Raw genomic sequence first — 114,316 nt, 5'->3', positions numbered from 1 at the left:
CGCGTCGTCGGCGCGCTCGATCTCGAGCGCGCGCTGGCCCATGGCGAGAAGTCGTTCGAGCCCGGGCTGCTCGCGCGCGCCAACAGAGGCTTTCTCTACATCGACGAGGTCAACCTGCTGGAGGATCACCTCGTCGATCTCCTGCTCGACGTCGCGGCGTCCGGCGAGAACGTCGTCGAGCGCGACGGTCTCAGCATCCGCCATCCCGCGCGCGTGGTGCTGGTCGGCACCGGCAATCCGGAGGAGGGCGAGCTGCGGCCGCAGCTGCTGGATCGGTTCGGGCTCTCGGTCGAGGTCAAGACTCCCAGCGATCTGCCGACGCGCATCGAGGTTATCAAGCGCCGCGATGCGTTCGAGACGGATCCTGTTGCTTTCGTCGCGCAGTGGGAAAAAGAGGAGGCGAAGCAGCGCAAGCGCATCCTGGCGGGCCGCGCGCACATCGGCTCAGTGAAAGTCTCCGATCGCGAGCTGGAGCAGGCGGCGCGTCTGTGCATGTCGCTCGGCACCGACGGCCTGCGCGGCGAGCTCACCTTGATGCGCGCGGCGCGCGCGGCAGCGGCGCTCGACGGCGCCAAGGCGGTAGATGACGGCCATCTCAAGACGGTCGCGCCGATGGCGCTGCGACACCGTCTCAGGCGCAATCCGCTCGACGATTCCGGCTCGTCGGTGCGGGTCGAACGCGCGCTCAACGAGCTGTTTGCATCGTGAGCGACGGCGCCGCGATCTGGGCCGATGCGATGATCGCGGCCGCGCTGGTTGCGATCGATCCGGGGGCTGCGTCTTTGCTGTTGCGTGCAGGCGCCGGCCCGGTGCGCGAGCAATGGCTCGATCTGTTGCGCGAACTGACGCCGAGCACGACGGCCGTTCGCAAGCTGCCGCCGTCGATCTCCGACGATCGCCTGCTCGGTGGCCTCGATCTGGCCGCGACCCTGCAGGCGGGACGCCCCGTGATGCAGCGCGGGCTGCTTGCCGAGGCCGATGGCGGCATATTGATCGCGGTGATGGCCGAGCGCATCGCGCCGTCGACGATTGCTCATCTCACCGCCGCGCTCGACACTGGCTCGATCAGTATCGAGCGGGACGGCCTCTCGTTGCGCGCGCCGGCGCGGTTCGGCCTGATCGCGCTCGACGAGGGCATCGATGACGAATGCGTGTCGCCGGCGCTCGCCGATCGTCTTGCCTGTCATCTCGACTTCGGCGCGGTCGCGCGCGCCGATCTCGGCGAGAGCCTGTTCAAATCGACGGACATCGCGGCCGCACGCGAATTGCTGCCGCAGGTTCGTCTGTCCGACGACGCGATCGCTGCGCTGACGACGACGGCCGTCGTGCTCGGCATCGACTCGCTACGGGCGCCGCTGCTGGCGTGTCGCGTGGCGCGCATCGCGGCGGCCCTTGATGGCGGGACTGATGTCGCCGAGTCCCACATCGCCTGCGCTGCGCGGCTGGTGCTGGCGCCGCGCGCCACGCGGCTGCCGGCGACGGAGGATGACGCTGGCAGCAACGACGCGCCGGAGCCGCGGGACGATCAGCCTGAGAGCGAGGAGGATCACAGCAACGACGGCCCGCTCGAAGACCGTGTGCTCGAGGCGGCACAGGCCGCTATTCCTGCCGATCTGTTGAAGCGCTTGCAGGACGAGCGCGCGGCGCGGACGCGGGCGAGCAGCGCAGGCCGGCAGGGCTCCGCGCAGAAGGCGCCGCAGCGTGGCCGCCCGATCGGCTCGCGCCGTGGCGAGTGGCGGGCGGGCGCGCGGCTCAACGTGCTCGAGACGTTGCGCGCGGCGGCGCCGTGGCAGCCGTTGCGGCGGCGGACACAATCCGCCGGCAAGAGCAGCCGGCTGATCGTGCACAAGGACGACATTCGCATCACCCGCTTCAAGCAACGCTCGGGCACCACCACGATCTTCGTCGTCGATGCCTCCGGCTCCTCGGCGCTGCAGCGGCTCGCCGAGGTGAAGGGCGCCGTCGAGCTGCTGCTCGCCGAGTGCTATGTCCGTCGCGATGAGGTGGCGCTGATCGCGTTCCGCGGCAAAGGCGCGGAGCTGCTGCTGCCGCCGACGCGCTCGTTGACCCGCGCCAAGCGCAGCCTTGCGGGCTTGCCCGGCGGCGGCGGCACGCCGCTGTCGGCCGCGATCTTCGCTGCGACCGAGCTTGCGCTCGCGGTGAAAGCCAAGGGGCAGGCGCCGACGATCGTGCTGATGACCGACGGCCGCGCCAATGTTGCGCGCAACGGCGGCGGCCGCAGCGAGGCCGAGGCGGAGGCGCTGGTGGCAGCGAAGCAGCTCGCGCTGACGGGCATTCCCGTCGTGCTGGTCGATTCCTCGCCACGGCCCCAGGACAAGGCTTCGCAGCTCGCAGGCGCCATGCAGGCCCGCTACATCGCACTGCCTCACGCCGATGCGACACGGTTGTCGCGGGCCGTGATGGCTGAAGCGGGCCGCGGCTAGCGAGGGGGGAACCCCTGGCGTCAAGCGGCGTTCCCAACGGCGACTGACAAGAGCGCCGGTCATCGCTATGCTCGATCCCCGCCGGATGCCAGCAGACGGCCGCGCCTTTCGACATCCAATCGTCACACAGGAGCACGCCATGCAGGTGGCCTCGACCACACAGAGTGATCACGCGGCCGTCGCGCGCGCCGTGACGATGCCGCCGCCCCTGACGGCGCCGCGCTTCGAGCTTGCCGACGCCCGCACCGGCCGCATCACCTGCTATGGCGATGGTCCAGCCGCGTCCACCGCGCGCCCGCTGCTGCTCATTCACAGCGTCAACGCGGCGGCGACGGCCTATGAGATGAAGCCGCTGTTCGAGCATTATCGCAACGTCCGTCCGGTCTATGCGCTCGATCTGCCCGGCTTCGGGCTGTCGGACCGCGCCGACCGCATCTACACGCCGCGCATCATGACCGATGCGGTCCTGCTCGCTGCCGACGAGGTTCGTCGCCGTCATGGCGATGTCGCAATCGATGCGATCGCGCTGTCGCTCGGCTGCGAGTTCGCGGCGCGTGCCGGCACCGAGGCGCCGAACCTGTTTCGCACCTTGGCGCTGCTCAGCCCGACCGGCTTCGACCGCCGCGCCGAGGCCGCAGCGAAGACGACCGGCAACAGGGACTCGACCCGCGCCATGCCGTGGGTGCGCAACATCCTCAACGTGCCCCTGTGGAAGCACGGCTTCTTCACCCTGCTGACCTCGCGTGCCAGCATCCGCTTCTTCCTGCAGAAGACCTTTGGCCGCAAGGACATCGACGAGGGGCTGCTGGAGTATGACTATATCACCACGCATCAGCCGGGCGCCGAGAACGCACCGTATTCCTTCGTCTCCGGCTACCTGTTCAGCACCAATGCCCTAAAGCTCTACCAGGCGCTGGCGATGCCGGTCTGGATGGTGCACGGCGTCCGTGGCGATTTCGTCGATTACCAGGGCAAGCACGCCGTCAAAGGGCTGCCGAACTGGCGGATCGACGTCATGCAGACCGGGGCGATGCCGCATTTCGAGCAGCTTGATAAAGTCATCGCAGGCTACGATGATTTCCTGGCGCGCGCCGCCGGCGCGTGAGCCGCTCCGGCGCGGGCTGAGGCGCCGCCTGCAATGGTCGTCGTCGGCATGAGCGACAAGCCGAGCTGGAGCATCGACGGGCGCACCTGGCCCAATCGCGAGGCGAGCCGTTTCGTCGACGCCGGCGGGATCCGCTGGCACGTCCAGGTCATGGGCGAGGGGCCGGTCGCGCTACTGGCCCATGGCACGGGAGCAGCAACCCATTCCTGGCGCGATCTCGCGCCGCTGCTCGCCAGGCATGTCACGGTCGTGGCGCCGGATCTCTCCGGCCACGGCTTCACCTCCACGCCGAATTGGCAGCGGCTGTCGCTCCCGGGCATGTCGCGTGATCTCGCCACGCTGTGCGAGCAGCTCGCGATCACGCCCGCGATCGCCATCGGCCATTCCGCGGGCGCGGCGATCCTCACGCGGATGACGCTCGACGGCTTGATCGCGCCGAAACTGATCGTCAGCCTCAATGGCGCCTATCTGCCGTTCGGCGGCGTTGCAGCGCAGTTCCTGTCGCCGCTCGCCAAGATGATGGCGCTGAATCCGCTGGTGCCACGGCTGTTCGCCTGGCGCGGCCGCGATCCGGCAGCGGTGCATCGGCTGCTCAAGGCGACGGGATCGACGCTCGATGCCAATGGCGAGCGGCTGTATCGCCGCCTCGTCGGCAGTCCCGGTCATGTCGGTGCCGCGCTGGAGATGATGGCAAATTGGGACCTCAACCCTCTGGTGCGCGACCTGCCGCGACTGAGCACCGCGCTGCTGCTCATCGCCGCGACCCACGACCACGCCATCACCCCCGACGTCGCCCGGCGCGTGCGCCAATTGGTGCCGCAGGCACAGCTCGAACTGCTTGATGGGCTTGGCCATTTGGCTCACGAGGAGCAGCCGGCGCGGATCGCGGAGCTGATCGTCGCGGCCGCCGAGCGGCTCGGCGTCCTTGCAGTGCAGCAGGAAATGTCAAACTAGGTTGACATTTTTGACTGGCGAAAGCGTCAATTTCAATTTACGCTTTTCGCCATGCTCGACGTCTCCACCATCAAGGCCGCTATTCCGGCTGCGCTCGGAGACCGGCCGCATGCGGTCGTGATCGGCTCCGGCTTCGGCGGCCTCGCCGCGGCGGTCCGGCTCGGCGCGCGCGGCTATCGCGTCACCGTGTTCGAGCAGCTCGATGCGCCCGGCGGCCGCGCCTATGTGCATCGCCAGGACGGCTTCACCTTCGACGCCGGCCCGACCATCGTCACGGCACCGTTCCTGTTCGAGGAGCTGTGGCAGCTGTGCGGGCGGAAGATGTCCGACGACGTCACGCTCAAGCCGATCTCGCCGTTCTATCGGATCCGGTTCGACGACGGCACCGCGTTCGACTGCTCGGCGGATCCGGTGGCGATGCGCGCCGAAGTCGCGCGAATTTCACCCGGCGATGTCGACGGCTACGAGCGCTTCATGAAGGCGAGCGAGGCGATCTTCAGAAAGGGCTTCGAGGAGCTTGGCGATGTGCCGTTCCTGTCGCTGCTCGACATGGCGAAGATCGCGCCGGCGATGATCAAGCTGCAGAGCTTTCGCTCGGTCTATGGTCTCGTCTCGCAGCATGTGCGCGACGAGCGGCTGCGCGTCGTCCTGAGCTTCCATCCGCTGCTGATCGGCGGCAATCCGTTCACGACCACGTCGATCTATTGCCTGATCGCCTATCTCGAGCGCCGCTGGGGCGTGCATTTTGCGATGGGCGGCACCGGCGCACTGGTCACCGGTCTCGTCAGCTTGATCGAAGGGCAGGGCGGCCAGGTGCGCTGCTCGGCGCCCGTCGCCGAGATCACCACGAAGAATGGCGTTGCCACCGGCGTGCGTCTGGCCTCCGGCGAGACCGTCGCCGCCGACGTCGTCGTGTCCAATGGCTGCGCCGCCTGGACCTACAAGCACCTGCTGCCATCCGTGCCGCGCCGGCGCTGGACAGATGCCCGCATCGATCGCGCGCGCTACTCGATGAGCCTGTTCGTCTGGTACTTCGGCACGAAGCGCCGCTACGACGACGTCGAGCATCACACCATCCTGCTCGGCCCGCGCTATCGCGGGCTGCTCGACGACATCTTCCGCCGCAAGGTGCTGGCGGATGATTTCAGCCTGTACCTGCACCGGCCGACCGCGACCGATCCGTCGCTGGCGCCCGAGGGTTGCGATGCGTTCTACGTGCTGTCGCCGGTGCCGCATCAGCAGAGCGGCATCGACTGGGCAGCCACCGCCGAGCCGTTCCGCAGGCGGATCGAGCGGGCGCTGAGCGAATCGCTGTTGCCGGATCTCGTGAGGCAGATCGCCACGTCGCGGCTGCTGACGCCGGACGATTTCGAGCATCGCCTGTCCTCCTATCGCGGCGCGGCGTTCGGGCTCGAGCCGGTGCTGATGCAGAGCGCTTGGTTCAGGCCGCACAATAAGAGCGAAGAGGTCGACCGGCTGTATCTGGTCGGGGCCGGAACGCATCCCGGAGCCGGACTGCCGGGCGTGTTGTCGTCAGCGCGCGTGCTCGATGAGCTCGTGCCCGCGCCGCATGAGCTGGAGCGCCGATGAGCCGGGACGAGGACATCGCGATCTGTCGTCGGCTGTTGCGGGGCGGATCGAAGACGTTCTTCGCCGCCTCGAAGGTTCTGCCGCGGGCGGTCGGCGATCCCGCCATTGCGCTCTATGCGTTCTGCCGCGAGGCAGATGACGCGATCGATGGTCCCGGTCGCCGCGTCGACGCCATCGAGGTGCTGCATGAGCGGCTCGACCGGATCTACGCCGATCGGCCCGAGGATCGTCCCGTCGATCGCGCCCTCGCCGGCGTGGTCGCGCAGTTCGCGATTCCACGCGCGCTGCCGGATGCGCTGCTCGAAGGCCTTGCCTGGGACGCCCAGGGCCGCCGCTACGAGACGCTGAGCGACGTGCTCGCCTATGCCGTGCGCGTCGCCGGCACCGTCGGCGTGATGATGTCGCTGTTGATGCACCGGCGCGCTCCGGAGACCATCGGGCGCGCCTGCGATCTCGGCATCGCCATGCAGCTCACCAACATTGCCCGCGACGTCGGCGAGGACGCGCGTGCCGGCCGGCTCTATCTGCCGCGGCAATGGCTGCGCGAGGCGGGACTCGACGTCGACACCTGGCTGGCCGCGCCCTATTTCGACGACCGCGTCGGCCGCGTCACCGCGCGGCTGCTCGCAATGGCCGACGTGTTCTACGCACGCGCCGCGGCCGGCATCGCCGATCTGCCCCCGACCTGCCGTCCGGGCATCAACGCTGCGCGGCTGATCTATGCCGAAATCGGGCGCGAGGTCGCGCGGGCAGAGTTCGATTCGCTGTCGCAGCGCGCCTTCGTCTCGATGCCGCGCAAGCTGCAGCTGCTCGGCAAGGCCGCGGTGGTGTCGCTCGCTCCGGTGCAGCCATCGTTGGCGCCGCTGCGGCCCGAGGCGCGCATCCTGATCGAAGCCGTGATCGCTGCGGATGCACAGCGCCCGCATGCGATCGCTCGGCCGCGCCGTACGCTGCAGGACCGCGCGCTGTGGGTGATCGATCTGTTCGAGCGGCTGGAGCGACGCGACCAGCTGTCGCGCTCGGGACGGGCGTCGTAGCGAAGCGCGATGAGCGAGACGTCACGAGTGAGACGTGATGAGTGAGACGCCATGAGCGAGATGGGCGGCCTGCTCGAATTCGTCGTCGTTGCGATGTGCGTGCTCGGCTGGCTCGTGCTCGAATGGCAAGGCCGCCGCCTCGACCGCCGGCGCGCCGAGCGTGAGGCCCGGGAGCGCGCGGAGGAGGAGCGGTAGCAGTAGGGCGGCCAAAGGCGCGCCTACGTCGTCGCGACGAGCAAAGATGACCGTGCTCGCCGTGCCCACCGCCCCGCGTGCGGGATGCGGATGGTGGGCCCGCGGCGTCCCGCCGCGTTCGCGCCTTTGCCCACCCTACGGCAGCGCGTTCGGAATTGTCGATTGGATCGCAAACGCATCGACAAACACCGCTGTCGTCCCGGCCTTGAGCCGGGACCCATACCCCCAGGGAGCGGTTTGAGGCAGACAGGCGATTGGCATTTTGCCCGTCATGTCCGCCGCGGCGTGGGTGCCGGATCGGCGCGCCGCCGCGCTCGCGCGCGTCGTGGCTTGTCCGGGACGACACCGTATGCTGTCGCGCGGCCGCTGCAAATCCGCGCGTTCGCCTGCGACTATGGCTAACGTTGCGCCTATCGATCCCTCACCACCGCGGCATCCGGAACGGCAGCATGGCCTGCACGATCGGCATCTGGAACCGGTCGAGCGACAGGCTCTCGTGCATGACGGCGGCGTCCTCGCCACGGATGCGCGCGGCGAGGTGGCTGCGGGCATAGAAGGGAGCGTCCTCCAGTGTGCTCACGACGCGCACGGATGTATCAGCGTCGGCCCGGGCGCTGCGGTCGACGCGCCACAGCGTCTTGCGCAACGGTGATTCGACGAGTGGGGCGATCCGCTCCAGCTTGCCGTCGGGATCGACGTGCAGCGCGATCGTCTTGTCCATGCCGGCGCGCGCGACGGTGTCGTAGGAGACCACGGTGCCGGTGCGCGTCGCGGCGCGCGACCATTGCCAGCTCCGGAAGTCGCGCTCCAGCGGCGCATCGCCATGGTTGATGTCGAAATAGCCGTCGCCGCGCCAGTGCAGGTCGGGATGATCGAAGTCGACCGACACGCGGCAGCACGGCGCGATCGGCTGCCAGCGATGGCGTCCTTCGGCATCGAGCCTGAACGCGATCTCGTTCAGCTCGGTCGGCACCACCCTCACCTTGCCGCGCAGCGGCAGCGGCCAGGGCACGGTGACCTCGTCGACGTCGATCGTGAGCTCGCGACCGGTCCAGGCCAAGCTGCTCGGCCCCACGGCAAGATGCTGCTCGTCGCGGGCGATCGCGCCGCGTCCACGCTCGGTCATGGCCCAGCGGCGCGCGCGCGCGCCATACAGCGCGACGTTGAGCGCGCAATGATTTTCGGGATCGGCGGGTCCGCGCCGTCTGGCCCATGCGTAGTACGGCGAGAACACGCTGCCGACGAAGGCAATGAGCGTGATGCCGAAGCGGCCGTCGTCGCTCAGCGCGTCGACATACCACCACGCATAGCCGTCCTTGGGGACGGCGCGGTCGAAGCGAGGTCCGCAATCGCCCTGTTGGCTGCCATCCGCCCCGAGAGCGCCGCCATCGGCACGCCCGGTCCCGGATGCGCGCTGCCTCCGGCCACGTAAAGTCCCGGCAGCTTCGTCTGCGCGCCCGGCCGCTGGAACGAGGCCATCCAGCCGTGCGAGCTGCGGCCGTAGAGCGCGCCCCCCGCGCCCGGAAACATCCGGTTGAAATCCGTCGGCGTCGTCACGCGGGTCAGTTCCGGCGTCGTCGCGATGCTGAGGCCGCAGCGCTGCAGCAGGTCGAAGGTCTGGCGGGCACATTGGCTGATCTCCGAGGGAGCAAAGCTGTGGCGGTCGCCGGTGGCGGGCGCGTTGATCAGCACGAACAGCGGCTCGTTCGTGCCGGCATCGCGCGGCCGGTCGTCGCGGTCCTGCGCGCAGACATAGACGGTCGGCTCCTGCGGCATCGCGCGGCGGTCGATCAACTGATTGAACTCGGCGCCGTAGTCGCGCGAGAAGAACACGTTGTGGCGCACGAGCGGAAAGCCGTCGGCGCGCGCCAGGCAGCTCCAGGTCATCGCCGACAGCGAGCGCGCGGACTCCGGGATCGACGGCAGCGCACGGGCCGCGTCCGCACCGAACAGTCCCTGCGCAAGGGCCCCGACATCGGCAGTCGCAACGACGGCATCGGCTGCGATCTGCTCGCCATCGGCGAGCTGCACGCCCGTGGCGCGGCCGGCCTGGCTGACGACGGCGGCGACCTCGGCGCCATAGCGGATGGTGACGCCATGGCGCCGCGCCAACGCGGCGAGGCACGCGGCGAGCTCATGCATGCCGCCGTCGATCAGCCAGACGCCGGCCTGCTCGACATGGGCGACCAGCATCAGTGTGGCCGGCGCATGGAACGGCGAGGAGCCGCAATAGGTGGCGTAGCGGCCGAACAGCTGCTGCAGACGGGCGTCGCGAAAATAGCCGCCGAGCGCCTTCCATAGCGTCTGGAACGGGCGGATCGCGGTGAGATCGCGGAAGCCGGCGCTGCGCAACAGATGTGTCATGCTCGGCGTCGGCGTGCGGATGAAGGGATCGCGCAGCACCTCGAAGATGCGCCGCGCATCGCGGCAGAACGCGCGATAGCCCTCGGCCTCGCTGCGTCCGGCGAACTGACCGATCGCATCGGCCGACCTGTCCTCGTCGGCGAACAGGTCGAGCGTGCGGCGATCGGTCCAGGCGTGGCGGGCGAGGACGTCGAGCGGGGTGAGGGTGAGGTGATCGTCGAGCGATGCGCCGATCTCGGCGAACAACTCGTCGAACACCCAGCGCATCGTAAACACGGTCGGACCGGAATCGATGCGGGCAGGGCCGATCGTGATCTGACGCATCTTGCCGCCGGGCGCCGGCGCGCGCTCGATCACCGTTACGGCGGCGCCGCGCGCGGCGAGGGTGAGCGCGGCGCTGAGGCCGGCGATGCCGGCGCCAACCACGATCACGCGGTGCTCGGCCATTTCGTGCACTCCCGTCCATCGGACCTGACGTGTGAAATGTCTAGCATGATTTACAGTTTGGGTGTAAGTTGAAATTTACATGAGCGGGCCCGAAGGCCTCGCGACAAGGGAGGCTGGCATGGACGTGATGGCCCGGATCGAGAAATCCCTCGTCACAGCGGTCGCTCTGGCCGACCGGCCCGGATGCCCGCCGCGCCTCTCGGCCGCCATGCAGGCTGCGGTCTTTCCCAAGGGCGCGCGCGTTCGTCCCCGTCTTTGTCATGCAGTAGCCAGCGCTTGCGGCGACGACGAGCCGGCCGCGACCGACGCGGCGGGATCGGCGATCGAGCTGCTGCATTGCGCCTCGCTGGTGCATGACGATCTGCCGTGCTTCGACAACGCCTCGCTGCGCCGCGGTCGTCCCTCGGTGCATGCCGCGTTCGGTGAGCCGCTCGCCGTCCTCGCCGGCGATGCGCTGATCGTGCTCGCGTTCCAGACGCTGGCCAAGTCCAGATGCTCGCCGCTGCGGCTGGCGCAGCTGATCGCGACCATCGGCGACGCCGTCGGTGTGCCGCATGGCATCGCAGCCGGGCAGGCCTGGGAGTGCGAGCCGCAGATCGATCTGTCGCGCTATCACCGCTCCAAGACCGGCGCGCTGTTTGCGGCTGCCACTGTCTCGGGCGCTGCTGCGGCGGGGCATGAGAATCCTGAGGCCTGGCGCACGCTCGGCGAGACCATCGGCGAGGCCTATCAGGTTGCCGACGATATCCGCGACGCGGCCAGTGATGAGGAGGAAGCTGGTAAGCCGGTCGGGCAGGATGCTGCGCTTGGCCGGCCCAACGCCGTGCTGATCTATGGCCTCACCGGAGCGGTCAGCTATCTGCACGACCTCGTCGCCGACGGCATCCGCACCATGCCGCCCTGCGCCCATGCGCACGAGCTGCGCATGCTGATGGAACAGGAAGCCAAGCGTCTGGTCCCGCGCCGCTTGGCGGCGTCGGCGGCGTGAGCTTTCGGCCGCGTTGAATGGCAACGCTCGCGCCGCGCGCCCAACGCTCACCCTCCGCTGGAGGGGGAGGGTCGCCGCGCATGCGCGCAGCGGCAGGTGCGGCGGGGTGGGGTGACAGACCCTCGGCGCGCGCGGTGCTGTCGCCTTTTCGAAAGCCGATGCAGGCAAGCCTGGGAGCCGTCCGACCCATCCGCACCTCTTTCCGAGCCCACCCCACCCCACCGCGCGCCTTGCGCGCAGTGACCCTCCCCCTCCAGGGGAGGGTGGGCGGCGCGGCGTGTCGGTGCGCATTTGCTCGGCCATGGGAGCTCTGACGGCCATGCCCGCGGTTGTTCGCCACGACACTTCGCCCCCGATCAGCCTCAGTGACCGATGGCGCGGGTGGCGCGATGCGCTGCTGGCGAGTGCAGCGTTTCAGCGCTGGGCGGCGGCGTTTCCGTTGACGCGGCCGATTGCGCGCAAGCGGGCGGCGGAGCTGTTCGATCTGTGCGCCGGCTTCGTCTACTCGCAGACCCTTGCGGCCTGCGTGCAGCTCGATGTGTTCGAGGCCCTGCGCGCCGGGCCCTGCGAGGTTGCGGCGCTGGCATCGCATGCGGCAATGCCGCCTGATGCGATGCTCAGCCTGTGCGAAGCGGCGTCCGCGCTGCAACTGCTCGAGCGCCGCGGCGGCGCGCGCTATGGGCTCGGGCCGCTCGGCGCGGCGCTGCTCGGCAATCCCGGCATCGCCGCGATGGTCCGCCATCACGCCGCGCTCTATGCCGATCTCGGCGATCCCGTGGCGCTGCTGCGCGGCCAGGGCCGCGAGCGCCGCCTTGCACATTACTGGCCCTATGCGCTCGACAAGAGCGGCGCGACGCTGACGCGCGACAGCGTTACGTCCTACACGGCGTTGATGGCGGCGTCGCAGCCGATGATCGCCGATATCGTGCTTGCGGCCTATCCCTTGAGCGGCCATCGCTGCCTGCTCGATGTCGGCGGCGGCGATGGCAGCTTCCTCGCGGCCGCCGCGCGGCAGGCGCCGCAGCTTGCGCTTGGGCTGTTCGATCTGCCCGAGGTCGCCGCGATAGCGCGAGAGCGACTCGCCAAGGCCGGGCTCGCCGATCGAGTCATGATTACCCCCGGAAGTTTCTACACCGATCCGCTGCCGACCGGGGCTGACGTGATCTCGCTGATTCGAGTCGTGCACGATCACGACGACGACGCGGTGACGCAACTGCTGGCAAAGGTGCGCGCTGCGCTGCCCGAGAACGGCGTGCTGTTGCTCGGCGAGCCGATGCGCGACACGGCGAAAGGCGCCGACGGGGTCAGCGCCTATTTCGAGATCTATTTGCGCGCGATGGGGCAGGGCCGGCCGCGCAGCGCGCAACGGCTGCGCGAGCTGCTCAATCTGGCAGGTTTTTCGCAGGTGCGAGTGCTTCGCACGCGCATCCCGTTGATCGCGGGCGTGATTGTCGCGAAAAGCTGACACTCGGACTGTAAATAAATATTGACACTCTCCGCAGTCGGACTAACCTGACACCCGTAACTAAGCGGGCGTCGCCGGGGAGTTTGGGCTATGGACGCGATCGCCGTGGTGCTGGGGAGGCCGAGGGAGTTGTCGCTGCAGCATCTGCTGCTGGCGGATGCCCCGGACTGCCTGACCGTCGACATCGAATGGAGCGCGATCAGCACCGGCACCGAGCGGCTGCTGTACGAAGGCCGCATGCCGCAGTTTCCCGGCATGGGCTATCCACTCGTGCCCGGCTACGAGGCGGTCGGCCGTGTCGCGCACGCGGCGCCGCATTCTGGTTTTCGTAAGGGCGAGCGCGTCTTCGTGCCGGGTGCGGCGCGCTGCTTCGGCGAGGTCAAGAGCCTGTTTGGGGCCGCCGCCTCGCGGCTCAGCGTGCCCCCTCAACGCGTCGTCGCAATCGACGAAGCCAACGGCGAGCGCGGCGTGCTGCTGGCGCTGGCCGCTACCGCCTATCATGCTCTGTCGATCGGCGGTGATGGCCAGGCCGAGTGCGTAGTCGGTCATGGCGTGCTCGGCCGTCTGCTGGCACGGTTGATCATGGCGATGGGCGGAGATCCGCCGGTCGTCTGGGAGAGCAATCCCGAACGCGCGGCTGGCGCCATGGGCTATTGCGTCGTCGATCCAGCTCACGATGATCGGCGCGACTATCGCCTGATCTTCGATGCCAGCGGCGATGCCGGGCTGCTCGACAGTTTGATCGCGCGCCTGGCGCCGCGCGGCGAAATCATCCTCGCCGGCTTCTACAGCGCGCCGCTGACCTTCTCCTATCCGCCGGCCTTCATGCGCGAGGCGGCAATCCGCGTCGCCGCCGAATGGAAGCACGAGGATCTGCTCGCGGTGCGTAACCTGATCGATACCGGCCGGCTGTCGCTGGACGGGCTGATCACGCATCACGCCGACGCGACATCGGCAGAGAGCGCCTACCGGATCGCGTTCGACGATTCGTCATGTCTCAAGATGGTCCTGGACTGGAGAGCTGCACGATGAATGCCCCGACCAAGATCAGTGCCAACTTGGCTGCAATGACGGATGCCCTGCGTGCCGAGGCCGCGATCGCGCCGGATGCGCCGGTGACGGCTGCGCCCAAGAAGACGACGCAGATCATCGCCATCTACGGCAAGGGCGGCATCGGCAAGAGTTTCACGCTCGCCAATCTGTCCTACATGATGGCGCAGCAGGGCAAGAAGGTGCTCTTGATCGGCTGCGATCCCAAGAGCGATACGACTTCACTGCTGTTCGGCGGCCGTGCCTGCCCGACCATCCTGGAGACCTCGTCGAAGAAGAAGCTCGCCGGCGAGGAGGTCAAGATCGGCGACGTCTGCTTCAAACGCGACGGGGTGTTTGCGATGGAGCTCGGTGGCCCCGAAGTCGGCCGCGGCTGTGGCGGTCGTGGCATCATCCATGGCTTCGAGCTGATCGAGAAGCTCGGTTTTCACGACTGGGGCTTCGACTACGTGCTGCTCGACTTCCTCGGCGACGTCGTCTGCGGCGGCTTCGGCCTGCCGATCGCGCGCGACATGTGCCAGAAGGTGATCATCGTCGGTTCCAACGATTTGCAGTCGCTGTACGTCGCCAACAATGTCTGCTCGGCGGTTGAGTATTTCCGCAAGCTCGGCGGCAACGTCGGCGTCGCCGGAATCGTCATCAACAAGGACGACGGCACCGGCGAGGCGCAGGCCTTTGCGGATGCGGTCGGCATCCCGGTGCTGGCCTCGATCCCAGCCGACGACGACATTCGGCGGAAGAGCGCGAGCTATCAGATCATCGGTCGGCCCGGCACGGCCTGGGCACCGCTGTTCGAACTGCTGGCGACCAATGTCGCCGAGGCGCCGCCGCAGCATCCGCATCCTCTGACCCAGGACGGCCTGCTCGGCCTGTTCAAGGCCTCGGAAGTCGGTCGCGACGTGGTGCTGGAGCAGGCGACGCTCGAGGACATGTGCGGCAGCACGGCGGTAGCTAAGCCGTCGCTCGAAGTGATCTACGACAATGTGTGATCGGCGCGTGCTGAGCAGCGGAATCTAGTGCAATGAGCGATGCGGTGGTCCATCAGGCAGTGAGCGCGGAGAGTCCCGCGGCGGCAGGCATGCCCGTGCAGCCGGAGGCGCTCGGCTGCCACGCCGGCAAGGCCGAACTCAGGAAGGCGGCCGATGCCGCCGGCAAGAGCGAGGTTCTGGCGCGCTATGCAGCCGATTACCCGGCCGGGCCGCACGACCAGCCACAGAGCATGTGCCCGGCGTTCGGCTCGCTGCGCGTCGGCCTGCGCATGCGCCGCACCGCGACCGTGCTGTCGGGCTCTGCCTGCTGCGTCTATGGCCTCACCTTCACCTCGCACTTCTACGGCGCGCGGCGCAGTGTCGGCTACGTCCCGTTCAACTCTGAGACGCTGGTCACCGGCAAGCTGTTCGAGGACATCCGCGACGCGGTGTTCAAGCTCGCTGACCCTGCGAACTACGACTGCGTCGTCATCATCAATCTCTGCGTCCCCACCGCCTCGGGCGTGCCGCTGCAGATTCTCCCGAAGGAGATCAATGGCGTCCGTGTCATAGGCATCGACGTCCCCGGCTTCGGCGTGCCCACCCATGCCGAGGCCAAGGACGTGCTCGCCGGCGCGATGCTGAACTACGCGCGGCGCGAGGCGGAGCAGGGCCCGGTGCAGGCGCCGCGCGCGCCGCGCGGCGACAAGCCGACCATCACCTTGCTCGGCGAGATGTTCCCGGCCGATCCCGTCGGGATCGGCATGCTCTTGGCACCGCTCGGTCTCGCCGCAGGCCCGACCGTGCCGACGCGCGAATGGCGCGAGCTGTATGGCGCGCTGGATTGCGCGGCCGTGGCGGCGATCCATCCGTTCTATACGGCCTCGATCCGCGAGTTCGAGGCGGCCGGGCGCCCCATCATCGGCTCGGCGCCGGTCGGCTGCGACGGCACCGCAGACTGGCTCGAAGCGATCGGCATGACTTGTGGCGTCGGCCGCGCGCAGATTGACGCGGCGAAGAATGCGGTGCTGCCCGCGATCCGTGGCGCGCTTGCGGCCGCGCCCATTCGTGGCCGCATCACATTGTCGGGCTACGAAGGCTCGGAGCTGCTGGTCGGGCGTCTTCTGGTCGAGAGCGGCGCGGACCTGCGCTATGTCGGCACCGCCTGCCCGCGCACGCGCTGGTCGGAGGCGGACCGCGCCTGGCTCGAACAACGCGGCGTCCGCGTGCAGTATCGTGCCTCGCTGGAGCAGGATCTCGCGGCGGTCGACGAGTTCGCGCCCGATCTCGCCATCGGCACCACGCCGGTGGTGCAGAAGGCCAAGGCGCGCGCGATCCCGTCGTTGTACTTCACCAATCTCATTTCGGCGCGGCCGCTGTTCGGCGTCTCCGGCGCCGGCTCGCTGGCGCAGGTCGTCAATGCGGCGATCGCAGGCAAGGCGCGCTTCGACGAGATGCGCGAGTTCTTCGAAGGCGTCGGTGAGGGCGACACCGCGGGCGTGTGGCAGGGCACTCCTGTCGCGCGTCCTGATTTTCGCGACAAGTACCGCAAGGCGGTCGCGGCGCAGGCCAAGAAGCGCAAGTCCGAGGAGATGGTGTGATGCTGATCCTCGACCACGATCGCGCCGGCGGCTATTGGGGGGCGGTTTACGCGTTCACCGCAATCAAGGGCCTGCAGGTCATCATCGACGGCCCCGTCGGCTGTGAGAACCTGCCGGTGACCTCGGTGCTGCACTACACCGACGGCCTGCCACCGCACGAGCTGCCGATCGTCGTCACCGGCCTCGGCGAGGACGAGCTCGGTCAGAAGGGCACCGAGCAGGCGATGAAGCGCGCCCGCGCCGCGCTCGATCCGGATCTTCCCGCAGTCGTCGTCACCGGCTCGATCGCCGAGATGATCGGCGGCGGTGTCACGCCGGAAGGTTCCAACATCAAGCGCTTCCTGCCGCGCACCATCGACGAGGACCAGTGGCAGAGCGCCAACCGTGCGCTCAGCTGGCTGTGGAGCGAATACGGCCTGCGAAAGATTCCGGAGCGCAAGCCGCGCGCGGAGGGCGAGAAGCCTCGCGTGAATATCATCGGGCCGATCTACGGCACCTTCAACATGCCGTCGGATCTCGCCGAGATCCGCCGCCTGGTCGAAGGCATCGGCGCCGAGATCAACATGGTGTTCCCGCTCGGCAGCCATCTCGCCGACGTGCCGAAGCTGGTGAATGCCGACGTCAACATTTGCATGTACCGCGAGTTCGGCCGCATGCTGTGCGAGACATTGGAGCGGCCCTATCTGCAGGCGCCGATCGGGCTGCATTCGACCACGAAATTCCTGCGCATGCTGGGCGAGATGCTCGGGCTCGATCCCGAGCCGTTCATCATCAGCGAGAAGCACACCACGATCAAGCCGGTGTGGGATCTCTGGCGTTCGGTGACGCAGGACTTCTTCGGCACCGCGAGCTTCGGCATCGTCGCCTCCGAGACCTACGCGCGTGGCTTGCGCAATTTCCTGGAGACCGAGCTCGGGCTGCCTTGCCACTTCGCGATCTCCCGCTGCGCCGGCGCCAAGACCGACAATGACGCCATCCGCAAGCTGATCCACGAGCGGCCGCCGCTGGTGCTGTTCGGCAGCTACAACGAGCGCATGTATGCCGCGGAAGCCGGCAACCGCGCGATCTACGTCCCGGCAAGCTTCCCGGGCACGGTGATCCGCCGCCATACCGGCACGCCGTTCATGGGCTATGCGGGGGCGACCTACGTCGTGCAGGAGGTCTGCAACGCGCTGTTCGATGCGCTGTTCAACATCCTGCCGCTCGCGACGCAACTCGACCAGATCGCGGCGACGCCGGCGCGGCTCGAGCGCGAGCTGCCATGGGACGACGGCGCCAAGCTGGCGCTGGACCAGATCATCGAGACGCAGCCGGTGCTGGTGCGGATTTCCGCAGCCAAGCGGCTACGGGATGCGGCGGAGCGCGGTGCGCGCCAGGCCGGGCTCGACAAGGTGACGGAGGACGTTCTCGCGCATGCGCGGTCGCAGCTCGCAACGGGCCAGGCCGCGTAGACACGGGGATAGCGGAGAGGGAGAGGACGATGTCGTTATACGAACGCATGGATCGTGACGTCGCGCCGAGATCGCGCGAGCGGATCGAATATCTCCTGGTCTACGCGGTGTGCTTCGTCGTGCTGATGGTCGAGGGCGTGCTGCGCCGGATCGGCTCCGTCGTCACCGGCCACAGGCCCGCGCCGCTCGGCGCGATCTTCGGCGAGGCGAGGATCAAGGCCGCGAACTGCGCGACCTCGTCCTTCATGGGATTGTGAGTTTCAGGGCTGCGAGTTGCAGCCCGGTGAGTTCTTAGGGAATTCGTGCGGTTCGCCGCATGGATGTCATCCCGGCAACGGGATGGCGCTTCGACGCCGCTCATCTCGGTGAGCGGCTTCCGGCCGAAAGGCCAACACCAGGAGGTACTACTATGGTGGAACCAAACAAGGGAGGCTCTCTGTCGGGGCTGACCGAATCGGAGGCGAGGGAATTCCATAGCATCTTCATGACGAGCTTTGTGGTCTTCACGGCGGTCGCGATCGTCGCCCACATTCTCGCATGGATGTGGCGTCCCTGGCTGCCCGGGCCGACTGGCTACAAGGCGGCGGCGCTGGATGGGGCAACCCACTACGCCACTCTCGTGCTCTCCTACCTGACCTGATCGAAAGGAGAAAACTATGTGGCGCTTGTGGTTGTTGTTCGATCCGCGCAGAGTTCTCGTGGCTCTCGGGGTTTTCCTGTTCGGACTGGCATTGGTGATTCACTTCATCCTGCTCAGCACGAACCGGTTCAACTGGCTGGAGGGACCTCGTGCGGCGAAGACGTCGTCGATCTCCGATCCGGCAACGCCGGTGAAGCTCACCTAGAGCTTCGGCATCATCAATGGGAGGCGGGCGATCGCTCGGCGGCAGACCTTGTCCGCCCGCTTCCCAAATCTCTCGGGCGCCGGGATTCCTGGCGGTCACGACACGACCCACCGTACGACACGACACCTAGCATATCGAGCGACGGGCAGCGGAGGCAGGACCGATGGCAATGCTCAGCTTTGAACGAAAATACCGCGTCCGCGGCGGCACGTTGATCGGCGGCGATCTCTTCGATTTCTGGATCGGACCGTTCTACGTCGGCTTCTTCGGCGTGACGACGATCTTCTTCACCTTCGTCGGCGTGGCGCTGATCCTCTACGCAACGGCGCTCGGACCGACGTGGAATCTCTGGCAGATCAGCATCAATCCGCCGGACGCCAAATACGGACTCTCCTTCGCACCACTGACGGAGGGCGGCTTCTGGCAGCTCATCACGGTGTGCGCGCATGGCGCGTTCGTCTCCTGGGCGCTGCGCGAGGTCGAGATCTGCCGCAAGCTCGCGATCGGCTACCACGTGCCGGTGGCCTTCGGCTTTGCGATCTTCGCCTATTTCACGCTGGAGGTGATCCGTCCGGTGCTGATGGGTTCGTGGAGCTACGCCTTCCCCTACGGCATCATCACCCATCTCGATTGGGTGTCGAACACCGGCTATCAGTTCGGCAACTTCCACTACAATCCCGCGCACATGATCGCGATCACGTTCTTCTTCACGACGTGTCTTGCGCTCGCGCTGCACGGCTCGCTGATCCTGTCGGCCGCCAATCCCGGCCGCGGCCAGGAGATGAAGTCGCCGGAGCATGAGAACACCATGTTCCGAGACCTCCTGGGCTACTCCATCGGCACGCTCGGCATCCACCGACTAGGCCTGTTTCTGGCGCTGTCGGCCGTGTTCTTCAGCGCCGTCTGCATCGTCATCTCCGGCCCCGCCTGGCTGCTGCCGGAAGGCAACGCCTGGTCGGATTGGTGGGAATGGTGGCGCAGGGTCCCGATCTGGTCGCCGCAATGAGTTGAAGGAGAGGTCGTCATGGCCCAATACCAGAACATCTTCACGCAGATCCAAGTCCGTAGTGCGATCTATCCGGGCATTCCGATCGAGCCCGGCGTCTGGGAGCGGCTCGGCAAGGGCAGCTTCAACTACTGGTTCGGCAAGCTCGGCGACGCGCAGGTTGGTCCGGTCTATCTCGGCTTCCTCGGCCTGGCCTCGCTGATGTCGGGCTTCGTTGCGATCGAGATCATCGGTCTCAACATGCTGGCCTCGGTGAACTGGAGTCCGCTGGAGTTCATTCGCCAGTTCTTCTGGCTGTCCTTGCAGCCGCCGGCGCCGGAATACGGCCTGCAGATCTTCCCGCCGCTGCAGGAGGGCGGCTGGTGGCTGATGGCCGGCTTCTTCCTGACGACGTCGATCCTGCTGTGGTGGGCGCGCACCTATCGCCGCGCCCGGGCGCTCGGCCTCGGCACACACGTGTCGTGGGCGTTCGCCTCGGCGATCTGGCTGTATCTGGTGCTCGGCTTCATCCGGCCGATCTTCATGGGCAGCTGGAGCGAGGCCGTGCCGTTCGGCATCTTCCCGCACCTCGACTGGACCAACAACTTCTCCATCACCCACGGCAACCTGTTCTACAACCCGTTCCACATGCTCTCGATCGCCTTCCTGTATGGGTCGGCGCTGCTGTTCGCGATGCATGGCGCGACGGTGCTGGCGATCAGCCGCTACGGCGGCGAGCGCGAGCTGGAGCAGATCGTCGATCGCGGCACGGCGTTCGAACGTGGTGCGCTGTTCTGGCGCTGGACGATGGGCTTCAATGCGACGGCCGAGTCGATCCATCGCTGGGCCTGGTGGTTCGCCGTGCTTTGCACCTTGACCGGCGGCATCGGTATCCTACTGTCGGGCACCGTCGTCGACAATTGGTTCGAGTGGGGCGTGAAACACGGGCTGGCGCCGGCGCGCTGAAGTCCCGCAGGTTGAGAGATGTTGGACCGAGTTGAAACTGATCACGTCGAGATGGCCGGGCGCAGCACGCGTCCGGCCTCTCTCTTGGAGGCGATGCGCGACCGTACCAAGGCGCTCCACGTCACCGCCGAGCGGACCGGCCTCGTCGCCGAGCTGCTGCGCGGTCGCGGCACGGTGCAGGCCTACGCGCTGCTGCTGCGCAATCTGCTGCCGGTCTATGAGACGCTCGAAGCGGAGCTCATCCGTCATCAGGCATCTGCCGTAGTCGGCCACATCGTGCGGCCCGAGCTGCATCGCAGTGCTGCGATCAGAGCTGATCTTGCCCAGCTCTTTGCAACCGATCTGACCGTGTTGCCCGAAGCGATCGCCTATGTGCGTGCCATCCGGGAGGCGGGATCAGGCTCCGGCCATCCGCTGCTGGCGCACGCCTATACGCGTTATCTCGGCGACCTCAGCGGCGGCCAGATCATCAAGAAGATTCTCGCGCGTTCGCTCGGTTTGCAGCCGCAGGCGCTGTCGTTCTACGAATTTTCGGCGATCGGCGACATCCCGCTGTTCAAGGACGAGTACCGCGGCGCGCTGGAGCAGGCCGGCGCGGCCATCGCCGAGCACGCGGCGGTGATCGAGGAGGCCGCCACGGCGTTCCAGCTGAACATCGCACTGTCGCAAGCGCTGCAGGAGGCGTCCGGGCTCGGCGCGCGCGAGCGGGAGTAAAGTCCGCGCTCGATCGCTGAGAGTTGTGCGCAGAGTGCTCGCGGGTGCAGGCTCTCCCTGTGCGGTCATTCCCGGGCATTTGCGCGCAAAATGGCGCGGCCATTTTGAAGCAGTGCGAATGAGCCCGGAATCCATAACCACAGGACCAGATTCGTCTGAAGATGAGCGCCGCGTGCGTCTCGGGTCCTCATGACCGATGTGGCTATGGAGTCCGGGCTCGCGCTTCGCGCACTCCGGAATGAGGCGTGGAGAGATCGATAACCCGCGCGAACAGCCCGTCTGCAGGAAGCCGGACCGCGTAGGAGATCTGAGCTCCCGCCGTCACTCCTCACCCTGCGAGCGATACCATACGAGGTGCTCGAGGATGCCCAGTGTGCGCGCCGTCGAGCTGCGGATGCTCTCCAGCATCTCCGGCATGCTGCCGGCCTGGGCGCCGTGCGTCACCTCGAGTGCTGCGAGTTGCGCATTCTCGACCGTGGATGCCGCGAGCTCCTTGTAGATCAGGCTGGCGCTCTGATCGAGCCGCAGGCTCGGCCGTCGCGCGCCGTCGATCTCCTCCTGGAAGCGTGCGCGTGCCTCCTCGGCGGTCTTGCGCTCGGTCAGGTCGGAGAAGATCAGCACGAAGCCGAGCACGCGGTCGTAAGGCGCGATCACCGGATCGGCGCGCACCATCAAGGGCCGCTGCGGCGACGTGCCGCCGGTCAGCGTCAGCTCGCCGCGCCAGCTGCGCTTGTTGCGCATGAGGTCGTCGAGATTGGCGCGGAATTCGGCCGGCGCCGTGCAATAGGCGCCGAGGTCGCGCAGATACGGGATGTGTGGATGCGAAGCGCGCAGCTGCTGCTCGAATGCTTCGTTCATGAGCAGGATGCGACCCTCGACGTCGGCGATGATGACCGGCTGCTCGGAGCGCAGCACCTGGGCGCTGATCGTGGCGAGCTGGTCCTGCGCGATCACCATGCGCACCGAGCGCAGCTGCAGCGCCACGTCGGCGACGGTCTCGCTGACCGCCCGGGCCGAGGCAAGCTCGGCCGTCGACCAGGGCTCTGACTTGCCTTCGACGAGCTGGTGCCATTGCGCAAAGGAGCGGCGCGGCGACAGATCCGATGGATCATCGCCGATGATGACGGCTTTCAGCGGATCGCCGCCCCAGGTCACGGTCCGGACCTGCTCCGGCCTGAACCACAGCAGATACTCGCCTTCGCTCGCCGACAGCGGAGCCGCGATCAGGCCGCTGGCGATCGGGCGGATGTCGGCAAAGGTCGGCTCGTCGAGGGTCAGCGACGCGGTCACCGTCAGCCCTGGTGCCATTGCGCCCGCCGCCGTGCGCCGGCGGTCGAGCCATGCGGCGAGATCGCGGATGCGCTGCGTCGACGGCACGTCGCCGGCGGTCATGACCTGGCCTTCGAACAGCAGCGCCGCGCCGCTGGCGCCCAGCGGCTGCAACAGGGATTGCGAGCCGTCGAACAGCGCAGCCTGCCAATCGCCATCCCGCGACACCGCCTCGACCAGCCGTTGCTCCAATCGACGCACGACCAGCTCGGACTGGCTCTGGGCAAAGCTCTCCAGTGCTGCGATCCGGATCGCGCAGGTCTCGGCCAACGCCTCCCCCGCGGCGCGGATGTCGAACGGCACGAAGCGCGGCTCATAATGGTGGCAGGCGATCAGTCCCCACAGCCGGCCGCTGACCATCAGCGAGCAGACCAAGGTTGCGCCGACCCCCATGTTCTGCAGATATTTCTGATGGATCGGCGACATGCTGCGCAGGCAGCTCAAGGACATGTCGAGGTCGCGGCCGTTGAGCGGCGAGATGCGCGGCTGCAGCGGCACCGGCATGTAGTTGACGTCGACCAGCAGACGCACGCGGTTGCGCTCGTACAGCCGGCGCGCGATCTGCGGAATGTCGGAGGCCGGGTAGCGGTTGCCGAGAAACGCCTCGAGATCCGGCCGCCGCCGCTCGGAGAGCACCTCGCCATGACCTTCTTCGTCGAATCGGTAGACCATCACGCGGTCGTAGCCGGTAATCTCCCGGAAGATCGTGGCCGTCTCGTCGCAAAGGCCGAGCAGGGAGGAAGCCGACGTGATGCGGTGAAAGGCGCCGTCCAGGGCCGGTGCGATGTTGGTGATCTTCGTCGCCGGCTCGAGCTCGATGATCAGGCCGCCATTCGACGGGCGATGCACCGTGCAATCGACGCGGCGCGGCGGCGAGCCGGCGGTGCAGCGCAGGGTCATCGGTGACAGGTGCAGCGGTCCGCTCAGATGCGGCAAGATCTGCAGCGCCACGTTGCCGCCGAGATCGCGCAACGGACGTCCGACCACGGAGCTGGTGTTGAGGAAGGCCGCGGCATTGGTGCTGGCCTGGATGACGATGTTGTCGGGCTCCTTGATCGCCAGCAGAACGCCATGCGGCTGGATCGAGCCTGCGAGATGAATTTGTTCACGCTCGCAATCCGCAAGAGTAGCGTGGCCGAAGGCCGGCGTTGTCAGCGGAACGGGCAACTATCTCCCCTTTTCGGTTTCCTCGTCGCTTTCTTCTAGTTGGCTCAGATTATACCGATCGAGCTTGGCGTAAAGACTTTGCCGGCTGAGGCCGAGAATTTCGGCGGCCGACGTTCGGTTCCCATTGGCGAGCTCGAGCGCGGCGCGGACGTAATGCTGCTCGACGACTTCGACCGTGCTCCTCACGAGGTCGCGCAGCGGTGTCTTGCCGACCGATTCGTTGAGGCCTGCGAGCGCCGCCCGCAGATTGTCATGCTCCGCGGCCGGGGACAACCGCCGGGCGATGTTCCGCAGCACGAGGCCGATCCGGCGCTGGCCGTCGTGGCCATGCGCTGCAGCCGAGATCTCGACCTCCGTCTCGGTTCCGAGTTCGCCCTGGATGGTGGTGGACAGCAGCCGGACGGCCCCATGGCGCTCGACGTTCGAAATCAGCACCGAAAGGTCGGCACCAGGGCGGGTCAACCAGCGGCTGAGCTTCTCGCCGATCAGGGCCTCCTTCGAGCCGATCTCGACCAGTTCCAGGAACGCCCGGTTGGCGCGTTTGATGGCGCCTGTGCCGTCGATGCTGATGACCGCATCGGGAAGATTGTCGATCAGCCCTTCGGCATCATCCGACGCCAAGCCCGGCTGCGCGGCCTTGCCGATCGGCGCCATCTGCAGAAGGAACATCGGCGCGGTCTCGCTGGTCATCAGCGATCCCCGCAGCATCCATGGCGCAGCGTCCTCGCCAAGATGGATCACGATGCCAGGCGCCTTGCCCTGATCGCGGACCCGCCTCAGCATCAGTTCCACCGGCTCGCGGTCCTTTTGCGGAATCTCCTGCAGGAACTCGCGCCCCACCAGATTGTCCCGACGCCGGCTGGACACGCCGAGCGCCGCTGCCGCGGTCCGGTTGGCTTCGACGATGCGCAGGTCCGACACCTTCGTCAGCAGCACCGCCTCGTTCGAATCCTCGATCACCAGTCGGTAGCGCGTTTCAATCTCGCGCAGCTTCCAATAGTCGCGCTCGATGGTCTGCTGCGCCGAGATCAGCCGCGCCTGCAGCTCCGCCACCGCCTGCAGGTTCTTGCCGATCGCCAGCATGCCGGCGCGGCCGCCGAGCAGGACCGTGGTGAATTCCATCGGCAACTCGAGGCCGCTGGGAAATCGCTGGGTGAGCTGGCGGAAGGCGGAAATGCCGGTCCGCTTGGTGTCCTGCATGATGCGTTCGACCTTCTCGGTCGCATCATCGACGATTTCGGACCAGAGACGGCCGAGCCATACGTCGACATTCTCCGCAGACATGTTGGGAGACAGCGTTGCCTCACGGATCACGCCGTCCATGTCGAGCAGCAATGTCACGTCGGGTCGTGGACCGTGAAACTCGGCCATGGTCTTGGCACCCGTTATCTTGGCACCCTCTTGAGACGCTCGGGGGATCGCGGCCAGTTCATTTGGCGCGCATCTTGAAGGTGTTGCGCCGCATCCCGCTAACGTATTGAGAGTCTTGAGAATGTTGTTAGTCCACGCAGCGCCTTCGGTGTCAAGGCTTATTTACGAGCATCCAACTTTCGTTGGTATTCCTGCGCCGGATGCATGTTCGAACTGCGACTTATTCGCTCACTTTTGCCTGACAGGGGCATGACAAGACAGCATGACATTGTTACCTGTAAGGTGCCAATCACATGGGCTAACGAAACGACGTACCGGGAGGTCGCATATGGTGAGATCTGGTTTGGTTGCAGCGGTCATGATTGCAATGTCGGCAGGCGCCGCATTTGCGTTGGACGGTGGGGACGCTGCCAAGGGCGAGCAGGTCTTCAAACAATGCATGACCTGCCACCGCATTGGTCCCGAGGCGAAGAATGCAGTCGGGCCGGTGCTGACGGGGGTGGTCGGCCGTGCCACCGGGACCTATCCGGGCTTTTCCTATTCCGAGCTGAACAAGCATGCCGGCGAGGCCGGGCTGGTATGGACCGACGACAACATCTTCGAATACCTCGCCGACCCCAGCGCGTTCCTCAAGAAATACCTCACCGGGAAGGGCAAGGCGGACCAAGCCACCGGCTCGACCAAGATGGTGTTCAAGCTCGCCAACGAGCAGCAACGCAAGGACGTCATCGCCTATCTGAAGACGTTCTCGGAGAAGAAGTGAGGGGAGGTGGATCGGCGCTCAGGTCTTGAGTGCCGATCACCGCAGCATACACGCACCAATGTCGTCCCGGCGAACGCCGGGACCCATACCGCGTGATGCGTGCTGGCGGAAAAGGTCTGAGTAACCGGTCTTGCCCACGACAGGCGGCGGTGGTTATGGATCCCGGCGTTCGCCGGGATGACGCCGTTGGTGTGGTCAGCCGCCGGGTACCCACGAGCCGCAAACTGAGAGCCCGCCGGCTGCTCCGGAGAGATCTATCGCCACCGCTGCTTGAGATCCGCCGCGTTGGCGACGCCGGACGCGGCGAGGCAGCCGGCCAGCCAGAACCAGGGCGCATCGGCGAGTGCGCAGCGTAACGCGAGCAGCAGGAAGACGCCGGCGAGCAGATTGGTCAGCAGCGCCCGCGGGTTGATGCCGCGGTGCGTGCGCCGCCAGATCCAGGCGATGACCGCGAACTCCAATGCGACGATCGCGAGGATCGCGTCGACGAGATGCGGGCTGCGGTAGAGCTCATCCATCGTGTGAGCTGCTAGGCCGCCTTGGCGAGCCCGGTGAGGTGGGCGATGTTCTTGAAGAAGATGCGCACATGCGACAGCGGCTTGGCGCGCACCAGCTCCTTGTTCATGTAGGCGTCCCAGGTCAATTGCTGCACGTCCTTGTCACGGCAGATCGCGACGAAGCGCTCGCGGCGGGCGTCGTTCGTGTACCAGTAGCGCTGCATCATGCCGAGGATGAAGAACACGGCACCGTGCTTGCGCATGAAGGACTTGCGGGCGGTGGCGAGCGCCGCGGCGTCACCGGTCTTCAGGAACAGGGCGACGGCATCAGCCGCGGCCCGGCCGCCCGCCATCGCATAGTAGATGCCTTCGCCGGAGGCCGGGGCCACCACGCCCGATGCATCGCCGGCGAGCACGACGTCGCGGCCATTGTCCCAGCGCGACAGCGGCTTCAACGGAATCGGCGCGCCCTCGCGGCGGACCGTTTCGAGGTCATCGAGCGCGGCCACCTTGCGGAATTCGGCGACCGAGCCGCGCAGCGAAAAGCCCTTGTGCGCGCTGCCCGTGCCGATGCTGGTGGTCGGGCCGTGCGGAAACACCCAGCTGTAGAAGTCCGGCGACAGCTGGCCGCGGTAGACGACGTCGCAGCGGGTGGCGTCGAACAGCGGATGGCCGCGGTCCGGCGAGCGGATGATCTCGTGATAGGCGAAGACGTAGCGGATCTCGCTGGCTTGAGGGATGCATTGCCGCGCGACCGCGGAGACCGCACCATCGGCGCCGATCACGGCCCGAGCTCGCACGTTGTGGTCTCGCATGCTGCCGTCGTCCATGCGCCTGCTGTAGTGAACAATGGCCGTGCCGTCGCGATCACGTGTGATCCGGCTGAACGTTCCGGTGCGCCGGATCGCGCCGCCGTCCGCGGCACGCGTCCGCAGCCATTCGTCGTAATGCTCACGGTCGACCATGCCGACGAAGCCTCCATCGATCGGCATGTCGACATCGCGGTTGCTCGGCGACACCATGCGGGCCGACGAGATCCGCGCCACCAGCAGATGGTCGGGGATCTCGAACTCGCTGATCAGCCGCGGCGGAATGGCGCCGCCGCACGGCTTGATGCGGCCGGCTCTGTCGAGCAGCAGCACCTGGTGGCCCTGGCGAGCGAGGTCATTGGCCGCGGTGGCGCCGGCGGGGCCGCCGCCGACGACCACGACATCGAACGTCTCGGAGGAGGTCGAGGTGCTCATCGCACTAGGCTCCCTGGTTGGCCGGTTGCACCTGCAGTGTCGAGGCCTGTTCCCGCGGGCGCTTGATCCAGATCGCGAGCCAGGCGGAGAGAACGAACAACGCGGCCTCCGCGGCGAACACCGCCGCATAGGCCGAGGCGGTCGACGGCATGAAAGCTCGCGCGGCGTCGGCCGCCGCGGTGCCGACGAAGCCGCCGATGCCGAACGAGATCGCCTGCGAGGCGCCCCACAGGCCCATCCGCGTGCCTTCGCGATTGTCGCGGCCTTCGCTGACCATGTTCATCATCGCGCCGATCGCGGCGATCGCGTAGACGCCGTTGGTGATGCCGAGCAGCAGCACCGAGCCGCGCAGCGGCCAGGCCGGGCCGACCGTGGCGGCGGCGACGAGGCTGAGCAGCGCCAGCGCCGAGGCGAGGCAGCCGCCGATGATCCAGGGCTGCGGCCGTGTCCGCCAGTCGGCATGCAGGCTCGCCATCGCCGGCATCAGGATCATGCCGATCAGCGCGCCCATGTGCTGGACCGAGGACAGCTGCGTGGTCTGGCCCGGTGTCATGCCGAACACGCTGCCGGCGAACGGCTCCAGGATCAGGTCCTGGGCGCTGTAGGCCAGCATCGAGACGAAGATGAAGATCGCAAAGCGCCGCGCCTGCGGCTCCCGGCAGATCTCGCGGAAATCCTCCATGAAGCCGCCGCGCTCGGCTTTCGCCGAGACGCCCTCCGAGGGAACCTCCGGCTGCTCGATGCCCCAGACGCCGAGCAGGGTCAGCACCATCGCGATCGCCGAGACCGTGCCGGACACCAGCATCAGCCGCTCACCGGAGAACGGATCGAGCGCCTTGCCGGCGACCGCGGTCGTGACGATGAAGCCGGCGATCATCATAATCCAGGCGATCGAAGCCGCGGCGCTGCGCCGCCCCGGCGCGGTGCGCTTGGCGAGCAGCACCAAGAGCGAGGTGCCGGCAGCGCCGACGCCGATGCCGATCATGATGAAGGCGATCACGGCGATGGCGAGGCCCACAACGAGATGACTCGCCATCAGCGCAGTGGCGGCTGCGGCGAGCAGGCCGCCGGCGGCGAGCACGGCCATGCCGCCGACGATCCAGGCGAAACGACGCCCTCCGACATCGGAGCCGTGGCCGAGCCAGGGCCTGAGCACCTGCATCGCGTAGTGGATTGCGACCAGCAGCCCGGGGATCATGGCGGGCAGAGCGAGCTCGATCACCATCACGCGGTTCAAGGTCGACGTGGTCAGCACCACGACCGCGCCGAGCGCGGTCTGCACCAGGCCCAGCCTGACGATGCCGAACCAGGACAGGGGGGCAGGCGCAGCGTTGCTCATGCCGACATCCCCGCCAGCGCGAAGGCTGTCACCAGCATGCCCAGCACATAGAGCAGCACGCCCGTGCCGTTGTACCAGGGCGCGAGCTCGCGCGGATTCGTCATCAAGCGTCGCATCAGCACCAGCTGGGCCGCGATCAGCGCAGCGACGATCGAGGCATGGGCCGGCCGGCTCCAGACGACCAGCAGCGCCAGCACGGCGACCTGCGCCAGCGCCATCGTGATGCAGGCAAGGCGGGCGGCGCGCTCGGGTCCGAGCAGCACCGGCAGCGAGTTGACGCCGCTGACGCGATCGCCGTTGATCGACTTGAAGTCGTTCAGGGTCATGATGCCGTGTGCGCCCGCGCTATAGAGCAGCGCGATCGACAGCACCGGCCAGGACGGCGCCTGCGCGCTCATGATCGCCGCCGCCGTGATCCAGGGCAGCCCTTCATAGCAGAGGCCGACGGCGCTGTTGCCCAGCCAGCCGTTCTGCTTCAGCCGGATCGGCGGCGCGCTGTAGGCCCAGGCCAGCGCGAGGCCGAGCGCGGCGGCGGCAAAGCCCCAGGTGCCGAGCAGGGTGGCGACGGCGAGCGACAGCACGGTCCAGATCAGCGCGATGGTGAGACCCCATCGGCCGGGAATGCGGCCCGACGGAATCGGCCGGTCCGGCTCGTTGATCGCGTCGACATGGCGGTCGAACCAGTCGTTGACCGCCTGGCTGGTGGCGCACACCATCGGCCCGGCGAGCACGAGACCCGCGACCACGACCGGCCAGCGCGGCGCCAGCGGTGCGCCCGACGACACCACGCCGCAGCCGAACGCCCAGATCGGCGGAAACCAGGTGATCGGCTTCAGCAGCTCGAGAACGGCCGAGGGCTGAAGCCTTGAAGGAAGCCTCGAACGAAGCTTTGGGGCGAGCGGGACGGGCGCGATCTCGGTCATTGCAGAACTCTTCCCACTATTCCAACTGACTGTCTTCTTCGGTCGGCTCGGCCATGCCGTAGCGCCTGAGCTTGACGTAGAGGCTTTGACGGCTGAGGCCGAGCATCTCGGCGGCGGTGGCGCGATTGTCGCCGGTGAGCTTGAGCGCGGTCTCGATGCACATGCGCTCGATCACGTCGGTGGTCTCGCGCACCAGCTCCTTGAGCGGCACGCGGCCGATCAGCTCGGCGAGCTGCTCGCGCGAGCGCGGAATCAGCGCGTGATCGCTGCCATCGCCCGAGATGCGCGGGCCGACGTTGCGGATGGTGAAGCCGAGCCGCGCCTGGCCGGGGGCGCCGACGGTCGTGGCCGAGATCTCGACATCGACCGGCGAGCCGTGCTCGCCGCGGACGACGCTGGAGAACAGCTTCAAGGTGCCATGCTGGCGCAGATTGGTCAGCATCACCGAGAAGTCGATCGCCGACTTGCCGATCCAGCGGTCGATGGTCTCGCCGAGGATCTGATGCATGTTCTCGATCTGGGCGAGCTGCAGGAAGGTCGCGTTGGCGTGCAGCAGCCGGCCGTCCATGTCGGTGATGACGAAACCGTCGGGCGCCGATTCGACGAACTGAACCAGCTGGGTGTTGACATCGGAGGATTTCGCGATCGCGGGCTGCGAGGAGGACTGCGGCGAGAACCGCAGCAGGAACAGCGACGAGGTGTCCTGCCGGAAGAAGGTGCCGTCGAGCAGATAGTCGCGGCCGCCGTCGAGCCTGATCTTGGTGCGTTCGATCTTGCCTTGGGAGCGAATCGCCAGCGACAGCGATTGCGACGTCGACAGGTCGTCCAGCAGCAGCGCGTCCGGAAACAGCTTGCCGATCAGATTGGTGGCGCCGTGGTCGAGCAGATCGGCAGCAGCCGGATTGGCCTCGACGATGCGGTGGCTCACGGCGTCGATGATCAGCACCGGTTCGGAGGTGATCTGGAACAGGATCCGGTAGCGCGATTCGGCGTTGCGCATGCGCGAATAATCGCGCTCGATCGTGACCTGGGCCTCGATCAGCTTCTGCTGGAGCGCCGCCGTGGCGCGGACGTCGCGGCCGACCGCGATGAAGCGCGCCGCACCCTTGATCGCGACCACCGCGAACAGAATCGGGATGTCGGGCCCCCGCGCGGCCGGATAGCGCACCTCGCGCCAGCGCGACACCTTGCGCTCGGATGCTTCGGCAAGCAGCAGCTCTGGCTTGGTCTGGCTTTCCTCGGACACTGTTGCTTGCCAGGATCGGCCGATCCACTCGTCTGTGTTTCTCAATTCAAGCGGCAGTCCGGCTTGTTGAAAAGCCAGGTCCTGAATGTTGCCGTCGGCGTCGAGCGCGAGCGCAATGTCGGAGGCTGCGGCCACCAGCATGGCCGCAACATCCGCATTGAGATCGCCAAGCGACTCTTTCGGAGCTCTGAACGCCCTCACCAACGCCGTTGTCCTCCCAATCAAGGAGCCTTCGCGCGGCAAGTCTCGTTCCAGCATTCATCTTCACTGCACCCTCAGCTATCGCCGTTCGGTCAGAAGACTGACGACGTGCCGGGCTTGCGAAGCCTCTCTGCTCGGATCGGAGACGACACCGTCGCCGCCGACCAGAAGAACGAGTTCAGGCCGTTCAATAAACGCAGGACCGCAGACCAGCACGCCGATGTCCTGGTTGGAGGACTCGCGCCGGACCATCCTTATGTTTGAGGCGAGATCGTCAAGCTTCTTGTCGCTGTTGGCGAAGAACTCGACGACGTTGAACCATTGGGTGCGCAGCGCATCGACGAAACCGCGATCCGCAGTGTCGGGCTCGATCCAGGTCTCGAAGCCGTCGCGGCGGAAGAACTCGCCTGCCAGCACGAGTCCGAACATCATGTGGCCCATCTCGCGCCGATCACCCGGTGCGGTGGTCAAGAGCACGCGCAGGCCGCTCGGTGCAACCGCGACCTCGGCGCAGAATGCCGGGCTGAAATGGCGCAGCAGCTGCTGGAGCCGCCACAGCGCGAGCGTGACATCGGCAAAGTCGCGCTCGTCGTCGGCCCAGAGATGGCGCAGATGGTTTGCGGTCGGCACCAGCAGATCGAGATAGATCCGCTCCAGCGTCTCGCCGTGATCGCGATGCGCCTGGATGCAGGCCACGGCGCGATCATCGTCCGCCTCCAGCACCAGCTCGGCGAAGTCGGCAGCTTCCTGCGCCGAGGCCGTGATGATCGCGGGCATGCGTTCGAGGGTGGAGGCATGCGCCATCACCAGTCGCGGAATGATCTCGGCCTCGATCGCGCCGTTGAGCTGGGGATGGCGGGTGCTGTGCAAGGGCACGTTGACGCGTGGCGATGCCGGCGGATGAAAGCCGGACCGTCCACGCTTCGTCCGAAAGCGTGCTCGCGGAAATCGGGCTGTCTCATTGAGCTCGGTCATCAGCGCCTCCCCTCCATATGAGCGCACGTCGCTCGCTGCGTCAATATTATTTGACGTCAATTTTGATTGACACTCTTCCTGCCCGGGTCTAGCGTTTCCCCATCGGGCTCGCACTCGGGGATTTGCGATGCGCCACCGGCGAACTCTACAACGTAGCGTTGACCAAACCAAGTGCGGTGCACCACAAATCCCCCTGTGGTTGTCGTCATCGCATCACTGGGCACCGATGTTGTCAAATCATCTTTACACATCGTGTGATGCGCAGTTCACATCCGCTACTGATCCGTCGCTGTGGAGCCTGCTCTGCTTCACCCCCGAAAAGGCGCCGCGTGCAAAGCGGCAAGCGCTTTACACGCCTGAGGAAAAGCGCAGGCGCGACGCCACGCCGTGGACGCTGGTGCAGGGCATCCTGGCGCCGCTGCAATTTCTCGTCTTCCTGATCAGCCTCGGCCTCGTGGCGCGCTATCTCGCGACGGGCGAGGGCCTCTGGCTCGCCACCGCCTCGGTCGTGCTGAAGACGGCGCTGCTCTACACCATCATGATCACCGGCTCGATCTGGGAACGGGTCGTGTTCGGACGTTATTTGTTCGCCGCGGCCTTCTTCTGGGAGGACGTGTTCTCGATGCTGGTGATCGCGCTGCATACGGCTTATCTGGCCGCGATCGTCGGCCACATCGGCAGCGCTCAGCAGCAGATGCTGCTCGTGCTCGCCGCCTACACCGCCTACGCGATCAACGCCGCGCAATTCCTGCTGAAGCTGCGCGCGGCGCGGCTGCAGGACGAGGCGATGGCCGCAGCTACGACGGAGCGCGCGTCATGAGCCTGTCCGCGCAAGCCTGTGCCGTGACATCAGCCGCTTCGCCGGACGGCGTGCTGCGCGAGCGCGGGCAGCGCGAGGTGTTCTGTGGCCTCACCGGCATAGTCTGGCTGCACAGGAAAATTCAGGACGCGTTCTTCCTCGTAGTCGGCTCGCGCACCTGCGCGCATCTGATTCAGTCGGCCGCCGGCGTGATGATCTTCGCCGAGCCGCGTTTCGCCACCGCGATCATGGAAGAGCGCGATCTTGCCGGCCTGGTCGACGCCAATGACGAGCTCGACCGCATCGTCGCGCAGCTGCTCGCGCGTCGGCCGGACATCAAGCTCTTGTTCCTGGTCGGCTCGTGCCCGTCTGAGGTGATCAAGCTCGATCTGTCGCGCGCCGCGCTGCGGCTGTCGCAGCGCTTCTCGCCCGGCGTCCGCGTGCTTAACTACTCCGGCAGCGGCATCGAGACGACGTTCACGCAAGGCGAAGATGCCTGCCTCGCGTCGCTGGTGCCGGTGTTGCCGCAGGCCGATCGGACCGCGCCGCCGTCGCTGCTCGTGGTTGGCGCCCTCGCTGATGTCGTCGAGGATCAGTTCAAGCGGACCTTCGCAGCGCTCGGCGTCGACAATGTCGCCTTCCTGCCGCCACGGCGCTCGTCGGAGTTGCCGGCGATCGGGCCGGAGACGCGCGTGCTGCTGGCGCAGCCGTTCCTGGGTGACACCGCGCGCGCATTGGAAGAGCGCGGCTGCCGCAGGATCGCAGCGCCTTTCCCGTTGGGCGGGGAAGGCACCGCGCTGTGGCTCGCCGCCGCCGCCGAAGCGTTCGGCGTGTCGCGTGCTCACGTCGAGCGCACCCTGGCGCCGTTGAAGGCGCGGGCCGAAAAGGCGCTGGCGCGTTACCGTGCGCAGCTCGCCGGCAAGCGCGTCTTCCTGTTTCCGGATTCGCAGATCGAGATTCCCCTGGCGCGTTTTCTGTCGCGCGAGATCGGCATGGAGCTGGTCGAAGTCGGTACGCCCTATCTGCACCGCGATCATCTCGTCGCCGAGCTTGCGATGCTGCCCGCCGGCACGCAGCTCAGCGAAGGCCAGGACGTCGAGCGCCAGCTCGATCGCTGCCGTCAAGCGCGGCCCGATCTCGTCGTCTGCGGTCTCGGCCTCGCCAATCCGCTGGAGGCCGAGGGCCTCACCACCAAATGGTCGATCGAGCTGATCTTCACGCCCATCCAGGGCTTCGAGCAGGCCGGCGATCTCGCCGAGCTGTTCGCGCGGCCCTTGCTGCGGCAAACGCGACTGGCGGTGTGAGATGCAGCTCTCGGTCTGGACATATGAAGGCCCCCCACACATCGGCGCGATGCGCATCGCGGCCGCCATGCGCGACGTGCACTACGTGCTGCACGCCCCTCAGGGCGACACCTACGCCGATCTGCTGTTCACGATGATCGAGCGCCGCGACCGAAGGCCGCCGGTCACCTACACCACCTTCCAGGCGCGCGATCTCGGCGGCGACACTGCCGATCTGCTACAGAGCGCGGCGCGCGCGGCCTACGAGCGCTTCCAGCCGCAGGCGATGCTGGTCGGCGCGTCCTGCACCGCCGAGTTGATCCAGGACGATCCCGGCGGGCTGGCGCTGGCCTTGAGGCTTCCGATTCCGGTGATCCCGCTCGAGCTGCCGGCCTATCAGCGCAAGGAGAATTGGGGCGCCTCGGAAACGTTCTACCGGATTGTACGGGCGTTGGCTGCGTCTTCCGCTGATGGCTCCCCCCGCCGTGAGAAGGAGACAGGCGCTCGTCCAGTCTGCAACCTGCTTGGTCCGACGGCGCTCGGCTTCCGTCACCGCGACGACCTCGCGGAAGTGACCAGGCAGGTTGTGGAGCTCGGCATCGAGATCAATGTGGTGGCGCCGTGGAACGCGACGCCGGCTGATCTCGCCCGCCTGCCGGAGGCCGATTTCAACATCGTGCTGTATCCGGAGATCGCGCTGACGGCGGCACAATGGCTGAATCGACAGTTCGGCCAGCCCTATACGAAGACGATCCCGATCGGCGTCGGCGCGACGCGCGACTTCATCAAGGAGGTCGCAGGCCTTGCCGGCGTCGATGCGGAGCCCGTTCTGTCACGCGCCGAGAGCCGGCTGCCCTGGTATTCGCGCTCGGTCGACTCGACCTATCTCACCGGCAAGCGCGTCTTCATCTTCGGCGATGCCACTCATGCCGTCGCGGCCGCGCGCGTCGCGACGCAGGAGCTTGGGTTCGAGGTCGTCGGCCTTGGCACCTATGCCCGCGAATTCGCCCGCGAGATCCGCGAGGCCGCCGCGCTCTACGGCGTCGAGCCACTGATCACGGATGACTACCTGGAAGTCGAGGCCCGCGTCAGCGAACTCCGTCCTGAGCTCGTGCTCGGCACGCAGATGGAGCGCCACATCGCCAAGCGCCTCGGCATTCCCTGCGCCGTGATCTCGGCGCCGACCCATGTGCAGGATTTCCCGGCGCGCTACTCGCCGCAGATGGGGTTCGAAGGCGCCAACGTGTTGTTCGACACCTGGGTGCATCCGCTGATGATGGGCCTGGAGGAGCATCTGCTCGGCATGTTCCGCGAGGATCACGAGTTCGCCGATCACGCACCGTCACATCTTGGCGCAGCTCCGGCCGCGCCGCCGCAGCAGCCGCAGCTCCGCGTCGTCGAAACCAGTGTCACCACCGAGCTCGCCTGGGCCTCCGACGCTGAGCGCGAGCTGACCAAGATTCCGTTCTTCGTGCGCGGCAAGGCACGCCGCAACACCGAACGCTTCGCGCGCGAGCGCAACGTCAACCTGATCACGCTCGAGACCTTGTACGATGCCAAAGCGCATTTCGGTCGCTGACGTCACACCCATCCGGGTGGTGATCGTGACGATGGACAGCCATCTCGCCTCGGCAGCCGTGCGCGCGCGCACGACCCTGCAGGCGGAGCTGCCCGGGCTCGATCTCAAGGTGCACGCGGCCGACGAGTGGGGCTGCAATCCGGACGCGCTGGCGCATTGCCTCGCCGACATCGCGACCGGCGACATCGTCGTCGCCACCATGCTGTTCATGGAAGACCACATCCAGCCGGTGCTCCCGGCGCTGCAGGCCCGCCGCGATCATTGCGACGCGATGATCGGCTGCCTGTCGGCCGGCGAGGTCGTGCGGCTGACGCGCCTCGGCAAGCTCACGATGTCGGGCTCCGCAACCGGCGTGCTCGGCCTGTTGAAGCGGCTGCGCGGCAGCAATCGCTCCGGCAATTCCAGCGGCCAGGGCCAGATGAAGATGCTGCAGCGGATGCCGCGCCTGCTGCGCTACATCCCCGGTACCGCGCAGGACCTGCGCGCCTATTTCCTGACGCTGCAATACTGGCTCGCCGGCTCCGAGCAGAATTTTGCGAACATGGTGCGCTTCCTGGTCGGCCGCTACGCCGATGGCCCGCGCGCCGCGCTGCGCGGCAAGCTCACTGCCGCCGAGCCGGTGACCTATCCGGATGTCGGGCTTTATCATCCGCGGCTGCCGCAACGGATCGTCGAACGCGCCGATCAGCTGCCGGTCCTGGCGAAGCCGGTCGGCCGCGTCGGCGTCATTCTGATGCGCTCCTATCTGCTCGCCGCCAACACCGCGCATTATGATGGCGTGATCGCGGCGCTGGAGGCGCGCGGGCTCGCGGTCGTTCCGGTGTTCGCCTGCGGACTGGACTCGCGCCCGGCGATCGAGCGCTATTTCCAGAAGGACGGCGTCTCGACCGTCGATGCGGTTGTTTCGCTCACCGGCTTCTCGCTCGTCGGCGGCCCCGCTTACAATGACGCGCGCGCCGCCGAGGAGGTCATGGCTGGCCTTGATGTGCCCTTGATCGCGGCGCATCCGCTGGAATTTCAGACCGTCGAGCAGTGGCATGACGATGCGCGCGGCCTCACGCCGGTCGAAGCGACGATGATGGTCGCCATCCCCGAGCTCGACGGCGCCGTCGGCCCGACCGTGTTCGGCGGCCGCTCGGCGATGGCCGACGCGGGGCGCGACATGGCGAGCCTGCCGGAACGGGCTGCACAGCTCGCATCGCGCGTCGCCCGACTCGTCGAGCTGCGCCGCTCCGCACGGGCTGAGCGCAAGATCGCGGCCGTGCTGTTCAACTTCCCGCCGAACGGCGGCAGCGCCGGCACCGCAGCCTATCTCTCGGTGTTCGAGTCGCTGCACAACGTCATGACCTCGCTGCGTGCGGCGGGCTACACGATCGACGTCCCAGCCACGGTCGATGAGCTGCGCGCCCGCGTGCTCAAGGGCAATGCCGAGCGCTTCGGCACCGCAGCCAATGTCGCTGTCCGCATTCCCGTCGACCAGCATGTCCGCCGCGAGCGGCATCTGGCCGAGATCGAGAAGCAATGGGGACCGGCGCCCGGCCGTCACCAGACCGACGGGTCCAGCCTGATGGTGCTGGGCGAGCAGTTCGGCAATTTGTTCGTCGGCCTGCAGCCCGCCTTCGGCTACGAGGGCGACCCGATGCGGCTGCTGTTCGAGCACAGCTTCGCGCCGACCCATGCCTTCGCCGCGTTCTATCGCTGGCTGCGCGAGGAGTATCGCGCCCATGCCGTGCTGCATTTCGGCACCCACGGCGCGCTCGAATTCATGCCGGGCAAGCAGGCCGGTCTCTCGGCCGAGTGCTGGCCGGAGCGGCTGATCGGCGATCTCCCGAACTTCTACATCTATGCCTCCAATAATCCCTCTGAGGGCGCGCTCGCCAAGCGCCGCGGCGGCGCTACCTTGATCAGCTATCTCACGCCGTCGATCACGAGTGCCGGTCTCTACAAGGGCCTCGCCGAGCTGAAATCGTCGCTCGATGCCTGGCGTAGTCTGTCGCCGGACGCGACGGAGCAGGTGAGGGACGACAGCGCGGCGCTGATCCAGGCGCAGGCGGCAGCGGTCGATCTCGCCGTGGCCGAGCCGCTCTGGGGCGATGAGCGCGACACGCGGATCACAACGCTCTCGGCCAGCGTGTTGGAGCTGGAGTATTCGCTGATCCCGCACGGCCTGCATGTGGTCGGCGCCCCGCCGCCGCAAGAGCAGCGCGCCGAGCTGCTCGACCTCGCAGGGATCACCGACGCCGCCAAGCGCACTGAGCTCGACAGACTGCTAGCGACCGACAGCGAGACGCCGGCGATCCTGCATGCGCTGGACGGCGGCTACATCCGCCCCGTCCCCGGCGGCGACCTGCTGCGCAACACCGACGTGCTGCCCACGGGCCGCAACCTCCATGGCTTCGATCCGTTCCGTATTCCCAGCGCCTTCGCGCTCAAGGATGCCGAGCGCCAGGTCGCCCGGCTGCTCGCCCGCCATGCCGACGAGGGCCACAAGCTGCCGGAGACGATCGCGCTGGTGCTGTGGGGCACCGACAATCTCAAGACCGAGGGCGGTCCGATCGCGCAGGCGCTGTGGCTGATGGGCGCCGCGCCGCGCCATGACAGCTATGGCCGGCTCTGCGGCGCCAAGCTGATCCCGCTGGAGCAGTTGGGACGCCCGCGCATCGACGTCGTGATCACGCTGTCCGGCATCTTCCGCGATCTGATGCCATTGCAGACCAAGCTGCTCGCCGAAGCCGCGCTACTCGTCGCGTCGGCGGATGAGTCCGCGGAATTCAACTATGTGCGCAAGCACGCGCTGGCCTTCCAGGCCGCGCATGGCGGTGAGATCGCCGATGCCGCGCTCCGCGTGTTCGGCAATGCCGAGGGCGCCTATGGCGCCAACGTCAACCATCTGATCGATTGCGGCGCCTGGACCGACGAGGACGAGCTCGCCGACGTCTATACCCGCCGTAAGGGCTTCGCCTATGGCACCGACGGCCGGCCCGTCCGCCGCGACGCGCTGCTCGGCCATGTGCTCGCCGGCGTCGACGCCGCCTATCAGAACGTCGACTCCGTCGAGCTCGGCGTCACCACGATCGATCATTATTTCGATACGCTCGGCGGCATCAGCCGCGCGGTGAAGCGCGCCAAGGGCGAGGCGGCACCGGTCTACATCGGCGACCAGACCCGGGGCGAGGGCACCGTGCGGACGCTGTCGGAGCAGGTCGCGCTGGAGACCCGCACCCGCACGCTCAATCCGAAATGGTACGAGGCGCTGCTCGCCCATGGCTACGAGGGCGTCCGCCAGATCGAGTCGCATGTGACCAACACGGTTGGCTGGTCGGCGACCACGGGGCAGGTAGCTCCCTGGGTCTATCAGCAGATCACCACGACCTTCGTGCTCGACCCCGCGATGCGCGAGCGGCTCGCCTCGCTCAATCCGGCGGCGTCCGCGAAGATCGCCAACCGTCTGATCGAAGCGCATGAGCGCAATTACTGGACCCCGGATGCCGAGATGCTCGATGTCCTGCGCAAGGCCGGGGAAGAACTCGAAGATCGCCTCGAAGGCGTGGGAGTTGCCGCATGAATGTGACCTTGAGACCGCCGCTGACGACGGCCCCGCGCCGCCCTGACGGGGCCGGTAGCGTTCAGGTGCAGCTCGATCCGAACGTGGTGATCGGCACTGCAAAAGTGTTCTCGGTCTATGGCAAGGGCGGCATCGGCAAGAGCACGACCTCGTCGAACCTCTCGGTCGCGCTGTCGAAGCTCGGCAAGCGCGTGCTGCAGATCGGCTGCGATCCCAAGCATGACTCGACCTTCACGCTGACCAAGCGGCTGGTGCCGACCGTCATCGACATCCTCGAGCAGGTGAACTTCCACTCCGAGGAGCTGCGCCCCGACGACTTCGTCTACCAGGGCTACAATGGCGTGATGTGCGTCGAGGCCGGCGGGCCGCCGGCCGGCACCGGCTGCGGCGGCTACGTCGTCGGCCAGACCGTGAAGCTGCTGAAGGAGCATCATCTTCTCGAGGACACTGACGTGGTGATCTTCGACGTGCTCGGCGACGTCGTCTGCGGCGGCTTTGCGTCGCCGCTGCAGCACGCCGATCGCGCGCTGATCGTCGCTGCCAACGACTTCGACTCGATCTTCGCCATGAACCGCATCGTCGCGGCGATCCAGGCGAAGTCGCGGAACTATCCGGTGCGGCTCGGTGGCGTGATCGCCAATCGCAGCGCGGCGACTGATCAGATCGACAAGTTCAACGAGCGCATCGGCATGAAGACGCTGGCGCACTTCCCGGATCTCGACGTCATCCGCAAGAGCCGGCTGAAGAAGTGCACCTTGTTCGAGATGGAGCCGTCGCCCGATGTCGAGCGCGCCCAGAACGAATATCTGCGCCTGGCCGCCTCGCTCCTCGCCGGCGTCGAGCCGATCCATGCGGTGCCGCTCAAGGACCGCGATATTTTTGATCTCCTTGGCTTCGATTGAGTGAGGCTCAACGATGACGACAGCGGAATATCTCGCCCGCCGCAGTGAAGTGGAGACCTATTTCGACCGCACCGCGGTGGCCGCCTGGACGCGGCTGACCTCGGACGCGCCCGTGGGCCGCATCCGCGCCACAGTGCGCGCCGGCCGCGACGAGATGCGGCGGACGCTGCTGTCATGGCTGCCGCTCGACCTGCGCGGTGCACGCATTCTCGATGCCGGCTGCGGCACCGGCAGCTTCTCGATCGAGGCGGCGCGCCGTGGCGCCGATGTGGTCGCCGTCGACATCTCGCCGACGCTGATCGAGATCGCGCAGCGCCGATTGCCCGACGACATCAGCCGCAGCGCGATCCAGTTCGTCGCCGGCGATATGCTCGATCCCCGGCATGGCGGTTTCAACTTCGTGGTGGCGATGGACTCGTTCATCCACTACCGCGCCGAGGATGCCGTGCGTATCGTCGCCGGCCTCGCCAATCGCACCTCCGATGCGATCCTGATGACCTACGCGCCGCGCACGCCGCTGCTGGCGGTCATGCATGCCGTCGGTGGCCTGTTCCCGCGCGGCAATCGCGCGCCGTCGATCGAGCCGGTCGCGGAGCAGAAGCTGTCCCGCCTGATCGCCGATCATCCGGATCTCGCCGACTGGCGGTGCGCGCGCAGCAGCCGCATCGCCAACGGCTTCTACATCTCGCAAGCGCTGGAGCTCCGCCCGTCATGAGCGCGCGCGCATCATCGGTCCTGCAACTGTGGACGCGGCTGTCGTCGCGCTATCTGCCGTTTGCGGATGCCGCCTCGACCGAGCTGCCGCTGTCGCGCCTGATGCGGCTGTCGCTGTTCCAGGTCTCGATCGGCATGTCGGTGGTGCTGCTGAACGGTACGCTCAACCGCGTGATGATCGTCGAACTCGGCGTTCCCTCATGGCTCGTCGCCACCATGGTGGCGCTGCCGCTGGTGTTCGCGCCGCTGCGCGTGCTGATCGGCTTCAAGTCGGATCATCACCGCTCCGTGCTCGGCTGGCGCCGCGTGCCCTACATCTGGATGGGGACCTTGCTGCAGTTCGGTGGCCTCGCGATCATGCCGTTCGCGCTGCTCCTGCTGTCCGCGGGCGACGCGCCGGGCCAGGTCATCGCGGGCCGCGTGGGCGCGGCGCTCGCTTTCCTGTTGGTCGGCGCCGGGCTGCACACGACGCAGACCGCAGGCCTGTCGCTGGCCACCGACATCGCACCCGAGCATTCGCGGCCGCGCGTCGTTGCCTTCCTCTACGTGATGCTGATGTTCGGCATGATGGCGAGCGCGCTGACCTTCGGCGGGCTGCTCGCCGATTTCAGCGAAATGCGGCTCATCCAGGTCATCCAGGGCGCCGCGCTGACCGAGATGGTGCTCAACGTCATCGCGCTGTGGAAGCAGGAGGCGCGTGATCCCTCGCGCACGTCGGCTGCCCGCGAGCGTCCGCGCTTCGGCGATTCCTGGCGGCAGTTCCGCGAGGCCGGTGGCTCGATGCGCGTGCTGGTCGCGGTCGGGCTCGGCACCGCCGGCTTCACCATGCAGGACATTCTGCTCGAGCCGTATGGCGCGGAGATCCTGCATCTGACCGTCGGCGAGACCACGGCGCTCACGGCCCTGTTCGCGGCAGGCACGCTCGCAGGCTTCGGCCTGTCCGCGCGGCGCCTCGCGAAGGGTTCCGATCCCTATCGCGTGGCGGCGCTCGGCGGCTGCATCGGACTGTTTGCGTTCGTCGCGGTGATTTTCTCGGCGCCGCTCGCCTCGCCGTTGCTGTTCCGGATCGGCACGACGCTGATCGGATTCGGCGGCGGCCTGTTCGCGGTCGGCACGCTGACGGCGGCGATGGCGCTGGTGCAGAACGGCGAGAGCGGGCTCGCGCTCGGCGCCTGGGGCGCGGTGCAGGCGACGTCAGCGGGGATAGCGATCGCTGGCGGCGGCGCCATTCGCGATGTGATGTCGCAGCTGGCGCTGGACGGACGCCTCGGCGTGGCGTTGGCGGGGCCGGCGACCGGCTACAGCATCGTCTACCACGTCGAGATCGCGCTGCTGTTTGCGACGTTGGCCGTCATCGGACCCCTGGTCCGGCGGCGGGCTGAGCCGTCGCAACAGCTGCAATTCGGAATAGCGGAATTTCCAGGTTAGCCCAGTCGGGGAGGAAGCCATGACGTCATTCACGAGCTACATCGATGTCGCCCAGGTCGTGCTTTACGGCTTCTGGGTGTTCTTCGCAGGCCTGATCTTCTACCTGCGCACCGAGGACAAGCGCGAAGGCTATCCGTTGCAGTTCGAAGGCCGGATCGGCCGGCAGGTCCCTTCGAGCGGCAACGGCTTCCCGACGCCGCCGAGCCGCAAGACCTATCACATGCATGGCGGCCGCACCGCGTCCCTGCCGAATTGGGACAACGACCGCGCCGATGCGCCGGTCACGCCGATGTATCCCTGGCCGGGCACGCCCTATCTGCCGACCGGCAATCCGATGCTCGACGGCGTCGGCCCGGGCTCCTACGCCGCGCGCAAGGACGAGCCGGAGCTGACGATGGACAACATCCCGGCGATCGTGCCGCTGCGCGTCGACGGCAGCATCTTCATCGCCTCGGAGGATCCGGATCCGCGCGGCATGCCGGTGTTCGGCTGCGACGGCAGGCTCGGCGGCAAGATTCGTGAAGTGTGGGTCGACCGCGCCGAGATGCTGATCCGCTATCTCGAAGTCGAGGTCGACGGCATCGTCGGTCGCCACGTTCTGCTGCCGATGACGATGTGCGTGGTCGACAAGTCGCGCAAGGCGGTGCTGGTCGACGCCATCCTCGGCTCGCAATTCGCCAACGTGCCCGGCCTCGCCAAGCCCGACCAGGTCACCAAGCTCGAGGAGGACAAGATCGTCGGCTACTATGGCGGCGGCCATCTCTATGCGACCGCTGCGCGCCAGGAGCCGCTGCTGTGAGCACGCGTCGCGACCAGGATCAGCTGATGCTGCCGGCAGGCGAGCGCCTGATGTGGCAGGGACAGCCCACGGTGAAGGCGCTGCTGCTGCGCGTCTTCCACCTGCGCCTGGTGCTCGCCTACTTCGCGGCGCTGTTCGGCGCCCGCGTGGTGACGGGCACGCTGGATCACCAGCCGCTCGCCGCGTCGCTGGCCAGCGCGTCGTCGCTGGTCATTCCAGTGGCGATCGCGACGGTGCTGCTCATCGGGCTCGCGGTGCTCTACAGCCGGACCACGCGCTACACGATCACCTCCAGGCGCGTGCTGCTGCAGTTCGGCGCCGTGTTGCCGATGACCTTGAACGTGCCGTTCAAGCAGGTCTCGCGCGCCGACGTGAAGCTGTTCTCGGACGGCTCCGGCGATCTGCCGCTCGGCGTCACCGCCCAGCAGCGGTTGTCCTATCTGCTGCTGTGGCCGCATGCCCGTCCGTGGCGGCTGAACGAGGTCGAGCCGATGTTGCGCGGGGTGGCAAACGCAAGAGAGGTGGCCGAGATCCTTGCCAAGGCGCTGGTCGCGGCATCGGATGGCGCGGTCGCTACGCAGCCGATCGCGGCCGTCAATGGTCAACCGCAGGGCACGCCTGCGGGCGCGGTCGCCAGCGCGGCGTGATGAGGAGGATGTCATGAGCCAAGCCGAGGGCCATGCCGGACACTATGTCGAGCATCACGCCGAACCCGAGATCGTCATTCCCAAGGGCGCGCTGCGCGCGGCCTTCGCCCTTGTCATTTTCTCCCTGGTTGCGGCCGGCGTCGGCCGCTGGACGGGGGTGGGCATTGTCCACACCGATCACGCCGCTGCCGTACAGACGGTGGCGCTGCGGTTCGAGGACCGTCCCGATGGCGGCATCTCCGTCGTGTCGCCCGACAGCGGCAAGGTCGTCGGCATCGTCGAGGCCGGCGGCGACGGCTTCTTGCGCACGGTCCTGCGCAGCATGGCATTCGACCGCCAGCGTCACGCGATTGGCTCGGGGCCGGCCTTCACGATCAACCGCTGGGCCGACGGCCGCATGAGCCTGGACGATCCGGCGACGGGGCGGCGCGTCGATCTCGGGCCGTTCGGTGACAACAACAAGCGCCGGTTCACGGAGCTGATGAGCATGGGAGAAACGCAATGAGAGCAATATGGGCCAATGAGCCCCGCCGCTTCGACATCGGCTGCAGCATCGAGGTCGAGCAGACCTCCGAGACCCTGCACGCCCATGTCACGCTCGACCGCGACGTCAACATCCGACCGGGCGACGAGGTGGTCATCCATGGCGAGCCGATTACGGTCAAGTTCGGCGAGCAGCTCAACCTGCGCCGGACCGCGACCGTGGTGCGGGCCGGCCCGTTGAAGCGCATGATGATGCATGTCGCGGGCTATCTCGAACTCACGGAATTGTACGACGTCAGCTTTTCGGATGGGAGGGTCAGATGATCGCAATGGAAGGCGGTTCCGGCAACATCTCCACCAAGATGGCGCTGGAGGACACGATCCTCACGCCACGCTTCTACACCACCGATTTCGCGGCCATGGACCGGCTCAACGTCGATCTCGTCCGCCGTGAATGGGATGCCGTCATGGCCGAGCTGCGCGCCGACCACAACCGCAAGCACTTCGTGCGCACGCCGGAGTTCGACAAGGATCTCAACGAGCTGCCCGAGGCGCTTCGCGCCGAGTTCAAGGACTTCCTGGTGTCGTCGCTGACGGCCGAGTTCTCCGGCTGCGTGCTCTATGCCGAGATCAAGAAGCGGATCACCAATCCCGACATCCGCGAGCTGTTCCAGTTCATGAGCCGTGACGAGGCGCGCCATGCCGGCTTCATCAACGAGATCCTCAAGGATCACGGCATCGGGGTCGATCTCAGCTTCCTCACCAAGACGAAGAAGTACACCTACTTCAAGCCGAAGTTCATCTTCTACGCGACCTACCTGTCGGAGAAGATCGGCTACGCTCGCTACATCACCATCTATCGCCAGATGGAGCGCAATCCGGAGCGCCAGTTCCACCCGATCTTCAAGTGGTTCGAGAGGTGGTGCAATGACGAGTTCCGGCACGGCGAGGCGTTCGCGCTGCTGATGCGCGCCGATCCGAAGCTCTTGAGCGGGTACAACAAGCTCTGGATCAAGTTCTTCCTGCTCGCGGTGTTCGCCACCATGCACGTCCGCGACCACATGCGGCCGGCCTTCTACGAGGCGCTCGGCATGCCCGTGGACGAGTACGACATGCGCGTGTTCCGGATCACCTCGGAGATTTCGCGTCAAGTCTTCCCGGTGATGCTCGACATCGACAACCCGCGGTTCTGGGAAGGCTTGAAGCAGCTGCGCCAGATATCGGAAGCAATTGCCGACGCCAAGGCGCAAGGCGGCATCATGGGCACGCTGAAGCGCGCGGTGCTGCCGCTCAAGGCGGCGCTGACCTTCGGCCGGCTGTACATGCTGCCGGCCAAGAGCAACGAGTTGCCACGGGAGATCAGGCTGCAACCCGCCTGGTGACAAGGAGCCGGACATGGGCGCGACCGCGATTGCCATTCCCTATGTCGTGTTCGTCTGGTGGTTCTCGACCGGCGCCGTGCTGGCGCTGGTCGGGCTCGCCGCCCGCCATCCGGCCGCGTTCAAATGGGGCACGGCCGCGGCCTTCGTCGCGGCCCTGTCGGGCGTCGCGGTGTCGAGCCAGGCCGCCGAGGATGCCAACGCCTATTGCGCCTTCACCTGCGCGATCCTGCTGTGGGGCACGGTGGAGATGTCGCTGCTCGCCGGCTGGATCACCGGGCCGCGGCCCGAGCCGTGCCCGCGGGATTGCACGCCGGCCTCGCGCGTCGGCTTCGCGCTGCAGGCGATCGCCTATCATGAACTGGCGCTGATCGCGACGGCGGGACTCGTGTTCGCGGTGACATCCGGCGCGCCGAACCGGCTGAGCTGGTGGACCTTCGCGGCGCTGCTGGTGCTCAGGCAGAGCGCCAAGATCAACCTGTTTCTGGGCGTGCGCACCCTGAACGACGAGCTGCTGCCGCAGCAGGTCCGCTTCATGCGCAGCTATTTCGCCAAGAAGTCGATCAACCTGCTGTTTCCGTTCTCGATCGCCGCTGCGACCACCGCGACCGTGCTCGTCGCCGCTGCCGCGCTCGGCGCGAAATCAACCTTCGATGGCGTGGCGCTGTCGCTGCTGGCATCGCTGATTGCGCTTGGCCTGCTCGAGCACGGCTTTATGGCGCTGCCGATGCCGGTCATCAATCTCTGGCGCTGGAGCGCGCCGGCGGAGCCGGTCATGGCGGCCGTCGCCGCCCTCCCGGCATCCCTGCCGGTCACGCCGATCGCGCGGCCGGTGCTCGCCGTCGTGCCGGCCACGCCCGAGGCGGAGCGTCCCATGCCCGCGCCCAAGACGTCGATGTCGGCGCAGAAGACGGCCGCCGCGCTGGCGCGGCAGCGGCTCGAGGAGCAGTTCCGCCAGGCCTATCGCCAAGCCCGCGCCGATGCGCAGGCGCAAACCATCACCGGACTGGCCGCGGTGTCGGTCACGCCGCCGGTCGATCCGAACACGACAGCACAGGGGGGAGTACCATGAACTACGAAGACTATTTCCGCCGCCAGCTCGACGGCCTCCGGCGCGAAGGACGCTATCGCGTGTTCGCCGATCTCGAGCGCAAGGCCGGCGCCTTCCCGCGTGCGACCTATCGCGGCCCGCATGGCGAGCGCGAGGTCTCGGTGTGGTGCTCCAACGACTATCTCGGCATGGGCCAGCATCCCAAGGTGCTCGAGGTCATGCATGAGGCGCTCGACCGCTGCGGCGCCGGCGCCGGCGGCACCCGCAACATCAGCGGCACCAACCACTATCACATCCTGCTCGAGGACGAGCTTGCCGATCTCCACGGCAAGCAGGCGGCGCTCTTGTTCAACTCCGGCTACGTCTCGAACTGGACGTCGCTGTCGACGCTCGCGGGACGCATGCCCGGCTGCGTGATCCTGTCGGACGAGCTCAATCACGCCTCTATGATCGAGGGCATCCGCCACAGCCGCTGCGAGACCCGGATCTGGCGCCACAACGACGTCGCCGATCTCCGCGACAAGCTGTCGGATCTCGACCCGAAGGTGCCGAAGCTGATTGCGTTCGAGAGCGTCTATTCGATGGACGGCGACATCTCGCCGATCTCCGACATCTGCGACGTCGCCGACGAGTTCAACGCGATGACCTATCTCGACGAGGTCCATGCCGTCGGCCTGTACGGCCCGCGCGGCGGCGGCATCTCCGAGCGCGACGGTGTCGCTGATCGCCTGACGGTGATCGAAGGGACGCTGGCCAAGGCGTTCGGCGTGATCGGCGGCTACATCACGGCCTCCAACACCGTCTGCGACTTCGTCCGCAGCTTCGCCTCCGGCTTCATCTTCTCCAGCTCGCTGCCGCCGGCAGTGGCGGCCGGTGCGCTGACCAGCATCCGGCATCTCAAGGCCAGCGATCATGAGCGCGCCCGGCATCAGGACCGCGTCGCGCGGCTGCGCCGCAGGCTCGATGAAGCCGGCGTCAGCCATCTCGACAATCCCAGCCATATCGTGCCGGTGATGGTGCGCGACCCCGTGCTGTGCAAGCGGATCAGCGACATCCTGCTCGACCGCTACGGCATCTATGTGCAGCCGATCAACTATCCGACCGTGCCGCGCGGCACCGAGCGGCTGCGCATCACGCCGTCGCCGTATCACTCCGACGAGGACATCGAGCATCTGGTGTCGGCGTTGTCGGAGATCTGGGCCGAGATGGGACTCGCGCAGGCGGCTTGAACGGCGTGCGATCCGCGCGGCGTTTGCGCCAGATCAATTTGTCAATCTAACTTGACGTTAGGATGTAGTGACAAATTGATAACCGGGGGAGAACGCCGTGCGGATCTTGTTGCTGCATCCCAACTATCACTCCGGCGGCGCGGAGATCGCCGGCAATTGGCCGCCCGCATGGGCGGCCTACATCTCCGGCGCGCTCAAGGCGGCCGGCTTCACCGATCTCCGCTTCATCGATGCGATGACCAACGACCTCTCCGAGGAGCAGGTCCGCGCCATCCTCCGCAGTGAGAAGCCCGATGTCATCGGCTGCACCGCGATCACGCCCTCGATCTACAAGGCCGAGCGTCTTCTGGAGATCGCCAAGGAGGAGCATCCGGACGCGCTGACCGTGCTCGGCGGCATCCACGCCACCTTCATGTATCAGCAGGTGCTGACGGAAGCGCCGTGGATCGACGCGATCGTGCGCGGCGAGGGCGAGGAGATCATCGTCGATTTGATGCGCGCCCGCGAGGACGGCCGCTGGGAGAGCGACCGCCGCAGCATCAAGGGCATCGCCTATCGCGATGGCACCGAGGTGGTTGCCACAGTCGCGGCGCCGACCGTGAAGAATCTCGACGCGATCACGCCCGACTGGAGCGTGCTCGAATGGAGCAAGTACATCTACATCCCGATGAACAAGCGCGTCGCCATCCCCAACATGGCGCGCGGCTGTCCCTTCACCTGCAGCTTCTGCTCGCAGTGGAAATTCTGGCGCGACTATCGCATCCGCGACCCGAAGAAGGTGGTCGACGAGATCGAGACCCTGATGCGCGAGCATGATGTCGGCTTCTTCATCCTCGCCGACGAGGAGCCAACCATCAACAAGAAGAAGTTCGTCGCCTTCTGCGAGGAGCTGATCCGCCGCGACCTCAAGATCCTCTGGGGCATCAACACCCGCGTCACCGACATCCTGCGCGACGAGGCGCTATTGCCACTCTATCGCAAGGCCGGCCTGATCCACGTCTCGCTGGGCACCGAGGCCGCGGCGCAGATGAAGCTCGACCGCTTCAACAAGGAGACCACGGTCGCGCAGAACAAGAAGGCGATCCAGCTTTTGCGCGACGCCGGCATCGTCGTCGAGGCTCAGTTCATCGTCGGCCTCGAGAACGAGACGCGCGAGACGCTGGAAGAGACCTACCAGATGGCGCGCGACTGGAAGCCTGATCTCGCCAACTGGGCGATGTACACGCCGTGGCCGTTCTCCGACCTGTTCCGCGATCTCGGCGACAAGGTCGAAATCTTCGACTACGAGAAGTACAATTTCGTCACCCCGATCATGAAGCCCGACGCGATGGATCGCGGCGAGCTGCTCGACGGCGTCATGAACAACTACCGCCGCTTCTACATGCACAAGGCGCTGTTCTCATATCCCTGGGCCGGCTCCGGCGAGCGCCGCCGCTATCTGCTCGGCTGCCTCAAGGCGTTCCTCAAGTCCGGATTCGAGCGCAAATTCTACGATCTCGGCCGCGTCAATTATTGGGGGCCGCAATCCAAGGGCAAGGTCGATTTCGGCTTCGACACCTCGCGCAAGCGCGCCGAGCCCGGCAAGGTCGAATGGAAGACGAGCCACAATCGCAAGCTGACCGGACCGCAGCAGGCGCAGGTGATGGCCTGCGGCGGCGGCACCGAGCAGATGAGCGAAGAGGCCGAGACGAGAGTGCACTGAGATGCGCGGCGCGCGCGCCCAGCACCTCGAGCTGCCGCGCGCTGCCGCCGCCTCGGATCGCGCCGCTGAAAGCGTCCATGAATGCAGCACCATTCGGGGCCTCATGGTTCGAGACGCGCCGCAACCGGCGCTCCTCACCATGAGGGGAGCAGTCCCGTGAGCGCTGTGGACCGCGCCTCACATTCAGACCTCGTCCTGAGGAGCCCGCCGGAGGCGGGCGTCTCGAAGGACGGTGGCAGGCACACGGCCAGCTTCAACCATCAGTCAGAGACGGGCCGCATCGGCCCCAATGCGATCATCCAGACCGCGGAGGCCTTGCGGCTGCTGCGCGGCGGGCGGGACGCGCGCGGTGTCTTCGCGGCCGCGCGGCTTGAGCCATATCTCGCGTCGCCGCCTGCCGACATGGTGGATGAGACGGAAGTCATCCGTCTGTATCGCGCCCTCAGGGCCACGCTGGACGACGATGCTGCCCGCGCGGTCAGCCTCAAGGCGGGGCAATTGACCGCGCTCTATCTGCTCGCCCACCGCATTCCCAAACCCGCCCAGCGCGTGCTTCGCGTGCTGCCGGCGCGCCTCGCCAGCCATGCGCTGTCGCGCGCGATCTCGGCCCATGCCTGGACCTTCGCCGGCACCGGCATCTTCACCTCCCGTCCGGGGCGGCCGACGGTGTACGAGATCAGACATTGCCCGTTGTGCCGCGGGCAGGGGACCGATCACTCGATTTGCGACTTCTACGCAGCGACCTTCGAGACGCTGTTTGCAAGGCTGGTGCACCGGAACGCCCGCGCGCGCGAGATCAGCTGCGAAGCGGCGGGCGCATCCGCCTGCCGTTTCGTGATCGACTGGTGATATCGGCCCATGCGCGAGGCGACACCGTCACGGCTTCGGGTGTCGCGCTCAGCTCGGCAGAAACCGAGCGCCCTCCTTGCCGAGGAAATCCAGCATCGCCTGCGCCGGCGGCAGCAGCAGCTTGTCGGCGCGCCGGACCGCGTGCCACTGCCGGATGATCGGAAGGCCTGCAACCTTCAACGTCACCAGCCGGCCCTCGCCGAGCTCATGGGCCACCGTGTGCTGCGAGATGAAGGCGATGCCGAGGCCGGCGATGACGGCCTGCTTGATGGTCTCGTTGCTGTCCATCTCCATGCTGGTCTTCGGCTTCAGACCATGCTTCTCGAAGAAGGTCTCCATCAGCAGCCGGGTGCCCGATCCCGGCTCTCGGGTGATGAACACCTCGCCGGCGAGATCCTCGGCCGCGATCCGCTTGCGACGGGCCAGCCGGTGATTGGCCGGCGCGATGATGATGTGCGGGTGCTTGCCGAACGGCCGCATGTCGACCGGTACGTCGGCGGGCGGCCGGCCCATGATGGCGATATCGAGATCATAGCCGCGCAGCGCCTCGCGCAGGCTGTCGCGGTTGCCGATTCGCAGCGTCACGTCGATCTTCGGGAACCGCCGCGAGAACTCCGCAATCGCAAACGGCACGAAATATTTCGCGGTGCTGACCGCGCCGATCGCGACGCGTCCGCCGCTGCGTCCCGCGAGAATGTCCAGCGCCTGCTCGCAATCCTGCAAGGCGGCCTCGACGCGCTCGGCGAGCGCCAGCACGCTGCGGCCTGCTTCCGTCAGGATCATGCCGTCCGTGGTGCGCTGGATCAGCGGCAGCCCGGCCAGTTCCTGGAGATTGCGAATCTGCAGGGTGACCGCAGGCTGGGTGAGGTTCAGGCGGCTGGCCGCGGAGGTCACCGATCCGGAATTCTGCACAGCCACCAGCGCGCGAAGCTGGCGGATGGTGAGGTCACGAGAGAAGTGCCGGCTCATGGAACCCTCGATGAGATCGTTCGCATAAGGAAAACTTTGGTCAGTCCAAAGATATCGAAATTTCCCTAATCACGCAAATCGAGTGTTGATAGCGGCGCGGCACGACGCTTTCGTGCAGCTTCATCAAGTTCCCGACAGAGGAGCTGATGGCGAGGGAGTGGCCCATGACTCAGCCGGATCATCATCAGACATTGCAGGCTCATCTTGCATCGCAAGGCGCCGACGCCGACTGCGCCGCGGTCATCGAGGCCCTTGCCGACGCTGCACGCGAGCTTGCCCGCCAGATCGCCATCGCCCCGCTGTCGGGCGTCGACGAAGGCGCCGCCACGGTCAACACCGACGGCGACATCCAGAAGGCGCTCGACATTGTCGCCGACAATCTCATGCGCGACGCGCTGCGTCGGGCCCCCGTCGCCGGCATCCTGTCCGAGGAGGGCGATCGTCCGGAAACGGTCAATGAGGCTGCCCCACTTTGCGTCGCGATCGATCCGCTCGACGGCTCGTCGAACCTGCAGAACAACATCTCGGTCGGCACCATCTTCTCGATCCGCCCGCGCGGCCGCGACGTGCTCTCCAGCTTCTTCGAGCCCGGCACCGCGCAGCTCGCCGCCGGCTTCTTCGTCTACGGACCGCAGACCTGTCTCGTGCTCGCGATCGACCGCCGCGTCGACCTCTATGTGCTGCATCCGACGTTGCACGAATTTATCCTCGCCAAGTCGGGGATCCGCATCCCGCAGGATACGCCGGAGTTCGCGATCAACGCCTCGAACCGTCGGCACTGGAGCGGCACGGTGCGCAACTATGTCGACGAGTGCCTGTCCGGCGCCGCGGGCCCGCGCGGCCGCGACTTCAACATGCGCTGGATCGCCTCGCTCGTCGCCGAGGCCTATCGCATCCTGATGCGCGGCGGCGTGTTCCTCTACCCGGCTGATTCCCGTCCAGGCTATCGCGAGGGCCGGCTGCGGCTGGTGTACGAAGCGCACCCGATGGCGCTGATCATGGAATGGGCCGGCGGCTCGGCATCGAGCGGCCGCGCCCGCATCCTCGAATTGTCGGCGCGCTCGCCGCATCAGCGTGCGCCCCTCATCATGGGGGACGTCCGGCTCGTCCGCGATGTCGACCAGCTGCATGAGGGCGTCGAGCCGCTGTTCGAAACCAGCGATGCGCCGCTGTTCGCGCGGCGCGGTCTGTTTCGCTGAGCCAGCGCTGCTCAGCGCGCCTTCCGGAGAAAAGTCATGTCACGTCGTCATCCCATCATCTCGATCACGGGCTCGTCGGGCGCCGGCACCACGTCGGTCAAGAAGACCTTCGAGAACATCTTCCGCCGCGAGAACGTCAAGGCGGCCTATATCGAGGGCGATGCGTTCCATCGCTACAACCGCGAGGAGATGCGCCGCAAGATGGTCGAGGAGGCCGAGCGCGGCAACAAGCATTTCAGCCATTTCAGCCCCGAGACGAATCTGTTCGAAGAGCTCGAGAAGACGTTTCGAGACTATTCCGAAACCGGCACCGGGACCACGCGCCACTACGTTCACGACGAGGAGGAAGCGCGGCTCTACGATACGAGGCCCGGCAATTTCACCAAATGGAGCCGGCTGCCGGAAGACTCCGACCTGCTGTTCTACGAAGGCCTGCATGGCGCCGTCGTCACCGAGAAGGTCAACATCGCGCAGCATGCCGACCTGAAGATTGGTGTCGTGCCGGTGATGAATCTCGAATGGATCCAGAAGCTGCACCGCGACCGCGCCTCGCGCGGCTACACCACCGAGGCGGTCACCGACACCATCCTGCGGCGCATGCCCGACTATGTGAACTACATCATCCCGCAATTCTCGGAGACCGACATCAACTTCCAGCGCGTGCCGACGGTCGACACGTCGAACCCGTTCATTGCGCGGTGGATCCCGACACCCGACGAATCGATGGTCGTGATCCGCCTGAAGAACCCCCGCGGGATCGACTTCCCCTATCTGCTCTCGATGATCCAGGGCAGCTTCATGTCGCGCGCCAACTCGATCGTGATCCATGGCTCGAAGCTCGATCTCGCCATGCAGCTCATCCTCACCCCCATGATCATGCAACTGATGGACCGAAAGAGGCGCACGCTATGACCGCCACCGCCGTGCAGACGCTGGCCCCCAAGACCGATCTCAAGGCCGATCCCAGCCATGCCGAGATGGCGAACGCCATCCGCTTCCTCGCGATCGACGCCGTCGAAAAGGCGAAGTCGGGTCACCCCGGCATGCCGATGGGCATGGCCGACGTCGCGACCGTGCTGTTTTCCCGCTTCATGAAGTTCGATCCCACCGATCCGGCCTGGCCCGATCGCGACCGCTTCGTGCTGTCGGCCGGCCACGGCTCGATGCTGCTCTATGCGCTGTTGCATCTCACCGGCTACGAGTCCGTCACGCTCGACGAGCTGAAGAAGTTCCGGCAGTGGGGCGCCAAGACGCCGGGCCATCCCGAGTATGGCCATACGCCTGGTGTCGAGACCACGACCGGTCCGCTCGGGCAGGGCATCGCGACCGCGGTCGGCATGGCGCTCGCCGAACGCCTGATGCACGCGCGCTACGGCGACGATCTCGTCGATCACTACACCTATGTGATCGCGGGCGACGGCTGCCTGATGGAGGGCATCAGCCACGAGGCGATCTCGCTCGCCGGGCATCTCAGGCTCAATCGGCTGATCGTACTGTTCGATGACAACGGCATTTCTATCGACGGCTCGACCGGGCTTGCCTGCTCCGATGATCAACTCGCGCGGTTTGCGGCCTCGGGCTGGGCGACCAGCCGCATCGACGGCCACGATCCCCAGGCGATCGAAATGGCCATCGCGGCGGCGCGGCAGAGCGATCGCCCGACCATGATCGCGTGCCGCACGACCATCGGCTTCGGCTCGCCCGGACGGCAGGGCTCGGAGAAGGCGCACGGCGCGCCGCTCGGGCCGGAGGAGGTCGAGAAGACCCGCGCCGCGCTGCATTGGCCGCACCGGCCGTTCGAGGTTCCCGCCGACGTGCTGGTGAGCTGGCGCGAGATCGGCGCGCGTGGCAGCAGCGTGCGGCAGGCCTGGAAGGAACGCGCGAGAAAACTCTGCAGCGCCGATCGCTCGCCCTGTCATGATGCGCTGAACAAGAAGCTGCCGGCGGCCTACACCGAGCGCATGGCGCAATTCATTGCGCAGCTCACGGCCGAGAAGCCGAAGATCGCCACGCGCCAGGCGTCGCAGAACGTCATCGACGTGATCGCGACCGTGCTGCCGAACCTGCTCGGCGGCTCCGCGGACCTGACTCACTCCAACCTGACCAAGGCGAAGACGCACAAATCCGTCACGCCGTCGACCATGGACGGCAACTACATTCACTATGGCGTGCGCGAGCACGCGATGGCCGCGGCCATGAACGGCGTCGCGCTGCATGGCGGCTTCATTCCCTATGGCGGCACTTTCCTCGCGTTCGCCGACTACAACCGTCCGGCGATCCGACTCGCGGCGCTGATGGGCATCCGTGTCATTCATGTGATGACGCACGACTCCATCGGCCTCGGCGAGGACGGCCCGACGCATCAGCCGGTCGAGCACGTTCCGAGCCTGCGCGCCATTCCCAATCTTCTCGTGTTCCGTCCGGCCGACGCGGTCGAGACGGCGGAAGCCTGGGACTGCGCGCTGCGCGCCGAGACCTCGCCTTCGGTGCTCTGCCTGTCACGACAGACGCTGCCGGCCTTCCGCACCGAGACGTCCGACCACAACAAGGTGGCGCTCGGCGCTTACGTGGTGGTCGAGCCCGAAGCCGGCCGCGACGTCACCTTGATTGCGACCGGCTCGGAGGTGGCGATTGCGCTGGAGGCGGCCAAGCTGCTGGCCGCGGAGGGCGTGCAGGCGGCGGTCGTGTCGGCACCGTGCTTCGAATTGTTCCGCAAGCAGACCACGGAGTATCGCGCCGAGGTGCTCGGCAACGCTCCGCGCATCGGGGTCGAAGCCGCGATCGAGGGCGAGTGGGCGCGCTGGCTCGGCGATGCCGGCGAGTTCGTCGGCATGCACGGCTTCGGCGCGTCGGCGCCGGCCGATGTGCTCTACCGCGAATTCGGCATCACGCCGGCGGCCGTGGCCGATGCCGCCATGCGCAACATCATCCGGGCGCGCGCCAACTGACGGCGCACGACACGACAGAACATCGAAACAAGGGACGGAGACCCACCATGGCGCGGATCACGCTCAGACAATTGCTGGACCATGCCGCCGAGCGCGGCTACGGCGTGCCGGCGTTCAACATCAACAACATGGAGCAGGGGCTCGCGATCATGGAGGCGGCCGCCGCCGTCGATGCCCCCGTCATCATCCAGGCCTCGCGCGGCGCGCGCTCCTATGCTGGCGACATCATGCTGTCGAAGATGATCGACGCGCTGGAGGAAATGTATCCGCAGATCCCGCTGTGCCTGCATCAGGACCACGGCAATGACGAGGCGACCTGCGCCACCGCGATCAAATACGGCTTTACGTCCGTGATGATGGACGGCTCGCTCAAGGCCGATGCCAAAACCGCCGCGGACTATGAGTACAACGTCGACATCACCCGCCGCGTCACCGACATGGCGCATTGGGTCGGCGCCTCCGTCGAGGGCGAGCTCGGCGTGCTCGGCTCGCTCGAACATGGTGGCGGCGAGCAGGAGGACGGCCACGGCCTCGAAGGCAAGGTCAGCCGCGACCAGCTGCTGACCGATCCCGACCAGGCGGTCGATTTCGTCCGCACCACCAAGGTCGATGCGCTGGCGATCGCGATGGGCACCTCGCACGGCGCCTACAAGTTCTCGCGCAAGCCGGACGGCGAAATCCTCGCCATGAACGTCATCGAGGAGATCCATCGCCGGCTGCCCAACACGCATCTGGTGATGCATGGCTCGTCGTCGGTGCCGCAGAGCCTGCAGGACATGTTTAACCAGTTCGGCGGCGAGATGCCGCAGACCTGGGGCGTCCCGGTCGAGGAGATCGTGCGCGGCATCCGCCACGGGGTGCGCAAGGTCAACATCGACACCGACTGCCGGCTGGCGATGACCGCGATCTTCCGCAAGGTCGGCGCACAGTCGAAGGTCGAGTTCGATCCGCGCAAATTCCTAAAGCCGGCGATGGATTCGATGCGCGATCTCTGCCGCGAGCGCTTCGAGCAATTCGGCGCCGCCGGCAACGCATCCAGGATCAAGGTGCTGCCGCTGTCGGAGATGGCCAAGCGCTATCGCTCCGGTGCGCTCGATCCGCGAATTGGGGGAATGACCGAAGCTGCGTGACGTCCACAGCCACAACGAAAAGCCAGGAGGAACACATGAACGACCCATCGATCACGGTGCGCGGCAAGGATCGCTACAAGTCCGGCGTAATGGAATACAAGAAGATGGGCTATTGGGAGCCGTCCTATCAGCCCAAGGACACCGACGTGATCGCGCTGTTCCGCGTCACGCCGCAGGATGGCGTCGATCCGGTCGAGGCCTGCGCGGCGGTCGCTGGCGAATCCTCTACGGCGACCTGGACCGTGGTGTGGACCGACCGGCTGACCGCCGCGGAAAAGTATCGCGCCAAGTGCTATCGGGTCGAGCCGGTGCCGGGCTCGCCGGGCAGCTACTTCGCCTATATCGCCTATGATCTCGATCTGTTCGAGCCCGGCTCGATCGCCAACCTCACAGCCTCGATCATCGGCAACGTGTTCGGCTTCAAGCCGCTGAAGGCGCTGCGGCTGGAGGACATGCGGCTGCCGGTGGCCTATGTGAAGACGTTCCAGGGGCCGGCGACCGGCATTGTCGTCGAGCGCGAACGGCTCGACAAGTTCGGCCGGCCGCTGCTCGGCGCCACCGTCAAGCCGAAGCTCGGTCTCTCGGGGCGCAATTACGGCCGCGTCGTCTACGAGGCGCTCAAGGGCGGCCTCGACTTCACCAAGGACGACGAGAACATCAATTCGCAGCCCTTCATGCATTGGCGCGAGCGCTTCCTGTACTGCATGGAAGCCGTCAACAAGGCGCAGGCCGGAACCGGCGAGATCAAGGGCACCTATCTCAACGTCACCGCGGCGACGATGGAGGACATGTATGAGCGCGCCGAGTTCGCCAAGGAGCTCGGCTCGACCATCATCATGATCGACCTCGTGATCGGCTACACCGCGATCCAGTCGATGGCGAAATGGGCGCGCCGCAACGACATGATCCTGCATCTGCATCGTGCGGGCCATTCGACCTACACGCGGCAGCGCTCGCACGGCGTCTCGTTCCGCGTCATCGCCAAATGGATGCGGCTCGCGGGCGTCGACCACATCCACGCCGGTACCGTCGTCGGCAAGCTCGAGGGCGACCCGAACACGACGCGCGGCTATTACGACATCTGCCGCGAGGACTTCAATCCGATGCGGCTGGAGCACGGCGTGTTCTTCGACCAGCATTGGGCGAGCCTCAACAAGCTGATGCCGGTGGCGTCGGGCGGCATCCATGCCGGCCAGATGCATCAGCTGCTCGACCTGCTTGGCGAGGACGTCGTGCTGCAGTTCGGCGGCGGCACCATCGGTCACCCCCGCGGTATCGCCGCCGGTGCGACCGCCAATCGCGTCGCGCTGGAGGCGATGATCCTCGCCCGCAACGAGGGTCGCGACTACGTGCATGAGGGTCCGGAGATCCTCGCCAAGGCGGCGCAGACCTGCACGCCGCTGCGCGAGGCGCTGGAGATCTGGAAGGACGTCACCTTCAACTACGAATCGACGGATACGCCGGACTTCGTGCCGACCGTCACCCCCGCCGCTTAACCTCGTTCGATGCGTCGCCGCGCTGCGGGCCGGACACCGGCCCGCCCGGCCGCAAAACATCAGGAGCTCTCAACATGCGCGTGACTCAAGGCTGCTTTTCCTTCCTGCCCGATCTGACCGACGAGCAGATCACGGCCCAGATCCAGTACTGCCTCGAGAAGGGCTGGGCGGTGAACATCGAGTTCACTGACGATCCGCATCCCCGCAACACCTATTGGGAGATGTGGGGCCTGCCGATGTTCGACCTGCGCGACGCCGCGGGCATCATGCGAGAGCTTTCCGAATGCCGGAAGATCTATGGCGACCGCTACATCCGCATCTCGGCATTCGATTCCTCCCATGGCTGGGAATCGATCCGGCTGTCCTTCATCGTCAACCGGCCGCAGAACGAGCCCGGCTTCCGGCTCGATCGCCAGGAAACAGTCGGACGCAATCAGCGGTATTCGACGCGGTCCTACGCCGCGGAGCGCCCCGAAGGCGAGCGCTACTCATAAAAAGCGGCTGCGCTGGAGTCCCGGTCCTGGCGGGACTTCAGCGCCGGCCCTGCCGCATTGATCAAGTCCGATTCGACGGTGTCCCCCGCTTGCCGGAGTTCGCGGGAGGACCTGCCGCCAGCGCGTGCGAACTTCGGCCAAGCGGAGCACCAGCCCATGATGCAGGCCACGCAGGCGGATGCCGACAAGGCCTCGCCGGTCGAAGCGATCGATCTGCGCCGCGAGTTCGAGAGCGTCGACATCGCGTCGGTGCTGGAGCAGCTCGACCGCGAACTGGTCGGCCTCACCCCGGTGAAGACACGAATCCGCGAGATCGCCTCCTTGCTGCTGATGGAGCGCATCCGTCAGAAAATGGGTCTGACGACCACGTTCCCGACCCTGCACATGTCGTTCACCGGCAATCCCGGCACCGGCAAGACCACGGTCGCGCTGCGCATGGCGGGCATCCTGCACCGGCTCGGCTTCGTCCGGCGCGGCCACGTCATCAGCGTCACCCGTGACGATCTCGTCGGCCAGTACATCGGCCACACCGCACCGAAGACCAAGGAGGTGCTGAAGAAGGCGATGGGCGGCGTCCTCTTCATCGACGAGGCCTATTATCTCTACCGGCCTGAGAACGAGCGCGACTATGGCCAGGAGTCGATCGAGATCCTGCTGCAGATCATGGAGTCGCAGCGCGAGGACCTCGTCGTCATTCTTGCCGGCTATGCCGACCGCATGGAGAAGTTCTTCCAGAGCAACCCCGGCTTCCGCTCGCGCATCGCCCATCACATCGATTTCCCGGACTACTCCGAAGGGGAGCTCTTGACGATCTCCGAGAGGATGCTGGAGGGGCAGAACTATCGCTTCACGCCGGAGGCGCGTGCAGCGTTCGAGAAGTACATCACGGTCCGGCGCACCCAGCCATTGTTCTCGAACGCGCGCTCGATCCGCAATGCGCTGGATCGGATCCGTCTGCGGCAAGCCAACCGGCTGGTGTCGCGGCTCGACCGCGTGCTGACATCCGACGACGTGATGTCGATCGAGGCCAGCGACGTGCTGGCGAGCCGCGTGTTTGCCAAGGGTGACAGCAAGGGCGACGTAAAGGCGGAGTAGACGTGATGAGCCTCGCATTGGTGAAGAATTCACCTCTTGAAGATCTCAGACGCCGCATTGCCGACGCCGGCGCATTGATCCTCGATGTCGACGGGACGCTCGCGGAAACCGAGGAGATCCATCGCGAGGCCTTCAACGAGGCCTTCGTTGCGGGCGGCATCGACTGGCATTGGGGCCGCCGGATCTACAAGGAGCTGCTGCGCGTCGCCGGCGGCAAGGAGCGCATCCGCGCCTTCGATCAGATGCGGCGCTCCGGCCCGCCCCTCAGCGATGCGGTGATCGCCAAGCTGCATCGGATCAAGACGGAGCGGTTTGCCGCCATCATGTCGGAAAAGGGCTGCCCGTTGCGCCCCGGAATCAGGGCGCTGCTCGACGCCGCCTGGGCGCGCGAGCAACGGATCGCCATTGCGACGACCACGACGCGGGTCAACATCGATGCGCTGCTGGCACCCGTGCTCGGCAAGGAGTGGGAGGCCAGATTTGCCGCGGTCGTCGCGGCCGATGACGTCGCGCGCAAGAAGCCCGCGCCGGATGTCTACCTGGAGGTGTTGTCGCAGCTGGATCTGCCCGCCGCCAGCTGCATCGCCGTCGAGGATTCCGGTAACGGGCTGATGGCGGCGACGCGCGCCGGCGTTCCCGTGCTCATCACCCGCAGTCTCTATTTTCACGATGATGTATTTGACGGTGCATTAGCGGTGCTCGATGATCTCAGCGAGCTTGCTCCCTGAGGTGTTTTGATGGTCGAGCAAGTTCTGCACGGCTAATTATGTACACCAGGATGCGCATAGCTGCCTCGCAACAGCCGTTCTATTGCCGTTCAGCCGAGAACGTGTAATCCCTTGACGACATGCTGACATGTCGAGTCGAGGTCGTAGAGTATGGCCCGCACGCAGGCCAAGGTGAAACGGAGTGACACCGCGCGCACGGTCGCGCTGCGCGGGCGGGTCGGGCGGCCGCCGAAGGCGTTGGCCGGCAATATCGAAGAGCGGATCCTGGACGCGGCGCGTGAGGTGTTTCTCGAGCGCGGATTCGACGGCACCAGCATCGATGAGATCGCCGAGCGCGCGCCGGCCAGCAAGCCGACCATCTATGCGCGCTACGCCGGCAAGCCGGCCTTGTTTGCCGCCATCGTCGAGCGCTCGATCGGCGAGCTGGTGAGTTTGCGCTCGTCCTATACACCCCCGGTCGGCACCGTTCAGGAGCAGCTGGTGGGACTCGCGATGGCGATCGTCGACCGCGCCTTCAAGGAGTCGATCGGATTGTTGCGGGTTACGATCGGCGAAGCCTATCGCTTTCCCGATCTCAGCTGCCAATTTCACGAGGTCTCGCGCAAGCGGACGGTCCAGGTGGTGGCGGTGCTGCTTGCCGACACGCTCGGCTCGGCCGGTCTGCCCGCCAGGCGCGGGCCGTCGAAGGCGTCGGAGGCGTACGCCGAGATCTTCATCGACCTGATCGTGCTGCCGCTGCTGATGCGCGCGCTGATGGGAATGAAGGAAAGGACCATTCGCAAGGAGATGCCCGGCTTCGTCCGCGAGCGGGTCAAGATATTCCTCGCCCTCCACGCCAAGGCATAAGGCCGCAGCTCCGGTTTCCTGAGGCCGCGATGTGGCGGCGCTTCAGCGCCGCCGCATCGATGTCGGCTCGAGCGTGACCTGCTTCAGGTCCTTGCCGCTGACCACGACGACGATGAAGGCGAGCTTGCCGTCCTTGCTGATGAGGCCGCCGCTGATCGCCTTGCCGGCCGCGGAGCGTTCCGCGATCCGGATCGCGTCCGACATTCTCAGTGACACGGTGGTGAGCGCAGCCAGGCTCGAGCGGTCGCTTTCGCTGAGGCCCTGCACGGTCGAGAACAGGACGGTGTTCAAGACCTTGGCGGTCGAGCCGTCGATATCGGATTCCCAGATCTGGCCACTCTGCAGGGTGCGGACCTTGTAGACGGGCGCGTCGAGCCCGCCCTCGAAGCTGATGTCGGCGGTCCTGGAGCCCGGATGAATCTTCTCCGCGATCCGCAGCGCCTGGTGCAGCGACACCTCCGTCCGGCGGAACCGCTCGAGCTCGCGGTCGATCGCGACCTGGCTGAGGGCCGGATCGCTGGGGGCTTGCGAGCTGCTGGCCTCCGGCGTGTCGGTCGCCGAGGCGCCGGCCACGGCGTGCGCCAGCGGGGTCGATGACAACAGGATGAGGGTGAGGAGGATGATGCGTCTCATGGGCGTCCTGGTGCCTCAGATTCGAACCGTACTTCTAGAGCATTCCTGATTAAAAGGTCGTAAAAAACGAAACTGTATCGTTCTATAATCGCGTCGGCGGTGTCCGTCAAGCCTCGGGGAACGGGAGGTGTCTGGACCCGGAAGCGACCGGAGCGGGCGCTGGCATGGCCGCCGGCGTCGAGCGCGTGCCTGTCGTCGGTGTCGAAGCCCCACCTCCTGGCCTTCCGGAACGGACGGGCCGATCGCCATCATGTTGAACGCCAGCCTGTTGTGCCTGGCAAACTGGTAGGTCGCCGAAAGATGCCTCTGGATCGCGCGCTTGCTCTTCATGCCCTCGATCGGCTTGCCATCGGAGGCGGCTGCGATGAGCAAGGCGGCAGATGATCACGATTGCGGGAGCCGTGGCGTAGGAACCCGTGGCGCATGTCGCGGGCGGTGCGATCAGCGCAAGCGGACAGGGGCGGTCATTCCTGCCGGCCGGCGCGACCGGCTATGATTTTTTCTCATTTCCGATAGGTTGGCGACGTTTCAACCATAGCGGCCAATATTGCCGCGCCGAGCGTCCCATCTCACGCCAGTGCAGCCGAGCAAGCCGCAGGCGCGGGACGCGATCAAAGGAGTATCGATGACCAAGCGCCGGGCCATGACTACCTTCACCTTCACCGTGGCTGCGTTGTTCGCAGCCTTCGGCAGCGGTGCGCAGGCGGCGCAGTGCGGCAGCTCCCCCGCGGGCTTCGAGACCTGGAAGCGCGAGTTCAGCGAGGAGGCGCGGGCCAAGGGTGTCGGCGGCACCGCGATCGCGGCGCTGATGCAGACCAACTACGCGTCCGCCACCATCGCGGCCGATCGCGGCCAGCGCAGCTTCCAGCTGTCGCTCGATCAGTTCCTGGCCAAGCGCGGGGCGCCTGCGATCGTCGCGCGCGGCCGGCAGTTGAAGCAGTCGCAGGCGGCGATGTTCGCCTCGATCGAGCAGCGTTACGGCGTGCCGCCCGGGCCGCTGATCGCGATCTGGGGCATGGAGAGCGCGTTCGGCAGCCAGCGCGGCAACCAGCACATGCTGTCGTCGATCGCGACGCTCGCCTATGACTGCCGCCGGCCGGAGTTCTTCACCGACCAGCTCTATGCGGCGTTGAAGCTGATCGACCGCGGCGTGCTCTCGGGCAACACCCGCGGCTCGATGCATGGCGAGGTCGGGCAGACCCAGTTCATGCCGAAGAACATTCTGGCCTATGGCGTCGGCAATCTCGACGTCGCAGCCAACGCGCTGGCCTCGACCGCCAACTTCCTGCGCGCCAATGGCTGGAAGGCGGGCGCCGGCTATCAGCCGGGCGAGCCGAACTTTGTTGCGATCGAAGCCTGGAACGCCGCCGGTGTCTATCAGAAGGCAATCGCGCTGATGGGCCGCCAGATCGACGGCGGCGGCTCGGCCGCGGCGCGCTGAGGCGGGCAGGGCCGGTGAAGAGCGTTCGTCCGCCCAAGCACGGACGGCGCTTTCCATGGAGCCCCGGCCGGTCCGCCAGCGCATCATGGCTCAGGTAACCTTAGGTTGAGGTGGCGGTGAAGATGTGCAACTGTCGCGCACGCCAGGATTGGGGCTCTTCGGCCCATGACACCGTCGTTGTCACATATGAAATGGTCTCTCGATGACGTGCTGCGGGAAGTTCGTGCCGCGAATCTCGATCTTGCCGTCGAGAGCACCGAAGTGCTGGGAGGCGGCATCGAATTTCAGGTGTTCCTGGCCCGCCTGAAAGGGCGCGAACCGGTCGTCCTGAAGTTTCCCGGTGAGCGGTGGATCTTCAACGACAACGACCAGGGGCTCGACAGCTTCCAATTGCTCGATCAGGAGCATGCATTGCTCGGCCGGTCACGCCAGCATGGCATTCCCGCGCCGCATGTCGTCGCATATCTTCGTCCAGTTCGCGGACCTCACGTGCTGATCCTCGAATTCATCGACACGGATGCCGTCCCGGTCGATCCGTTTGAACTCGGACGGATCGTAAGACGGCTGCACGAACTGCCGTCGCACGGCCTGAGCCCGATCGCGCAACGGGGGCAACCGGCTGCGATCACCGTGGCCCAACTCACTGCGGCCCGGCTTGGAGTGGTCGCGAGGTCGGCAGGGCTACCGGAGCCGCTTCCAAGCGAGGAGTTTCTCTCCCGCCGGCTGCGCCCCATCGACCAATCCGCGTGCTTGCTGCACATGGACCTTCGGCCGGCAAACTATCTCTCCCGACAGGGGCATCTGCTGGGCCTCATCGACTGGTCCAACGCCCTCGTCGCTCATCCCTTGCTGGAGCTCGCACGGTTGGAGGAATATGGCGAACTGACGGAGCGCTTTGCCGAAGGTTACGATTCGCCGATGCTGCTGGCGGAGCTGCAAAGTCCGCTCGGGCTTTGCTGCCGTCTCTATACGGCCGCGATGCTGGCCGTCGTGTTCCTGTCGGAGGCCCCAGATCCAGACCTCGCTGCGATGAAGGTCGCAAGGCTGCGGGATTTGTTGGCGCAGTTGCGGAACGTCAGCGACGATGGATGAGCGGTCCGGTGGACGAGTCCGACGCCCTTGAAGGCTGGGAGTCTCTCTGCCGGGAGGTCGGCTCGCCATTCCATACGGCCGCGTTCTGTTCGGTCGTACAACGGCATTGGCCGGGGGCAGACCAGGCGCGCCATGTCGTCGTCAACAATGGCGGCATTTGCCAGGCGGTGGTACCCGGCTTCCTCTACGGCGCCTGTCCGCGTCTCGACTATTATCGCGCCAACGTCGTGCCCGCTCTGGCGGGAGAGATCATCGGCTCTCACGCCCTGGTCGGCTGGCTGGGAGGGCCCATTGCACGTCATGGGGCGGCGTTGATCGAAGCCCTCGAAATTCATCTCGATCTTTGCCGTGACAACAATGCAATGTCGTTTCTCTTCGGGATCGATGGACGCGCCCATCATCTGCTCCAAGAACTGGCCGGCATCGGCTACCGTCTCGGCCGTCTGCAGACCAACATGGTCCTGGACATCCATCCCGACCATGCGATCGATCCGGTCACGCGGCTCAAGAGAAAGGAACGTGCGGAACGCAGGCGGGTCATGCGTCGTGCCGACGAGGCTGGCCTGAGGCTCAGAATCGTGACACCGTCACAAGCGGTTCCGCTTGCCGAACTCATCAGATCCGGCGTGTCCCCGTCGAACGATCAACGGGACATCTTGCCGGCCACGTTCCTTCGCGGTGTGCTCCAGGCCGATCTTCCCGGTATGGAGGTCCTGCTTGCCGTCACGCCGAACGACGAGGTCGCAGCCATCGCGTTGAACTTCCGGTGGCGCGAGACCTACTATCTCTGGCTCTCCGGAAATCGGAAAGATCTGGCCAAGCCATTCTATCCGTCCGACTTTCTCTATCAGCATGCGATCAGGCGAGCCGCAAATCTCGGAATCACCGAAATCCAGGGCGGGAGGTCTCCTTACCCGATCAAGCTGGCCTATGGGTTTCGGGGCGTCCCGATCATGTGTGCGATTCATCCTCTCGCCGCGATCAGCCAGACTGCGGTCGACGGCTGGATTGCGGCTCAGACCGCAAGGCATCTAGCGACCTACCCAGAGATAGGCCTCTAGACCCGCCTCGCATGCCGAACGGACATTCGCCGCATCGTCGTCGAGCAGCGCAATCGCGCCGGGCGGCACCGCCAAAGTACGGATGAGATAGTTCCAGATTGCTTGATCGGGCTTGCGAAGGCCAAGTTCGGCCGAGATATAGAGGCCGTCGAATGTCGCCATCGGCACCTTGTGGCCGATCACCTCGCGCCCGTTGGACCAGTAGTTGCTCAGGACGAAGAGCCGCGTGTGCCGGCGCGTGCGGCTCAGTACATCGAGAAGGGGCTGATCGGCGACGTTCGCCGCAAGAAAGGCGTCCCAGATCTCGCGCATCGCCCGTTCGGAAATGCCGAGGCTTCTGCCGATCTCGTCCAGAACCTGATCTGCAGTGATCCGCCCGAGAAGCCCGGCGTAGGAGGCCACGTTCTCGAAGAGCAGCGAGGTCAGGCTGGCTTGAACGTCGAGACGGTGTCGCCGCATCAAGGCGCGGATCTCCGGCGTTTCCTCGAAATTGCAGAGCACGCCGCCAAAATCGACCAGCAGGACCTCGACCGGTCGCGCCAATGTTCGCTCGAGGTTATTGCACTGCAAGCATCTGAGGTCGGTGTTCATGGCCATGGCGATGCCACCTGAGGTCTCGATGGAAGTTGTCTCGCACATGCAAGACTTCGCTTGCAACAGGTTGTATTCCAACCTAAGATTGTATAACTGTACGGCAAGTTTTTTCATTGCTCGGAACGCGGGCCAATTTTCAGAGGCAACGTCGCGCGACGATGGCGAACGATACTCCGGAAATGAAATGTGTGATCGTCCAGCTGCCATTTCCGTCGCAGTCGGATCCTGAGCCGGTCCTCGATCGATACTACCGGTCCTATTCCGCTTATCTTGCATCGATCGAGCCGCGCTTCTGTCTGCATTCCGGAGACCTTTGGGAAGCGCCGCTCTGGGTCGCCCATCTCGACGCTGCAGTTGGGCGAGACGATACGGAGTTCGAAGATCTCAGTCTGATGCATGCCGACGGTGAATGCCTGGCCGAGCATCTCGTGCGGCACGCGAAACGGCCGCTCCTTTTTCTGTTCTCGCCTCTGGCGCAGAACCTCGACCTCGCGATGGATGTTTCGATGCGGCTCATGCGCAAGGGACATCGGACGGCGATGGGCGGCAACATGGTCGGCCTGGAACGTCCTCAATCGTTCTCCAGCGTCTATGCTGGGCATGCGCAACACGGAGTCCTGCGCAAGCTGTTGAACGGCGATACGGCGGACGACATCCGGCTTGGCCGGCAGGTTGCGGACTTCGGCTATCGTCCGAACTATCGCCATCTCGCGCGCTTCGCCAATCGGGTTCCTCTCGTACGCGTCAATGCGAGCCATGGCTGCCTCTATGACTGCTCGTTCTGCGGCGATGCGTGGAGTCGGCAGCTTCATGTCGTGCCGCTCCCATGTCTCATCGCCGAATTCGAGGATATTGCGCGTTATTTCCCCGACGTCCGGCTCGTCTATGTCGGCGACAAGACGTTCGGCCAATCGAAGGAGGCGGTACAGAACCTCATCGCCGCGCGGTCCCCCAGATATCGCTTCGTCATTCAGACGCACGTACAGGCGATGTCGGAGTGGCTGATCGATCGTATGGAAGAGCTCGGCGTTCTCGTCGTGGAGATGGGGTTCGAAACTGCGGATCCAGAGGTGCTTCGCAGCGTCAGAAAAAGAAACGATCCCGATCGCTATCTTGCGTGGATCGAAAAGTTGAGTGCGCGCGGAATTCATGTCGTTCTCAATCTGCTGGGCGGCTTACCTCATGCGACGGCCGCCGCACATCAGCAGACGCTGTCCTTTCTCAAGAGCGCTGCGCACCACGCCAAGCTGTACAATCTGTACAATTTCGTCCCTTACCCGAAGACACCGATCTTCTCGTCGTTGCGACCAAGAATCGTCGACTGGAACTTCGCCAACTGGCGGGAGGACCGGCCAGTGGTGTTCGCTCCATTTCATCAGACGGCCGACGAACTCTGGGCTCAGTTCATCGATCTCGTGCGCCATTGCGACGATCTCGTGAGCAGCCGGCTCGAAGCCAGGGCATGAAAGGTTCGCCGGCGATCATGGCGCGGAATTGGCTCGATGAATTGAACCGGGATAGCTGGCGCGCTTGGCAGGCCTATTCGCTTCCGCCATGGTGTACCGGAGGTCCGGGGTTATTCGGCGCCAAGACGCTCGCGCTGGTCGACGAGTCCGAGACATGCGATGTCGCCGTCTGTTCGGTGGGGTTCGATGGCACCGCATCGACCCACATCGGTGCGCGGGACGGACCGCTGTCGATCCGGAAAGAGAGCCTCGGCTTCAGCAGCCAAATGAACTCACGCAGGCTCAGCGAGGTCACAAATCTGCGGACGGGATTATCGGGCGTGGCCAGGGCGCCGGACATTGCGGATTTTGGCGATCTTCATGTCTTTCCGAGCAACCCCGCGCGCCAGGTCGAGGCGACGGCCGCAGAAGCGTACGAACTGGCGCATCGATGCGACCTTCTCGTCGTTCTCGGCGGCGAGCACACGATCAGCTACCCGTGCTTTGCCGGCGTGAGGGAAGCGATGCGGGCGGCAGGCAGGACCCTGGGCTACGTCCAGATCGACCATCATTTCGATTTTGGCGAGCACTCCAGCCTGCATGGCGCCTTTTATCACGGCTCCAACGCGCGACGCATCTCCGAGCTTCCCGGGCTGCGGCTCGACCAGATCGGCTTCGTCGGCCAGGGAGACATCACCGGTTCGCAGCAGCTCGCCGGGCTTACGAGCGGCGGATGCACGATCCGCCATCGTCGTGACATTCGTCGGATCGGCTTCGCCGCCGCGCTCCGTGAAACCTTGGATGCGGTATCGGCGGCTACGCCCGACGGCCTCTACGTGTCCATCGATATTGACGTGTGCGAGAATTCTGCTGCGCCGGGCACGGGCCATGTCACCGTCGGCGGAATCTCGGCGGAAGAACTCCTGATGATTGGCGCGATCCTGCAGGATTATCCCGTCCGCGCGATCGACGTCGTCGAGGTCAACCCGAATCGCGACGTGTCTGGTCGTACGAGTGCGATCGTCGCGCGGCTTCTCTACGAGTTCCTCTTCGTCGATTGGCAGAAGGACGCGGCATGAAGGCAGACCGCAAGGGGGGAGGCGTGGGCGTACGACTTGCCGAAAATGTCAGAATGCCGCTCTCGCGCGTACTCCTCGAGGCGCTTGTCGCGGGACGATCCGACGACGGATGTGCCGCGTGGGCAGATGGCGTCACGTCCGCGATCGACGGCGCGGCACACGGTGTCATCATCCCGCTCGGAGAGCTGTGCCGAGATCAGGCCACGGCGATGCTTGCCGCGCGCGCAGTCGCGAAGCATCTCGTCGCGTCTTGGCGGAGAAGGTGGTCGCTCGATGATCTGACGCCGGAGATAGGCGCCGACCAGGTGACCGAAGTGGCGCCGGGCAAGCGAACGCGCAGCCTGCTTCCTCATCACGACGGCGGCAACAGCTCGTACCTGACGCCGAGTTGCGCCGACGTCGCGACCTGGGCGGCCGGGCTCAGAAGAACCGAGCCCCGCCGGATTTCGACCACGCGTGCCCACAAGCTCTATCAGGGCTTCGTGGTGCTGCAGACCGGAGAGGGCGACAGCATCACGCCCTATTACGATCTGGTGACGATGCTGATGCTCGCGTATCGCCATCAGAACGGTGTCGAGTGGCCATCCCTGCCGGAGCTGCAAGAGAAGTGCGCGCGAGACCTCCGTCGCAGCATCGGACTGATCCAGGCCCAAGGAGGCGGATACATTCAGCTCGGAGCGTTGTTGGGGGCGAGCGACCCCAAACATATTCTGGTGAATCTGCACAATACGGACGCTCCCTTCAATGACGCCGAGCTTGCCGCGTTTCCCGAGATCCGGAACGGCTCGCCAAGTCCGGTGCAGTCATTGTTCGAGGAGATGATCGTCGAGACGACGGGGCTGCCCTGGCCGGCGGTGTGCGAGCTGACCGAGCAGGGCCTGCGGACGGAGCAGTTCGACTTCGTCTTGGGACACAACGTCATCCTGATGCATGGCGGACTCAATGGCGGCCCGAGCCGGCTGCTGCATCCCATCTGTGCCGTCTTGCAGGAGGCGGCCGGCCGGACCTACGAGAATTGGCTGTCGGCCAATTGGGTCACGGCGTACGGCCGCGCGACGTCCGTTCTCGCCCGGCAGGCGGGGAGCCCGTCATAGGCCGCCGCGAACGTCCAAGCTTCATCGCCGGTCCGAGACCGAGCTCCAATTCGCGAACCAGCGCATGGCATCGTCCCACGGCATCGTGAAGACGCCCTGGCCCTGATCGACGTAGCCCGTCGGCGTCACCTCGCCCCAGGGATTGCGGACACGGATGCTGCGTTCGCCGCGCTTTGTTTCCGAGAGGCCGAGCACCGCATAGCAATGGTCGGGCATGATTCTCGTGTAGCGGTACAGCCGGGCGGACCTTGCCGAAAACGTGCTGAGCACCACCGGACGTCTTCCCCTGAGGTGCAGCACGGTCTCCTGCCACAGCCGGTCGGGATCGCAGGCGGGAACCTCGCGATGGTGCGGTGGCTGGCCGAGCAGCATCGACAATGCATGATACGGCGTGCCGCCGGCCACGAAATGACCGTAGCCGTTCTTGAGACGTGCCACGGCCTTTTCAAGCAATGGCCACCAGAGCGAGGCCCGCGTCCGGCCGGCGGTGAGCGGCGCCGGAGAGCCAAAGAGCAGGCTGCCGGAGGGTCTCATGTAGAATTCGTTGGCGACGATGATGCGTTTGCGAACGAACCGCCGGAGGGACCGGTCGTAACAATACAGCGAAACCGCGTAGTGCTGCCTGTCGATCTGGCGAAACAGCTTCGCGAGTCGGTCGCCGCAGGTTGCGGCCACCGCGGTCGCGGCGCCAGCCAGGTGACAGTTGGAGACCTCGCCCTGCACCACGTCGCTCGCTTTCGGCTGGCCGTGAAACAGGCTGCCTGCGAGTGGACCCACGTCGAACACGGTTGCGGCATGCCCGGAGACTGCCCGCGAGAGACGCTTTCGAGCGGGTGTCGTACCTCCGCGCTCCGGAACAACGAGCACGCCGAGCGGATGCTCCGGTCGGTCCGCGAGGGTCACGGCGATTCTGTCGAGAGGCTGAGCCGTGACATAGGTCGCGCGGGCGAAGCCGCCGTTCTTGCTGATGGCGATCCGCTGCACCATGCCGGTTCGCTCGTTGCGGAGATCGAGCAGGACGCCAGGCTCGGAGATCGGGCGCGGTCGACCAATGTTGACCAGTTGGTACCGCCGATGTTGTCCGACGGCGCGGAAGCCGATCCGGAATAGCGCGACGTCGGGACGTCGCGAACCGCCGCCGGGGAGGCGCAAGGCCCGCCAGGGTCCGATGCGGCTGCCATGCCCGCGAACGCGCAGGCGGATGAGATCTCCGGGGTGTCCGACGATCCGGCCCTCGAACGAGCCGTCGTCCCCGACGTTCGACAGGAGCTCGGTGTCCATCAAGGTGAGGCGGCTCGATGTCAGGCGCGAGACGTTGATCGCTTCGATCATCGTATGCGGTCTGGCGCGGCCAACGATGCGGCCGTCGGCGTCCGCCGAGCAGACCTGAAGGCGCAAGGTCGAAGACGTCCGACGCATTCCGTACTCGCGGGGACTGAGATCGTTATTTCCTGCGAGGGTATGTGTCGCGTCCCGGTGATTCAATCTGAACTAGAACATTTCGCCATTTTCCGCTCCTGCGGGACGTGGCGGCCTCGATCCGAGGCGTGGTCGGGACGCAGACCACGAGCCGGCGACGCTGCCGGCGGGCAGTGTTGCGGCAACCCTGGTTCAGGCTGTGCGAAATTTCACCGACGGTCGCGGCGGGCCAAAAATGAAGGCGGCGTTTCGGTGAAACGCCGCCTTCGCTGCTGTTCAGATCGGACGAACCGACCGCCTCAGGCCTTCAGCTCGAACCGGTCCAGGTTCATCACCTTGGTCCAGGCGGCAACGAAGTCCTTGACGAACTTCTGCTTGGCGTCCGAGCTGGCATAGACCTCGGCGAGCGCGCGCAGCTGCGAGTGCGAGCCGAAGATGAGGTCGGCGCGGGTGGCCGTCCACTTGATCGCGCCGGTCTTGCGGTCGCGACCCTCGAAGGTGTGCTCGCCCTGATCGACCGGACGCCAGGCCACGCCCATGTCGAGCAGGTTGGCGAAGAAGTCGTTGGTGAGCGTCTCCGGCTGCGCCGTGAACACGCCATGCTTGGAGCCGCCCGCATTGGCACCGAGCACGCGCAGGCCGCCGACCAGCACGGTCATCTCCGGCGCGGTCAGGGTGAGCAGCTGGGCCTTGTCGACCAGCAGCTCCTCGCCCGACAGCCACTGCTTGCCGGCGAGGTAGTTGCGGAAGCCGTCATAGGTCGGCTCGAGCACGGAGAACGACTCGACGTCGGTCTGCTCCTGCGAGGCGTCGGTGCGGCCCGGCGCGAACGGCACGGTCACCTCGACGCCGGCCTTCTTGGCGGCAGCCTCGACACCGGCATTGCCGGCCAGCACGATCAGGTCGGCGAGCGAGACTTTCTTGCCGCCGGCAGCCGATGCGTTGAACTCCTTCTGGATGCCCTCGAGCTTTGAGAGCACCTTCGAAAGCTCGGCCGGGTTGTTGACCGCCCAGTCCTTCTGCGGAGCCAGGCGAATGCGCGCACCATTGGCGCCGCCGCGCTTGTCCGAGCCGCGGAAGGTCGAGGCCGAGGCCCAGGCGGTCGAGACCAGCTGCGACACCGACAGGCCCGAAGCCAGGATCTTCGCCTTGAGATCGGCGACGTCCTTGTCGTCGACGACGGGATGATCGAGCGCCGGCACCGGATCCTGCCAGATCAGGTCCTCCTTCGGCACCAGCGGGCCGAGATAGCGCACCTTCGGGCCCATGTCGCGGTGGGTCAGCTTGAACCAGGCGCGGGCGAAGGCGTCGGCGAACTGATCCGGGTTCTCCAGGAAGCGGCGCGAGATCTTCTCGTATTCCGGATCGAAGCGCAGCGCGAGGTCGGTGGTCAGCATCGACGGCGCGTGGCGCTTGGACTTGTCATGCGCGTCCGGCACGGTGTTGGCGCCAGCGCCGCCCTTGGGCGTCCACTGATGCGCGCCGGCCGGGCTCTTGGTCAGCTCCCATTCGTAGCCGAACAGGTTCCAGAAGAAGTTGTTGCTCCATTTGGTCGGCGATGACGTCCAGATCACCTCGAGGCCGGAGGTGATGGTGTCGCCGCCCTTGCCCGAGCCGTACTTGCTGGCCCAGCCGAGACCCTGCTGCGCGATGTCGGCGCCTTCCGGCTCGGCACCGACCAGCGACGCGTCACCCGCGCCATGGGTCTTGCCGAAGGTGTGACCGCCGGCGATCAGCGCCACCGTCTCCTCGTCGTTCATCGCCATGCGGGCGAAGGTCTCGCGGATGTCGCGCGCCGCGGCGACCGGGTCGGGGTTGCCGTTCGGGCCTTCCGGGTTGACGTAGATGAGGCCCATCTGCACGGCGGCCAGGGAGCCTGCGAGCTCGCGATCGCCGCTGTAGCGCTCGTCGGCGAGCCACTTGCCTTCAGGACCCCAATAGATGTCCTGCTCCGGCTCCCAGGTGTCGGCGCGACCGCCGCCGAAGCCGAAGGTCTTGAAGCCCATCGATTCCAGCGCGACGTTGCCGGTCAGCACGAACAGGTCGGCCCAGGAGATCTTCTGGCCGTACTTCTGCTTGATCGGCCACAACAGGCGGCGGGCCTTGTCGAGGTTGGCGTTATCGGGCCAGCTGTTCAGCGGCGCGAAGCGCTGCTGACCGGTGCCGGCGCCGCCGCGGCCGTCGCCGATGCGATAGGTCCCGGCGGCATGCCAGGCCATGCGGATGAACAGCGGGCCGTAGTGACCGAAATCGGCCGGCCACCAATCCTGCGAATCGGTCATCAGCGCGGTCAGGTCCTTGACCAGCGCGTCGAGATCGAGGCTCTTGAATTCCTTGGAGTAATCGAACGCCTCACCGAGCGGGTCGGACAGGTTCGAGTGCTGGTGCAGGACGGAGAGGTTGAGCTGGTTCGGCCACCAATCCTTGTTCGAAAATCCCTTCAAGCCGCCCGAAAACGGGCACTTGCTGACGTCATCCATGTTTCTCTCCTGACGTGATCGTCATGGTTCCCCCTGGGGTGGGTGGCGGGACCCTACGCGGGTCCTCCGATCAGGGGAAATTGAGATTGATGATCATAACGATAAGATTATCTGATGAATGTCGTGTGACATCGCGCCAACGCAGAGCGATGCCAGCCTTGATCGATTCATCCGAAGATTGTGGTCAGTGAAAATTGACTTCGAGATCATGAACGATAAGATAATCTGATGATACATTTGACGATGCGGCAGCTTCGCTATTTCGATGCGCTGGCGCGTCTCGGTCATTTCGGCCGCGCCGCGGAGGCGTGCGCGATCTCGCAGCCGGCGCTGTCGATGCAGATCAAGGAAATGGAGGAGGCGCTCGGCGGCGTGCTGCTGGAGCGCAATGCGCGCCAGGTGGTGCTGACGCGGTTCGGCGAGCAGCTCGCCGAGCGGGTGCGGGACATCCTGCGCTCCGTCGACGAGCTCGGCGATTTCGCCCGCGCCTCGCGCGACAAGCTCACCGGCCGGCTGCGGCTGGGAATGATCCCGACGATCGCGCCGTATCTGCTGCCCAAAGTCATTGGGAACCTGACGCGCAAGCACCCCGAGATCGACATTCATGTCCGCGAGTCCAAGACGCCGACCCTGATCGAGGAGCTGGTCGAGGGCCGGCTGGATGCCGCGATCGTCGCGCTGCCGGTGTCGGAGCCGTCGCTGACCGAGGTCGCGTTATTCTCGGAGAGCTTCCTGCTGGTGCGCCCGCCCGAATATGAAGGTGCCGCCGTGCCGAGCAGCGAGATGCTGCGCGAGATGCGATTGCTGCTGCTCGAGGAGGGGCACTGCTTCCGCGACCAGGCGCTGTCGTTCTGCAACATGCAGGCGCCGCGCGAGATGCTCGATGCCTCCTCGCTGTCGACCCTGGTGCAGATGGTCGGCGCCGGCATGGGCGTGACCTTGATCCCCGAGATGGCGGTCGGCGTCGAGACGCGCTCGGCAGCAGTGTCGCTGGCGCGTTTCGCCGAGCCGCAGCCCCAGCGCAGCATCGGCATGGTCTGGCGCAAGACCAGCCCGCTCGCCAAGCAGCTGATGCAGATCTCCGAGGTCGTGGCCGGCGCGGCCGAAGGCCTGCGCAAGCAGGCCGCAGCAGCGCAGGGCCGCAAGCGGCGCGGCTGATCTTTGTCAGCAGCGACACTCCGCCGAGATCCCGGCACAGCGACGTCCGGCGATGGCACGGGTCTTGTATCGATCTCCTCCAGCGGCGGCGCGTCCAAGACGCGCGCCCGGAGAGCGGTCATGTCCGAGGCTGTCAGTACCGAGACTGTCAACACCGAGGCGTTCTGGGTCGGAACGATCGTCGACTGGCTGGTCGAGAATGCCAGCCTGCGCAAGGAGCGCATCGACCTCAAGCGCAGGTTCACGCAGGAGCCTTATAATCTCAGTGCCGTCAGGGTTCTGACGATGATGGACGAGCTCGTCGCGCTGCACAATGCACGCAGCGGCGCCAAGCGGGTGTTGTCGCAGAACTGGCGGCTCGCGCATCGCAACGACACGGTCGGCGACTTCATCGCGGCGTTTGTCAGCCTGCTGTGTCCGGACGATCGCGGAGCCGCAACGGACAATGGCGTGTCGCCAGCCAGCCCAGTGTTGCAAAGCCGACAGGGCAGGACACACAACCAGCGCGTCGAAGCGCTGCGCGCCGATCCCGGAGGCGATTGGAAACCCGTCGATCTCGAGATCATCGCCTCGCAATATGCGATGAAGTTTCGCAAGATCACCGGCACGCACGAGGTCTTCCTGCATCCGTCCGTCCCGCATTGCGTGACCATTCCGCTGAAGGTGAAGATCAGGCCGCCGCATGTCCGGGCCTTCGTGGCGATGATCGACGAGATGGATGAGGCCGCGCGATGAGTGACGTCGCCGCCTATCTCTATGACGTGACGGAACTGGGCGCCGAGGATGGCGGCGGCTTTCTCGTCACCTTTCCAGATCTCCCCGGCGTCATCGGCATCGCCGAGACGGCGCGGCAGGCCATCGCCGACGGACAGCAGGCGCTGTTCGCAGCTCTCGATGCGCTCAAGGCCGTCGATCGCGACCCGCCGGTCCCCGGCGCGACGCGCGCCGCCGCACAGCCGGCGTGAGTCGACGCGACGCCGGTGAGTTCAGCAAGGAGGAGGGGTGAGCATGCCACTGACTGAGGACGCCATCCAGGTCGGCAAGTGCTACAAGACCAGGATCGCCGAGAGCTACAAGGTGCTGTCGATCACCCGCGGCATCGTCACCTATCAGACGCTGACCTCGCCTCTGCGCATCAACACCGGCATCAAGGCGTTCGCGGATGCCGTCTACAAGGAGATCAAGTGTCCCGGGCAGGGATAGCGGCGCGATCCGCAAGGGTACCCAATCAAATCGGGCCAGTTCTGATGTCACCTCGACCGTCATTGCGAGGAGTGAAGCGACGAAGCAATCCAGAATCCCGCGGGAGCCCTGGATTGCTTCGCTGCGCTCGCAATGACGGGGAGAGAGAGCGTCGCCTCACGCGAGGTGGCGCGGATGAGAGTTGAGGAGCGTGACGACGGTGTCCTGGCGTTCATCGACGCCGATGGCCGCATCTGGGCACAATGCGCGCGGCCCTCGCAGCTTGCCGCCGATACCGACTTCGTGATCGAAGGCCCGTTGAGTGGCTTCATCTATGAGGAGGGTACGTTTACGCCGGACAGCGAGCAGGCCTTTCGCGCCTGGCTCGACGACCGCCTGATCAGTGACGAGATATTCCACGTCAGGGACCGGGAGACTGCGCTCTCTCTGGGCCAGCGCATCGCGGGGGCCGCGCGCGACATCCTGAAGCATCGATCGGCCTCGTCCAATCCCTGATGCCAGATCGGTTCTTTTTCTTCTGATAAAAATAAATCGCTTGCGATATTTCGGAATTAATGGTTATCTCCCCGCAACCCGCCTCGAGCAGAGGGACGTACGCGTCGTCACGAACGTTGAGGTGGGCGGCGATGGACGTGACGGCCGTGCCAGACGAGCGCGAGCCGTTGCGGACGGCGAAGTCGTGTGGTCCTGGCCTCTCGACGCTGAGGTCAAGCTCGCGGTCGTTGCTGTGACGGCACGCGCGGGTGATGGGGGCAAGAGAGCCGATCCCCAGGGAGAGCACGAAGGACACCGTAAAACCGTCGCGCGGGGAAGGCCGGATCTGTCCGGCTGTACCTGTGGTACCTGCCGCCTGCATTCTTTTGAGCAGGCGGGCCACGGGCCTCAGCCGAGGTCCGGCCTTCTCCGCGCCCTCTCATGATTCAGGAGGGGCATGACCGATGCATCACCCGGGCACGATGTGCCGCGGGGGCGCGATGACTTGTCTCGATGGCTTGTCCCAAGGCAGCAGTGTGATGAAAGGCGTCGGCCAAAACTCAGCTGTCGTCCCGGCCTTGAGCCGGGACCCATAACCCCAGGGAGATGTTTGAGGCACGCGGGTTGACGAGTGTCGCCAAACACATCCGCCGGTGGCTATGGGTCCCGGCTCAAGGCCGGGACGACACCGAAGGTGGGGCGGGCGACACGGGCAAAGGCGTTCTCATTCTTGGTTGAGCGACGCTCGCAAAAGGCAGGGGCGGTGGCCTTCATCAAGGGCGGCCTAGGCACCGTAGAAATTCGGGACGAAATCTGAATATCAATAAATATCAACGGCTTGTGACTGTCATCCAGCTGTCATCGAACCTTTATAAAAGCGGCACCGAGGCCCCTTAAAGCGGCCGGGGAAGCGCAATCGGGTGCGTCATGCGCTTCGCTTCCCAAGCATGGAGACCAGCTATGAATTTCGTCAAAGCTATTGTCGCTGCCGGCTTGGTCGCCGCATCGACGTCGGCCTTTGCTGCCGACATCACCGGCGCGGGCGCGACGTTCCCGTTCCCGATCTATTCCAAGTGGGCCGACGCCTACAAGAAGGAGACGGGCAACGGTCTGAACTACCAGTCGATCGGCTCCGGCGGCGGCATCAAGCAGATCCAGGCCAAGACCGTGACCTTCGGTGCCACCGACGCGCCGCTCAAGGCCGAGCAGCTCGACAAGGACGGCCTGGTGCAGTGGCCGATGGTGATGGGCGGCATCGTGCCGGTCGTCAACCTCGAGGGCGTCAAGCCGGGCGAGATGGTGCTGGACGGCGAGACGCTCGCCAACATCTATCTCGGCAAGATCACCAAGTGGGATGACGCCGCGATCAAGAAGCTGAACCCCAGCGTCAAGCTGCCGTCCGACGCGATCGCCGTGGTCCGCCGCTCCGACGGTTCGGGCACGACCTTCAACTTCACCTATTATCTCTCCGAGGCGAGCGCCGACTGGAAGAGCAAGATCGGCTTCAACACCGCGGTCGAGTGGCCGGTCGGTGTCGGCGCCAAGGGCAACGAAGGCGTGTCCGGCAATATCAGCCAGACCAAGAACGCGATCGGCTATGTCGAATACGCCTACGCCAAGCAGAACAAGCTGACCTACACCGGCATGATCAACAAGGCCGGCAAGACCGTGCAGCCGACCGTCGAGGCGTTCCAGGCCGCCGCGGCGAATGCCGACTGGGCCAAGGCTCCCGGCTACTATGTGATCCTCGCCAACCAGCCGGGCGACAAGTCCTGGCCGATGACGGCGGCGACCTTCATCCTGATGCACAAGGAGCCGACCGACAAGGCGGCCTCCGCCGAGGCGATCAAGTTCTTCAAGTGGTCATTCGAGAAGGGCGGCAAGATGGCCGAGGATCTCGACTACATCCCGATGCCCGACAGCGTCGTGAAGCTGATCGAGAAGACCTGGTCGGCCGACATCAAGAGCTGATCTGAAAGCGCACTGCCCTCTCCCGGAAACGGGAGAGGGTTCGTCCAAGGTGATGATGGTGTCGAAGAAGCAGGGGGCGGACTTGGCTGAGATGGCCGTTGAGAGCGAGGTTGGCGATATCGCCGCTGCCGCAGGGCCCTATGACCGCGCCCGTGCGCTGAGCGCGTTCAAGCTCGGCGATGTCACCTTCTACTGGATCACCCGCCTGTCCGCGATCTCGGTGCTGCTGATCCTCGGCGGCATCATCATCTCCCTCGTCATCGGCGCCTGGCCGGCGATGAAGGAGTATGGCTTCCAGTTCCTGTTCACCAAGCGCTGGGCGCCTTCGGCCGATCCACCGGTGCTCGGCGCGCTCGGCCCGATCTACGGCACGCTGGTGACCTCGTTCATTGCGATGCTGATCGCCATTCCCGTGGGCCTCGGCATCGCGATCTTCCTCACCGAGCTGTGCCCGCAATGGCTGCGCCGCCCGATCGGCCTGGCCATCGAGCTGCTCGCCGGCATTCCCTCGATCATCTACGGCATGTGGGGCTTCTTCGTGCTGGGCCCGTTCCTGGCCACCACGTTTCAGCCGTTCATGATCAGCCTCTGCGCCAACATCCCGGTGCTGCAGGACATCTTCGCAGGTCCGCCGTCCTATCTCAGCCTGTTCAACGCCTCGCTGATCCTGGCGATCATGGTGCTGCCTTTCATCACCTCGATCTCGGTCGACGTCTTCAAGACGGTCCCGCCGGTGCTGAAAGAAGCGGCCTACGGCGTCGGCTGCACCACGTGGGAAGTCGTCCGCAGCGTCGTCATCCCCTACACCCGCGTCGGCGTCATCGGCGGCGTGATGCTGGCGCTGGGCCGCGCGCTCGGCGAGACCATGGCGGTGACCTTCATCATCGGCAACTCGTTCCGGATCTCGTCGTCGATCTTCGCGCCGGGCACCACGATCTCGGCCGCGATCGCCTCCGAATTCCAGGAGAGCGACGGTCTGCACCAGTCGAGCCTGATCCTTCTCGGCCTGCTCCTGTTCGTCCTCACCTTCTTCGTGCTGGCGAGCGCCCGGCTGATGCTGGCGCGACTCGAAGCCAAGGCAGGAAAGTAAGCCATGTCGAGCGTCGACGCGTCCACCTTCGACACGCCGGTCAATCCGGTGAATCCGATCTACGCCCGCCGCCGCCGCCGCGACCTCATGGTCCGCGGCCTGTGCATCGCCGCCGCGGCGTTCGGCGTCACCTGGCTGGCGCTGATCCTGTTCACGCTGTTCTATAACGGCCTCGCCGGCCTCAGCCTGCAGGTCTTCACCGCCGACACGCCGCCGCCGGGCGCCAGCGAAGGCGGCCTGCGCAACGCCATCGTCGGCTCGATCATGATGACCGTGATCGGCGTCGGCATCGGCGCGCCGCTCGGCCTGTTCGCCGGCACCTACCTCGCCGAATACGGCCGCAACGACCGCCTGACCTCGGTGATCCGCTTCATCAACGACATCCTGCTGTCGGCGCCGTCGATCATCATCGGCCTGTTCATCTATGGCGCCGTCGTGGTGCCGATGGGCGGCTTCTCGGCGATCGCCGGCGCGCTGGCGCTGGCCGTCATCGTGATCCCGGTCGTGCTCCGCACCACCGAGGACATGCTGCTGCTGGTACCCAACCCGCTGCGCGAGGCGGCCTCCGCGCTCGGCCTGCCGCGCTCGCTGGTGATCCGCCGCATCGCCTACCGCGCGGCGCGCTCGGGCCTCATCACCGGCGTGTTGCTGGCGACCGCCCGCGTCGCCGGCGAGACCGCGCCGCTGTTGTTTACCGCGCTGTCGAACCAGTTCTGGAGCCTCAACCTCTCCAAGACGATGGCGAACCTGCCCGTCACCATCAACAATTTCGTCCAGAGCCCGTATGCCTATTGGAAGCAGCTGGCCTGGAGCGGAGCCCTTCTCATCACTCTGGCCGTGCTCGCTTTGAACGTCGGTGCACGCATTCTCGGCGCCGAGAGGAAAACGAAATGACCGAACTGTCCGTCTCCGTCAGTCAGCCCAATCACGCGCTCCACGGCCAGTCGCTCCCCGAGGCGCCGGCCAAGGTAACCGCGCGCAACCTGAATTTCTATTACGGCGATCATCACGCGCTGAAGAACATCAACCTGACGCTGGGCACCAACCGCGTCACGGCGTTCATCGGTCCGTCCGGCTGCGGCAAGTCCACCCTGCTGCGCATCTTCAACCGGATGTACGACCTCTATCCGGGCCAGCGCGCCACTGGCCAGCTGATGCTCGACAACACCAACATTCTCGATCCCAAGCTCGACCTCAATCTGCTGCGCGCGCGGGTCGGCATGGTGTTCCAGAAGCCGACGCCGTTCCCGATGACGATCTACGAGAACATCGCCTTCGGCATCCGGCTCTATGAGAAGATCTCGAAGTCCGAGATGGACGACCGCGTCGAGAAGGCGCTGCGCGGCGGCGCGCTGTGGAACGAGGTCAAGGACAAGCTCAACGCCTCCGGCCTGTCGCTGTCCGGCGGCCAGCAGCAGCGCTTGTGCATCGCCCGCACAGTCGCCGTCCGGCCCGAGGTGATCCTGTTCGACGAGCCGTGCTCGGCGCTCGACCCGATCTCGACCGCCAAGGTCGAGGAGCTGATCCAGGAGCTCGCGGAGAACTATACGATCGCGATCGTGACCCATAACATGCAGCAGGCGGCGCGCGTCTCCGACAAGACCGCCTTCATGTATCTCGGCGAGCTGATCGAGTTCGACGAGACCAGCAAGATCTTCACCTCGCCGAGCGATCGGCGGACCCAGGACTACATCACCGGCCGGTTCGGCTGACGCCGACAGCATTCTTCAGGAGATCAACATGGCCAGTGAACATACCGCCAAGGCGTTCGACAGCGATCTGCAGGATCTCACCCGGCTGGTGTCGGAGATGGGCGGCCTCGCCGAGCGGCTGATCGTCGATTCCGTCGACGCGCTGGTGCGGCGCGACGTGGCGCTCGGCCAGAAGGTGGTCGCCGCCGACGCCGAGGTCGACAAGCTGCAGCGCATCATCGAGGAGCGCGCGGTGCTGACGATCGCCCGCCGCCAGCCGATGGCCGTCGATCTGCGCGAGATCGTCGGCGCCATGCGCGTCGCCACCGATCTGGAGCGGATCGGTGACCTCGCCAAGAACATCGGCAAGCGCGTCGCCGCGCTGGAGAGCGACTTCCATCCGCTCAAGCTGATCCGCGGCCTGGAGCACATGACCGACTTGGTGCAGTCGCAGGTCAAGACGGTGCTGGATGCCTATGCCGCGCATGATTTGCCGGCGGCGATGACGGTCTGGAAGGGCGACGAGGAGGTCGATGCGATCTGCACCTCGCTGTTCCGCGAGCTCCTCACTTATATGATGGAGGACCCGCGCAACATCTCGTTCTGCATCCACCTGATGTTCTGCGCCAAGAACATCGAGCGGATCGGCGACCACGCCACCAACATCGCTGAGACGGTTTTCTATATGATCGAGGGCCAGCAGATCATGGACAAGCGCCCGAAGGGCGACATGACCAGCTTCGCGACCACGATCCCCGGCAACTGAGAAAGACGATTTCGACATGGGCGCGCGAATTCTGGTGGTTGAGGACGAGGAGGCGCTGACGACGCTGCTGCGCTACAACCTCGAGGCCGAAGGCTACGAGGTCGAGACCGTGGCGCGCGGCGACGAGGCCGACACGCGGCTCAAGGAGCGCGTGCCCGATCTGGTCGTGCTCGACTGGATGCTGCCGGGCCTGTCCGGCATCGAGCTGTGCCGGCGGCTGCGGGCGCGGTCCGAGACCAAGCAGCTGCCGATCATCATGCTCACCGCCCGCGGCGAGGAGAGCGAGCGTGTGCGGGGGCTTGCGACCGGCGCCGACGACTACATCGTCAAGCCGTTCTCGGTGCCGGAGCTGCTGGCGCGCGTGAAGGGCCTGCTGCGGCGGGCGAGCCCGGAGCGGCTCGCGACCGTGCTGTCCTATGGCGACATCGAGCTCGACCGCGAGAAGCGCCGCGTCGCGCGCTCGGGCCGGCCGATCGACCTCGGCCCGACCGAATACCGTCTGCTCGAATTCTTCCTCGAGCATCCCGGCCGCGTGTTCAGCCGCGAGCAGTTGCTCGACAGCGTCTGGGGCCGCGACATCTATATCGACGAGCGCACCGTCGACGTGCACATCGGCCGTCTGCGCAAGCTGCTCAATCCGGGTCGCGAGCAGGATCCGATCCGCACCGTGCGCGGCGCGGGCTATGCGCTGGACGATCGGTTCGCCAAGAGCGAGCAGGCATAAGGAGCGGCAGATGTGAGGGACGTGCAGGTGTGAGAGGCGAGCAGGCCGGATTAAGGACACCGCGGTCCGCTTTCCGCCACGCCGCCGCCGTCTTGATCGAGTGTGCTGAGCGGCCCGTGTTTTGGTTCCAGCGGACGCCCTTGCTCAAGACGATCATCACAAGTCTTGCCGTGCTGCTCGGCAGCCTGGCCGGTGCACCGGCCGCCGAGCTCGAAGACGCCGTCGCCGCCGCCGGAAACGGCCAGCATGACGTTGCGCTGCGCCGCCTGCTGCCGCTCGCCGCCAAGGGCGATGCGCGGGCGCAGTTCGACGTCGGCTTCATGCACGCCTTCGGCTGGGGCCAGCCGCGCAATGCGGCCGAGGCGCTGGCATGGTATCGCAAGGCGGCGGACCAGGGCCTCGCCGTCGCCCAGCACTATCTCGGCATCGCCTACGTCAACGGCGAGGGTGTCGCGAGCAACTACGGCGAAGCCGGCCGCTGGTTCAGCCGCGCTGCAGCCCAAGGCTTCGCCCAGTCGCAATACATGCTCGGTCTGATGATGCTCGACGGCCGCGGCGTGAGCCAGGACCTCGTGCAGGGCTATGCCTGGCTGGTGATGGCCGGCCGCAACGGCGTGCGCTCGGCCGGCCGCGACGTGCAGCGGGTCAAGCTGACCGAGGCGCAGCGTGTCCAGGCGCAGGCGATGATCGCGAGCTGGAAGCCCAGATTCGAATCGACGGATGCCGGGGTGGCCAACCCGCGTCCCGAGCAGTTGCTCGGACTCGACCGGCACATCGGCGAGGTCGTGGACCCGACCTCCTGGCCTGCCTCGTCGATCGGCGTCGTCACCGTGGCGCAGTATTCGACCGGCGGCTGGTGTACCGGCACTCTGATCGCGCCGCGCGTCGTGCTCACCGCCGCGCATTGCGTGTTCAACGGGCTCGCGCAGGTCAATCCCGGCAACGTCCGCTTCCTGGCCGGCATGAACAGGGGCACGCCGGCCGCCTCATCGATCGCCGAACGGCTGATCGTCGCGCCCGAGTTCGTTCCGACCCAGCACGACCGATGGTCGCTCGACCGCTCCCCGGCCGATTGGGCGCTGATCATCCTGAAGGACGCGCTGCCGTCGAAGCCGGTGGCGGTGAGGGCGCTGAGCCGTGAGGAGCTGGTCGCCGCAACCAGGGCCGGCACCATCTCCGAGATCGGCTATGGCCAGGAGCGGCGCTATTCGCCGACCGGCCAGCGCAATTGCAGCGCGGGGATGACCAAGGACGCCAAGCTGCTGACCGTGCATTGCCTGGCCAATTTTGGCTATTCGGGCTCGCCGATCATGGCCGAGATCGGCGGCGAGCCGGCCGTGGTCGGCATCTTCTCGGCGTTCCACGAGGAGACCCGGCTAATGTTCGCCGCGCCGGCAAGCCACTTCGAGGCGACCGTGCGGCGCGAGATCGCCGCGCAGAGCGCCTCGGCGCGGTGAGGGGAGAACGGCGGAGGCGGCAGCCACTGGTCAAGGTTTGTGCGTGACCGGATAGCGGGTTGCCAAGGGAGGGGGGCTGGTCTGGGAAGCACTGTCCCGCACGGCTGGATTCGAGATGATTCTCGCTGGTGGACACTGCTCTTGCCGAATGGCGCGGGTCTTGCTCTCCTAGTGAGTATGACAATTTTTCCGATTGATCATCCTCACCCCGCCCGCCGGATCCCAGCCTGGTTCACGGGGGCGGGTGGCTCGACCGTCGCGCTGCTCGCCGGCCTCGTTCTGGCCAACGCGCTTGCCTGGGCGTGGGCCTTCGCGCTCTACGCCGACCGGCCCGCGATCGTCGGCACGGCGCTGCTGGCCTGGCTGCTCGGCCTCAGGCACGCGGTCGACGCGGACCACATTGCCGCCATCGACAACGTCGTGCGCAAGCTTGTTCAGGATGGCGACAAGCCGCGCGCTGCAGGACTCTACTTCGCCCTCGGCCATTCGAGCGTCGTGGTGATCGCGACCATCGTGGTGAGCCTCGTTGCCGGCGCTGACCTGTTGAGCGAGCAGAGTACGATCCGGGCAATCGGCGGAACGATCGGAACGTCGGTCTCGGCAGGCTTTCTGCTGCTGATCGCGGTCGTCAATCTGGTGCTGTTCGTGAAGCTCTGGCGCCGCGCGGCCCAGCCGAACGCCGGCGGCGCCGGAGGTGGCATCCTGATTCGCCTGTTGCGACCCGTGCTTCGCATCGTCTCCCGCGCCTGGCACATGTACCCGCTCGGCTTCCTGTTCGGGCTTGGCTTCGACACTGCCAGCGAAATCGGCCTGTTGAGCCTGTCGGCGACCGAGGCGGCGCGCGGCGCGAGCCTCGCTCATGTGCTGGTGTTCCCGGTGTTGTTCGCGGCGGCGATGGCCACCGTCGATACCGCCGACAGCATGCTGATGACGGACGCCTATCGCTGGGCGCTGACCGATCCGGCCCGCAAGCGGCGCTATAATCTGGTGATCACGGGCGCGTCCGTTGCAATCGCGCTGGTGATCGGCGGCGTGGAGACCGTCACGCTGCTGGCGCCGCGGCTCGGGCTGGGGGCGATCGAGGTCGGCGACAGTCTCGGCGATCTCGGGATCGCTGCCATCGGTCTGTTCGGACTGATCTGGGCGGGATCCGCGTTGGTCAGCCGCCACCGGCGCGGTTCCGGGGGCGCCTCGGGCGACGCGCTTGCCACCGTTCGCGTCGCGGCGCTAAATCCGACGGTGATGCCAAGCGGAGCGCACGGCGCAGGATAGGGCAGACCTCACGATGGCCGGCTCGGAGGCAATGACAAGGATGCTGTGGCTGCAGGGCGCAAGCTGCGGCGGCTGCACGATGTCGATCCTGGAGAGCGGCGCGTCAGGCTGGTTCGACGAGTTGCGTCAGTCCGGTATCGATCTGATCTGGCATCCTTCCGTCAGCGAGCAGACCGGCGACGAAGTCGTCGAATTGCTGGATGCCATCCGGGACGGCCGTGAGCGGCTCGATCTGCTGGTCCTCGAGGGCTCGGTCGCACGCGGGCCTGATCTGACGGGCCGCTTCAACATGCTCGCCGGTACCAGCCGCTCGATCTATCACTGGCTGCTCGATCTGGCGCCGCTGGCCGACTACGTCGTCGCCGTCGGCAGCTGTGCGGCCTATGGCGGCATTCCCGCCGCCGGCATCAATCCGACGGACGCGGTCGGACTGCAGTTCGAGAGCAGCGACATCGGCGGCGCGCTGGGCGCCGGCTTCCGTTCCAGGCGCGGGCTGCCCGTCATCAACGTTGCCGGATGTGCGCCGCATCCGGGCTGGATCATGGAGAGCTTGCTGGCGCTCACCTCGGGCGATCTCACGGCAGATGGCCTCGACGCAGTCGGTCGGCCGACCTTCATCGCCAATCACCTCGCCCATCACGGCTGCTCGCGCAACGAGTTCTACGAGTTCAAGGCGAGCGCGGAAGTGATGTCGGAGCGCGGCTGCTTGATGGAGCATCTCGGCTGCCGCGCGACGCAGGCGGTCGGGGACTGCAATCAGCGCTCCTGGAACGGCGGCGGCTCCTGCACCAAGGGCGGCTATGCCTGCATCGCCTGCACGTCGCCCGGATTCGAGAGCGCGCAGAACTATCTGCAGACGGCCAAGCTCGCCGGCATCCCGGTCGGCCTTCCGACCGACATGCCGAAGGCCTGGTTCGTCGCGCTGGCGGCGCTGTCGAAATCGGCGACGCCACGCCGCGTGCGCGTCAACGCGACCGCCGATCATGTCGTGGTGCCGCCGAGCCGGCCCAGTGACAAGCGCAGATCATGACGCGGATCACGGTCGGCCCGTTCAACCGCGTCGAGGGTGACCTCGAGGTCAGGCTCGACATCGAGAGCGGCTGCGTCGCGCGCGCGGAGGTGACGGCGCCGCTCTACCGCGGCTTCGAGCAGATCCTCGAAGGACGTCCGCCCCTCGACGCGCTGGTGATCGCGCCGCGCATCTGCGGCATCTGCTCGGTCTCGCAGTCGATCGCCGCAGCCAACGCGCTGCGTCAGGCGATGGACGTTGTGCCGGCGCCCAATGGCACCCTCGCGACCAACATCGCGCATGCGGCTGAGAACGCCGCCGATCATCTCACCCACTTCTACATTTTCTTCATGCCGGACTTCGCCCGCGACGCCTATGCTGGGCACGCCTGGCACGACGTGGCGGCCGAGCGTTTCACTGCGACGAAGGGCACGGCAGCGCGCGAGGCGCTGCCGGCGCGGGCGCGGCTGCTGGAGATCATGGGCGTAATCGCCGGAAAATGGCCGCACAGCCTCGCGTTCCAGCCCGGCGGCACGACGCGGGCGATCGAGCTCGGTGAGCGCGTCCGGCTCAACGCCATCGCCGCGTCGTTCCGCGCCTTTCTCGAACGCGTGGTGTTTGCCGATACGCTCGAGAACGTGCTGGCCTTGTCGACACCGGACGAGCTCGATCAGTGGCGGGACGGCCGCAGCGGTGACTTCGCGCAGTTCCTGCGCATCGCGGACGCGCTCGATCTCGCCAAGCTCGGCCGCGGTCCGGGGCTGCTGATGAGCTTCGGCGCCTATCACGACGCCGACCGCGCTCTTTTCCGGGCCGGCCTGCGCACGCGCGACGGCCAGATCGAAACCTTGCCGGCGGACCGGATCACGGAAGACGTGTCGCACGCCTGGATGCGCGAGACTTCGCTCGATCCGGCCGAGAGTCGCACGCTGCCGGACGCCGACAAGGCGGACGCCTACAGCTGGTGCAAGGCGCCGCGCCTGGCCGGCCAGCCGGTTGAAGTCGGTGCCCTCGCGCGACAGGCGGTCGATGGTCGGAAGCTGATCGCCGCGCTGCTCGCGGTGGACGGCAGCAACGTCCGCAACCGCGTGATCGCCCGGCTGATCGAGACGGCGCAGCTCGCGCTCTCGATCGAACGCTGGATCAAGGCGCTGCGCCTCAACGAGCCGTTCTGCGTGACCGGCGGCGAGGTGCTCGACGGCAGCTTCGTCGGGCTCGTGGAGGCCGCGCGCGGCAGCCTCGGCCATTGGCTTGCGGTGCGCTCCGGCCATATCGCGCGCTATCAGATCATCGCGCCGACGAGCTGGAACTTCTCGCCCCGCGGTGCCGATGGCGTTGCCGGTCCGCTCGAACAGGCGCTGGTCGGGACCGAAGTCGGCGATGCCGGAGCGCGTGCCGTCAGCATCCAGCATGTCGTCAGATCGTTCGATCCCTGCATGGTGTGCACCGCGCATTGATCGTTGCCGACAGGCGGAAACAAGCTTGTCGGTGCAAAGCGCGTGATTTCCGATTGTTACGCAAGATCCGGCTCCGAACGGATCGTTGCGCCGTCAGGCCGAACCCAAGCGTCTGGAATCATTATGATTCAAATCCAGCAATGATGCTGGCCCGCATCTTGCTGTCCCCTTCCGCCAGATCGCGATCAGATGATCGCCAACGCGACAGCAGGGGGAGGACTCATGGGCGCGACGACCGAAACGTTTTACAGCGTCATCCGGCGGCAGGGCATCACGCGGCGCAGCTTCCACAAGTTCTGCAGTCTCACCGCGACGAGCCTCGGGCTCGGTCCGGTCGCGGCGAGCCGCATCGCCAATGCGCTGGAAACAAAGCCGCGCACGCCCGTGATCTGGATGCATGGGCTGGAATGCACATGCTGCTCGGAGAGCTTCATCCGCTCGGCGCATCCGCTGGTGAAGGATGCCGTGCTGTCGATGATCTCGCTCGACTATGACGACACGATCATGGCGGCCGCCGGCCATCAGGCCGAAGAGATCCTCGAAGAGACCCGCGCCAAGTACAAGGGGCAGTACATTCTCGCGGTCGAGGGCAATCCGCCGCTCAACGAAGGCGGCATGTTCTGCATCGACGGCGGCAAGCCGTTCGTCGAGAAGCTGAAGGTGATGGCCGAGGATGCGATGGCGATCATCGCCTGGGGCGCCTGCGCGTCCTGGGGCTGCGTACAGGCGGCGAAGCCGAATCCGACGCAGGCGACGCCGATCGACAAGGTCATCACCAACAAGCCGATCATCAAGGTGCCGGGCTGCCCGCCGATCGCGGAGGTCATGACCGGCGTCGTCACCTTCATCACCACCTTCGGCAAGCTGCCAGAACTCGACCGCCAGGGGCGGCCGAAGATGTTCTACTCGCAGCGCATCCACGACAAGTGCTATCGCCGGCCGCATTTCGATGCCGGCCAGTTCGTCGAGGAATGGGACGACGAGGCCGCGCGCAAGGGCTACTGCCTCTACAAGATGGGCTGCAAGGGCCCGACCACCTACAACGCCTGCTCGACGGTGCGCTGGAACGGCGGCGTGTCGTTCCCGATCCAGTCCGGCCACGGCTGCATCGGCTGCTCCGAGGACGGCTTCTGGGACAAGGGCTCGTTCTACGATCGCCTCACCAACATCAAGCAGTTCGGCATCGAGCGCAACGCCGACCAGGTCGGCATGGTGGCCGCAGGCACGGTGGGAGCTGCGGTCGCGGCGCATGCCGCCGTGACGGCGGTGAAGCGGCTCGCCGGCAAGCGAGACGACGCCAAGGACAGCGCAAAGCAAGATCATTAATTCAGTTCAGGGCAGGCAACGATGGGCATCCAGACTCCCAACGGCTTCAATCTCGACAATTCCGGCAAGCGCGTCGTCGTCGATCCGCTCACGCGCATCGAAGGCCATCTGCGCGTCGAGGTGAACGTCGACTCCAACAACGTGATCCGCAACGCGGTCTCGACCGGCACGATGTGGCGCGGCATCGAGACCATCCTGCGCAACCGCGATCCGCGCGACGCCTGGGCGTTCACCGAGCGGATCTGCGGCGTCTGCACCGGTACGCATGCGCTGACCTCGGTCCGCGCGGTCGAGAATGCGCTGGGGATCATGATCCCCGACAATGCCAACTCGATCCGTAACATCATGCAGCTGTGCCTGCAGGTGCACGACCATCTCGTGCATTTCTATCACCTGCATGCGCTCGACTGGGTCGACGTGATCTCGGCGCTGAAGGCCGACCCGAAGGCGACCTCGGCGCTGGCCCAGTCGATCTCCGACTGGCCGCTGTCCTCGCCCGGCTATTTCAAGGACCTGCAGATCCGGCTCACCAAGTTCGTCGAGTCCGGCCAGCTCGGCCCGTTCAAGAACGCCTATTGGGGCCATGCCGCCTACAAGCTGCCGCCGGAAGCAAATCTGATGGCGGTCGCGCACTATCTGGAGGCGCTCGACTTCCAGAAGGAGATCGTCAAGGTCCACACCATCTATGGCGGCAAGAACCCGCATCCGAACTGGCTGGTCGGAGGCGTTCCCTGCGCGATCAATGTCGACGGCACCGGCGCCGTCGGCGCCATCAACATGGAGCGCCTCAATCTCGTCTCGTCGATCATCGACCGCTGCATCGAGTTCACGCAGAAGGTCTATCTGCCCGACGTGGCGGCGATCGGCTCGTTCTACAAGGACTGGCTGTATGGCGGCGGACTGTCGGGCAAGAGCGTGATGTCCTATGGCGACATCCCCGAGAACGCCAACGACTATTCGGCCAAGAACCTCAAGCTGCCGCGCGGCGTGATCCTCAACGGCAATCTCAACGAGGTCATGCCGATCGACCACGGCGATCCCGAGCAGATCCAGGAGTTCGTCACACACTCCTGGTACAAGTACCCCGATGAGACCAAGGGGCTGCATCCCTGGGACGGCATCACCGAGCCGAACTATCAGCTCGGTCCGAATGCCAAGGGCACCAAGATCGATATCAAGGAGCTCGACGAGGGCGGCAAGTATTCCTGGATCAAGGCGCCGCGCTGGCGCGGCAACGCGGTCGAGGTCGGGCCGCTGGCGCGCTACATCATCGGCTATGCGCAGAACAAGCCGGAATTCAAGGAGCCGACCGACAAGCTCCTGAAGACGCTGAATCTGCCGGTGACGGCGCTGTTCTCGACGCTCGGCCGCACCGCGGCGCGCGCGCTGGAATGCGAATGGGCGGCGAACCAGATGCGCTACTTCCAGGACAAGCTGGTGGCGCGCATCAAGGCCGGCGATTCCTCGACCGCCAATGTGGAGAAGTGGAAGCCGGAGAGCTGGCCCAAGGAGGCCAAGGGCTACGGTTTCACCGAGGCACCGCGCGGCGCGCTGGCGCACTGGATCAAGATCAAGGACACCAAGATCGACAACTACCAGTGCGTGGTGCCGACCACCTGGAACGGCTCTCCGCGCGATCCCAAGGGCAATATCGGCGCCTTCGAAGCGTCGCTGATGGATACGCCGATGGCGGATCCGGAGAAGCCGCTGGAGATCCTGCGGACGATCCATTCGTTCGATCCGTGCCTGGCCTGCTCGACTCACGTGATGAGCCCGGACGGCCAGGAAATGGCGACTGTCAAGGTCAGGTAGGGGAGAGGCGCGATGATGGATGCCATTGCACGTCCAGCCGAGGCCGAGCCGAATCTGGCTGCGATCGCGGCCGATGCGGCCGGAGAGCACGCGATCGGCCGGCCCACGGTCTATGTGTACGAAGCCCCCGTGCGCATCTGCCACTGGGTGAATGCGTTCGCCATCATCGTGCTGATGGTGACCGGCTATCTGATCGGCACGCCGCTGCCGAGCGTGGAGGGCGAGGCGTCGGCGAGCTTCGTGATGGGGTACATCCGGTTCGCGCATTTCGCGGCCGGACAGGTGCTGGCGGTGTTCTTCCTCGCCCGCATCTTCTGGGCCTTCGTCGGCAACCATCACTCGCGGCAGATCTTCTACATTCCGGTGCATCGCAAGCAGTTCTGGAAGGAGGTGCTGCACGAGATCCGCTGGTATGCCTTCCTGGAGCGCGAGCCGAAGATGTATGTCGGCCACAATCCATTGGCGCAGACGGCGATGTTCACCGGCTTCACGCTGTTCGTCGCCTTCATGATCGTCACCGGCTTCGCGCTCTATTCGGAAGGCACCGGGATCGACAGCTGGCAGCACAAGCTGTTCGGCTGGGTGTTCGCGATCTGGCCCAACAGTCAGGACGTCCACACTTGGCACCACCTCGGGATGTGGGCGCTGGTGATGTTCGTGACGGTGCACGTCTATGCCGCGATCCGCGAGGACATCATGTCCCGCCAGAGCATCATCTCGTCGATGATCTCGGGCGAGCGGCAGTTCCGCGAGTAGTGGGGAAACACGAGATGGGCGACGACGCCAAGCGCGACCGCATCCTGGTGCTGGGGATCGGCAACATCCTGTGGGCGGATGAAGGCTTCGGCGTGCGGGTGGTGGAGGAATTCCACCGCCGCTACGCCGTGCCCGACAACGTCACGATCCTCGATGGCGGTACGCAGGGGCTCTACCTCGTCAACTATGTCGAGGAGGCCGACGGCCTGATCGTGTTCGACGCCATCGACTACGGCCTTGCGCCGGGCGAGCTCAAGCTCGTCCGCGACGAGGAGGTGCCGCGTTTCACCGGCGCCAAGAAGATGAGCCTGCACCAGACCGGCTTCCAGGAGGTCCTGAGCGCGGCCGACCTGCTCGGCCGCTATCCGCGCCGTCTGGCGTTGATCGGCTGCCAGCCGCTCGACCTCGAGGACTGGGGCGGACCGCTCACCGCGCCGGTGCGCGCGCAGATCGCGCCCGCGATCGAGCTCGCTTGTACCGTCCTGGCCGAATGGGGCGCGCCTGCGGTGTTGCGGCCCGAGCCGCTGGCCGGCGACGCGCGGCTGCTCGCCAACGATATCGACCACCAAAGCTATGAGATGCGGGCGGACCCGGCGGAGTGACCGGACGCCGCAGGGGAGCTTGCCATGTGCCTGGGCCTGCCGATGACGATCGTGGAAACCGATGGCGTCTCGGCGCTGTGCAGCTTCGACGGTGAGGAGCGGCGCGTCTCGGTGCTGCTGCTGTCGAACCCGCCCGTCGGGGCGAAGGTGCTGGTCTATCTCGACAACGCGGTTCGCCTGCTCGGCGACGAGGAGGCGCGGCTGATCGGCGAGGCGCTACGCGGCCTGCAGGCGGCCATGAAGGGTGAGAACTGCGACGACTTCTTTGCCGACCTGATCGGACGGGAGCCGCAGTTGCCGGAGCATCTACGGTAGCGCGATTGGCGCGCGTCGGACATCCGACAATCAGCTTTCCAGAAGAAATTAAGTTTCCGGCGCGTGGCTGGAAAGTAACTTTGCAATTTCCTTCTCACGTCTTAACATCGAGAATAAGCCCAATTAATTCAATGCGATGGCTTGCGTTCGGCCGTGGCGGCGTCTGGCACGTTGATTGCTAACCAGTCAGGTCACGCAACGATAACTGGCCAGGGAGACGTCGATGGAGATGCTGCAGCGCGATCCTGCACGCAGGCGAAGCGGGTTGCCGGAGGTCGATGCCGTCACGGTCGATGGTTTCCTCGACGACGCCCATCGTGCCGGGGCGGTTGGGGTGCTGCTCTCGGCCGGTGATCCCGCGCGATTTCCCGAAGCGCTCGACGTGGCCATCGTGCTGCCGGAGCTGGTCACGGCGTTTCAGGGTCGCCTGCGTGGCGCGGTCATCGCGCGCGATGCGGAGACGGAACTCGGAACGCGGTTCGGCGTGCGCGTGCAGCCGAGCCTGATCCTGTGTCGTGGGGCCGATACGCTCGGCGTGATCGCAAAGATCCAGGACTGGTCGGTCTATGTCGATCGCATCTCTCGCCTCATCGATCGTCCCGCCGGGACGGCGGCGACCGTCGCCGTCAGCATCGTCCCAGCCCATCAGCCGTCGAGGAGCTGACCAATGAAGCCCGGATTCTGGATTGCTCCCGAAGGCGCCGAGCAGCCTGTCAGCGTGTTTCCGATCGGCGAGGAGGCGCTCGACAGTCAATACAAGGGACTGACGGCGTCGGGCGCGCTCGCCAAGCTTGCGACGCTGGACTCGGAGGCGCTGGCGCGGAGCTGTCCACGCGCCGTCGAGCTGCTGGCGACGATTGCGTCGGCGGTCGCAGCGCAGGTCGCCGATACGCCGACACGGCTGTTCCGGCTCGAAGGTCTCAACGATCTCGAGCGCCGGCTGATCGACGACGTGCTGGGCGAAGGCGAGGTGTCCGGCGTGGTGGCGCTGCCCGACGGTCAGCTCGCGCAGATCCAGGAGTCGGTGCTGGCGGGCATCTGGCGGGTGCGGCTGGAGGCGGATGAGAGTCACGATTACATCGAGATCGGGGCCGTCCCCGAGATCGTCACGCGCGCGGCCGCCGATCTCACCGCTTCCGACGTCGTGATCGGGCCTGCGCCCGAGGGGACGATGAACGCGCTTCCGGTGCTCGCCGAGATTCGCGAGCGTGCGCTCTCCTGGCGGCCCGGGCAGCGCTCGCAGACCATCAACTTCACTTTGCTGCCGATGAGCCCGGCCGACATGGGCTTCCTGCAGGAGACGCTCGGAAACGGCCCGATCCAGCTGATGTCGCGCGGCTACGGCACCTGCCGTGTGCTGGCGACCGGCGTGCGCCATGTCTGGTCGGTGCAGTTCTTCAACGCGATGGACACGATCATTCTCGACACGCTCGAGGTCGGCGGCGTGCCGGTGGTCGCGCTCGCCGCGCCCGAGGATTTCGAGGATTCCGCCGAGCGTCTCAAGCAGATCATCGAGGCCTATTTCACATGAGCGGCTTCGAGAATTTCGGCGTTCGCAGCGATCTCGCCGACGACGTGCTGCTGGAGTGCGGCATCTGCTGGACGCGCTACGATCCGGCCGAGGGCGATGGCGTTGCGCAGATTCCGCCGGGCACGCCGTTCGCGGCGCTGCCGGACGACTGGCACTGCCCGAATTGCGACGCGCCGAAGGGCAAGTTCATGGCGGTCGAGTCATGAGCGCCGGTGCGGCCGGGCAGGGACCATGCGAGCTCACGCCGGCGGCGTGGGGCGAGCGACTCGCCGGCCTCTATCGTGAGATCGGCGCGCGCACCATGCGCGAGCTGCCGATCTATCATGATGCGCTCGACGTCGAGGCCGTGGGCTTCACCAGCGTGCATGGACTGACGGTCGGCATCGTCGTCACGCCCTGGTTCATGAACGTGATCGTTCCGGTTTCAGAAGGCTCGGTCGGGGCATCCGTCACGCTGGAGCTGCCGGCCGGGTGCTTCGCGTTCACGATCGGCGAGGTGGCCGGCGTCGGCCGGATTGCAAGCTGCTCGCTGTTCTCGCCGATGTTCGAGTTCGAGGACATGGCCGCGGCCCGTGCCGCGGCGAAGGCCGCCATGGCGGCGCTGATGACGGCGCAGGATGATGGGCCGGATGCAGAGCGGGCCGTGACGACGTCGCGCGCGATCGATCGCCGCGCATTGCTGCGTGGCGCGCTCTCGGAGAGGCGTGCATGACGCTGAGCTTCCGCAACCGGATCGATGTGGTGCTGTCGGTCGCCGATCAACGGATCACGGGCGTCAACATCCAGCCGCGCACGCGGCCGCCATTGGGGCGGCTGTTCGCCGGCAAGCCAGCCGAGGCGTTGCTGGCAGCGCTGCCCCGTCTGTTCTCGCTATGCGCCACGGCGCATCAGGTCGCGCTGCTCTCGGCGATCGAAGCGGCGCGAGGCCAGCCGGTCGCGCCGCTGACGCGCCATCGCCGTATCAGGGCGGTGGTGGCCGAGCGTTTCGCCGAGTTGCTGCGCGGCCTGCTGCTCGGACCGCTGGCGCGCGATCGCGGCGCGCTGCAGCAGGCGCACGGGCTGCTGCAGGCCGTCACCTCGCTCCAGGGCGATGCCAAGCCAGTTTCAAGCGGGCCGTCTCGCGCCGACGTCTTGTCACAGATCAAGATGGGACTGGGGCAGCTCGGCGTAAGCTCGGCATCGGAGATCGTCGCTCCTGGAACTCCACTCGCAAAGCTGATGACGGCAGCCCGCATGGCCGCCGAGGACGGAGGATGGAGGCACATGCCGGCAGTGCACGGCGTCCTGTCGGCCGCCGACGATCGCGCCGTCGTCGCCGGGCTGATGGATCAGGGTTCCGCATTCGCGGAGACCCCCGAGCTCGATGGCCGCGTCCCCGAAACCGGCGTCTGGGCGCGGCGAGCGCCTGCGGCCCCGCTGCAGGCGGGCTCGGTCGAACGGCTTCTGGCCAGGATCGCTGAGATGGCCGCGCTCGCCCGCTGGATCGAGACAGGTGAAGCCGAGGACGACTCTGACGAGGGCCTCGTCACTGTCTACGCGCTGGGTCATCGCTGCGGCGCCGCTGCGGTCGAATGCACCCGCGGCCGTCTGCATCACGTGATCGAGCTGGATGCGCAAGGCGTGATCGCTCGGTTCGAGTATCTGGCGCCGACTGAATGGAATTTTCATCCGCGCGGCCCGGTCGTGAGCAGTCTGACCGGCGCCCGGCTGCGCGGCGCCGCCGATCGTGACGCCGTCGATGCGATGATCGGTGCGTTCGATCCCTGTGTCGGCTATCACCTCACGACGCGGGAGACGGCGCATGCATGAGATGGCGCTGTGCGAGGGCATCGTCGAGATCGTCGAGGCGGAGGCGCGCAAGGGTGCGTTCTCCAAGGTGAAGACCGTGTGGCTGGAGATCGGCGCGCTCAGCCATGTCGCGCCGGAGGCGCTGCGCTTCTGTTTCGAGGCAGTCACCGCCAACACGATTGCGAAAGGCGCGGCGCTCGAGATCATCGAGCAGAAGGGCTCGGCCTGGTGCCTTGCCTGCTCGCGAAGCGTCGAGATCAGCCAGCGCTACGACGCCTGTCCTGAATGCGGCAGCCATCAGCTGCAAGTGACGGGCGGCGAGGATATGCGGGTCAAGGAGCTGGAGGTCGAGTGATGTGTACGGTGTGCGGTTGCAGTGACGGCAAATCGGCGATCGAAGCGGGTGATCATCATCACGATCACAGCGATCATCACCATCATCATGCCCATGATCATGAGCACAGCCACGATCATGGCGGGCATCATCATCACGGTCATCACCATCATGATCACGACCACGATCATGGTCACCATCATCACCATGATGATCATGCGCATGACCATCCTCACATGCATGGCGCAGCCGATCACATCGACTGCGCGGCCAATCCGGCCGGGCAGGAGATTGCCGGCCTGTCCAGCGGCCGCATCATCCAGATCGAGCGCGACATTCTCGGCAAGAACGACCGGCTTGCGGCAGAGAACCGCGCGCGCTTCGCCGCGCAGGACGTGCTGGCGTTCAACCTCGTCTCCAGCCCCGGCGCGGGCAAGACCTCGCTGCTCGTTCGTGCCGTCACCGATCTCAAGCAGAGCCGCCCGGTCGCGGTGATCGAGGGCGACCAGCAGACCTCGAACGACGCGGAGCGCATCCGCGCGACGGGCGTGCCGGCGATTCAGATCAACACCGGCAAGGGCTGCCATCTCGATGCGGCGATGGTCGGCGAGGCCTATGGCCGGCTGCCGCCGCTGCGTGGCGGGCTGTTGTTCATCGAGAATGTCGGCAATCTCGTGTGCCCGGCCGCGTTCGATCTCGGCGAGGCCTGCAAGATCGTGGTGTTCTCGACCACGGAAGGTGAGGACAAGCCGCTCAAATATCCGGACATGTTCGCAGCATCAGCGCTGATGCTGATCAACAAGATCGATCTCGCGCCGGTGCTCGACTTCGACCTGGCGCAGACGATCGAATATGCCCGCCGCGTGAATCCGAAAATTGAGGTGCTGACGATCTCCGCCAAGACGGGTGAAGGCTTCTCCGCCTTCTATGCCTGGATCAGGAAGCAGGCCGACCGCATGCGGGCGAGCGCGCTGGGCGCGGTGCAAGGATGAGCGTCTCGGGCCGGACATCGGCGGCGGAACCTGGGCGCCTCCGGCTCCGCGTGCGCGGCGCCGTGCAGGGCGTGGGCTTTCGTCCCTATGTCCATGGCCTGGCCACGCGCCACCGGCTCGGCGGCTTCGTCGCCAACGATGCGGACGGCGTCGTCATCGAGGTCGAGGGCGACGGGGTCGCCGAGTTCGTCGAGGCTCTGCCGCGGCAGACACCGCCGCTGGCGCGCATCGACGACATCGCCGTCGAGCAGGTCGCGGCGCTGTCCAGCCGGGATTTCTGCATCGGCGCGAGCATCGGTGGCCGAGTGACGACGCGGATCGTGCCGGATGCCGCGACGTGCGAAGCTTGTCTTGGCGAGCTGTTCGATCCCGGCAGCCGCTTCCATCTCTATCCTTTCGTCAACTGCACCCATTGCGGCCCGCGCTTCACCATCGCCGAGCGTCTGCCTTACGACCGCGCGACGACCGCGATGAAGCGTTTTCCACTGTGCGAGGCGTGCCGGGAGGACTACGAGAATCCCCTCGGTCGTCGCTTCCATGCCGAGGCGATCTCGTGCCCGTGCTGCGGGCCTCGCCTCAGCCACGGGATCGGCGAGATCGCTGCCGCGCTCGCTGCGGGCAGGATCGTCGCCATCAAGGGACTCGGCGGTTATCAGCTGCTCTGTGACGCGCGGGATGAGCAGGCGGTGCAGCGGCTGCGCGCGCGCAAGCAGCGCGACGGCAAGCCGTTTGCGGTGATGCTGGCCTCGGTCGATGCCGCAAGCGAGGTGGCCGAGATTGACCTCACTGAGCGGGCGCTGCTGGAGCAGGTCGCGCGCCCGATCGTGCTGTTGAAATCGCGCCATCGTCTGGCGCCGTCGGTCGCGCCTGGGCTCGCCAGGATCGGCGTGATGCTGCCGGTCGCACCGCTGCATCATTTGATCTTCCATGCGCTCCGCGCGCATGTCTGCGAGAGCGCTTGGACGCTGGTCTGCACCAGCGCCAATCCGAGCGGCGAGCCGCTGCTGACCGACAATGACGAGGCTCTGGCTGATCTGCGCGACATTGCGGACCTGATCGTCACGCATGATCGTGACATCGTCATCCGCGCCGACGATTCCGTCGTGGCGATCGTGGCCGGTGCTCCCAGCTTCATCCGGCGCGCCCGTGGCTATGTGCCCGAGCCGATCCGGCTGCCGCGCGCAGTGCCACCGATGCTCGCGGTCGGCGCTCACCTGAAGGCGACGGTGACGGTAACCCGCGGCGACGAGGCGTTTGTGTCGCAGCATCTCGGGGATCTCGATACGACGCAAGCGATCCGCTTCTTCGAGGAAACCGTGCAGCATCTCACCTCCATCCTGGACGTTGCGCCCATCGCCATCGCCCACGACATGCATCCGGACATGGCCTCGACCCGCTTCGCCCATGGCCGTGGTCTGCCCATGCTGTCTGTGCAGCATCACCATGCGCATGCCGCGTCCGTTATGGCCGAGCACGGGCTCACGGGACCCGCGCTCGCGCTGGTGCTCGATGGCTATGGCTATGGCAGCGATGGCGGCGCCTGGGGAGGCGAGTTGCTGTCGTGCGACGGCGCCGGATTCCGACGCCTCGGCCATCTCGCCCCGTTGAAGATGCCGGGCGGCGATCGTGCGGCGCGGGAGCCATGGCGGATGGCCGCGGCCGTGTTGCATGACCTCGACCGTGGAGCCGAGATCGCCATGCGTTTCGATGACCAGCCGCAGGCGCGCCACATGCCCATGCTGCTCGATCGCGCCGACGGGCCAGTCACGACCAGCGCCGGCCGGCTGTTCGATGCGGTCGCGGGACTGCTCGGTGTCAGCGCGGTCCAGAGCTACGAAGGCGAGGCTGCGATGAGGCTGGAGGCGCTGGTGCGCGAGGCGACGACGCTGGACCACGGCTGGACCATCGCCGATGGCGTGCTGTCGCTGCGGCCGCTGCTTGCGCATCTGATCTCAGATAGGCTCGACGTCGCCGAAGCCGCCGGGCTGTTTCACGGCACGTTGGCCGCGGCCTGCGTCGACTGGATCACGATGGCATCGCGCGCGACCGGCATCGGCACGCTGGTGCTGAGCGGAGGTTGCTTTCTCAACGCGCATCTGTCGGCGCAGATCGTCCGCGGCTGCCGCGCGGCCGGGGTCGATGCGCGGCTGCCGCGGCGGCTGCCGCCGAATGACGGCGGCCTGAGCCTGGGGCAGGCTTGGGCAGCCGGCCTGCAACTGCTCCGCAATGAAAATCTGTCTGGGGAGATCGTCTGATGTGCCTGGCCATTCCTGCCGAGGTGATCAAGCTGCTGCCTGACGACATGGCGATCGTGTCGATCGATGGCGTCAGCAAGGAGGTCTCGGTCGCGCTGATCGAGGAGATCGCGATCGGCGACTACGTCATTCTTCATGTCGGCCACGCGCTGACCAAGATCGATCCGGAGGAGGCACGCGAGACGCTCGACCTGCTCCGGCAGATGGGCGCGGCGGTTGCGGAGGTGGCACCATGAAATACGCGGACGAATATCGCGACAAGGAGCTTGCCATTGGCCTCGCACGCGCCATCCACGCCAAGGCCGACCCGGCGCGCGCCTACCGCTTCATGGAGTTCTGCGGCGGTCACACCCATGCGATCGCGCGCTACGGCCTGGAAGACATGCTGCCAGCCAATGTGCGCATGATCCATGGTCCCGGCTGTCCGGTCTGCGTGCTGCCGGCGGGACGCATCGATATGGCGATCGCGCTCGCAGAGCGTCCCGAGGTCACCCTCTGTGTCTATGGCGACCTGATGCGCGTGCCCGGCTCGCGCGGCGCTTCACTGCTCAAGGCAAAGGCGCGCGGCGCCGACATTCGCATGGTCTACTCGACCCTGGATGCCATTGCGCTCGCCGAGCAGAACCCGAGCCGCCAGATCGTGTTCTTCGCCATCGGCTTCGAGACAACGACGCCGCCGACCGCGGTGATGATCCGGGCCGCCGAGAAGAAGAAGCTCACGAATTTCAGCGTGTTCTGCAACCACGTGCTGACGCCGCCGGCGATGCGCGCGATCCTCGACAGCGATACGCCGATCGAGATCGATGGGTTCGTGGGTCCGGCCCACGTCTCCACCGTGATCGGCACCGAGCCCTATGCGCCGTTCGCGCGCGACGATGCCAAGCCGGTGGTGATCGCGGGCTTCGAGCCGCTCGACATGATGCAGGCGATCCTGATGCTGATCGAGCAGGTCAATGACGGCCGCCACGAGGTCGAGAACCAGTATCGCCGCGCCGTCACCGGCAGCGGCAATCAGCGGGCGATCAGGGAAGTGGCCGAGATCTTCGAGCTGCGCGACGCCTTCGAGTGGCGCGGCCTCGGCAGCATCCCGTCGAGCGCCTTGAAGCTGCGGCCGGCCTTTGCGCATCTCGATGCAGAGCTGCGCTTCGCAATGGCCGAGCTCGTCGTCGCCGACAATCCAGCCTGCGAATGTCCCGCCATCCTGCGCGGACTGAAGAAGCCGGTCGACTGCAAGCTGTTCGGCACGGCGTGCACGCCGGAGACGCCGATCGGCTCCTGCATGGTGTCGTCGGAAGGCGCCTGCGCGGCGCATTGGACCTATGGCCGCTTCCGCGACCATCAGCGGAGGCTCGCATCATGAGCATGCATCAGCGCCGGCTCGACCTGCGAAGCGGCTGTGTCGACCTCTCGCATGGCGCCGGCGGCCGCGCCATGGCGCAGCTGATTGCCGGCCTGTTCCACGAGGCGTTCGGCAACGAGTGGCTGGCGCGCGGCAACGACCAGTCCGCGTTCGACGTGGCCGCCGGCCGCATGGTGATGACCACGGACGGCTACGTCGTCTCGCCGTTGTTCTTCCCCGGCGGCAACATCGGCTCGCTGGCGGTGCATGGCACCGTCAACGACATCGCGATGGCCGGCGCGCGGCCGCTCTATCTCTCGGCAAGCTTCATCATCGAGGAAGGGTTTGCCTTCGCCGACCTGAAACGGATCGCGGATGCGATGGGCGAGGCGGCACGCGAAGCGGGCATCGCCATCATCACCGGCGACACAAAGGTGGTCGAGCGCGGCAAGGCCGACGGCGTCTTCATCTCGACGGCCGGCGTCGGCGTGCTGCCGGAAGGGCTCGATCTGTCGGCGGACAGAGCGCGGCCCGGCGATCGCGTGCTGCTGTCGGGCAGCCTCGGCGACCATGGCGTCGCGATCATGTCGAAGCGGCAGAACCTGACCTTCGACACCGAGATCGTCTCCGACTCGGCCTCGCTCCATGATCTCGTCGCCGACATGGTGGCTGCCGGGGGCCAGGGCATCAGGCTGATGCGCGATCCGACGCGGGGCGGCCTTGCCGCGACGATGAACGAGATCGCTCAGCAGTCCAATCTCGGCTTCCGCCTGCAGGAGGAGGCCATCCCGGTAAAGCCGGCCGTGGCGGCCGCCTGCGAGTTGCTCGGCCTCGATCCGCTGCACGTCGCCAACGAAGGCAAGCTGGTCGCCGTGGTCGCCCCTGAGGTCGCCGATGCCGTGCTGGCTGCGATGACGAGGCATCCGCTCGGACGTGATGCGGCCGACATCGGCGAAGCCGTTGCGGACGATCACCGCTTCGTCCAGATGGCGACGAGCTTCGGCGGCGGCCGCATCGTCGACTGGCTGTCGGGCGAGCAGCTGCCGCGGATCTGCTGAGACGCGTGATGGGCATTCAGGGAACGATACTGGTCGTAGATGACGAGATCCGGTCGCAGGAAGCGCTGCGGCGTGTCCTCAATCAGGATTTCGAGGTGCTGTGCGCGGGCAATACCGCGGACGCCGAGAAGCTGCTCGAAGGCGAGATCGTGCATGCGGTGATCTGCGACCAGCGGATGCCGCAGGAATCCGGCGTCAGCTTCTTGAAGCGCGTGCGCGAGCTATGGCCCGATCCTGTCAGGATGATCATCTCCGGCTATTCGGACTCCGAGGACATCATCGCCGGGCTCAACGAGGCCGGCATCTATCAGTACATCACGAAGCCCTGGCAGCCGGAGCGCCTGATCGACATCGTGCGCGAGGCCGTGCAGCTGTATCGGCTGCAGAAGGAAACCGAAACTGCGGGCGTCGACGTCAAGGCTACGCCCGAGCACATCAAGAAGGTCGTCTCGGTCAAGCGCGGCGCAGCCAAGAAGCTGTATGATTTCGACCGGATCGTGCACTCGGCGGCGAGCCCGATGCGCAATGTGATCGAGCTCGGCCGGCGCGCCGCCGACTACGACATCTCGGTGCTGATCACCGGCGAGTCGGGGACCGGCAAGGAGCTCCTCGCACGCGCGATTCACTACGGCTCCGCGCGCGCCAGCAAGGCGTTCGTCGTCGAGAACTGCGGTGCATTGCCGGACGAGCTGCTCGAAAGCGAGCTGTTCGGCTGCAAGAAGGGCGCCTTCACCGGGGCCTATCAGGATCGCATCGGCCTGTTCGAGGTGGCCGACGGCGGCACCATCTTTCTGGACGAGATCGGCGAGACGTCGCCGGCGTTTCAGGTCAAGCTCCTGCGTGTGCTGCAGGAGGGCGAGATCCGGCCGCTCGGCGCGCAGCGGGTGCGCAAGGTGGACGTCCGTGTGGTCGCGGCGACCAACCGCGATCTCGAAGCCGAGGTCGAGGCCGGCCGGTTCCGCCGCGACCTCTATTACCGGCTCGCTGCATTCCCGGTGCACATGCCGTCGCTGCGCGAGCGTCCGATGGACATTCCGCTGATCGCCGAGGGCGTGCTGGCTGCGGTGAAATCCTCGTTCAATCGGCCGCATCTGCGCTTCGCGCCGCCGGCGCTGGAGGAGTTCTCCCGCTATCATTGGCCGGGCAATGTCCGCGAGCTGCAGAACGAGATCCAGCGCATGGCGGTGCTGGCCGATGCCGACGAGCTGCGCTGTCCGCCTTTTGCCGGCCGGCGCAACGGCCGCCGTGCCGCGCCCGCGTTGGCCAATGGCAAGCTCAACGGTTCGGGCAGCCTGAAGGACAGGGTCGAGGATCTGGAAAAGACCATCATCGTCCATTGTCTGGAGAAATATGATGGTAACATCAGTCGCGTCGCCAGCGAGCTCGGTCTGTCGAGGGTCGGCCTGCGCAACAAATTGTCGAGATACGATCTGAAGAAAAATGGCAAAGGCCACGCATTCTCCTGAGTCCGGCGCCGATACGCTGCTGAAGCTGATAGCCCGCAGCGGATCGCTCGAATTCGACAGCGAGCGCGAAGGCGTCTGGATCGAAGTCATCCGCAAGATGGATGAGGTCTATTCCGACCTGCTGCGCTACGAGGTCGATCTCGAGCACAAGAATGCCGAGCTCGAGGAGGCGCAGGCCTTCGTCACCAACGTCATCGAATCGGTTTCTGACATTCTTGTCGTCTGCGACGCCAGGGGCACGGTGCAGCAGGCCAACTCGGCGTTTCAGCGGACCTCAGGCCGCCTGTTGGCCGACATCGTCGGCCGCAACATGGCCGACATGATCGATTCCGAACATCGCGGCAAGCTCGCATTGCTGCTGACGCCCCGCAGCGGTGCCGAGGTGGTCGACGGAGAACTACGGTTCGCGTCGGCCGCCGGCAGCTCCGACCTGTTTGCGATCAACAGCTCGCCGCGGCACGATCACCGAGGCCGCTTCATCGGCGTGGTGCTGACCGGCCGTCCGATCGGCGAGCTCCGCCGCGCCTATGAGGCCCTGCACAAGGCGCATCAGGAGCTGCAGCGCGCGCAACGGCAGCTGGTCGAGCAGGAGAAGATGGCCAGCCTCGGCCGGCTCGTCGCCGGTGTCGCCCACGAGCTGAACAATCCGATCAGCTTCGTCTACGGCAACATCCACACCCTGATGCGCTACCGGACCGCGCTGGTCGGCTATCTCGACGCGATCCACGAGCAGCCGGTCGCCGATGACGTCGCCGCGCTCCGCAACGATCTGCGGATCGATGCCATCCTGGAGGATTTCGGGCCGCTGATCGAGGGCACGCTGGAAGGCGCGGTGCGGATCAGCGAGATCGTCAAGAACCTGCGCCGGCTGTCCTTCTCCAAGCTCGGCGAGGTCGAGCGCGTCAACATCGAGCGGCTGATCAACACGGCCGTGCTGTGGGCCGGACGCACCAAGCAGCATCGGGTGGATATCCAGATCGAGGTCGAGCCGGATCTGTGGATCTCCGGCAATGAAGGCCAGTTGCATCAGGTGATCGTCAACCTGGTGGAGAACGCGATCGACGCGATGCGATCGACCGAGCTGCCGCGGCTCGTGGTCTCGGCGGCGCGCCAGGGCGGCGAGGTTCTCTTTCGGATCGCCGACAATGGTCCGGGCATCGACAAGGATCATCTGAGCCACATCTTCGAGCCGTTCTTCACGACCAAGCGTGTGGGCGAGGGCACAGGGCTCGGGCTGTGGATCAGCTACGGTATCGTTCGCGAGCATGGCGGCGAGCTGTCCGCGACCACCGAGCCGCAGGGCGGCGCCACGTTCTCTTTCGCGCTGCCGGCCGCTTGACCGTCTGTGCCTCGATCAGGTCTCCTGATCCAGCTCGGCAGCGACCTGACCATAGTTGAGCAGCGCCACGAGCGTGGTGCCGCCGACGACGTTGCCGAGCAGGGTGGGAACGAAGAAGGCCCCGACATAGCCGCTCAATGAGGCCTGCCCCTCGAGAACGAGGAAGGCGCATTCGACCGATCCGGCGATGATGTGCGCGAACTGGCCGAGCGCCACCAGATAGGTCATCACCATCACGATCTGGGCGCGCGCCCCGCGCACGGCCGGCAGCAGCCACGCCATCAGCGCGATCAGCCAGCCTGCGAAGACGGCGCGCATGAAGGTGGTCGAGAACGGGCCTTCGACCGTGTGGCGGCTCAGCTCGGTGAACGCCTGGATGATCCTCGACTCGAACACATCAGTATACGCCAGCGCCGCCGCCGCCGCCCAGGTCCCTGCGATGTTGGCGATCAGCACGAGGCTCCAGAGCCGCGCCACCCGTCCCAGCGTCTTGAGGTCACGATGGTGCAGCAGCGGCAGGATCGGCGTCAGCGTGTTCTCGGTGAACAATTGCTGGCGGCCGAGCACGACGACGAGAAAGCCCGCGGTGTAGCCGAGTGGAGCGAGCAGCCGTCGCGCCGCCTCGTCGGAGAGGAAGGCAAGGAATTCGCCCTGCACGATCAGCGAGAGGCTCATCGACAGGCCGGCGGCGAGGCCAGACAGCAGAATGGCCCACCAGCGCCGTTCGAGCTCACTCTCGCCCTCGGCGCGGATCGTCTCGTGGATCAGTGCGGCGTTGGGCCGGCTCTGCGCCTGAATCTCCCGCCTCTGCTGCTCCGAGACGCCCTCGATGTCGGCCGCTGGGCTGAAGGTCGGAGCGGTTGCCTTGCTGCGCACGTCGCGGGATCCGTCGGCTGGCGTGGCGGCTGCCAACGCTGACATGGAGATGCTGAGATCTCCCGTCGGCCTGAACGTGCGAGGAGGCGGCAAGGTTCCTGATGGTTGGCGCGACGGATGTGTCGCCGGCGCGGAGGCCGAGGTCAGGACACGGTGGCGACCGGCACCCGCTCGCGCTGCTTGGACAGCCGCGCCAGCAGCACCGTGGCGGTGCGCGTGATGTGCTGCCGGGCCAGGTCCTCGGCCTTCTGCGCGTCGCCCGCGATCACCGCGTTCAGGATTTCCTCGTGCTGATCCCAGATCCGGCGCGGGGTCTCGTCGCGCATCAGCACCTCGCCCATCAGCCGGCGCAGATGCAGCCAGTGCGGCTGGGTGGTGTCCTGGATCACGGAGTTGCCGGAGATCTCGTAGAGGAATTCGTGAAACTTCACGTCGGCCTCGATCAGCTTCTCGACCGAATGCTCGCGCTCCGCGCGCCGGCCTTCCTCGATCAGCTTCGGGCCTTCCTCGGCGGCACGCTCGGCGCCGCGGCTGGCCGCGAGTGCACAGGCGAGGCCTTCGGCGACAGCGCGGATTTCATAGAGGTTGCGGATGAAGTCGGTGTCGATCGGCGCGACCTCCAAACCCCGGCCCGGCGCGTCGCGTACAAATCCCTGATTGCGCAGCAGCAGCAGCGCCTGCTGCACCGGCTGCCGCGATACGCCGAGGTCGCGCGCCAGATCGTCCTGGATCAGGCGCGCGGATTCCGGCAGATCGCCGCCGACGATGTCGGACAGAATGCGCTGGTAGACGCGTTCGGTGAGGCTTGGCTGGGTCGTCAGCGGCGGCACGCGGCCTCCTGCACCTGATCCGGTGTTACGTCTGAGGATCGATACGAGGCGGGCGGGCGGCACATTGGAGCCGGGCCCGCGAACACCGTGCGATCCGTGACGGTCATAGCGAGAACTTCCGCGCCGAGAGCGTGCGCCGCTGCTTCGGCCGGCTCTCCTGCTGGATTTCGAGATGGCGGATGAACACGCGGGCGGCGCGCGAGATGTGCTCGCGACTCAGCCGTTCGGCGTCCGTGCTGCGGCCCGCGATGATCGCGGCGAGAATATCCTCGTGCTCGTCCCAGACCGTCTGGGACATGCCTTCCTCCTTCTGCAGCACGTCGGACATCACGCGCTTGAGGCATGGCCAATGCGGCGCCATGGTCTCGCCGATCAGCGTATTGCCGGACAGCTCGCCGAGAAATTGGTGGAAGGCGATGTCGGTCTCGATCTTGCGGCTGACGAGACCGCTTCTGACCGCCTCATGGCCGGCGGCGATGTAGGCCGGGCCTTCAATCGCAGCGCGGTCGCTCGCGCGCTCGGCAGCGAGCCGCGCCGCAAGCCCTTCGAGCACGGCCCGCATCTCGTACAGATCCCGGACGAAGCCCGGATCGAGCGGCGCCACGATCAGGCCGCGGCCCGGTGCGCTCTGCACCAGCCCGCAGCCGCGCAACAGGATCAGGGCCTGCTGCACCGGCTGGCGCGACACGCCGTAGGCCTGCGCCAGATCGTCCTGGATCAGGCGGGAGCCGGAGGTGAGCACGCCGCTGACGATCTCGTCAGTGATCGCTTCGACGACCTGATCGACCAGGGAAGGGGCGGGGGGCACGATTCGCATGAGCCATCACATTGTGTCGGACATTAGCACGTCAAGCCGGAAATTCATTTGCGAGGAATTCGAATTCAGAGTACGAATTCAAAAATAAGGAGCCAAGCTAAAACGGCTTTCATATGATCGGGGAGGGCGTCCGTGTCGGATCAACCGGCTCGTTCGAAGCGCGACCAGAGCTGCTCGGCGTCCTCGGAGGGCAGCGTGCGCGCCGGCTCGAGGCCGGCATCAGCGTATGGATGGGTGGCGGCGCTCGGTGCCGCGTTCGTCGCGACGGCGCCTGCAGCTGCTGCGGCCGGAGAAGGTCTGACTCTCTCCGAAGCCTGGGTGCCTGCGACACCCGAGGTCGGTCGCGACATTCCGCTGCTGCTGACGATCAAGAATGAAACCACGGCGCCCGAAGCCTTGATGCGCGTGCGCTGCCCGATCGCGAATTTTTCCGAACGTCATACCGTCGATCGCGGCGAAGGCGCGCCGGCGATGCGCGCCATTCCCAACATTCCGATTCCCGCGGGCAGCACGCTGGTGCTGCTGCCGAGCGCCTATCACGTGATGCTGCTGCAGACGCGCGAGCCGCTGGAACCCGGCAAGCGCTTCACCTGCACGATCGTGTTCCAGAAAGCGGGATCCATCGAAACGGAGGTCGAGGTCCGCAAGTCGCCCTGAAGCTTGTCTGAAGCTTGTTCTTCGCCTGCTGCCTCTCCGCTGCGCGCCGGCGGGGTGTCGTCCAACAAAATGCAAAAATCATCTTGGGAGAAGGAAATGATGAGGAAACACGTCAGGTCCACGTTACGGGCGATGCTGCTCGCCAGCGCAGCTTTCGCCTGCTTCCACCTCGCCTCTCCGGCGCAAGCCGCCGACGAGATGACGCCGGAGCGGCTGCTCAACGCCGACAAGGAAGCCGGCAACTGGCTGCATCATCACAAGAACTATTCGGGCACGCGGTTCTCGACGTTGAAGGAGATCAACAAGGACAACGTCAAGAATCTGAAGGTCGCCTGGACGATGCATCTCGGTGGCGTCGAGGGCGGCGGCATCTGGAGCCATGGCGGTCTCGAAGGCACGCCGATCGTCGAGAACGGCATGATCTATGTCACCGACGGTTGGGGCTCGGTCTACAAGATCGATGCGCGCGGCGGCAAAGGCCAGCTGGTGTGGAAGATGGATCCGAAGACGGATCACGACTGGGCCGGCGCCATCGCCTGTTGCGGCGTCGACAACCGCGGCGTCGCGCTGTGGGGCAATCTCGTCGTCTCGCACACGCTCGACGGCCGGCTGATCGCAACGAACAAGGAAACCGGGCAGGTCGCCTGGCAGCGCCAGGTCGCCGATCCCGACAAGGGCGAGGTGATCACCGGCGCGCCGCTGATCGTGAAGAACATGGCAATTTCCGGCGTCGCAGGTGCCGAATACGGCATCCGCGGCTGGATCGCCGCGACCGATCTCGGCACGCAGAAGGAAGTCTGGCGTACCCATACCATTCCGGCGAAGGGCGAGCCCGGCAGCGAGACCTGGAAGGACAGCAACGATGCGGCTGCGGCCGGCGGCGGCTCGACCTGGGTGACCGGCACCTACGATCCGGCGACCGACACCATCATCTGGGGCGTCGGCAACCCCGGTCCGGACTGGGACAACGCCTATCGTCCGGGCGACAACCTCTACACCGACAGCTCGCTGGCGCTCGACGCCAATACCGGTAAGATCAAGTGGCACTACCAGCACACGCCGAACGATCCCTACGATTATGACAGCGTCGCCGAGAACGTGCTGGTCGACGTGCCCGCGCCGAACGGGCAGACCTTGAAGCTCGCGCTCGAGGCGGACCGCAACGGTTTTGCCTATGCGATCGACCGCACCAACGGCAAGTTCATCTGGGGCCTGCCGTTCGTCAAGAAGGTGACCTGGACCAAGGGGCTCGATCCGGAGACCGGCAAGCCGATCGAGTACGATCCCAAGAACCCGGTGCAGCGCTACAACGCAGCGGTGACGCCGCATCGCGAGAACAAGGTCGCGGACATCTGCCCCGGCAACATGGGCGGCAAGAACTGGCCGCCGACGTCCTACAATCCGGACCTCAAGCTCTGGTACATCCCGGTAATCGAGAGCTGCAACCGGATCACGGTCGAGGAAGCCACCAAGGACAAGCTGAAGCCGCGCGAGTTCTGGACCGGCGGCGGACCGAGCCAGCCGTTCAAGATCACGGGCAGCGTGACCGCGATCGACGTCACCACCGGCAAGATCGCCGGCAAGATGGAGACGCCGTTCCCGAACCTCGGCGGCATGCTGTCGACGCCTGACCTCGTGTTCACCGGCCAGCCCTCGGGCGAGGTGATGGCGCTCGATGCCAAGACCTTGCAGAAGCTGTGGGAGTTCAACACCGGCGGCGGCGTCAACGCGCCTCCGGTGACGTTCACCGTCGACGGCAAGCAGTATGTCGCGATCCTGGTCGGTCTCGGCGGCGCCTGGGACAAGTGGTTCATCGAAGCCACGCCCGAGCTGAAGAAGATCCAGCCCGGCTCGATGCTCTACGTCTTCGCGCTGTGACGTCGATTGCGGAGCGGAGGCCTTGCCTCCGCTCCGCCCCTTATTCCCTGTTCGACAAGAAGATCAGATGAAACTCAGTGCGATCACGTCCGGCGTGGCGTTGGCCTTCGTTCTCCTCTCAGGATCGCTCGCCTCGGCGCAATCAGCCGCACCTGCCGACCCGACCGACGCGGGCAAAGCGGTGTTCAAGCGCGCGAACTGCGTCGGTTGCCACAAATGGCACGGCAACGGCGGCGGCGGCTATGGCGGCGACGCGCTGTCGCTGCGCAAGACCGAGCTCGACCGCCAGCACATCATCGAGACCGTGACCTGCGGCCGGCCGGGAACGGGCATGCCGTATTTCGCGCGCGGCTCCTACGACACGGCGAAGTGCTACGATATGAGCCGTCAGGACGTCGGCGAGCGCATGCCGCCCGAGGGGGGTGTGTTCCTGCGCCCCAATGACATCGAGGCGGTTGCGGACTACGTGCTCGCGCACATCAAGGGGCGCGGCGAGCCCAGTTACGACGAATGCACGGCCTTCTTCGGCAATACATCGCGCGTCTGCGACATCTACAAGGCCAGCGCCACCAGGCCTGCAAGCGAGCCACCGAAATGAAACGCTCAGTCTTCGCTGCGATTTTCGCGACGTTCCTGTCCGCTGTGATGCATGCGGCCTCTGCGCAGGCGGTGCCGAGCTACGATCTGCGGGACATCACCGTTGGCATGCCGATCGGCGATCTGCCGAATGAAGGTTATGTCAATCTGACCTGCGCCAAGGATCCGGACCGCAAGCTCAGCGCATGGTCGGCCTGGCGCGACTGTCCGGCCGACGAGCGGTCACGTCATGCGGTGCGCTTCGACTTCGATCCGGAGACCAGCCAGGACGGCACCAAGGTCGCGGGGCATCCGGTGCTGCTGACCGTCCTGGTCGACGACAAGGGGACCGTGACCGGCCTGACGATCGAGACCGATCCAAAGGCGCGACTCTATATCCGCAAGAAGGCCTTCCTGCTCGGCAATCAGGTGAAGTCGCGTTACGGCGCCGAAGGCTGGGACTGCAAGGAGCTGCAGCCGACTGCGGGCGAGCAGCCCGTGGGCGGCGTGTTCCTGCGCGAGGTCTGCAACAAGACGGTGCCCGGCCGGACGCTGACGGTGGAGCGCGAGCTGTTCCGCAAGCCGGATCAGGACATCAAGAGTTTCGTCGACCAGACACTGGTCCGGATCACGAAGCAGACGAACTAAGTCGACGCGTTCGAGCCGCGCCTGTTGGCCGCGGCTAAGAGTGTCACGGCTGACGTTGTCGCGTCTGGAGATTTGCCGAAGGAGGAGGGGGCGATGAGGGATCTCCTGAACTTTGGGCAGATGCTATCGGCGCACGCCCGCATGTCGCCGGAGCGAACCGGCGCCCGCGACCTCGAGCGGTCGATGAGCTTTTCGCTCTGGAACGAGCGCGCATGCCGGCTCGCCAATGCGCTGCTTGGCCTCGGCCTCGCCAAGGGCGACCGCGTCGCGATCCTCGCATATAATTGCGTCGAATGGTGCGAGATCTATGCCGCCACCGCCAAGGCCGGCCTCGTCGCACTGCCGATCAATTTCCGCCTCACCGCGCCGGAGGTGCAGTTCATCGTTCAGAATGCGGAGGCTTCCGCCGTCATCGCGCAGGACGAACTCGTGGGCCTCGTCGAGGAGGTCCGCGGAGATCTCGGCATCGCCGAGGATCGCTTCATCCACTTCGGCAGCAAGCCGCGCCCGGCCGGCTATCGGGGCTATGAGGACATCATCGCGGCCGCGTCATCGCGCGAGCCCGACCAGCAGGTCGCGCTGTCCGATCCCTGGACCCTGATGTACACCTCCGGCACGACCGGCAAGCCGAAGGGCGTGCTGCGCAGCCATCGCAGCGCCGTGCTGCTGTCGATGGTCACCGAGATCGAGCTGAAGCTCAGCCGCAACGACGGTGCGCTGCTGGTGATGCCGATGTGCCATGCCAACTCGCTGAACTTCTTCGGCGCCTTCGGCTATATCGGCGGCGTCAATTCGATCTATTCGCGCAAGAGCTTCGATCCCGAGCACGCGGTGTCGACGCTCGCCGGCGGCGGCTCGACCTTCACGTCGCTGGTCCCCACGCACTACATCATGATGCTCGATCTGCCGCACGCTGTCCGCGCGCAGCACGATTTCAGCGCGGTCACCAAGCTGATGATCTCCTCGGCGCCGGCGCGCCCCGAAACGAAGCGCGAGGTGATGGAGATGTTCCCGAGGTCGGGCCTCTACGAGCTCTACGGCGCAACCGAGACCGGCTGGGTCACGATGCTGCATCCGCATGAGCAGTTCACCAAGCTCGGCTCGGTGGGGCGCGAATGCGTCGGCGCCGCGCCGATCCGCATCCTCGACGAGGCCGGCACCGAGGTGCCGGACGGCGAGGCGGGCGAGCTCTATTCGTCCAACGCGCACACCTTCGATTGTTACTGGCGGCTGCCCGAGAAGACGGCGGAGGCGTTCCGCGGCGGCTATTGCTCGGTCGGTGACATGGCGCGCCGCGACGCCGACGGCTACATCCACCTCGCCGACCGCAAGAGCAACATGATCATCTCCGGCGGCGAGAACATCTATCCCTCCGAGGTCGAGGCGCTCGTCGGCGCGCATCCGAGTGTGAAGGACATCGCCGTGATCGGCCTGCCGGACGAGAAATGGGGCGAGCGTGTTCATGCCGTGATCGTGCCGCGCGACGGCATGACGGTCAGGGAGTGCGAGCTGGCCGACTGGGCGAAGGAGCGTCTCGCCGGCTTCAAGCGGCCGCGAAGCTATGCCTTCATCACCGACGCCGAGATGCCGCGCAACGCCACCGGCAAGATCCTGCATCGCGAGCTGAAGAAAAGATTCTCGTGAGTTGGTCGCTGCAATGTACCGGGCGTCTGATATGTAGCTGCGATGCAGGCCGTTCTCAATTCCGCTCTTCCCATTTTCGCGCTGATCCTCACCGGCTTCCTGTGCGGACGCTTCGGTGTGTTCGATCGCATCGCGACCGACAATCTCAACCGCTTCGCCGTCTATCTGGCGCTGCCGGCGCTGATCTTCACGGCGATGTCCAGGATCGGCGTCGAGCAGGTCAGCCAGTTCGGCTTCATCGGCGCGTTCTGCGGCGGCATCGCCGCGACGTTCGCGACCGGCTTCGTCATCAGCCGGCTGCGCGGCCGCCGCGTCGCGAATGCCAGCATCGAGGGGTTGGACGCGGGCTACAGCAATGTCGGCTTCATGGGCATTCCGATGTGCCTCTTGGTGTTCGGCCCCGACAGCGCGCCGGCCTCGATCATCGCGACGCTCTTCACCGCCTGTGTGCTGTTCCTGTTCGCGATCGTCGTCGTCGAGATGGATCTGCAGAAGGGCGCGACGCTCGGCGCCACCATCGCCAAGGTCGCGCGCTCGCTCTTGACCAGCCCGCTGTTCATCGCACCTGTCGCTGGGCTCACCGTGGGGCTCAGCGGCTTCGCGCTGCCGGCGCCCTTCATGAGCTTCACGACGTTGCTTGGTGGCGCGGCCTCTCCGGCGGCGTTGGTCTGCATCGGTCTGTTCCTGGCGCAGGAGCGGGTGGTCACGCACGATGCGACCTCGATCGCCGTTCTCGTGTCGCTGAAGCTCGTGATGCAGCCCGCGGTCACCGCGCTGCTCGCCTTCCACGTCTTTGCGATGCCGACGCTGTGGTCGCATTCGGCCGTCATCCTCAGCGCGCTGCCGATCGGCTCCGGGCCGTTCACGATTGCCAAGCTCTACGGCCTCGAAGCCGGCGTCACCTCGGGCTCCATCCTGGTCTCGCACATCTTTGCCGTTCTCACGGTCTCGCTGCTCGTAGCCTGGCTCGCCCCGGGCTGATCGCATCCTCATCCGGAGTGGTCCGATGAAAGTCTCCCCCGACAGTGCCGCCGACCTGATCGCCCGCCTCCTCAAGCGCCGCGGCGTCAACCGCGTGTTCGCGCTGTGCGGCGGCCACATCATGCCGATCTGGATGCGGCTCGATGCGGAGGGGATCGAGATCATCGACGTGCGCGACGAGCGCGCCGCCGTCCACATGGCGCAGGCACATGCGGAGCTGACCGGCGAGCTCGGCGTCGCCCTGGTCACGGCGGGACCCGGCATGACCAACGCGATCACCGGCATCGCCAACGCCCACGTCTCGCGCGCCCCGGTGCTGGTGATGTCCGGCGGCAATCCGCGACCGCA

Annotated in this window: 109 protein-coding genes (2 of these 109 only partly in view); 91 read left to right on the top strand and 18 right to left on the bottom strand. The window is 66.1% G+C overall.

From position 1 onward, the window contains the following. From bchI to QX108_RS15025, 7 genes are all read left to right on the top strand, one after another. Positions 1–708: the 3' portion of a magnesium chelatase ATPase subunit I gene (bchI, locus tag QX108_RS15055; RefSeq protein ID WP_315799554.1), read on the top strand. It extends 339 nt beyond the left edge of the window; the window shows 708 of its 1,047 coding nt (coding positions 340–1,047); the start codon falls outside the window, past its left edge; its stop codon occupies positions 706–708. Beyond that, positions 705–2,444, top strand: a complete 1,740-nt coding sequence (locus QX108_RS15050) for a magnesium chelatase subunit D (RefSeq protein ID WP_315799553.1) — start codon at positions 705–707, stop codon at positions 2,442–2,444. Before bchI ends, QX108_RS15050 begins: the two co-directional genes overlap by 4 nt. Positions 2,445–2,583: 139 nt before the next feature. Then, on the top strand, positions 2,584–3,549 hold the full coding sequence (locus tag QX108_RS15045; RefSeq protein ID WP_315799552.1) for an alpha/beta fold hydrolase: 966 nt from the start codon (positions 2,584–2,586) through the stop codon (positions 3,547–3,549). A gap of 48 nt (positions 3,550–3,597) precedes the next feature. Next, positions 3,598–4,503: an alpha/beta fold hydrolase BchO gene (gene bchO, locus QX108_RS15040; protein ID WP_315726666.1), complete on the top strand. Its 906-nt coding sequence runs from the start codon at positions 3,598–3,600 to the stop codon at positions 4,501–4,503. A 51-nt stretch (positions 4,504–4,554) separates the two neighbouring features. Beyond that, complete coding sequence (locus tag QX108_RS15035) at positions 4,555–6,093, top strand: phytoene desaturase (protein WP_315799551.1); 1,539 nt, start codon at positions 4,555–4,557, stop codon at positions 6,091–6,093. Further along, positions 6,090–7,130 (top strand): phytoene/squalene synthase family protein, encoded by a 1,041-nt coding sequence (locus QX108_RS15030; RefSeq protein WP_315799550.1) that lies wholly within the window; start codon positions 6,090–6,092, stop codon positions 7,128–7,130. Before QX108_RS15035 ends, QX108_RS15030 begins: the two co-directional genes overlap by 4 nt. Before the next feature lie 51 nt (positions 7,131–7,181). After that, the gene (locus tag QX108_RS15025) at positions 7,182–7,325 is read left to right on the top strand and encodes a hypothetical protein (RefSeq protein WP_315725261.1); all 144 of its coding nucleotides are present in this window, start codon (positions 7,182–7,184) and stop codon (positions 7,323–7,325) included. Positions 7,326–7,746: 421 nt separating this feature from the next. Here the strand turns inward: QX108_RS15025 and QX108_RS15020 are convergent, their stop codons facing one another. After that, complete coding sequence (locus QX108_RS15020) at positions 7,747–8,451, bottom strand: hydratase (RefSeq protein ID WP_315799549.1); 705 nt, start codon at positions 8,449–8,451, stop codon at positions 7,747–7,749. A gap of 155 nt (positions 8,452–8,606) precedes the next feature. Beyond that, entirely contained in the window at positions 8,607–10,211 is a 1,605-nt protein-coding gene (crtD, locus tag QX108_RS15015) for a 1-hydroxycarotenoid 3,4-desaturase CrtD (protein ID WP_315799592.1), read from the bottom strand. 43 nt (positions 10,212–10,254) lie between these two features. On the opposite strand from crtD, the gene QX108_RS15010 reads away from it, so the two are divergent. From QX108_RS15010 to QX108_RS14955, 12 genes are all read left to right on the top strand, one after another. Next, positions 10,255–11,124 carry a polyprenyl synthetase family protein gene (locus QX108_RS15010; RefSeq protein WP_315799548.1) on the top strand — a complete coding sequence of 290 codons (870 nt, stop codon included), beginning with the start codon at positions 10,255–10,257 and terminating at the stop codon, positions 11,122–11,124. 319 nt (positions 11,125–11,443) lie between these two features. Further along, positions 11,444–12,589, top strand: a complete 1,146-nt coding sequence (locus tag QX108_RS15005; protein ID WP_315799547.1) for a methyltransferase — start codon at positions 11,444–11,446, stop codon at positions 12,587–12,589. A 90-nt stretch (positions 12,590–12,679) separates the two neighbouring features. Next, positions 12,680–13,621 (top strand): chlorophyll synthesis pathway protein BchC, encoded by a 942-nt coding sequence (gene bchC / locus QX108_RS15000; RefSeq protein ID WP_315799546.1) that lies wholly within the window; start codon positions 12,680–12,682, stop codon positions 13,619–13,621. Next, a complete protein-coding gene (locus tag QX108_RS14995) occupies positions 13,618–14,628 on the top strand; it encodes a chlorophyllide a reductase iron protein subunit X (protein ID WP_315799545.1) in 1,011 nt (336 codons plus the stop codon). The genes bchC and QX108_RS14995 overlap by 4 nt, the downstream gene beginning before the upstream one ends. 32 nt (positions 14,629–14,660) lie before the next feature. Further along, positions 14,661–16,208 (top strand): chlorophyllide a reductase subunit Y, encoded by a 1,548-nt coding sequence (bchY, locus tag QX108_RS14990; RefSeq protein WP_315799544.1) that lies wholly within the window; start codon positions 14,661–14,663, stop codon positions 16,206–16,208. Continuing rightward, the gene (gene bchZ, locus QX108_RS14985) at positions 16,208–17,659 is read left to right on the top strand and encodes a chlorophyllide a reductase subunit Z (RefSeq protein WP_315799543.1); all 1,452 of its coding nucleotides are present in this window, start codon (positions 16,208–16,210) and stop codon (positions 17,657–17,659) included. The genes bchY and bchZ overlap by 1 nt, the downstream gene beginning before the upstream one ends. A 29-nt stretch (positions 17,660–17,688) precedes the next feature. Then, positions 17,689–17,916: a hypothetical protein gene (locus QX108_RS14980; protein WP_315725277.1), complete on the top strand. Its 228-nt coding sequence runs from the start codon at positions 17,689–17,691 to the stop codon at positions 17,914–17,916. Between the two features lie 152 nt (positions 17,917–18,068). Then, positions 18,069–18,299 carry a light-harvesting antenna LH1, beta subunit gene (gene pufB / locus QX108_RS14975; protein WP_315725279.1) on the top strand — a complete coding sequence of 77 codons (231 nt, stop codon included), beginning with the start codon at positions 18,069–18,071 and terminating at the stop codon, positions 18,297–18,299. A 16-nt stretch (positions 18,300–18,315) separates the two neighbouring features. Beyond that, positions 18,316–18,504, top strand: a complete 189-nt coding sequence (pufA, locus tag QX108_RS14970; protein WP_315725281.1) for a light-harvesting antenna LH1, alpha subunit — start codon at positions 18,316–18,318, stop codon at positions 18,502–18,504. Between the two features lie 163 nt (positions 18,505–18,667). After that, entirely contained in the window at positions 18,668–19,510 is an 843-nt protein-coding gene (gene pufL / locus QX108_RS14965) for a photosynthetic reaction center subunit L (RefSeq protein ID WP_172114269.1), read from the top strand. An 18-nt stretch (positions 19,511–19,528) separates the two neighbouring features. Further along, positions 19,529–20,455 carry a photosynthetic reaction center subunit M gene (gene pufM / locus QX108_RS14960; protein WP_172114270.1) on the top strand — a complete coding sequence of 309 codons (927 nt, stop codon included), beginning with the start codon at positions 19,529–19,531 and terminating at the stop codon, positions 20,453–20,455. An 18-nt stretch (positions 20,456–20,473) separates the two neighbouring features. Then, on the top strand, positions 20,474–21,169 hold the full coding sequence (locus QX108_RS14955) for a biliverdin-producing heme oxygenase (RefSeq protein WP_315799542.1): 696 nt from the start codon (positions 20,474–20,476) through the stop codon (positions 21,167–21,169). Between the two features lie 321 nt (positions 21,170–21,490). On the opposite strand, the gene QX108_RS14950 is transcribed toward QX108_RS14955, so the two are convergent. Together QX108_RS14950 and ppsR (QX108_RS14945) are read right to left on the bottom strand one after the other, a co-directional pair. Further along, the gene (locus tag QX108_RS14950; protein WP_315725286.1) at positions 21,491–23,665 is read right to left on the bottom strand and encodes a GAF domain-containing protein; all 2,175 of its coding nucleotides are present in this window, start codon (positions 23,663–23,665) and stop codon (positions 21,491–21,493) included. Further along, positions 23,666–25,036, bottom strand: coding sequence for a transcriptional regulator PpsR (ppsR, locus tag QX108_RS14945; RefSeq protein WP_315725288.1), 1,371 nt, complete (start codon positions 25,034–25,036; stop codon positions 23,666–23,668). A gap of 328 nt (positions 25,037–25,364) precedes the next feature. Here ppsR (QX108_RS14945) and QX108_RS14940 point away from each other — a divergent pair, with 328 nt between their 5' ends. Continuing rightward, entirely contained in the window at positions 25,365–25,799 is a 435-nt protein-coding gene (locus tag QX108_RS14940; RefSeq protein ID WP_315725290.1) for a c-type cytochrome, read from the top strand. 254 nt (positions 25,800–26,053) lie between these two features. Here QX108_RS14940 and QX108_RS14935 read toward each other — a convergent pair whose 3' ends face one another. The 6 genes from QX108_RS14935 to QX108_RS14910 all read right to left on the bottom strand — a co-directional run bounded on the left by QX108_RS14935 (position 26,054) and on the right by QX108_RS14910 (position 32,224). Next, entirely contained in the window at positions 26,054–26,317 is a 264-nt protein-coding gene (locus QX108_RS14935; RefSeq protein WP_315799541.1) for a hypothetical protein, read from the bottom strand. Positions 26,318–26,328: 11 nt separating this feature from the next. Then, positions 26,329–27,540 carry a geranylgeranyl diphosphate reductase gene (locus QX108_RS14930; RefSeq protein ID WP_315799540.1) on the bottom strand — a complete coding sequence of 404 codons (1,212 nt, stop codon included), beginning with the start codon at positions 27,538–27,540 and terminating at the stop codon, positions 26,329–26,331. Between the two features lie 4 nt (positions 27,541–27,544). After that, positions 27,545–28,879 carry a BCD family MFS transporter gene (locus QX108_RS14925; RefSeq protein ID WP_315799539.1) on the bottom strand — a complete coding sequence of 445 codons (1,335 nt, stop codon included), beginning with the start codon at positions 28,877–28,879 and terminating at the stop codon, positions 27,545–27,547. Beyond that, complete coding sequence (gene chlG, locus QX108_RS14920; protein WP_315725297.1) at positions 28,876–29,802, bottom strand: chlorophyll synthase ChlG; 927 nt, start codon at positions 29,800–29,802, stop codon at positions 28,876–28,878. Before chlG ends, QX108_RS14925 begins: the two co-directional genes overlap by 4 nt. Positions 29,803–29,818: 16 nt before the next feature. Beyond that, on the bottom strand, positions 29,819–31,189 hold the full coding sequence (gene ppsR, locus QX108_RS14915) for a transcriptional regulator PpsR (RefSeq protein WP_315725299.1): 1,371 nt from the start codon (positions 31,187–31,189) through the stop codon (positions 29,819–29,821). A 138-nt stretch (positions 31,190–31,327) separates the two neighbouring features. Then, entirely contained in the window at positions 31,328–32,224 is an 897-nt protein-coding gene (locus QX108_RS14910) for a B12-binding domain-containing protein (protein ID WP_315725301.1), read from the bottom strand. A 229-nt stretch (positions 32,225–32,453) separates the two neighbouring features. Between QX108_RS14910 and bchF the strand changes: the two genes are divergently transcribed. The 16 genes from bchF to bchJ all read left to right on the top strand — a co-directional run bounded on the left by bchF (position 32,454) and on the right by bchJ (position 50,633). Next, entirely contained in the window at positions 32,454–33,044 is a 591-nt protein-coding gene (bchF, locus tag QX108_RS14905) for a 2-vinyl bacteriochlorophyllide hydratase (protein WP_315799538.1), read from the top strand. Continuing rightward, positions 33,041–34,327, top strand: a complete 1,287-nt coding sequence (locus QX108_RS14900; protein ID WP_315799537.1) for a ferredoxin:protochlorophyllide reductase (ATP-dependent) subunit N — start codon at positions 33,041–33,043, stop codon at positions 34,325–34,327. The genes bchF and QX108_RS14900 overlap by 4 nt, the downstream gene beginning before the upstream one ends. Position 34,328: 1 nt before the next feature. After that, the gene (gene bchB, locus QX108_RS14895; RefSeq protein ID WP_315799536.1) at positions 34,329–35,885 is read left to right on the top strand and encodes a ferredoxin:protochlorophyllide reductase (ATP-dependent) subunit B; all 1,557 of its coding nucleotides are present in this window, start codon (positions 34,329–34,331) and stop codon (positions 35,883–35,885) included. Then, a complete protein-coding gene (locus QX108_RS14890) occupies positions 35,860–39,450 on the top strand; it encodes a magnesium chelatase subunit H (RefSeq protein WP_315799535.1) in 3,591 nt (1,196 codons plus the stop codon). Before bchB ends, QX108_RS14890 begins: the two co-directional genes overlap by 26 nt. Next, positions 39,447–40,352 (top strand): ferredoxin:protochlorophyllide reductase (ATP-dependent) iron-sulfur ATP-binding protein, encoded by a 906-nt coding sequence (gene bchL / locus QX108_RS14885; protein ID WP_315799534.1) that lies wholly within the window; start codon positions 39,447–39,449, stop codon positions 40,350–40,352. Before QX108_RS14890 ends, bchL begins: the two co-directional genes overlap by 4 nt. Positions 40,353–40,365: 13 nt before the next feature. Then, a complete protein-coding gene (gene bchM / locus QX108_RS14880) occupies positions 40,366–41,067 on the top strand; it encodes a magnesium protoporphyrin IX methyltransferase (RefSeq protein WP_315799533.1) in 702 nt (233 codons plus the stop codon). Then, positions 41,064–42,494, top strand: a complete 1,431-nt coding sequence (locus QX108_RS14875) for a BCD family MFS transporter (RefSeq protein WP_315799532.1) — start codon at positions 41,064–41,066, stop codon at positions 42,492–42,494. The genes bchM and QX108_RS14875 overlap by 4 nt, the downstream gene beginning before the upstream one ends. A 19-nt stretch (positions 42,495–42,513) precedes the next feature. Continuing rightward, on the top strand, positions 42,514–43,293 hold the full coding sequence (gene puhA / locus QX108_RS14870) for a photosynthetic reaction center subunit H (protein WP_315799531.1): 780 nt from the start codon (positions 42,514–42,516) through the stop codon (positions 43,291–43,293). Then, positions 43,290–43,940, top strand: a complete 651-nt coding sequence (gene puhB / locus QX108_RS14865) for a photosynthetic complex putative assembly protein PuhB (protein WP_315799530.1) — start codon at positions 43,290–43,292, stop codon at positions 43,938–43,940. Before puhA ends, puhB begins: the two co-directional genes overlap by 4 nt. Positions 43,941–43,953: 13 nt before the next feature. Continuing rightward, the gene (gene puhC / locus QX108_RS14860) at positions 43,954–44,445 is read left to right on the top strand and encodes a photosynthetic complex assembly protein PuhC (RefSeq protein ID WP_315799529.1); all 492 of its coding nucleotides are present in this window, start codon (positions 43,954–43,956) and stop codon (positions 44,443–44,445) included. After that, complete coding sequence (locus QX108_RS14855) at positions 44,442–44,747, top strand: hypothetical protein (protein WP_315799528.1); 306 nt, start codon at positions 44,442–44,444, stop codon at positions 44,745–44,747. Before puhC ends, QX108_RS14855 begins: the two co-directional genes overlap by 4 nt. Then, positions 44,744–45,805 carry a magnesium-protoporphyrin IX monomethyl ester (oxidative) cyclase gene (gene acsF, locus QX108_RS14850; protein WP_315799527.1) on the top strand — a complete coding sequence of 354 codons (1,062 nt, stop codon included), beginning with the start codon at positions 44,744–44,746 and terminating at the stop codon, positions 45,803–45,805. Before QX108_RS14855 ends, acsF begins: the two co-directional genes overlap by 4 nt. Before the next feature lie 13 nt (positions 45,806–45,818). Then, positions 45,819–46,874 carry a putative photosynthetic complex assembly protein PuhE gene (gene puhE / locus QX108_RS14845; RefSeq protein WP_315799526.1) on the top strand — a complete coding sequence of 352 codons (1,056 nt, stop codon included), beginning with the start codon at positions 45,819–45,821 and terminating at the stop codon, positions 46,872–46,874. Beyond that, entirely contained in the window at positions 46,871–48,082 is a 1,212-nt protein-coding gene (hemA, locus tag QX108_RS14840; protein WP_315799525.1) for a 5-aminolevulinate synthase, read from the top strand. Before puhE ends, hemA begins: the two co-directional genes overlap by 4 nt. Before the next feature lie 97 nt (positions 48,083–48,179). After that, positions 48,180–49,784 (top strand): magnesium-protoporphyrin IX monomethyl ester anaerobic oxidative cyclase, encoded by a 1,605-nt coding sequence (gene bchE / locus QX108_RS14835; protein ID WP_315799524.1) that lies wholly within the window; start codon positions 48,180–48,182, stop codon positions 49,782–49,784. A gap of 81 nt (positions 49,785–49,865) precedes the next feature. Continuing rightward, positions 49,866–50,633 (top strand): bacteriochlorophyll 4-vinyl reductase, encoded by a 768-nt coding sequence (gene bchJ / locus QX108_RS14830; protein ID WP_409998519.1) that lies wholly within the window; start codon positions 49,866–49,868, stop codon positions 50,631–50,633. 48 nt (positions 50,634–50,681) lie between these two features. On the opposite strand, the gene QX108_RS14825 is transcribed toward bchJ, so the two are convergent. Continuing rightward, a complete protein-coding gene (locus tag QX108_RS14825) occupies positions 50,682–51,602 on the bottom strand; it encodes a LysR family transcriptional regulator (RefSeq protein WP_172131558.1) in 921 nt (306 codons plus the stop codon). A 146-nt stretch (positions 51,603–51,748) separates the two neighbouring features. Here QX108_RS14825 and QX108_RS14820 point away from each other — a divergent pair, with 146 nt between their 5' ends. The 9 genes from QX108_RS14820 to QX108_RS14780 all read left to right on the top strand — a co-directional run bounded on the left by QX108_RS14820 (position 51,749) and on the right by QX108_RS14780 (position 61,538). After that, positions 51,749–52,801, top strand: coding sequence for a class 1 fructose-bisphosphatase (locus tag QX108_RS14820; RefSeq protein WP_315725334.1), 1,053 nt, complete (start codon positions 51,749–51,751; stop codon positions 52,799–52,801). A gap of 36 nt (positions 52,802–52,837) precedes the next feature. Beyond that, positions 52,838–53,713 (top strand): phosphoribulokinase, encoded by an 876-nt coding sequence (locus QX108_RS14815; protein ID WP_315799523.1) that lies wholly within the window; start codon positions 52,838–52,840, stop codon positions 53,711–53,713. Continuing rightward, positions 53,710–55,749: a transketolase gene (tkt, locus tag QX108_RS14810; protein ID WP_315799522.1), complete on the top strand. Its 2,040-nt coding sequence runs from the start codon at positions 53,710–53,712 to the stop codon at positions 55,747–55,749. Before QX108_RS14815 ends, tkt begins: the two co-directional genes overlap by 4 nt. Before the next feature lie 47 nt (positions 55,750–55,796). Beyond that, positions 55,797–56,879 carry a class II fructose-bisphosphate aldolase gene (gene fba / locus QX108_RS14805; RefSeq protein ID WP_315799521.1) on the top strand — a complete coding sequence of 361 codons (1,083 nt, stop codon included), beginning with the start codon at positions 55,797–55,799 and terminating at the stop codon, positions 56,877–56,879. A gap of 35 nt (positions 56,880–56,914) precedes the next feature. After that, a complete protein-coding gene (locus QX108_RS14800) occupies positions 56,915–58,375 on the top strand; it encodes a form I ribulose bisphosphate carboxylase large subunit (protein ID WP_315799520.1) in 1,461 nt (486 codons plus the stop codon). A 74-nt stretch (positions 58,376–58,449) separates the two neighbouring features. After that, on the top strand, positions 58,450–58,869 hold the full coding sequence (locus tag QX108_RS14795; RefSeq protein ID WP_172131562.1) for a ribulose bisphosphate carboxylase small subunit: 420 nt from the start codon (positions 58,450–58,452) through the stop codon (positions 58,867–58,869). Between the two features lie 159 nt (positions 58,870–59,028). Beyond that, positions 59,029–59,964, top strand: coding sequence for a CbbX protein (gene cbbX / locus QX108_RS14790; protein ID WP_315799590.1), 936 nt, complete (start codon positions 59,029–59,031; stop codon positions 59,962–59,964). Between the two features lie 5 nt (positions 59,965–59,969). Next, positions 59,970–60,692, top strand: a complete 723-nt coding sequence (locus QX108_RS14785) for an HAD-IA family hydrolase (RefSeq protein ID WP_315725342.1) — start codon at positions 59,970–59,972, stop codon at positions 60,690–60,692. Positions 60,693–60,842: 150 nt separating this feature from the next. Further along, on the top strand, positions 60,843–61,538 hold the full coding sequence (locus QX108_RS14780; protein ID WP_315725344.1) for a TetR/AcrR family transcriptional regulator: 696 nt from the start codon (positions 60,843–60,845) through the stop codon (positions 61,536–61,538). A gap of 42 nt (positions 61,539–61,580) precedes the next feature. Here QX108_RS14780 and QX108_RS14775 read toward each other — a convergent pair whose 3' ends face one another. Further along, positions 61,581–62,171, bottom strand: coding sequence for a PepSY domain-containing protein (locus QX108_RS14775; RefSeq protein WP_315799519.1), 591 nt, complete (start codon positions 62,169–62,171; stop codon positions 61,581–61,583). Between the two features lie 625 nt (positions 62,172–62,796). Between QX108_RS14775 and QX108_RS14770 the strand changes: the two genes are divergently transcribed. From QX108_RS14770 to QX108_RS14760, 3 genes are all read left to right on the top strand, one after another. Continuing rightward, positions 62,797–63,612: a lytic transglycosylase domain-containing protein gene (locus QX108_RS14770; protein WP_409998518.1), complete on the top strand. Its 816-nt coding sequence runs from the start codon at positions 62,797–62,799 to the stop codon at positions 63,610–63,612. A 165-nt stretch (positions 63,613–63,777) separates the two neighbouring features. Next, positions 63,778–64,704 carry an aminoglycoside phosphotransferase family protein gene (locus tag QX108_RS14765; RefSeq protein ID WP_315725350.1) on the top strand — a complete coding sequence of 309 codons (927 nt, stop codon included), beginning with the start codon at positions 63,778–63,780 and terminating at the stop codon, positions 64,702–64,704. Between the two features lie 8 nt (positions 64,705–64,712). Continuing rightward, positions 64,713–65,765 (top strand): GNAT family N-acetyltransferase, encoded by a 1,053-nt coding sequence (locus QX108_RS14760; protein ID WP_315799518.1) that lies wholly within the window; start codon positions 64,713–64,715, stop codon positions 65,763–65,765. On the opposite strand, the gene QX108_RS14755 is transcribed toward QX108_RS14760, so the two are convergent. Further along, entirely contained in the window at positions 65,736–66,362 is a 627-nt protein-coding gene (locus tag QX108_RS14755; protein ID WP_315799517.1) for an HAD-IA family hydrolase, read from the bottom strand. The two genes, QX108_RS14760 and QX108_RS14755, sit on opposite strands and share 30 nt — an antisense overlap. Before the next feature lie 185 nt (positions 66,363–66,547). On the opposite strand from QX108_RS14755, the gene QX108_RS14750 reads away from it, so the two are divergent. From QX108_RS14750 to QX108_RS14740, 3 genes are read left to right on the top strand one after another with little or no spacing between them, the layout of a single operon-like run. Then, positions 66,548–67,825 carry a radical SAM protein gene (locus tag QX108_RS14750; protein WP_315799516.1) on the top strand — a complete coding sequence of 426 codons (1,278 nt, stop codon included), beginning with the start codon at positions 66,548–66,550 and terminating at the stop codon, positions 67,823–67,825. Then, a complete protein-coding gene (locus QX108_RS14745; RefSeq protein ID WP_315799515.1) occupies positions 67,822–68,883 on the top strand; it encodes an arginase family protein in 1,062 nt (353 codons plus the stop codon). Before QX108_RS14750 ends, QX108_RS14745 begins: the two co-directional genes overlap by 4 nt. Continuing rightward, a complete protein-coding gene (locus QX108_RS14740; protein WP_315799514.1) occupies positions 68,880–69,977 on the top strand; it encodes a hypothetical protein in 1,098 nt (365 codons plus the stop codon). Before QX108_RS14745 ends, QX108_RS14740 begins: the two co-directional genes overlap by 4 nt. 21 nt (positions 69,978–69,998) lie before the next feature. On the opposite strand, the gene QX108_RS14735 is transcribed toward QX108_RS14740, so the two are convergent. Continuing rightward, positions 69,999–71,396, bottom strand: a complete 1,398-nt coding sequence (locus QX108_RS14735; RefSeq protein WP_315799513.1) for a C2 family cysteine protease — start codon at positions 71,394–71,396, stop codon at positions 69,999–70,001. 299 nt (positions 71,397–71,695) lie between these two features. Further along, a complete protein-coding gene (gene katG / locus QX108_RS14730; protein ID WP_315799512.1) occupies positions 71,696–73,876 on the bottom strand; it encodes a catalase/peroxidase HPI in 2,181 nt (726 codons plus the stop codon). A 228-nt stretch (positions 73,877–74,104) separates the two neighbouring features. Between katG and QX108_RS14725 the strand changes: the two genes are divergently transcribed. From QX108_RS14725 to QX108_RS14565, 33 genes are all read left to right on the top strand, one after another. Next, on the top strand, positions 74,105–75,034 hold the full coding sequence (locus QX108_RS14725; RefSeq protein WP_315799511.1) for a hydrogen peroxide-inducible genes activator: 930 nt from the start codon (positions 74,105–74,107) through the stop codon (positions 75,032–75,034). A 120-nt stretch (positions 75,035–75,154) separates the two neighbouring features. Continuing rightward, positions 75,155–75,769, top strand: coding sequence for a hypothetical protein (locus tag QX108_RS14720; protein ID WP_315799510.1), 615 nt, complete (start codon positions 75,155–75,157; stop codon positions 75,767–75,769). Beyond that, entirely contained in the window at positions 75,766–75,999 is a 234-nt protein-coding gene (locus tag QX108_RS14715; RefSeq protein WP_315725372.1) for a type II toxin-antitoxin system HicB family antitoxin, read from the top strand. Before QX108_RS14720 ends, QX108_RS14715 begins: the two co-directional genes overlap by 4 nt. 43 nt (positions 76,000–76,042) lie before the next feature. Beyond that, on the top strand, positions 76,043–76,237 hold the full coding sequence (locus tag QX108_RS14710) for a hypothetical protein (RefSeq protein WP_172114313.1): 195 nt from the start codon (positions 76,043–76,045) through the stop codon (positions 76,235–76,237). 174 nt (positions 76,238–76,411) lie between these two features. After that, positions 76,412–76,732, top strand: a complete 321-nt coding sequence (locus QX108_RS14705) for a hypothetical protein (protein WP_315799509.1) — start codon at positions 76,412–76,414, stop codon at positions 76,730–76,732. A gap of 939 nt (positions 76,733–77,671) precedes the next feature. After that, entirely contained in the window at positions 77,672–78,682 is a 1,011-nt protein-coding gene (gene pstS / locus QX108_RS14700) for a phosphate ABC transporter substrate-binding protein PstS (RefSeq protein WP_315725377.1), read from the top strand. A 91-nt stretch (positions 78,683–78,773) separates the two neighbouring features. Next, positions 78,774–79,772: a phosphate ABC transporter permease subunit PstC gene (pstC, locus tag QX108_RS14695; RefSeq protein WP_315726675.1), complete on the top strand. Its 999-nt coding sequence runs from the start codon at positions 78,774–78,776 to the stop codon at positions 79,770–79,772. 3 nt (positions 79,773–79,775) lie between these two features. Then, positions 79,776–80,666, top strand: a complete 891-nt coding sequence (gene pstA / locus QX108_RS14690; RefSeq protein ID WP_315725379.1) for a phosphate ABC transporter permease PstA — start codon at positions 79,776–79,778, stop codon at positions 80,664–80,666. Continuing rightward, positions 80,663–81,484: a phosphate ABC transporter ATP-binding protein PstB gene (gene pstB / locus QX108_RS14685; RefSeq protein WP_315799508.1), complete on the top strand. Its 822-nt coding sequence runs from the start codon at positions 80,663–80,665 to the stop codon at positions 81,482–81,484. The genes pstA and pstB overlap by 4 nt, the downstream gene beginning before the upstream one ends. Before the next feature lie 28 nt (positions 81,485–81,512). Continuing rightward, on the top strand, positions 81,513–82,229 hold the full coding sequence (gene phoU / locus QX108_RS14680) for a phosphate signaling complex protein PhoU (protein WP_006614177.1): 717 nt from the start codon (positions 81,513–81,515) through the stop codon (positions 82,227–82,229). 16 nt (positions 82,230–82,245) lie between these two features. Then, the gene (phoB, locus tag QX108_RS14675; protein WP_009028046.1) at positions 82,246–82,953 is read left to right on the top strand and encodes a phosphate regulon transcriptional regulator PhoB; all 708 of its coding nucleotides are present in this window, start codon (positions 82,246–82,248) and stop codon (positions 82,951–82,953) included. Between the two features lie 140 nt (positions 82,954–83,093). Next, the gene (locus tag QX108_RS14670) at positions 83,094–84,410 is read left to right on the top strand and encodes a trypsin-like serine protease (protein ID WP_315799589.1); all 1,317 of its coding nucleotides are present in this window, start codon (positions 83,094–83,096) and stop codon (positions 84,408–84,410) included. 177 nt (positions 84,411–84,587) lie between these two features. Then, positions 84,588–85,682: a HoxN/HupN/NixA family nickel/cobalt transporter gene (locus tag QX108_RS14665; protein WP_315799588.1), complete on the top strand. Its 1,095-nt coding sequence runs from the start codon at positions 84,588–84,590 to the stop codon at positions 85,680–85,682. A gap of 13 nt (positions 85,683–85,695) precedes the next feature. After that, complete coding sequence (locus tag QX108_RS14660; protein ID WP_315799507.1) at positions 85,696–86,712, top strand: HupU protein; 1,017 nt, start codon at positions 85,696–85,698, stop codon at positions 86,710–86,712. Next, the gene (locus tag QX108_RS14655) at positions 86,709–88,148 is read left to right on the top strand and encodes a nickel-dependent hydrogenase large subunit (protein ID WP_315799506.1); all 1,440 of its coding nucleotides are present in this window, start codon (positions 86,709–86,711) and stop codon (positions 88,146–88,148) included. The genes QX108_RS14660 and QX108_RS14655 overlap by 4 nt, the downstream gene beginning before the upstream one ends. 222 nt (positions 88,149–88,370) lie before the next feature. After that, on the top strand, positions 88,371–89,474 hold the full coding sequence (locus tag QX108_RS14650) for a hydrogenase small subunit (protein ID WP_315725389.1): 1,104 nt from the start codon (positions 88,371–88,373) through the stop codon (positions 89,472–89,474). A 21-nt stretch (positions 89,475–89,495) separates the two neighbouring features. Then, positions 89,496–91,286: a nickel-dependent hydrogenase large subunit gene (locus tag QX108_RS14645; protein ID WP_315799505.1), complete on the top strand. Its 1,791-nt coding sequence runs from the start codon at positions 89,496–89,498 to the stop codon at positions 91,284–91,286. Between the two features lie 12 nt (positions 91,287–91,298). Continuing rightward, a complete protein-coding gene (cybH, locus tag QX108_RS14640) occupies positions 91,299–92,042 on the top strand; it encodes a Ni/Fe-hydrogenase, b-type cytochrome subunit (protein ID WP_315799504.1) in 744 nt (247 codons plus the stop codon). Between the two features lie 14 nt (positions 92,043–92,056). Next, positions 92,057–92,644, top strand: a complete 588-nt coding sequence (locus QX108_RS14635; protein WP_315725395.1) for a HyaD/HybD family hydrogenase maturation endopeptidase — start codon at positions 92,057–92,059, stop codon at positions 92,642–92,644. Positions 92,645–92,668: 24 nt separating this feature from the next. Next, positions 92,669–92,959 carry a HypC/HybG/HupF family hydrogenase formation chaperone gene (locus tag QX108_RS14630; RefSeq protein ID WP_315725397.1) on the top strand — a complete coding sequence of 97 codons (291 nt, stop codon included), beginning with the start codon at positions 92,669–92,671 and terminating at the stop codon, positions 92,957–92,959. A gap of 223 nt (positions 92,960–93,182) precedes the next feature. After that, positions 93,183–93,623 carry a hydrogenase accessory protein gene (locus QX108_RS14625; protein WP_315799503.1) on the top strand — a complete coding sequence of 147 codons (441 nt, stop codon included), beginning with the start codon at positions 93,183–93,185 and terminating at the stop codon, positions 93,621–93,623. A gap of 3 nt (positions 93,624–93,626) precedes the next feature. Further along, a complete protein-coding gene (locus tag QX108_RS14620) occupies positions 93,627–94,490 on the top strand; it encodes a hydrogenase expression/formation protein (protein ID WP_315799502.1) in 864 nt (287 codons plus the stop codon). Continuing rightward, on the top strand, positions 94,487–94,696 hold the full coding sequence (locus QX108_RS14615) for a rubredoxin (RefSeq protein ID WP_172111249.1): 210 nt from the start codon (positions 94,487–94,489) through the stop codon (positions 94,694–94,696). Before QX108_RS14620 ends, QX108_RS14615 begins: the two co-directional genes overlap by 4 nt. After that, complete coding sequence (hybE, locus tag QX108_RS14610) at positions 94,693–95,202, top strand: [NiFe]-hydrogenase assembly chaperone HybE (protein WP_315799501.1); 510 nt, start codon at positions 94,693–94,695, stop codon at positions 95,200–95,202. Before QX108_RS14615 ends, hybE begins: the two co-directional genes overlap by 4 nt. Beyond that, complete coding sequence (locus QX108_RS14605; RefSeq protein ID WP_315799500.1) at positions 95,199–96,299, top strand: nickel-dependent hydrogenase large subunit; 1,101 nt, start codon at positions 95,199–95,201, stop codon at positions 96,297–96,299. Before hybE ends, QX108_RS14605 begins: the two co-directional genes overlap by 4 nt. Beyond that, complete coding sequence (gene hypA, locus QX108_RS14600) at positions 96,292–96,633, top strand: hydrogenase maturation nickel metallochaperone HypA (RefSeq protein ID WP_315799499.1); 342 nt, start codon at positions 96,292–96,294, stop codon at positions 96,631–96,633. The genes QX108_RS14605 and hypA overlap by 8 nt, the downstream gene beginning before the upstream one ends. After that, positions 96,633–97,604 carry a hydrogenase nickel incorporation protein HypB gene (gene hypB, locus QX108_RS14595; protein ID WP_315799498.1) on the top strand — a complete coding sequence of 324 codons (972 nt, stop codon included), beginning with the start codon at positions 96,633–96,635 and terminating at the stop codon, positions 97,602–97,604. The genes hypA and hypB overlap by 1 nt, the downstream gene beginning before the upstream one ends. After that, complete coding sequence (gene hypF / locus QX108_RS14590; RefSeq protein WP_315725412.1) at positions 97,601–99,859, top strand: carbamoyltransferase HypF; 2,259 nt, start codon at positions 97,601–97,603, stop codon at positions 99,857–99,859. The genes hypB and hypF overlap by 4 nt, the downstream gene beginning before the upstream one ends. Continuing rightward, a complete protein-coding gene (locus tag QX108_RS14585) occupies positions 99,859–100,095 on the top strand; it encodes a HypC/HybG/HupF family hydrogenase formation chaperone (RefSeq protein WP_172111243.1) in 237 nt (78 codons plus the stop codon). Before hypF ends, QX108_RS14585 begins: the two co-directional genes overlap by 1 nt. Continuing rightward, on the top strand, positions 100,092–101,219 hold the full coding sequence (gene hypD / locus QX108_RS14580; protein ID WP_315725414.1) for a hydrogenase formation protein HypD: 1,128 nt from the start codon (positions 100,092–100,094) through the stop codon (positions 101,217–101,219). Before QX108_RS14585 ends, hypD begins: the two co-directional genes overlap by 4 nt. Continuing rightward, a complete protein-coding gene (hypE, locus tag QX108_RS14575; RefSeq protein ID WP_315799497.1) occupies positions 101,216–102,256 on the top strand; it encodes a hydrogenase expression/formation protein HypE in 1,041 nt (346 codons plus the stop codon). Before hypD ends, hypE begins: the two co-directional genes overlap by 4 nt. 8 nt (positions 102,257–102,264) lie before the next feature. Beyond that, positions 102,265–103,722, top strand: a complete 1,458-nt coding sequence (locus tag QX108_RS14570) for a sigma-54 dependent transcriptional regulator (protein WP_315725418.1) — start codon at positions 102,265–102,267, stop codon at positions 103,720–103,722. Beyond that, a complete protein-coding gene (locus QX108_RS14565; RefSeq protein ID WP_315799496.1) occupies positions 103,697–105,061 on the top strand; it encodes a sensor histidine kinase in 1,365 nt (454 codons plus the stop codon). The genes QX108_RS14570 and QX108_RS14565 overlap by 26 nt, the downstream gene beginning before the upstream one ends. Positions 105,062–105,076: 15 nt before the next feature. Here the strand turns inward: QX108_RS14565 and QX108_RS14560 are convergent, their stop codons facing one another. From QX108_RS14560 to QX108_RS14550, 3 genes are all read right to left on the bottom strand, one after another. Beyond that, the gene (locus QX108_RS14560) at positions 105,077–105,937 is read right to left on the bottom strand and encodes a formate/nitrite transporter family protein (protein ID WP_315799587.1); all 861 of its coding nucleotides are present in this window, start codon (positions 105,935–105,937) and stop codon (positions 105,077–105,079) included. A 143-nt stretch (positions 105,938–106,080) separates the two neighbouring features. Next, on the bottom strand, positions 106,081–106,767 hold the full coding sequence (locus tag QX108_RS14555; RefSeq protein WP_315725422.1) for a GntR family transcriptional regulator: 687 nt from the start codon (positions 106,765–106,767) through the stop codon (positions 106,081–106,083). Positions 106,768–106,870: 103 nt separating this feature from the next. Continuing rightward, entirely contained in the window at positions 106,871–107,584 is a 714-nt protein-coding gene (locus tag QX108_RS14550) for a GntR family transcriptional regulator (protein WP_315725424.1), read from the bottom strand. Positions 107,585–107,716: 132 nt separating this feature from the next. Between QX108_RS14550 and QX108_RS14545 the strand changes: the two genes are divergently transcribed. The 7 genes from QX108_RS14545 to QX108_RS14515 form a co-directional block, all read left to right on the top strand. Beyond that, the gene (locus tag QX108_RS14545; protein WP_315799495.1) at positions 107,717–108,241 is read left to right on the top strand and encodes a copper chaperone PCu(A)C; all 525 of its coding nucleotides are present in this window, start codon (positions 107,717–107,719) and stop codon (positions 108,239–108,241) included. Positions 108,242–108,340: 99 nt separating this feature from the next. Next, positions 108,341–110,119, top strand: coding sequence for a PQQ-dependent dehydrogenase, methanol/ethanol family (locus tag QX108_RS14540; RefSeq protein ID WP_315726683.1), 1,779 nt, complete (start codon positions 108,341–108,343; stop codon positions 110,117–110,119). Positions 110,120–110,219: 100 nt separating this feature from the next. Next, complete coding sequence (locus QX108_RS14535) at positions 110,220–110,717, top strand: c-type cytochrome (RefSeq protein WP_315799586.1); 498 nt, start codon at positions 110,220–110,222, stop codon at positions 110,715–110,717. Further along, the gene (locus QX108_RS14530; RefSeq protein ID WP_315799494.1) at positions 110,714–111,343 is read left to right on the top strand and encodes a hypothetical protein; all 630 of its coding nucleotides are present in this window, start codon (positions 110,714–110,716) and stop codon (positions 111,341–111,343) included. The genes QX108_RS14535 and QX108_RS14530 overlap by 4 nt, the downstream gene beginning before the upstream one ends. Positions 111,344–111,436: 93 nt before the next feature. Further along, positions 111,437–112,987, top strand: a complete 1,551-nt coding sequence (locus tag QX108_RS14525; RefSeq protein ID WP_315799493.1) for an AMP-binding protein — start codon at positions 111,437–111,439, stop codon at positions 112,985–112,987. Positions 112,988–113,029: 42 nt separating this feature from the next. After that, positions 113,030–113,968: an AEC family transporter gene (locus QX108_RS14520; protein ID WP_315799492.1), complete on the top strand. Its 939-nt coding sequence runs from the start codon at positions 113,030–113,032 to the stop codon at positions 113,966–113,968. 25 nt (positions 113,969–113,993) lie between these two features. Then, on the top strand, positions 113,994–114,316 hold the start of the coding sequence (locus QX108_RS14515) for a thiamine pyrophosphate-binding protein (RefSeq protein ID WP_315799491.1). Its footprint extends 1,390 nt past the window's final position; 323 of the gene's 1,713 nt are visible here — the first part of the coding sequence; it begins with the start codon at positions 113,994–113,996; the stop codon falls past the right edge of the window.

The organism is Bradyrhizobium sp. SZCCHNR1002, from assembly GCF_032381435.1.
GTDB lineage: Bacteria > Pseudomonadota > Alphaproteobacteria > Rhizobiales > Xanthobacteraceae > Bradyrhizobium > Bradyrhizobium aeschynomenes.
This window is presented reverse-complemented; position numbering and strand designations above follow the sequence as displayed.

Bases quoted from the DNA above. Each gene is read 5' to 3' on its own strand.
- QX108_RS15045 (WP_315799552.1), top strand. From the start codon at position 2,584: ATGCAGGTGGCCTCGACCACACAGAGTGATCACGCGGCCGTCGCGCGC.
- bchO (WP_315726666.1), top strand. From the start codon at position 3,598: ATGAGCGACAAGCCGAGCTGGAGCATCGACGGGCGCACCTGGCCCAAT.
- QX108_RS15035 (WP_315799551.1), top strand. From the start codon at position 4,555: ATGCTCGACGTCTCCACCATCAAGGCCGCTATTCCGGCTGCGCTCGGA.
- QX108_RS15030 (WP_315799550.1), top strand. From the start codon at position 6,090: ATGAGCCGGGACGAGGACATCGCGATCTGTCGTCGGCTGTTGCGGGGC.
- QX108_RS15025 (WP_315725261.1), top strand. From the start codon at position 7,182: ATGAGCGAGATGGGCGGCCTGCTCGAATTCGTCGTCGTTGCGATGTGC.
- QX108_RS15020 (WP_315799549.1), bottom strand. From the start codon at position 8,451: ATGACCGAGCGTGGACGCGGCGCGATCGCCCGCGACGAGCAGCATCTT.
- QX108_RS15010 (WP_315799548.1), top strand. From the start codon at position 10,255: ATGGACGTGATGGCCCGGATCGAGAAATCCCTCGTCACAGCGGTCGCT.
- QX108_RS15005 (WP_315799547.1), top strand. From the start codon at position 11,444: ATGCCCGCGGTTGTTCGCCACGACACTTCGCCCCCGATCAGCCTCAGT.
- bchC (WP_315799546.1), top strand. From the start codon at position 12,680: ATGGACGCGATCGCCGTGGTGCTGGGGAGGCCGAGGGAGTTGTCGCTG.
- QX108_RS14995 (WP_315799545.1), top strand. From the start codon at position 13,618: ATGAATGCCCCGACCAAGATCAGTGCCAACTTGGCTGCAATGACGGAT.
- bchY (WP_315799544.1), top strand. From the start codon at position 14,661: ATGAGCGATGCGGTGGTCCATCAGGCAGTGAGCGCGGAGAGTCCCGCG.
- bchZ (WP_315799543.1), top strand. From the start codon at position 16,208: ATGCTGATCCTCGACCACGATCGCGCCGGCGGCTATTGGGGGGCGGTT.
- QX108_RS14980 (WP_315725277.1), top strand. From the start codon at position 17,689: ATGTCGTTATACGAACGCATGGATCGTGACGTCGCGCCGAGATCGCGC.
- pufB (WP_315725279.1), top strand. From the start codon at position 18,069: ATGGTGGAACCAAACAAGGGAGGCTCTCTGTCGGGGCTGACCGAATCG.
- pufA (WP_315725281.1), top strand. From the start codon at position 18,316: ATGTGGCGCTTGTGGTTGTTGTTCGATCCGCGCAGAGTTCTCGTGGCT.
- pufL (WP_172114269.1), top strand. From the start codon at position 18,668: ATGGCAATGCTCAGCTTTGAACGAAAATACCGCGTCCGCGGCGGCACG.
- pufM (WP_172114270.1), top strand. From the start codon at position 19,529: ATGGCCCAATACCAGAACATCTTCACGCAGATCCAAGTCCGTAGTGCG.
- QX108_RS14955 (WP_315799542.1), top strand. From the start codon at position 20,474: ATGTTGGACCGAGTTGAAACTGATCACGTCGAGATGGCCGGGCGCAGC.
- ppsR (WP_315725288.1), bottom strand. From the start codon at position 25,036: ATGGCCGAGTTTCACGGTCCACGACCCGACGTGACATTGCTGCTCGAC.
- QX108_RS14940 (WP_315725290.1), top strand. From the start codon at position 25,365: ATGGTGAGATCTGGTTTGGTTGCAGCGGTCATGATTGCAATGTCGGCA.
- QX108_RS14935 (WP_315799541.1), bottom strand. From the start codon at position 26,317: ATGGATGAGCTCTACCGCAGCCCGCATCTCGTCGACGCGATCCTCGCG.
- QX108_RS14930 (WP_315799540.1), bottom strand. From the start codon at position 27,540: ATGAGCACCTCGACCTCCTCCGAGACGTTCGATGTCGTGGTCGTCGGC.
- QX108_RS14925 (WP_315799539.1), bottom strand. From the start codon at position 28,879: ATGAGCAACGCTGCGCCTGCCCCCCTGTCCTGGTTCGGCATCGTCAGG.
- chlG (WP_315725297.1), bottom strand. From the start codon at position 29,802: ATGACCGAGATCGCGCCCGTCCCGCTCGCCCCAAAGCTTCGTTCGAGG.
- ppsR (WP_315725299.1), bottom strand. From the start codon at position 31,189: ATGCTGGTGGCCGCAGCCTCCGACATTGCGCTCGCGCTCGACGCCGAC.
- QX108_RS14910 (WP_315725301.1), bottom strand. From the start codon at position 32,224: ATGACCGAGCTCAATGAGACAGCCCGATTTCCGCGAGCACGCTTTCGG.
- QX108_RS14900 (WP_315799537.1), top strand. From the start codon at position 33,041: ATGAGCCTGTCCGCGCAAGCCTGTGCCGTGACATCAGCCGCTTCGCCG.
- bchB (WP_315799536.1), top strand. From the start codon at position 34,329: ATGCAGCTCTCGGTCTGGACATATGAAGGCCCCCCACACATCGGCGCG.
- QX108_RS14890 (WP_315799535.1), top strand. From the start codon at position 35,860: ATGCCAAAGCGCATTTCGGTCGCTGACGTCACACCCATCCGGGTGGTG.
- bchL (WP_315799534.1), top strand. From the start codon at position 39,447: ATGAATGTGACCTTGAGACCGCCGCTGACGACGGCCCCGCGCCGCCCT.
- bchM (WP_315799533.1), top strand. From the start codon at position 40,366: ATGACGACAGCGGAATATCTCGCCCGCCGCAGTGAAGTGGAGACCTAT.
- QX108_RS14875 (WP_315799532.1), top strand. From the start codon at position 41,064: ATGAGCGCGCGCGCATCATCGGTCCTGCAACTGTGGACGCGGCTGTCG.
- puhA (WP_315799531.1), top strand. From the start codon at position 42,514: ATGACGTCATTCACGAGCTACATCGATGTCGCCCAGGTCGTGCTTTAC.
- puhC (WP_315799529.1), top strand. From the start codon at position 43,954: ATGAGCCAAGCCGAGGGCCATGCCGGACACTATGTCGAGCATCACGCC.
- QX108_RS14855 (WP_315799528.1), top strand. From the start codon at position 44,442: ATGAGAGCAATATGGGCCAATGAGCCCCGCCGCTTCGACATCGGCTGC.
- acsF (WP_315799527.1), top strand. From the start codon at position 44,744: ATGATCGCAATGGAAGGCGGTTCCGGCAACATCTCCACCAAGATGGCG.
- puhE (WP_315799526.1), top strand. From the start codon at position 45,819: ATGGGCGCGACCGCGATTGCCATTCCCTATGTCGTGTTCGTCTGGTGG.
- hemA (WP_315799525.1), top strand. From the start codon at position 46,871: ATGAACTACGAAGACTATTTCCGCCGCCAGCTCGACGGCCTCCGGCGC.
- bchJ (WP_409998519.1), top strand. From the start codon at position 49,866: ATGCAGCACCATTCGGGGCCTCATGGTTCGAGACGCGCCGCAACCGGC.
- QX108_RS14825 (WP_172131558.1), bottom strand. From the start codon at position 51,602: ATGAGCCGGCACTTCTCTCGTGACCTCACCATCCGCCAGCTTCGCGCG.
- QX108_RS14820 (WP_315725334.1), top strand. From the start codon at position 51,749: ATGGCGAGGGAGTGGCCCATGACTCAGCCGGATCATCATCAGACATTG.
- QX108_RS14815 (WP_315799523.1), top strand. From the start codon at position 52,838: ATGTCACGTCGTCATCCCATCATCTCGATCACGGGCTCGTCGGGCGCC.
- tkt (WP_315799522.1), top strand. From the start codon at position 53,710: ATGACCGCCACCGCCGTGCAGACGCTGGCCCCCAAGACCGATCTCAAG.
- fba (WP_315799521.1), top strand. From the start codon at position 55,797: ATGGCGCGGATCACGCTCAGACAATTGCTGGACCATGCCGCCGAGCGC.
- QX108_RS14800 (WP_315799520.1), top strand. From the start codon at position 56,915: ATGAACGACCCATCGATCACGGTGCGCGGCAAGGATCGCTACAAGTCC.
- QX108_RS14795 (WP_172131562.1), top strand. From the start codon at position 58,450: ATGCGCGTGACTCAAGGCTGCTTTTCCTTCCTGCCCGATCTGACCGAC.
- cbbX (WP_315799590.1), top strand. From the start codon at position 59,029: ATGCAGGCCACGCAGGCGGATGCCGACAAGGCCTCGCCGGTCGAAGCG.
- QX108_RS14785 (WP_315725342.1), top strand. From the start codon at position 59,970: ATGAGCCTCGCATTGGTGAAGAATTCACCTCTTGAAGATCTCAGACGC.
- QX108_RS14780 (WP_315725344.1), top strand. From the start codon at position 60,843: ATGGCCCGCACGCAGGCCAAGGTGAAACGGAGTGACACCGCGCGCACG.
- QX108_RS14775 (WP_315799519.1), bottom strand. From the start codon at position 62,171: ATGAGACGCATCATCCTCCTCACCCTCATCCTGTTGTCATCGACCCCG.
- QX108_RS14770 (WP_409998518.1), top strand. From the start codon at position 62,797: ATGACCAAGCGCCGGGCCATGACTACCTTCACCTTCACCGTGGCTGCG.
- QX108_RS14765 (WP_315725350.1), top strand. From the start codon at position 63,778: ATGACACCGTCGTTGTCACATATGAAATGGTCTCTCGATGACGTGCTG.
- QX108_RS14755 (WP_315799517.1), bottom strand. From the start codon at position 66,362: ATGGCCATGAACACCGACCTCAGATGCTTGCAGTGCAATAACCTCGAG.
- QX108_RS14745 (WP_315799515.1), top strand. From the start codon at position 67,822: ATGAAAGGTTCGCCGGCGATCATGGCGCGGAATTGGCTCGATGAATTG.
- QX108_RS14740 (WP_315799514.1), top strand. From the start codon at position 68,880: ATGAAGGCAGACCGCAAGGGGGGAGGCGTGGGCGTACGACTTGCCGAA.
- QX108_RS14735 (WP_315799513.1), bottom strand. From the start codon at position 71,396: ATGCGTCGGACGTCTTCGACCTTGCGCCTTCAGGTCTGCTCGGCGGAC.
- katG (WP_315799512.1), bottom strand. From the start codon at position 73,876: ATGGATGACGTCAGCAAGTGCCCGTTTTCGGGCGGCTTGAAGGGATTT.
- QX108_RS14725 (WP_315799511.1), top strand. From the start codon at position 74,105: ATGATACATTTGACGATGCGGCAGCTTCGCTATTTCGATGCGCTGGCG.
- QX108_RS14720 (WP_315799510.1), top strand. From the start codon at position 75,155: ATGTCCGAGGCTGTCAGTACCGAGACTGTCAACACCGAGGCGTTCTGG.
- QX108_RS14715 (WP_315725372.1), top strand. From the start codon at position 75,766: ATGAGTGACGTCGCCGCCTATCTCTATGACGTGACGGAACTGGGCGCC.
- QX108_RS14710 (WP_172114313.1), top strand. From the start codon at position 76,043: ATGCCACTGACTGAGGACGCCATCCAGGTCGGCAAGTGCTACAAGACC.
- QX108_RS14705 (WP_315799509.1), top strand. From the start codon at position 76,412: ATGAGAGTTGAGGAGCGTGACGACGGTGTCCTGGCGTTCATCGACGCC.
- pstS (WP_315725377.1), top strand. From the start codon at position 77,672: ATGAATTTCGTCAAAGCTATTGTCGCTGCCGGCTTGGTCGCCGCATCG.
- pstC (WP_315726675.1), top strand. From the start codon at position 78,774: ATGGCCGTTGAGAGCGAGGTTGGCGATATCGCCGCTGCCGCAGGGCCC.
- pstA (WP_315725379.1), top strand. From the start codon at position 79,776: ATGTCGAGCGTCGACGCGTCCACCTTCGACACGCCGGTCAATCCGGTG.
- pstB (WP_315799508.1), top strand. From the start codon at position 80,663: ATGACCGAACTGTCCGTCTCCGTCAGTCAGCCCAATCACGCGCTCCAC.
- phoU (WP_006614177.1), top strand. From the start codon at position 81,513: ATGGCCAGTGAACATACCGCCAAGGCGTTCGACAGCGATCTGCAGGAT.
- phoB (WP_009028046.1), top strand. From the start codon at position 82,246: ATGGGCGCGCGAATTCTGGTGGTTGAGGACGAGGAGGCGCTGACGACG.
- QX108_RS14665 (WP_315799588.1), top strand. From the start codon at position 84,588: ATGACAATTTTTCCGATTGATCATCCTCACCCCGCCCGCCGGATCCCA.
- QX108_RS14660 (WP_315799507.1), top strand. From the start codon at position 85,696: ATGGCCGGCTCGGAGGCAATGACAAGGATGCTGTGGCTGCAGGGCGCA.
- QX108_RS14655 (WP_315799506.1), top strand. From the start codon at position 86,709: ATGACGCGGATCACGGTCGGCCCGTTCAACCGCGTCGAGGGTGACCTC.
- QX108_RS14650 (WP_315725389.1), top strand. From the start codon at position 88,371: ATGGGCGCGACGACCGAAACGTTTTACAGCGTCATCCGGCGGCAGGGC.
- QX108_RS14645 (WP_315799505.1), top strand. From the start codon at position 89,496: ATGGGCATCCAGACTCCCAACGGCTTCAATCTCGACAATTCCGGCAAG.
- cybH (WP_315799504.1), top strand. From the start codon at position 91,299: ATGATGGATGCCATTGCACGTCCAGCCGAGGCCGAGCCGAATCTGGCT.
- QX108_RS14635 (WP_315725395.1), top strand. From the start codon at position 92,057: ATGGGCGACGACGCCAAGCGCGACCGCATCCTGGTGCTGGGGATCGGC.
- QX108_RS14630 (WP_315725397.1), top strand. From the start codon at position 92,669: ATGTGCCTGGGCCTGCCGATGACGATCGTGGAAACCGATGGCGTCTCG.
- QX108_RS14625 (WP_315799503.1), top strand. From the start codon at position 93,183: ATGGAGATGCTGCAGCGCGATCCTGCACGCAGGCGAAGCGGGTTGCCG.
- QX108_RS14620 (WP_315799502.1), top strand. From the start codon at position 93,627: ATGAAGCCCGGATTCTGGATTGCTCCCGAAGGCGCCGAGCAGCCTGTC.
- QX108_RS14615 (WP_172111249.1), top strand. From the start codon at position 94,487: ATGAGCGGCTTCGAGAATTTCGGCGTTCGCAGCGATCTCGCCGACGAC.
- hybE (WP_315799501.1), top strand. From the start codon at position 94,693: ATGAGCGCCGGTGCGGCCGGGCAGGGACCATGCGAGCTCACGCCGGCG.
- QX108_RS14605 (WP_315799500.1), top strand. From the start codon at position 95,199: ATGACGCTGAGCTTCCGCAACCGGATCGATGTGGTGCTGTCGGTCGCC.
- hypA (WP_315799499.1), top strand. From the start codon at position 96,292: ATGCATGAGATGGCGCTGTGCGAGGGCATCGTCGAGATCGTCGAGGCG.
- hypB (WP_315799498.1), top strand. From the start codon at position 96,633: ATGTGTACGGTGTGCGGTTGCAGTGACGGCAAATCGGCGATCGAAGCG.
- hypF (WP_315725412.1), top strand. From the start codon at position 97,601: ATGAGCGTCTCGGGCCGGACATCGGCGGCGGAACCTGGGCGCCTCCGG.
- QX108_RS14585 (WP_172111243.1), top strand. From the start codon at position 99,859: ATGTGCCTGGCCATTCCTGCCGAGGTGATCAAGCTGCTGCCTGACGAC.
- hypD (WP_315725414.1), top strand. From the start codon at position 100,092: ATGAAATACGCGGACGAATATCGCGACAAGGAGCTTGCCATTGGCCTC.
- hypE (WP_315799497.1), top strand. From the start codon at position 101,216: ATGAGCATGCATCAGCGCCGGCTCGACCTGCGAAGCGGCTGTGTCGAC.
- QX108_RS14570 (WP_315725418.1), top strand. From the start codon at position 102,265: ATGGGCATTCAGGGAACGATACTGGTCGTAGATGACGAGATCCGGTCG.
- QX108_RS14565 (WP_315799496.1), top strand. From the start codon at position 103,697: ATGGCAAAGGCCACGCATTCTCCTGAGTCCGGCGCCGATACGCTGCTG.
- QX108_RS14550 (WP_315725424.1), bottom strand. From the start codon at position 107,584: ATGCGAATCGTGCCCCCCGCCCCTTCCCTGGTCGATCAGGTCGTCGAA.
- QX108_RS14540 (WP_315726683.1), top strand. From the start codon at position 108,341: ATGAGGAAACACGTCAGGTCCACGTTACGGGCGATGCTGCTCGCCAGC.
- QX108_RS14530 (WP_315799494.1), top strand. From the start codon at position 110,714: ATGAAACGCTCAGTCTTCGCTGCGATTTTCGCGACGTTCCTGTCCGCT.
- QX108_RS14525 (WP_315799493.1), top strand. From the start codon at position 111,437: ATGAGGGATCTCCTGAACTTTGGGCAGATGCTATCGGCGCACGCCCGC.
- QX108_RS14520 (WP_315799492.1), top strand. From the start codon at position 113,030: ATGCAGGCCGTTCTCAATTCCGCTCTTCCCATTTTCGCGCTGATCCTC.